Source organism: Sphingobium fontiphilum, from assembly GCF_014196635.1.
GTDB lineage: Bacteria > Pseudomonadota > Alphaproteobacteria > Sphingomonadales > Sphingomonadaceae > Sphingobium > Sphingobium fontiphilum.
Window position 1 is genome coordinate 570,994 of sequence record NZ_JACIEB010000001.1, and the last position, 114,472, is coordinate 685,465.

General features: G+C 64.0%; 110 protein-coding genes (2 of these 110 running past the window's edge). 46 read left to right on the forward strand and 64 right to left on the reverse strand.

All coding sequences use genetic code 11. The features are described from left to right. The 8 genes from uvrA to lexA form a co-directional block, all read left to right on the forward strand. Window positions 1–808, forward strand: partial view of an excinuclease ABC subunit UvrA gene (gene uvrA / locus GGR44_RS02595; RefSeq protein ID WP_183953859.1) — the end only. 2,195 nt of this gene lie to the left of the window's left edge; the window shows 808 of its 3,003 coding nt (coding positions 2,196–3,003); its start codon lies off the left edge, out of view; the stop codon is at window positions 806–808. 275 nt (window positions 809–1,083) lie between these two features. Next, window positions 1,084–2,535: an SEFIR domain-containing protein gene (locus tag GGR44_RS02600; protein ID WP_183953860.1), complete on the forward strand. Its 1,452-nt coding sequence runs from the start codon at window positions 1,084–1,086 to the stop codon at window positions 2,533–2,535. 137 nt (window positions 2,536–2,672) lie between these two features. Further along, window positions 2,673–2,849 carry a type II toxin-antitoxin system RelB family antitoxin gene (gene relB, locus GGR44_RS02605; RefSeq protein WP_183953861.1) on the forward strand — a complete coding sequence of 59 codons (177 nt, stop codon included), beginning with the start codon at window positions 2,673–2,675 and terminating at the stop codon, window positions 2,847–2,849. Continuing rightward, window positions 2,849–3,121, forward strand: a complete 273-nt coding sequence (locus GGR44_RS02610; protein ID WP_183953862.1) for a type II toxin-antitoxin system RelE/ParE family toxin — start codon at window positions 2,849–2,851, stop codon at window positions 3,119–3,121. Before relB ends, GGR44_RS02610 begins: the two co-directional genes overlap by 1 nt. Window positions 3,122–3,143: 22 nt before the next feature. Next, window positions 3,144–3,323 (forward strand): hypothetical protein, encoded by a 180-nt coding sequence (locus GGR44_RS02615; RefSeq protein ID WP_183953863.1) that lies wholly within the window; start codon window positions 3,144–3,146, stop codon window positions 3,321–3,323. Between the two features lie 94 nt (window positions 3,324–3,417). After that, window positions 3,418–4,449 carry a hypothetical protein gene (locus tag GGR44_RS02620; protein ID WP_183953864.1) on the forward strand — a complete coding sequence of 344 codons (1,032 nt, stop codon included), beginning with the start codon at window positions 3,418–3,420 and terminating at the stop codon, window positions 4,447–4,449. Window positions 4,450–4,558: 109 nt separating this feature from the next. After that, window positions 4,559–4,735 (forward strand): hypothetical protein, encoded by a 177-nt coding sequence (locus GGR44_RS02625; RefSeq protein ID WP_183953865.1) that lies wholly within the window; start codon window positions 4,559–4,561, stop codon window positions 4,733–4,735. 116 nt (window positions 4,736–4,851) lie between these two features. After that, window positions 4,852–5,523 (forward strand): transcriptional repressor LexA, encoded by a 672-nt coding sequence (gene lexA, locus GGR44_RS02630; RefSeq protein ID WP_183953866.1) that lies wholly within the window; start codon window positions 4,852–4,854, stop codon window positions 5,521–5,523. On the opposite strand, the gene GGR44_RS02635 is transcribed toward lexA, so the two are convergent. Then, window positions 5,514–7,610, reverse strand: coding sequence for a ComEC/Rec2 family competence protein (locus tag GGR44_RS02635; RefSeq protein ID WP_246344274.1), 2,097 nt, complete (start codon window positions 7,608–7,610; stop codon window positions 5,514–5,516). The genes lexA and GGR44_RS02635 overlap by 10 nt on opposite strands. A 96-nt stretch (window positions 7,611–7,706) precedes the next feature. On the opposite strand from GGR44_RS02635, the gene gltX reads away from it, so the two are divergent. After that, window positions 7,707–9,152 (forward strand): glutamate--tRNA ligase, encoded by a 1,446-nt coding sequence (gene gltX, locus GGR44_RS02640; protein WP_183953868.1) that lies wholly within the window; start codon window positions 7,707–7,709, stop codon window positions 9,150–9,152. An 11-nt stretch (window positions 9,153–9,163) separates the two neighbouring features. Further along, window positions 9,164–10,450 carry a citrate synthase gene (locus tag GGR44_RS02645; protein ID WP_183953869.1) on the forward strand — a complete coding sequence of 429 codons (1,287 nt, stop codon included), beginning with the start codon at window positions 9,164–9,166 and terminating at the stop codon, window positions 10,448–10,450. A 246-nt stretch (window positions 10,451–10,696) separates the two neighbouring features. On the opposite strand, the gene GGR44_RS02650 is transcribed toward GGR44_RS02645, so the two are convergent. The 4 genes from GGR44_RS02650 to GGR44_RS02665 form a co-directional block, all read right to left on the reverse strand. Then, the gene (locus GGR44_RS02650; RefSeq protein ID WP_183953870.1) at window positions 10,697–12,097 is read right to left on the reverse strand and encodes an ATP-binding protein; all 1,401 of its coding nucleotides are present in this window, start codon (window positions 12,095–12,097) and stop codon (window positions 10,697–10,699) included. Further along, entirely contained in the window at window positions 12,094–13,182 is a 1,089-nt protein-coding gene (locus tag GGR44_RS02655; RefSeq protein WP_183953871.1) for a hypothetical protein, read from the reverse strand. Before GGR44_RS02655 ends, GGR44_RS02650 begins: the two co-directional genes overlap by 4 nt. Window positions 13,183–13,277: 95 nt before the next feature. Continuing rightward, window positions 13,278–14,447, reverse strand: a complete 1,170-nt coding sequence (locus GGR44_RS02660) for a hypothetical protein (protein WP_183953872.1) — start codon at window positions 14,445–14,447, stop codon at window positions 13,278–13,280. Window positions 14,448–14,529: 82 nt separating this feature from the next. Next, a complete protein-coding gene (locus tag GGR44_RS02665) occupies window positions 14,530–14,832 on the reverse strand; it encodes an Hpt domain-containing protein (protein ID WP_183953873.1) in 303 nt (100 codons plus the stop codon). A gap of 80 nt (window positions 14,833–14,912) precedes the next feature. On the opposite strand from GGR44_RS02665, the gene GGR44_RS02670 reads away from it, so the two are divergent. After that, on the forward strand, window positions 14,913–17,507 hold the full coding sequence (locus tag GGR44_RS02670) for a coiled-coil domain-containing protein (RefSeq protein ID WP_183953874.1): 2,595 nt from the start codon (window positions 14,913–14,915) through the stop codon (window positions 17,505–17,507). Between the two features lie 7 nt (window positions 17,508–17,514). On the opposite strand, the gene aac(6') is transcribed toward GGR44_RS02670, so the two are convergent. The 28 genes from aac(6') to GGR44_RS02810 form a co-directional block, all read right to left on the reverse strand. Next, window positions 17,515–17,973 carry an aminoglycoside 6'-N-acetyltransferase gene (gene aac(6') / locus GGR44_RS02675; protein WP_183953875.1) on the reverse strand — a complete coding sequence of 153 codons (459 nt, stop codon included), beginning with the start codon at window positions 17,971–17,973 and terminating at the stop codon, window positions 17,515–17,517. Then, window positions 17,970–18,239 carry a DUF1467 family protein gene (locus GGR44_RS02680; RefSeq protein WP_183953876.1) on the reverse strand — a complete coding sequence of 90 codons (270 nt, stop codon included), beginning with the start codon at window positions 18,237–18,239 and terminating at the stop codon, window positions 17,970–17,972. The genes aac(6') and GGR44_RS02680 overlap by 4 nt, the downstream gene beginning before the upstream one ends. 11 nt (window positions 18,240–18,250) lie before the next feature. After that, complete coding sequence (locus tag GGR44_RS02685) at window positions 18,251–19,888, reverse strand: ribonuclease J (RefSeq protein WP_183953877.1); 1,638 nt, start codon at window positions 19,886–19,888, stop codon at window positions 18,251–18,253. Further along, complete coding sequence (locus tag GGR44_RS02690; protein WP_183953878.1) at window positions 19,888–20,667, reverse strand: type III pantothenate kinase; 780 nt, start codon at window positions 20,665–20,667, stop codon at window positions 19,888–19,890. Before GGR44_RS02690 ends, GGR44_RS02685 begins: the two co-directional genes overlap by 1 nt. A 21-nt stretch (window positions 20,668–20,688) precedes the next feature. Then, window positions 20,689–21,387: a biotin--[acetyl-CoA-carboxylase] ligase gene (locus tag GGR44_RS02695; RefSeq protein WP_343052294.1), complete on the reverse strand. Its 699-nt coding sequence runs from the start codon at window positions 21,385–21,387 to the stop codon at window positions 20,689–20,691. Window positions 21,388–21,392: 5 nt separating this feature from the next. Then, window positions 21,393–22,829, reverse strand: coding sequence for an NADH-quinone oxidoreductase subunit NuoN (nuoN, locus tag GGR44_RS02700; RefSeq protein ID WP_183953880.1), 1,437 nt, complete (start codon window positions 22,827–22,829; stop codon window positions 21,393–21,395). Further along, on the reverse strand, window positions 22,829–24,388 hold the full coding sequence (locus GGR44_RS02705) for an NADH-quinone oxidoreductase subunit M (protein WP_183954222.1): 1,560 nt from the start codon (window positions 24,386–24,388) through the stop codon (window positions 22,829–22,831). Before GGR44_RS02705 ends, nuoN begins: the two co-directional genes overlap by 1 nt. Further along, window positions 24,388–26,436 (reverse strand): NADH-quinone oxidoreductase subunit L, encoded by a 2,049-nt coding sequence (gene nuoL / locus GGR44_RS02710; RefSeq protein ID WP_183953881.1) that lies wholly within the window; start codon window positions 26,434–26,436, stop codon window positions 24,388–24,390. The genes GGR44_RS02705 and nuoL overlap by 1 nt, the downstream gene beginning before the upstream one ends. A gap of 9 nt (window positions 26,437–26,445) precedes the next feature. Beyond that, the gene (gene nuoK, locus GGR44_RS02715) at window positions 26,446–26,751 is read right to left on the reverse strand and encodes an NADH-quinone oxidoreductase subunit NuoK (protein WP_021247120.1); all 306 of its coding nucleotides are present in this window, start codon (window positions 26,749–26,751) and stop codon (window positions 26,446–26,448) included. A gap of 118 nt (window positions 26,752–26,869) precedes the next feature. Continuing rightward, window positions 26,870–27,496, reverse strand: a complete 627-nt coding sequence (locus GGR44_RS02720; RefSeq protein WP_183953882.1) for an NADH-quinone oxidoreductase subunit J — start codon at window positions 27,494–27,496, stop codon at window positions 26,870–26,872. Window positions 27,497–27,683: 187 nt separating this feature from the next. Beyond that, the gene (gene nuoI, locus GGR44_RS02725; protein ID WP_183953883.1) at window positions 27,684–28,169 is read right to left on the reverse strand and encodes an NADH-quinone oxidoreductase subunit NuoI; all 486 of its coding nucleotides are present in this window, start codon (window positions 28,167–28,169) and stop codon (window positions 27,684–27,686) included. Next, the gene (locus GGR44_RS02730) at window positions 28,166–28,642 is read right to left on the reverse strand and encodes a hypothetical protein (protein WP_183953884.1); all 477 of its coding nucleotides are present in this window, start codon (window positions 28,640–28,642) and stop codon (window positions 28,166–28,168) included. Before GGR44_RS02730 ends, nuoI begins: the two co-directional genes overlap by 4 nt. Further along, window positions 28,639–29,682: an NADH-quinone oxidoreductase subunit NuoH gene (nuoH, locus tag GGR44_RS02735; RefSeq protein ID WP_183953885.1), complete on the reverse strand. Its 1,044-nt coding sequence runs from the start codon at window positions 29,680–29,682 to the stop codon at window positions 28,639–28,641. Before nuoH ends, GGR44_RS02730 begins: the two co-directional genes overlap by 4 nt. A gap of 118 nt (window positions 29,683–29,800) precedes the next feature. After that, complete coding sequence (gene nuoG / locus GGR44_RS02740) at window positions 29,801–31,807, reverse strand: NADH-quinone oxidoreductase subunit NuoG (protein WP_183953886.1); 2,007 nt, start codon at window positions 31,805–31,807, stop codon at window positions 29,801–29,803. Continuing rightward, window positions 31,808–32,428: a hypothetical protein gene (locus tag GGR44_RS02745; protein ID WP_183953887.1), complete on the reverse strand. Its 621-nt coding sequence runs from the start codon at window positions 32,426–32,428 to the stop codon at window positions 31,808–31,810. 14 nt (window positions 32,429–32,442) lie between these two features. Next, window positions 32,443–33,774 (reverse strand): NADH-quinone oxidoreductase subunit NuoF, encoded by a 1,332-nt coding sequence (nuoF, locus tag GGR44_RS02750; protein ID WP_183953888.1) that lies wholly within the window; start codon window positions 33,772–33,774, stop codon window positions 32,443–32,445. Window positions 33,775–33,883: 109 nt separating this feature from the next. Beyond that, on the reverse strand, window positions 33,884–34,549 hold the full coding sequence (locus GGR44_RS02755) for a complex I 24 kDa subunit family protein (RefSeq protein WP_183953889.1): 666 nt from the start codon (window positions 34,547–34,549) through the stop codon (window positions 33,884–33,886). Next, complete coding sequence (locus GGR44_RS02760; RefSeq protein ID WP_183953890.1) at window positions 34,542–34,886, reverse strand: hypothetical protein; 345 nt, start codon at window positions 34,884–34,886, stop codon at window positions 34,542–34,544. The genes GGR44_RS02755 and GGR44_RS02760 overlap by 8 nt, the downstream gene beginning before the upstream one ends. Further along, a complete protein-coding gene (locus tag GGR44_RS02765; protein ID WP_183953891.1) occupies window positions 34,883–36,118 on the reverse strand; it encodes an NADH-quinone oxidoreductase subunit D in 1,236 nt (411 codons plus the stop codon). Before GGR44_RS02765 ends, GGR44_RS02760 begins: the two co-directional genes overlap by 4 nt. A gap of 111 nt (window positions 36,119–36,229) precedes the next feature. Then, complete coding sequence (locus GGR44_RS02770; RefSeq protein WP_183953892.1) at window positions 36,230–36,988, reverse strand: NADH-quinone oxidoreductase subunit C; 759 nt, start codon at window positions 36,986–36,988, stop codon at window positions 36,230–36,232. A gap of 16 nt (window positions 36,989–37,004) precedes the next feature. After that, window positions 37,005–37,559: a NuoB/complex I 20 kDa subunit family protein gene (locus GGR44_RS02775; RefSeq protein ID WP_425511290.1), complete on the reverse strand. Its 555-nt coding sequence runs from the start codon at window positions 37,557–37,559 to the stop codon at window positions 37,005–37,007. After that, entirely contained in the window at window positions 37,550–37,924 is a 375-nt protein-coding gene (locus GGR44_RS02780; RefSeq protein ID WP_183953893.1) for an NADH-quinone oxidoreductase subunit A, read from the reverse strand. The genes GGR44_RS02775 and GGR44_RS02780 overlap by 10 nt, the downstream gene beginning before the upstream one ends. Window positions 37,925–38,054: 130 nt before the next feature. Further along, a complete protein-coding gene (locus tag GGR44_RS02785; RefSeq protein ID WP_183953894.1) occupies window positions 38,055–38,870 on the reverse strand; it encodes an inositol monophosphatase family protein in 816 nt (271 codons plus the stop codon). Between the two features lie 39 nt (window positions 38,871–38,909). Continuing rightward, window positions 38,910–39,260, reverse strand: coding sequence for a hypothetical protein (locus GGR44_RS02790; RefSeq protein WP_246344275.1), 351 nt, complete (start codon window positions 39,258–39,260; stop codon window positions 38,910–38,912). Between the two features lie 17 nt (window positions 39,261–39,277). Continuing rightward, window positions 39,278–39,841 carry an elongation factor P gene (efp, locus tag GGR44_RS02795; RefSeq protein ID WP_183953896.1) on the reverse strand — a complete coding sequence of 188 codons (564 nt, stop codon included), beginning with the start codon at window positions 39,839–39,841 and terminating at the stop codon, window positions 39,278–39,280. An 88-nt stretch (window positions 39,842–39,929) separates the two neighbouring features. Beyond that, window positions 39,930–40,730, reverse strand: coding sequence for a ParA family protein (locus GGR44_RS02800; protein ID WP_183953897.1), 801 nt, complete (start codon window positions 40,728–40,730; stop codon window positions 39,930–39,932). Between the two features lie 128 nt (window positions 40,731–40,858). Next, window positions 40,859–42,136, reverse strand: coding sequence for a tetratricopeptide repeat protein (locus tag GGR44_RS02805; protein WP_183953898.1), 1,278 nt, complete (start codon window positions 42,134–42,136; stop codon window positions 40,859–40,861). An 82-nt stretch (window positions 42,137–42,218) separates the two neighbouring features. Beyond that, window positions 42,219–43,490 carry a hypothetical protein gene (locus GGR44_RS02810; protein ID WP_183953899.1) on the reverse strand — a complete coding sequence of 424 codons (1,272 nt, stop codon included), beginning with the start codon at window positions 43,488–43,490 and terminating at the stop codon, window positions 42,219–42,221. Window positions 43,491–43,780: 290 nt separating this feature from the next. Between GGR44_RS02810 and gyrA the strand changes: the two genes are divergently transcribed. Beyond that, window positions 43,781–46,513: a DNA gyrase subunit A gene (gene gyrA / locus GGR44_RS02815; RefSeq protein WP_183953900.1), complete on the forward strand. Its 2,733-nt coding sequence runs from the start codon at window positions 43,781–43,783 to the stop codon at window positions 46,511–46,513. A 236-nt stretch (window positions 46,514–46,749) separates the two neighbouring features. Beyond that, window positions 46,750–47,745 (forward strand): hypothetical protein, encoded by a 996-nt coding sequence (locus GGR44_RS02820; RefSeq protein ID WP_183953901.1) that lies wholly within the window; start codon window positions 46,750–46,752, stop codon window positions 47,743–47,745. A 462-nt stretch (window positions 47,746–48,207) separates the two neighbouring features. On the opposite strand, the gene glgX is transcribed toward GGR44_RS02820, so the two are convergent. The 6 genes from glgX to GGR44_RS02850 form a co-directional block, all read right to left on the reverse strand. Then, window positions 48,208–50,085: a glycogen debranching protein GlgX gene (gene glgX / locus GGR44_RS02825; RefSeq protein ID WP_183953902.1), complete on the reverse strand. Its 1,878-nt coding sequence runs from the start codon at window positions 50,083–50,085 to the stop codon at window positions 48,208–48,210. Further along, a complete protein-coding gene (glgA, locus tag GGR44_RS02830; RefSeq protein ID WP_183953903.1) occupies window positions 50,082–51,524 on the reverse strand; it encodes a glycogen synthase GlgA in 1,443 nt (480 codons plus the stop codon). The genes glgX and glgA overlap by 4 nt, the downstream gene beginning before the upstream one ends. A gap of 7 nt (window positions 51,525–51,531) precedes the next feature. After that, window positions 51,532–52,791: a glucose-1-phosphate adenylyltransferase gene (gene glgC, locus GGR44_RS02835; RefSeq protein ID WP_183953904.1), complete on the reverse strand. Its 1,260-nt coding sequence runs from the start codon at window positions 52,789–52,791 to the stop codon at window positions 51,532–51,534. A 32-nt stretch (window positions 52,792–52,823) separates the two neighbouring features. Beyond that, entirely contained in the window at window positions 52,824–54,983 is a 2,160-nt protein-coding gene (gene glgB, locus GGR44_RS02840; protein ID WP_183953905.1) for a 1,4-alpha-glucan branching protein GlgB, read from the reverse strand. A gap of 57 nt (window positions 54,984–55,040) precedes the next feature. Further along, window positions 55,041–57,506, reverse strand: a complete 2,466-nt coding sequence (locus tag GGR44_RS02845) for a glycogen/starch/alpha-glucan phosphorylase (RefSeq protein ID WP_183953906.1) — start codon at window positions 57,504–57,506, stop codon at window positions 55,041–55,043. Between the two features lie 105 nt (window positions 57,507–57,611). Next, complete coding sequence (locus GGR44_RS02850; protein WP_183954224.1) at window positions 57,612–58,841, reverse strand: serine hydrolase domain-containing protein; 1,230 nt, start codon at window positions 58,839–58,841, stop codon at window positions 57,612–57,614. Between the two features lie 144 nt (window positions 58,842–58,985). Between GGR44_RS02850 and GGR44_RS02855 the strand changes: the two genes are divergently transcribed. The 5 genes from GGR44_RS02855 (at window position 58,986) to GGR44_RS02875 (ending at window position 65,002) form a co-directional block, all read left to right on the forward strand. Continuing rightward, entirely contained in the window at window positions 58,986–59,498 is a 513-nt protein-coding gene (locus GGR44_RS02855) for an RNA polymerase sigma factor (protein ID WP_183953907.1), read from the forward strand. A gap of 55 nt (window positions 59,499–59,553) precedes the next feature. Then, a complete protein-coding gene (locus GGR44_RS02860; protein ID WP_183954225.1) occupies window positions 59,554–60,474 on the forward strand; it encodes a FecR family protein in 921 nt (306 codons plus the stop codon). Beyond that, window positions 60,458–62,902, forward strand: a complete 2,445-nt coding sequence (locus GGR44_RS02865; protein WP_183953908.1) for a TonB-dependent receptor — start codon at window positions 60,458–60,460, stop codon at window positions 62,900–62,902. The genes GGR44_RS02860 and GGR44_RS02865 overlap by 17 nt, the downstream gene beginning before the upstream one ends. A 120-nt stretch (window positions 62,903–63,022) precedes the next feature. Continuing rightward, window positions 63,023–64,129: a hypothetical protein gene (locus tag GGR44_RS02870; protein WP_183953909.1), complete on the forward strand. Its 1,107-nt coding sequence runs from the start codon at window positions 63,023–63,025 to the stop codon at window positions 64,127–64,129. A 72-nt stretch (window positions 64,130–64,201) separates the two neighbouring features. Beyond that, a complete protein-coding gene (locus GGR44_RS02875; protein ID WP_183953910.1) occupies window positions 64,202–65,002 on the forward strand; it encodes a rhamnogalacturonan acetylesterase in 801 nt (266 codons plus the stop codon). A 19-nt stretch (window positions 65,003–65,021) separates the two neighbouring features. On the opposite strand, the gene GGR44_RS02880 is transcribed toward GGR44_RS02875, so the two are convergent. After that, window positions 65,022–65,639, reverse strand: a complete 618-nt coding sequence (locus GGR44_RS02880; RefSeq protein ID WP_221214238.1) for a CatB-related O-acetyltransferase — start codon at window positions 65,637–65,639, stop codon at window positions 65,022–65,024. Window positions 65,640–65,806: 167 nt separating this feature from the next. Between GGR44_RS02880 and GGR44_RS02885 the strand changes: the two genes are divergently transcribed. Then, window positions 65,807–69,022, forward strand: coding sequence for an autotransporter outer membrane beta-barrel domain-containing protein (locus GGR44_RS02885; RefSeq protein WP_183953911.1), 3,216 nt, complete (start codon window positions 65,807–65,809; stop codon window positions 69,020–69,022). A gap of 161 nt (window positions 69,023–69,183) precedes the next feature. Here the strand turns inward: GGR44_RS02885 and GGR44_RS02890 are convergent, their stop codons facing one another. From GGR44_RS02890 to gatC, 6 genes are all read right to left on the reverse strand, one after another. After that, a complete protein-coding gene (locus tag GGR44_RS02890) occupies window positions 69,184–69,774 on the reverse strand; it encodes a hypothetical protein (protein WP_183953912.1) in 591 nt (196 codons plus the stop codon). A 1-nt stretch (window position 69,775) separates the two neighbouring features. Beyond that, on the reverse strand, window positions 69,776–70,939 hold the full coding sequence (locus tag GGR44_RS02895; protein WP_183953913.1) for a M48 family metallopeptidase: 1,164 nt from the start codon (window positions 70,937–70,939) through the stop codon (window positions 69,776–69,778). 14 nt (window positions 70,940–70,953) lie between these two features. Further along, window positions 70,954–71,685 (reverse strand): hypothetical protein, encoded by a 732-nt coding sequence (locus GGR44_RS02900; RefSeq protein ID WP_183953914.1) that lies wholly within the window; start codon window positions 71,683–71,685, stop codon window positions 70,954–70,956. 89 nt (window positions 71,686–71,774) lie between these two features. Beyond that, window positions 71,775–73,277, reverse strand: a complete 1,503-nt coding sequence (gatB, locus tag GGR44_RS02905) for an Asp-tRNA(Asn)/Glu-tRNA(Gln) amidotransferase subunit GatB (protein ID WP_183953915.1) — start codon at window positions 73,275–73,277, stop codon at window positions 71,775–71,777. 96 nt (window positions 73,278–73,373) lie between these two features. Further along, window positions 73,374–74,858, reverse strand: a complete 1,485-nt coding sequence (gene gatA, locus GGR44_RS02910; RefSeq protein ID WP_183953916.1) for an Asp-tRNA(Asn)/Glu-tRNA(Gln) amidotransferase subunit GatA — start codon at window positions 74,856–74,858, stop codon at window positions 73,374–73,376. Next, window positions 74,858–75,145, reverse strand: coding sequence for an Asp-tRNA(Asn)/Glu-tRNA(Gln) amidotransferase subunit GatC (gatC, locus tag GGR44_RS02915; RefSeq protein WP_183953917.1), 288 nt, complete (start codon window positions 75,143–75,145; stop codon window positions 74,858–74,860). The genes gatA and gatC overlap by 1 nt, the downstream gene beginning before the upstream one ends. Window positions 75,146–75,286: 141 nt before the next feature. Between gatC and GGR44_RS02920 the strand changes: the two genes are divergently transcribed. Genes GGR44_RS02920 through GGR44_RS02940 form a run of 5 tightly spaced genes read left to right on the forward strand, consistent with a single transcriptional unit; the run spans window position 75,287 to window position 79,516 of the window. Then, a complete protein-coding gene (locus GGR44_RS02920) occupies window positions 75,287–76,405 on the forward strand; it encodes a DUF3089 domain-containing protein (RefSeq protein ID WP_183953918.1) in 1,119 nt (372 codons plus the stop codon). Between the two features lie 14 nt (window positions 76,406–76,419). Further along, window positions 76,420–76,902: a Holliday junction resolvase RuvX gene (ruvX, locus tag GGR44_RS02925; RefSeq protein ID WP_246344276.1), complete on the forward strand. Its 483-nt coding sequence runs from the start codon at window positions 76,420–76,422 to the stop codon at window positions 76,900–76,902. Next, window positions 76,902–77,240, forward strand: a complete 339-nt coding sequence (locus tag GGR44_RS02930) for a hypothetical protein (protein ID WP_183953920.1) — start codon at window positions 76,902–76,904, stop codon at window positions 77,238–77,240. The genes ruvX and GGR44_RS02930 overlap by 1 nt, the downstream gene beginning before the upstream one ends. A gap of 57 nt (window positions 77,241–77,297) precedes the next feature. Then, the gene (locus tag GGR44_RS02935) at window positions 77,298–78,296 is read left to right on the forward strand and encodes an aspartate carbamoyltransferase catalytic subunit (RefSeq protein ID WP_183953921.1); all 999 of its coding nucleotides are present in this window, start codon (window positions 77,298–77,300) and stop codon (window positions 78,294–78,296) included. Continuing rightward, on the forward strand, window positions 78,293–79,516 hold the full coding sequence (locus GGR44_RS02940) for a dihydroorotase (protein ID WP_183953922.1): 1,224 nt from the start codon (window positions 78,293–78,295) through the stop codon (window positions 79,514–79,516). The genes GGR44_RS02935 and GGR44_RS02940 overlap by 4 nt, the downstream gene beginning before the upstream one ends. A gap of 40 nt (window positions 79,517–79,556) precedes the next feature. Here GGR44_RS02940 and GGR44_RS02945 read toward each other — a convergent pair whose 3' ends face one another. Genes GGR44_RS02945 through GGR44_RS02955 form a run of 3 tightly spaced genes read right to left on the reverse strand, consistent with a single transcriptional unit; the run spans window position 79,557 to window position 82,229 of the window. Next, window positions 79,557–80,906, reverse strand: coding sequence for an SPOR domain-containing protein (locus tag GGR44_RS02945; RefSeq protein ID WP_183953923.1), 1,350 nt, complete (start codon window positions 80,904–80,906; stop codon window positions 79,557–79,559). A gap of 19 nt (window positions 80,907–80,925) precedes the next feature. Then, window positions 80,926–81,501: a hypothetical protein gene (locus GGR44_RS02950; RefSeq protein ID WP_183953924.1), complete on the reverse strand. Its 576-nt coding sequence runs from the start codon at window positions 81,499–81,501 to the stop codon at window positions 80,926–80,928. A gap of 14 nt (window positions 81,502–81,515) precedes the next feature. Next, window positions 81,516–82,229, reverse strand: a complete 714-nt coding sequence (locus tag GGR44_RS02955; protein ID WP_183953925.1) for an AAA family ATPase — start codon at window positions 82,227–82,229, stop codon at window positions 81,516–81,518. A gap of 203 nt (window positions 82,230–82,432) precedes the next feature. Between GGR44_RS02955 and GGR44_RS02960 the strand changes: the two genes are divergently transcribed. Next, the gene (locus GGR44_RS02960; protein WP_183953926.1) at window positions 82,433–83,470 is read left to right on the forward strand and encodes an SPOR domain-containing protein; all 1,038 of its coding nucleotides are present in this window, start codon (window positions 82,433–82,435) and stop codon (window positions 83,468–83,470) included. A 28-nt stretch (window positions 83,471–83,498) separates the two neighbouring features. Here GGR44_RS02960 and serB read toward each other — a convergent pair whose 3' ends face one another. Further along, complete coding sequence (serB, locus tag GGR44_RS02965) at window positions 83,499–84,377, reverse strand: phosphoserine phosphatase SerB (RefSeq protein ID WP_183953927.1); 879 nt, start codon at window positions 84,375–84,377, stop codon at window positions 83,499–83,501. On the opposite strand from serB, the gene miaA reads away from it, so the two are divergent. From miaA to ilvC, 5 genes are all read left to right on the forward strand, one after another. Continuing rightward, window positions 84,376–85,320, forward strand: a complete 945-nt coding sequence (gene miaA / locus GGR44_RS02970) for a tRNA (adenosine(37)-N6)-dimethylallyltransferase MiaA (RefSeq protein ID WP_183953928.1) — start codon at window positions 84,376–84,378, stop codon at window positions 85,318–85,320. The two genes, serB and miaA, sit on opposite strands and share 2 nt — an antisense overlap. 101 nt (window positions 85,321–85,421) lie before the next feature. Further along, window positions 85,422–87,173 (forward strand): acetolactate synthase 3 large subunit, encoded by a 1,752-nt coding sequence (locus tag GGR44_RS02975; RefSeq protein WP_183953929.1) that lies wholly within the window; start codon window positions 85,422–85,424, stop codon window positions 87,171–87,173. Window positions 87,174–87,185: 12 nt separating this feature from the next. Further along, entirely contained in the window at window positions 87,186–87,533 is a 348-nt protein-coding gene (locus GGR44_RS02980) for a hypothetical protein (protein ID WP_183953930.1), read from the forward strand. Next, window positions 87,533–88,048, forward strand: coding sequence for an acetolactate synthase small subunit (gene ilvN / locus GGR44_RS02985; RefSeq protein ID WP_183954227.1), 516 nt, complete (start codon window positions 87,533–87,535; stop codon window positions 88,046–88,048). Before GGR44_RS02980 ends, ilvN begins: the two co-directional genes overlap by 1 nt. 88 nt (window positions 88,049–88,136) lie before the next feature. Next, a complete protein-coding gene (gene ilvC, locus GGR44_RS02990; protein WP_183953931.1) occupies window positions 88,137–89,156 on the forward strand; it encodes a ketol-acid reductoisomerase in 1,020 nt (339 codons plus the stop codon). A gap of 110 nt (window positions 89,157–89,266) precedes the next feature. On the opposite strand, the gene GGR44_RS02995 is transcribed toward ilvC, so the two are convergent. Then, complete coding sequence (locus tag GGR44_RS02995) at window positions 89,267–89,950, reverse strand: CDP-alcohol phosphatidyltransferase family protein (protein WP_183953932.1); 684 nt, start codon at window positions 89,948–89,950, stop codon at window positions 89,267–89,269. Window positions 89,951–90,149: 199 nt separating this feature from the next. On the opposite strand from GGR44_RS02995, the gene GGR44_RS03000 reads away from it, so the two are divergent. From GGR44_RS03000 to trmFO, 5 genes are all read left to right on the forward strand, one after another. Further along, a complete protein-coding gene (locus GGR44_RS03000) occupies window positions 90,150–90,773 on the forward strand; it encodes a YceI family protein (protein ID WP_183953933.1) in 624 nt (207 codons plus the stop codon). 245 nt (window positions 90,774–91,018) lie between these two features. After that, the gene (leuA, locus tag GGR44_RS03005) at window positions 91,019–92,689 is read left to right on the forward strand and encodes a 2-isopropylmalate synthase (protein WP_183953934.1); all 1,671 of its coding nucleotides are present in this window, start codon (window positions 91,019–91,021) and stop codon (window positions 92,687–92,689) included. A gap of 111 nt (window positions 92,690–92,800) precedes the next feature. Then, window positions 92,801–93,346, forward strand: coding sequence for a GbsR/MarR family transcriptional regulator (locus tag GGR44_RS03010; protein WP_183953935.1), 546 nt, complete (start codon window positions 92,801–92,803; stop codon window positions 93,344–93,346). Between the two features lie 82 nt (window positions 93,347–93,428). Then, entirely contained in the window at window positions 93,429–94,397 is a 969-nt protein-coding gene (locus GGR44_RS03015; RefSeq protein WP_246344277.1) for an SRPBCC family protein, read from the forward strand. 91 nt (window positions 94,398–94,488) lie between these two features. Then, window positions 94,489–95,844 carry a methylenetetrahydrofolate--tRNA-(uracil(54)-C(5))-methyltransferase (FADH(2)-oxidizing) TrmFO gene (trmFO, locus tag GGR44_RS03020; RefSeq protein WP_183953937.1) on the forward strand — a complete coding sequence of 452 codons (1,356 nt, stop codon included), beginning with the start codon at window positions 94,489–94,491 and terminating at the stop codon, window positions 95,842–95,844. Between the two features lie 6 nt (window positions 95,845–95,850). Here the strand turns inward: trmFO and GGR44_RS03025 are convergent, their stop codons facing one another. After that, on the reverse strand, window positions 95,851–96,315 hold the full coding sequence (locus GGR44_RS03025) for an EF-hand domain-containing protein (protein ID WP_183953938.1): 465 nt from the start codon (window positions 96,313–96,315) through the stop codon (window positions 95,851–95,853). Window positions 96,316–96,330: 15 nt separating this feature from the next. Beyond that, complete coding sequence (locus GGR44_RS03030) at window positions 96,331–96,972, reverse strand: hypothetical protein (RefSeq protein ID WP_183953939.1); 642 nt, start codon at window positions 96,970–96,972, stop codon at window positions 96,331–96,333. 212 nt (window positions 96,973–97,184) lie between these two features. Between GGR44_RS03030 and GGR44_RS03035 the strand changes: the two genes are divergently transcribed. The 3 genes from GGR44_RS03035 to GGR44_RS03045 are packed head-to-tail and all read left to right on the forward strand — an operon-like array spanning window position 97,185 to window position 100,206. After that, a complete protein-coding gene (locus GGR44_RS03035) occupies window positions 97,185–98,930 on the forward strand; it encodes a pilus assembly protein TadG-related protein (RefSeq protein WP_246344278.1) in 1,746 nt (581 codons plus the stop codon). Further along, window positions 98,927–99,535: a TadE/TadG family type IV pilus assembly protein gene (locus GGR44_RS03040; protein ID WP_246344279.1), complete on the forward strand. Its 609-nt coding sequence runs from the start codon at window positions 98,927–98,929 to the stop codon at window positions 99,533–99,535. The genes GGR44_RS03035 and GGR44_RS03040 overlap by 4 nt, the downstream gene beginning before the upstream one ends. Continuing rightward, window positions 99,532–100,206 (forward strand): TadE/TadG family type IV pilus assembly protein, encoded by a 675-nt coding sequence (locus GGR44_RS03045; RefSeq protein ID WP_183953941.1) that lies wholly within the window; start codon window positions 99,532–99,534, stop codon window positions 100,204–100,206. Before GGR44_RS03040 ends, GGR44_RS03045 begins: the two co-directional genes overlap by 4 nt. 37 nt (window positions 100,207–100,243) lie before the next feature. On the opposite strand, the gene GGR44_RS03050 is transcribed toward GGR44_RS03045, so the two are convergent. The 4 genes from GGR44_RS03050 to eno form a co-directional block, all read right to left on the reverse strand. Continuing rightward, entirely contained in the window at window positions 100,244–101,608 is a 1,365-nt protein-coding gene (locus GGR44_RS03050; RefSeq protein ID WP_183953942.1) for a pyruvate dehydrogenase complex E1 component subunit beta, read from the reverse strand. Next, entirely contained in the window at window positions 101,608–102,675 is a 1,068-nt protein-coding gene (gene pdhA / locus GGR44_RS03055) for a pyruvate dehydrogenase (acetyl-transferring) E1 component subunit alpha (RefSeq protein WP_183953943.1), read from the reverse strand. Before pdhA ends, GGR44_RS03050 begins: the two co-directional genes overlap by 1 nt. Before the next feature lie 136 nt (window positions 102,676–102,811). Next, a complete protein-coding gene (locus tag GGR44_RS03060; protein ID WP_183953944.1) occupies window positions 102,812–103,123 on the reverse strand; it encodes an FtsB family cell division protein in 312 nt (103 codons plus the stop codon). A gap of 76 nt (window positions 103,124–103,199) precedes the next feature. Next, a complete protein-coding gene (gene eno, locus GGR44_RS03065) occupies window positions 103,200–104,474 on the reverse strand; it encodes a phosphopyruvate hydratase (protein WP_183953945.1) in 1,275 nt (424 codons plus the stop codon). A 215-nt stretch (window positions 104,475–104,689) separates the two neighbouring features. Between eno and GGR44_RS03070 the strand changes: the two genes are divergently transcribed. The 5 genes from GGR44_RS03070 (at window position 104,690) to GGR44_RS03090 (ending at window position 106,996) form a co-directional block, all read left to right on the forward strand. Beyond that, window positions 104,690–105,355, forward strand: coding sequence for a hypothetical protein (locus tag GGR44_RS03070; RefSeq protein ID WP_183953946.1), 666 nt, complete (start codon window positions 104,690–104,692; stop codon window positions 105,353–105,355). 53 nt (window positions 105,356–105,408) lie between these two features. Continuing rightward, window positions 105,409–105,789 carry a hypothetical protein gene (locus GGR44_RS03075; protein WP_183953947.1) on the forward strand — a complete coding sequence of 127 codons (381 nt, stop codon included), beginning with the start codon at window positions 105,409–105,411 and terminating at the stop codon, window positions 105,787–105,789. Continuing rightward, complete coding sequence (locus tag GGR44_RS03080) at window positions 105,786–106,100, forward strand: hypothetical protein (RefSeq protein WP_183953948.1); 315 nt, start codon at window positions 105,786–105,788, stop codon at window positions 106,098–106,100. The genes GGR44_RS03075 and GGR44_RS03080 overlap by 4 nt, the downstream gene beginning before the upstream one ends. Then, complete coding sequence (locus GGR44_RS03085) at window positions 106,093–106,668, forward strand: DUF883 family protein (protein ID WP_183953949.1); 576 nt, start codon at window positions 106,093–106,095, stop codon at window positions 106,666–106,668. The genes GGR44_RS03080 and GGR44_RS03085 overlap by 8 nt, the downstream gene beginning before the upstream one ends. A gap of 100 nt (window positions 106,669–106,768) precedes the next feature. Continuing rightward, entirely contained in the window at window positions 106,769–106,996 is a 228-nt protein-coding gene (locus tag GGR44_RS03090; protein ID WP_183953950.1) for a DUF4170 domain-containing protein, read from the forward strand. A 24-nt stretch (window positions 106,997–107,020) separates the two neighbouring features. Here GGR44_RS03090 and GGR44_RS03095 read toward each other — a convergent pair whose 3' ends face one another. The 3 genes from GGR44_RS03095 to carB all read right to left on the reverse strand — a co-directional run bounded on the left by GGR44_RS03095 (window position 107,021) and on the right by carB (window position 111,589). Next, window positions 107,021–107,653, reverse strand: a complete 633-nt coding sequence (locus GGR44_RS03095) for a rhomboid family intramembrane serine protease (protein ID WP_183953951.1) — start codon at window positions 107,651–107,653, stop codon at window positions 107,021–107,023. Window positions 107,654–107,694: 41 nt separating this feature from the next. After that, window positions 107,695–108,171 carry a transcription elongation factor GreA gene (gene greA, locus GGR44_RS03100; RefSeq protein WP_183954229.1) on the reverse strand — a complete coding sequence of 159 codons (477 nt, stop codon included), beginning with the start codon at window positions 108,169–108,171 and terminating at the stop codon, window positions 107,695–107,697. 82 nt (window positions 108,172–108,253) lie between these two features. Then, entirely contained in the window at window positions 108,254–111,589 is a 3,336-nt protein-coding gene (gene carB, locus GGR44_RS03105) for a carbamoyl-phosphate synthase large subunit (protein ID WP_183953952.1), read from the reverse strand. 57 nt (window positions 111,590–111,646) lie between these two features. On the opposite strand from carB, the gene GGR44_RS03110 reads away from it, so the two are divergent. The 3 genes from GGR44_RS03110 (at window position 111,647) to GGR44_RS03120 (ending at window position 112,782) form a co-directional block, all read left to right on the forward strand. After that, window positions 111,647–111,886 carry a FitA-like ribbon-helix-helix domain-containing protein gene (locus GGR44_RS03110; protein ID WP_183953953.1) on the forward strand — a complete coding sequence of 80 codons (240 nt, stop codon included), beginning with the start codon at window positions 111,647–111,649 and terminating at the stop codon, window positions 111,884–111,886. Continuing rightward, window positions 111,883–112,311 (forward strand): type II toxin-antitoxin system VapC family toxin, encoded by a 429-nt coding sequence (locus GGR44_RS03115; protein ID WP_183953954.1) that lies wholly within the window; start codon window positions 111,883–111,885, stop codon window positions 112,309–112,311. Before GGR44_RS03110 ends, GGR44_RS03115 begins: the two co-directional genes overlap by 4 nt. A 114-nt stretch (window positions 112,312–112,425) precedes the next feature. Next, window positions 112,426–112,782 (forward strand): endonuclease domain-containing protein, encoded by a 357-nt coding sequence (locus GGR44_RS03120; RefSeq protein ID WP_183953955.1) that lies wholly within the window; start codon window positions 112,426–112,428, stop codon window positions 112,780–112,782. 184 nt (window positions 112,783–112,966) lie between these two features. Here the strand turns inward: GGR44_RS03120 and GGR44_RS03125 are convergent, their stop codons facing one another. The 4 genes in view from GGR44_RS03125 to carA are tightly spaced (at most 7 nt apart) and all read right to left on the reverse strand, a layout consistent with a single transcriptional unit that may run on beyond the window. Continuing rightward, window positions 112,967–113,335: a hypothetical protein gene (locus tag GGR44_RS03125; RefSeq protein WP_183953956.1), complete on the reverse strand. Its 369-nt coding sequence runs from the start codon at window positions 113,333–113,335 to the stop codon at window positions 112,967–112,969. Then, window positions 113,328–113,723: a hypothetical protein gene (locus GGR44_RS03130; protein ID WP_183953957.1), complete on the reverse strand. Its 396-nt coding sequence runs from the start codon at window positions 113,721–113,723 to the stop codon at window positions 113,328–113,330. The genes GGR44_RS03125 and GGR44_RS03130 overlap by 8 nt, the downstream gene beginning before the upstream one ends. Window positions 113,724–113,730: 7 nt before the next feature. Continuing rightward, entirely contained in the window at window positions 113,731–114,099 is a 369-nt protein-coding gene (locus GGR44_RS03135; protein ID WP_183953958.1) for a ribonuclease E inhibitor RraB, read from the reverse strand. Further along, window positions 114,096–114,472 carry the final stretch of a glutamine-hydrolyzing carbamoyl-phosphate synthase small subunit gene (gene carA / locus GGR44_RS03140; protein ID WP_183953959.1) on the reverse strand. Its footprint extends 799 nt past the window's final position, so the window shows 377 of its 1,176 coding nt (coding positions 800–1,176); its start codon lies beyond the right edge, outside the window — the gene reads right to left on this strand; it ends in the stop codon at window positions 114,096–114,098. The genes GGR44_RS03135 and carA overlap by 4 nt, the downstream gene beginning before the upstream one ends.

A 114,472-nucleotide genomic window follows, 5' to 3' on the forward strand; every position in this document is an offset into this window, starting at 1 on the left:
TTGCGACAAGGTGATCGACATCGACCAGTCGCCCATTGGCCGCACCCCGCGCTCCAACCCGGCCACCTATACCGGCGCCTTCACCAACATCCGCGACTGGTTCGCCGGCCTCCCCGAAGCGCAGGCGCGCGGCTACAAGCCCGGCCGCTTCTCCTTCAACGTCAAGGGCGGCCGCTGCGAAGCCTGCCAGGGCGACGGCGTGCTCAAGATCGAGATGCACTTCCTCCCCGACGTCTATGTCACCTGCGACGTGTGCCACGGCGCGCGCTACAATCGCGAAACGCTGGAGGTGAAGTTCAAGGGGAAGAGCATCGCCGACGTGCTCGACATGACGGTCGAGGATGCGGTCGAATTCTTCAAGGCCGTCCCCCCCATCCGCGACAAGATGGCAATGCTCGCCGAAGTCGGCCTCGGCTACATCAAGGTCGGCCAGCAGGCGACGACCCTCTCCGGCGGCGAAGCCCAGCGCGTCAAGCTCGCCAAGGAACTCGCCCGCAGAGCCACCGGCCAGACCCTCTACATCCTGGACGAACCCACCACCGGCCTCCATTTCGAGGACGTCCGCAAACTATTGGAAGTCCTCCACGCCCTGGTCGACCAGGGCAACAGCGTGGTGGTCATTGAACACAACCTGGATGTCATCAAGACGGCGGATTATATAATCGATCTCGGTCCCGAGGGTGGGGTAAAGGGGGGGGAGATCGTCGCAACCGGCACCCCGGAACAAGTCGTCAAGGAACCGCGCAGCTTCACCGGCCATTATCTCGCCCCCCTTTTGGCCCAGCCGAAGACCGAGGCCGCAGAATGACTGGATCCTCGACATTTGATCGCGCCGAGACCGTCCGGGGGACGGTCGAACGCGATCAACCGCAGGGCGGCGTCAAGCCTGTCCTGAGCGAAGTTCGAGCGTAGCCGAGAACGAAGTCGAAGGGGACGGCGAGGTCGTCGCGGAGGGCACGCCCGAGAAGGTCGCGAAGAACGCCCGGAGCTTTACCGGGCGGTATCTGGCGCCGTTGTTGGGGTTGGAGGCTGTGGCGGCGGAGTGAGCAGCTTTAAAGCTGATGGAGTTCAAAGGGGTAGATAATGACAAACAAGACTGAGGAAAACACTCTGCCAAAAATGTTTATATCCTATCGATGGTCTTCCCCCCAACATGAACAATGGGTTCTTGATCTCGCGACATCATTTCGTTCTGATGGCGTAGATGTAATTCTGGACAAATGGCATCTTAAGGAAGGAAATGATACGTTTGTTTTCATGGAGAGAATGGTAAACGATAGGAGCGTTACCAAAGTACTACTCATTTGTGATGCAGGATACGTCGAGCGTGCAGATCAACGCCAAGGGGGAGTGGGCACCGAAGCCCAGATTGTATCTTCTGAGGTCTATTCTAAGGTAGATCAGACGAAATTTGCTGCGGCGGTTAGAGAGATAGACGAGGATGGATCGCCCCTTCTTCCCCGATACCTGGCCAATAGGCTTTATTTTGACTTTTCTTCGGAAGAATCTTTTGCATCGAATTATGAAAAGGTTCTCCGGTGGTGCTTCGATAAACCTTTTCATCCTGTTCCGCCAATTGGGAAACCTCCAAAATATCTCGATGAGACATTTCAGGGCAACTCCGACTTACTAAAGGGAGCGAGCGCCTTGCGCGCCATTCAAAGTAGAGGCGGAGACCCGAAAAAGGCTGCTTCTGCGGTACTCTCTGGGATAGCAGAAGATGCTAAAAACCTTTGCTTATCCCTCGCTGATGTATCCGATTCTGACCAAAGAATAGTTGATACGATTGAACAATCCATCCCTCTTCGCGAGCAAGCGATTACGGCTATTAATGCGATAATCGAAAATGATGAAGGATCGTCATCAGCGGACGCTATTCATAGGTTTTTAGAAGATTTATTTTGTCTATGGGATTATGGACGGCCAGATAACGGAAGATACTCCGTTATAGATAATGACGCACTGAAATTTTTTGCTCACAGCACTTTCGTAGCTACCATCGCATGTTGCATGAGGCAAAGGAAGTTTTCTTTTGCCAATAGTGTGCTATCCACTCCATTTTTCAAACCCAATTCAAATGAATATACTGGAAAACTTGAGAACTACACATCATTACGTACATATCTCCAAAGCCTAGAAGAAATTAGAAAAAGACGTTTGTCGCTAAATAGATTATCAGTTCATGCAGATATAATTAAGGATACGTTTAATCATTCGATAGTTTCATTCGGCAATTTTATGGAAGCTGACTTCACATTATACCTAAGAGGAATGATAAAATCAGACACAGGTGTTTCAGATTGGGTTCCAGTGTCATTAGTTTACGCATCAGACTCCTATGGTGCGTTCCCTACATATGTCAGGGCAACATCTAAGTCCTTTTTTTCACGCTTGAGTCCTTTATTGGGCGATGCAAGTGCGGAGCAAATACGATCGACCATACGCGATGGCAAAGGACGCATTAGATTTGGGGGCTGGGCAGATCCAGATGTTTGGCAATTAGCAAACGCTGAAGCACTAGCCACTAGAGGGTAAAATCAGATGGGACAAACGAGATTGGATCACCGTGGTAAGTTTCTAAATCTCTACATCACGACTATAGTGACCGGCGCGCCTTTCCCGAACTGTCAGTCATGATTGGCGCCACCGCTTATCCCTGTTACACTCCTCCTATGACCAAACTCACCCCCATCGAGTCCGAGTTCGCGACGACCGAGGAAGCCGAGGCTTACGACGCCTGGTTCCGGGCGAAGGTCGAGGCAAGGCTAGCGTCTAAAAGCCCCCGCATCCCGCATGATGAGGTCATGGCCCGAATGCAAAGGATCATAGACCGGCGCAAGAACGTCTGATGCTCCCACTGATCTGGGACGAAGGTGCGCTAGACGATCTCGAAGCCATCATCGACTTCATAGAAATGCACAACCCGGCCGCCGCAGAGCGGCTTGGTAACGCGATCCGCGACACCGCCGAACGCCTGCCCACCCATCCCTATATGTACCGCACCGGCCGAGTGCCCGGCACGCGCGAAGCCTTGGTCACGCCCAATTACGTCCTCGTCTATCGCGTCACCGACGCCATAGAGGTGATGGCCATCATCCACACCCGCCAGCAATATCCCTGACATCACAGAAAGGAGCGCCCCGATGACTGACAAGCCAACGCGCCCCGCAATCAATATGGAAGAATTTGGACGCGAACTCGCCCGCCGCCGCGCCGAACTCGGCATTACCGACGCCGACATCCCCCGCAACAGCGGCCTTCGCCGCACGGCCTCCAAAAAGGCGCTTCTCAAGGCCATCAAGGATGCAGGCGGCAACTGGTGACCTCCCCCTGACGCCCCAAATCCTATTTCCTGTCCTACACCCCCGCACCCCTGATACCGTCCCGGCAAACCCTCCCATCAGAAGGAGCCTTGCCATGACCGCGCCGTTTCCGCCGCTCACCCCCTCGCTCCCCGGCGACCTCCCCACCCCTGCCGACGCCACCCGCGCCCATGGCTGGAGCCCCGCGCGCCAGCGGCGTTTCCTCGAAACCCTCGCCGCCACTGGCGTCATCATGCTTGCCTGCGAAGCCGTCCGCATCACCGCGCGCTCCGCCTATAATCTGCGCATCCGTCACGATGGCGCGGCCTTTCGCCTGGGGTGGGACGCGGCGATCCTGATCGCGCGGGACCGGCTCGCCACCGATCTGCTCGCCCGCGCCATCACCGGGCAGGAGGAGGTGATCCGCCGCGATCCCGACAATCTGGAAATCCGCCGCCACCGCCATGACAACCGCCTCGCCATGTCGATGCTCGCCCGGCTCGACCGCATGGCCGACAGTCCGCCCGAAGGCAGTGACGCCGCACTCGCCCGCATCGTCGCGCAGGATTTCACCGCCTATTGCGACATGATCTGCCCGCATGACGTCATGCTGGAAGAGGCGGCGCGCGACGGCCTGCCCCTTGCCGGTCAGGAGCCCTCCGCCCGCGCCAGCGCCGACGCGCAGACCCTGCTGGGCGAACGGCCGGGCGATCCCGACCCGGCGGAGGGCGAAGCCGCCGCCCTGCTCGCCCCCGCCGCCTCCGTCGCCATGTTCATCGCGGTCCGCCGCAATCTTCTCTCCACCGCCGCCGCCCCGCAAAACGCCCGCATTTCCATCGCGCATGAACGGTGTGAACTTTCGCCCCCCTTTGTCCCGCTCGCCGATCTTCCGCCCGATGAAGCCGCCGCCCGGCTGCGCGGCGTGTGGTGGGATGAAGACCGGGAGGCATGGCGCACCGATTTCCCCTCCCCGCCCGGCTTTGACGGCGACGAAAGCGATCCGTCCTACGACATTGACGATTATGAGCGCGACCTGACCCGCGCGGAGGAGGAAATCCTGGCGCTCCGCGATGAGGAGGCGCGCCGCCCCTATGAGCAGGCGGCGACCCGCGCCCGCGACGCCTATTTCGGGCTCGCGCCGCCCTGATCTCCCTGCCGACGCCGCGCATCGAAATCGCGTCCGCTCGCCGGAAATGCGCGGAACCCTCTGCCCGCCCGCCGGTTATCATGGTCGAACCCAAGCACAGGAGCATTCCATGATCCGCACCCTGATTTTCGGCGCCATCGCCGGTTATGTCGGCAAGAAACTCTATGACGAGGGCAAGCTCGACGCCTTCCGCGACGATCTCGTCAAGCGCTTCAACGAGCTGAAGCAGCCCGCCCCGGCCGACGCCGCGCCCGCCGCGCCCCCGGCTGCCACGCCGGTCCACTGAAGCCGTCAGCGGGGGCCGCATCCACCGGCCCCCGCCCGCCATCCAACAGCGCTTGACAAATATCGCCTTCGTTTCCTATACGTTCCCCATCCGTTCCTTAACCCGGGGATAAGGCGATGTTGACGCCCAAACAGCAGGAATTGCTCCGCTTCATTCAAGACCGTCTGGAAAAGGACGGCGTGTCGCCCTCGTTCGAGGAGATGAAGGACGCGCTCGACCTGCGTTCCAAATCGGGCATCCACCGGCTCATCAACGCGCTGGAGGAACGCGGCTTCATCCGCCGCCTGCCCAACCGCGCCCGCGCGCTGGAGGTGATGAAGCTGCCCGAAGCCATCGGCCGCGCCGCCCGGCCCTCGCCAAAGGCCGCGCCGCAACCGCCGCGCGCCCTGCCCGTCGCCGCCAACGACGTCATCGAAATCCCCCTCCACGGCCGCATCGCCGCCGGCGTCCCGATCGAGGCGCTGGAGGGCACGGCCATGCTCTCCGTCCCTGCCGCGCTCTTGGGCTCGGGCGATCATTATGCGCTGGAGGTGGCGGGCGATTCCATGGCGGAAGCGGGCATTTTGGACGGCGACTTCGCCCTCATCCAGCGGACCGACGTGGCGCGGGAGGGGCAGATCGTCGTTGCCCTGATCGACGATATGGAGGCGACGCTCAAATATTTCCGCCGCGAAGGGGCAAAGGTCCGCCTCGACCCCGCCAACAGCGCCTATCAGCCGCAATATTATGATCCGCGCCAGGTCCGCATTCAGGGCAAGCTCGCCGGCCTGCTGCGCCGCTACAACTGACCGGGCCGGGGCGCGCGCCCCGGTCGCCGCACGATCCACGGATGCCGGTCGCCCGGGCGCCACACCTGGACGATCTTGCGCCCCGCCAGCGTGATCGCCACCCCGCCGCTGCGCGCCAGCGTCCGCCGATCGAGCTTCAGCCAGCGCGGGCGGCAGGCGCGCGGCAAAGTCCGGTCGCTCACCACAATATCCGCCACCGCGCATTCCGCCCGCAAACGCGCCATCGGCACCATCCCGCCGCTGCGCGTCGCCAGCAGCCGCATCGCCCCGTCGCGGCCCAGCGCCACCGCGCACAGATCGCCATCGCACCGCGCTTGGCGCAAATCCGCCATCGCCGCCAGCACGCCATCATATCCCGCACTTTCCGCCATCATGTTGCGCACATATTCGCCCGCCCCCGGCCGCAACGTCGCCATGCCGCCGCCGGGCAGGCGCAGCGCCACATGCCGCCCGTCGCCAGTCACGATCACATCGGGCGGCGGCGTCAACGCCACGACGGCCATCGCAACCGCCACCGGCGCGATTCCCCACCACCGCACCCGCCCCTTCCACAGCAACAGCCACAATCCGCCCGCCACGATGACCGCAAACAGACCCGCGCCAAAAGCCGGGGCCATCACCACCGCCATCGGGCTGGCCGACACATGATGCGCCACCCACAGCAACAGGCCCAGCGCCCGCTCCACCACCCACCATGCCGGCGCGCCCGCCCCCACCCCGTCCATCGCCAGCGCCAATGCCTCGAACGGCATCACCACAAAGGTGGTCAGCGGGATGGCGATCAGGTTGGCGAGCGCGCCCAGCATCCCGGCCTGATGAAAATGAAACAGCGCAATAGGCATCAGCGCCAGTTCCACCGCCACCCCAGTGAGCAGCAGCGCCGCCATCGCCCGCCCGCCCCGGCGCCACCACGGCTCGTCCCGCGCCATCGCAAAGGCGCGAAAGGCCGGCAGTTCGCCCAGCGCCACCAGCGCCATGACGGCGGCAAAGCTCATCTGGAAACTCGGTCCCACCACCGCTTCGGGCCAGAAAAGCAGCACGATGAGCGCGCCGGTCGCCACCAGCCGCAGCGTGATCGCCTCCCGCCCCATCGCCATCGCGCCCAGCACCAGCAGCGCGGCGATGCACGACCGCACCGTCGGCACCTCCGCTCCGGTCAGCAGCGTATAGCCAACGCCGCCCAGCGCGCCCGCGCCCGCCGCGATCATCATCAACGGCCAGTGCAGCGCCGCCCGCTGGCTGAGGGCCGCCAGCCGTAGCACCATGAAAATGATCGCACCAACCAGCGCCGTCACATGCAGGCCGCTGATGGACAGCAGGTGCGCCAGACCGCTGCGCCGCATCGCCTCGGCATCCGCCTCGGCAATCGCGCCCTGATCGCCGGTGGCCAGCGCGACGGCGATGCCCGCCTGTGGCCCGGCGACGCGCTCACGCACATGCGCCGACAATCGCGCGCGCAGACCCGCCCCGCCATGGGCCGCCTCCACCACCTCCACCGGGGCCAGCGCACGCCCGGTCGCGCCGATCCCCTGAAAATAGGCGCGCTGCGCAAAATCATAGGCCCCCGGCACGGCGGGCGGCGCGGGCGGCATCAACCGCGCCCGCGCCCTGATCCGCGCGCCCTTGCCCAGCCCCGCGGGAACATCCCCCATCGCGATATTTAACCGCACACGCCCTGGCAGGTCCGGCCGCCCGACCGGCTCAACCATTACCCGCACCATGGCGTCGGCAGGCCGCTCGGCCAGCGACAGCACCCGCCCGTCGACCAAAGTGAACACAGGCCGCGCCAGCGGCGGCTCGCCCAGCGCCAGCGCCTTGCCCCAGATCAGCAGGCATCCGCAGCACGCCAGCAAGCCGCCCGCCACCATCATGCCGCCGATCCGCTTGCCCCCCAGCGCCCATTGCCCGACCGCCCCCAGCAACAGCGCGACCAGACAGACGCACAGCCAGCCGGTCGGCCCGGGCAGCGCAAACCAGGCGGCAATCCCTACCCCCAATCCCACCGGCGCCCAAAGCGCCACCTGATCGCGCTCCGCCTCCAGCCAGCCTTCCACCCTTCCCAGCAGGGGCGAGGCAAACTGTCCCATCCTCCCACCAACGGAGGTTTGTCGTGGCTCAAAAGCCATGCTAGGGGGCGTCAAATTCATGGGTCGAACCAAAGACAAGATTGAGGAATTAGCTTGGTGAGTGCAACCGGAAGCAAGCAGAAGGTCGTAACCCGGTTCGCGCCCTCTCCCACCGGATATTTGCACATTGGCGGCGCCCGCACCGCGCTTTTCAACTGGCTCTATGCCCGCCACCATGGCGGAACCTTCCTGTTGCGGATCGAAGATACCGACCGCGCCCGCTCGACCGACGAAGCCGTCGCCGCGATCTTCGACGGCCTCGAATGGCTTGGCCTGCTGGGCGACGAACCGGCCGTGTTCCAGTTCGCCCGCACGCCCCGCCACGCAGATGTCGCGCACCAGATGCTGGCGCAGGGCCACGCCTATAAATGTTTTGCGACGCCAGAAGAACTGGCGGAATTGCGCGAACAGCAGCGCGCGGCGAAGCTGCCCATGCGCTACGACGGCCGCTGGCGCGACCGCGATCCGCAGGAAGCGCCCGAAGGCGCGCCCTATGTCATCCGGCTGAAGGCCCCGCGCGAGGGCGAAACGGCGATCGAGGATGCGGTGCAGGGCCGCGTCGTCGTGCAGAATGCCGAACTGGACGACATGATCCTGCTGCGGTCGGACGGCACGCCCACCTATATGCTGGCCGTGGTGGTCGACGATCATGACATGGGCGTCACCCATGTCATTCGCGGCGACGACCATCTCAACAACGCCTTCCGCCAGCTTTGCATCTATCGCGCCATGGGCTGGGAAGAGCCGGTCTATGGCCATATCCCGCTGATCCACGGCGCGGACGGAGCGAAGTTGTCCAAACGTCACGGCGCGCTGGGCGTCGACGCCTATCGCGACGAAATGGGCTTCCTGCCCGAAGCGGTGGTCAATTATCTGCTGCGCCTGGGCTGGGGCCATGGGGACGAGGAGATCATCTCGCGCGAACGGGCCATCGAACTGTTCGACATTGGCGGCGTCGGCCGCTCGCCCTCGCGCTTCGACTTCAAGAAGCTGGAAAATCTTAACGGCCATTATCTGCGGGAAGCCGACGACGCCCGCCTCGCCGCGCTGGTCGCCCCCCGCGTCGCCACCCGCATGGGGATCGCCCTGCCCGATGGCGCGGCCGCACTGCTGACGGCGGCCATGCCCTCGCTCAAGCCGCGCGCGAAGACGCTTAACGAAATTGCCGAGGGCGCGGAATTTCTGTTCAAAAATTACCCTCTGGATTTTGACGAGAAGGCATCCGCTCTGCTAGACGACTCGGCGCGTGCGCTGCTGGCCAGAACGGCCGATGCGCTTGCCGCCGCTCCGGTCTGGACGGTGGAAGCCATCGAGGAAAAGATACGCCACGTGGCGGAGGATGCGGGACTGGGACTGGGCAAGATCGCCCAGCCTCTCCGCGCGGCATTGACGGGGCGAACGGTGTCGCCGGGGATTTTCGACGTGCTCTTCCTGCTGGGGCGGGAAGAGAGCTTATCGCGGCTGAACGGCGTGGTGAATGCGCCGGTCGGTTCTGGCAATTGAGGGAGAACAAAATGTCGGATAGCAAGGCCACTTTGACCTTGAATGGGGAGAGCAAGGACTACGCCATCATGGATGGCACCGTCGGTCCGCAGGTTATCGACGTGCGCAAGCTGTATGCGCAAACCGGCATGTTCACCTACGATCCCGGCTTCACCTCCACCGCCAGTTGCGATTCGGGCCTGACCTATATCGACGGCGACGAAGGCGTCCTGCTGCACCGCGGCTATCCCATCGGCCAACTCGCCGAACAGTCCAGCTTCATGGAAGTCAGCTATCTGCTGCTGAACGGGGAACTGCCCTCGAAGGCGGAACTGGACGAATTCACCCGCACGATCACGCGCCACACCATGGTGCATGAACAGCTCACGACCTTCTATCGCGGTTTCCGCCGCGACGCGCACCCCATGGCCATCATGTGCGGCGTGGTCGGCGCGCTGTCGGCCTTCTACCATGACTCGACCGACATCAACGATCCGGTGCAGCGCAAGATCGCCAGCCACCGCCTGATCGCCAAGATGCCGACGATCGCGGCCATGGCGTATAAATATTCGGCGGGTCAGCCCTTCGTCTATCCGCGCAACGACCTGTCCTACACCGCCAATTTCCTGCGCATGACCTTCTCGGTCCCGGCGGAGGAATATGTCCCCGATCCGGTGATCGTCGATGCGATGGACAAGATCTTCATCCTGCACGCCGACCATGAACAGAACGCATCGACTTCGACCGTTCGCCTCGCCGGTTCGTCGGGCGCCAACCCCTTCGCCTGCATCGCGGCGGGCATCGCCTGCCTGTGGGGTCCGGCCCATGGGGGCGCCAATGAAGCGGCGCTCAACATGCTGCGCGAAATCGGCACGGTCGACCGCATCCCCGAATATATCGCCCGCGCCAAGAACAAGGACGATCCGTTCCGCCTGATGGGCTTTGGCCACCGCGTCTACAAGAATTACGATCCCCGCGCGACCGTGATGCAGAAGACGGCCGAGGACGTCCTACGCGTCATGGGCGTAACCGATCCGATCTTCGACGTCGCCCGCCAGCTTGAAAAGATCGCGCTCAGCGACGAATATTTCATCGAAAAGAAGCTTTTCCCCAACGTCGACTTCTATTCGGGTGTCATCCTGTCGGCCATCGGCTTCCCGACCGAAATGTTCACCGTGCTCTTCGCTCTCGCCCGCACCGTCGGCTGGGTGGCGCAGTGGAACGAAATGATTTCGGACCCCGCGCAGAAGATCGGCCGCCCGCGCCAGCTCTACACCGGCCCGACCCAGCGCGACTATGTCCCCGTCGACAAGCGCTGATCCCGTCGACCAGCCCTGAAACGCAAAAAGGCGGCGCCCCACGGCGTCGCCTTTTTCGTTGTCGGCCTTAACCCCCGTCACCGCGGCCTTGCGCCGGGGTCCAGCTTCCCCCTTTTCGGCCATTGTCCGCTCCGTGAAGCTGAATAACAGCATGGGCGTCTCGATCCGTCTGCAAGCGATCAAAGGGCGATATTCGTCTCTTCGTCATGCTGAACTTGTTTCAGCATCCATTGATCGCCCGCATCTTCACCCTGTCGGCAAACTCAGCGTAAACCGCGCGCCCTGTCCCGGCGCGCTCTCGATGGAAATGTCGCCGCCCATCGCCCGCGCCAACCGTCGGGAGATATAGAGGCCAAGGCCGCTGCCCCCCGCATCGTCGCGGCCCAGCCGTTCGAACTTGTCGAAAATCCTGTCCTGCATGTCGGCGGCGATGCCCGGCCCCTGATCGGCCACCGTCACCCGCGCCTCCGCCTCGTCGCCATCGACGCGCAGCCATATCTGCGACCCGTCGGGCGAATAGCGCACGGCGTTGCCGACCAGGTTGACCAATATCTGGAGCACCCTGCGAAACTCGCCTATGGCGGGCATCGCTTCGTCCATGTCGGGCGGGTCGATGCGGATTTTGCGGTCCAGCGCCCTGACGCCCAGCAATCCTGCCGCCCGCCGCGCCACATCGGCGAGATCGACCTCCTCGCGCGCCACCGCGAAATCGGGCCGATCGATGGCCTGCAAATCGGCGAGATCGTCGATCAGCGCCATCAAATGCCGCCCCGCCGACGCAATGTCGGTCGCATAGCCCGCATAATCGGGGCGCAGCGGCCCGTCCATCTGCGCCGCGATGCTGTCGGCATTGGCGATGATCCGCCCCAACGGCAGGCGCAGCGAGCGATCCAGCCGCCGGCTGAAATCCACGCCCACCATCGGCTCCGCGCCCTCCGCGCCAGTCGCCGCCTCCGCCTCATCGCTGCGATCAGGCGCGGCATGACCGCGATCAGGCGCGGCATGACCGCGATAGCCCATCAAACGCCCCATGGCGTCGAACAGCGGAAAGCCCGACAACAGCACCGCCGCGCCGCCGCCCTGCCGCAAACTGGCATGTTGCCGTTCAAAAGGTTGCCGCCGCGCAAAGGCGCCCAAAATCGCCAGGTCGCCATCGGCGTCGGGCAACAGCGTGAACATCCGGGTAAAGGCCATGCCCGCCACCGGCGCGGGATCGGGGAGCGCCCCGTCCGGCCCTTCGCCCGGCAGACACAGGGTGAAACGCATCGCCGGGTCGACCTGCCATATCCAGCCTTCGGCGCTGGCGGCGAAACTCGCCTGCCGCTCCGCTTCCTCGCCCATGGGACCCGCCGCCGGCCGCTCGCGCCAGTCGACAATGGCCATCGCCACGCCGCCCGCATCGGGGCGCGCGCGGACCCACATGTCGACATCATGGGTAAGGCCCGCCGCGACCACCGGCCGCGACACCATGATGCCCAGTCGCGTGACCAGCCGCGCCACCGCCGCCAGTGCGGGCACCGCCAGCATCTCGCCCAGCGCGCCGCCCGCCTCGCGCTGCAACGCCAATATCGGCGCGTCCGCGCTTATCAACCGGCCATCGGCGGCCACGCTCGCGCGCAAAATGGCGGGGTGCGCGTTCATGTTCACGGCCGCGCCAGCCGCGCGATCTGCGCCAGCCCTTCGCGCAAGGGGGCGGCCACCCGCAGCATCGCCACCACCGCATCCGCCTCCGCAGCGGTCAACGCCGCATAACGCTCCGTCTCGCTCAGGATCATCGCATCGCCCAGCGCCGGGCGCACCGGCCGCAGCGCCATCAGCATCAGCCCATAGTCCGCCGGACCGCCGCCAATGGCATGGCACAGCGCCGCCACCTGCAACAGAGGCCCATCGACCAGCGCCGCCATCACCACGGGCGTCGGCAGGCGCAATCGCCGCGCCGCCAGCGCCCCGAACAACAGAAACCGCCGCTGCTCCAGCGCCCGGCCCAGCAAGGTCGGTTCATCCGCCTGCGCGCCCGCCATCCGCACCAGCCGGTCGGCCAGCCCCAGCGCGCCCGCGCCTTCGTCGTGCCGCGCCAGCATAGCCGCTCCGGCGGCGTCCACCGCCTCCAATATGTTGTCCACCGCCGCGGTCCCGGCGCGGATCATCGCCGCGCACAGCGATGCCGCCGCAATCCAGACCAGTTCGGCAAAATATTCGGCGGGCATGTCCGGCTTGATGGGGCCATCCTGCAACCCCGGCGCCGCCCATCGCCCCTCGGCCATCGCCAGCGCGGCGGCGCAATCGGCCAGATCGGGCTCCCCGCCCGCGGAAAAATCGGCAGGCTCGCTCACGCCCGCATCCATGTCGCCCGGCGCGCCCTGCTGCCGCAGCAACAGCCCCAGCCCCGCGCGCAGCCGCATATGCGCGACCAGTTCAGGCCCCATCAGCGCGGGATGCGCGCTCAGCGTCGTCCATCCCACAGCGTCGGGCATTGGTCCCAGCGCCCCTGCCAAAGCGGGCGCCTGCGCCAATATCCGCCGCAAATCCATTTCCACCCACGCAAGGCACCCGGCCAGTTGCCGCCGGGTCTCCACCACCAGCCGGTCGGACCAATCGCCGCCTTCGACCGGGAACAGCCGGGCCAGATCGACCGCATGGCGCACGGGCGCCGCCGACACGCCGGCCGCGATGGATGTCGTCGGCCAGTCGTCGGCCAGCATCATCGACAAGGGAGACGAAGCGGCGCTCATGCCCGGCACCATAGGTCGACGTCCTTAACATGCGCTAAACCTCGGCGCTCTGCTCAACCCGTCCGCTTTTGGCCGCAAACCGTTGCCAATCGGCGTCAGGCGGCGGGCCGGCGCAACAGCATCGCGCCCAGCGACAGCGTCGCCACCATGATCGCCATCATCACGCCGCGCGCCAGGCTGTCCAGCAAAGACGCGAGCAACAGGAACATCAGCGCGCTGCCCGGCGTGAAGATCATCCACGGCCGCGCCGCCCCCGTGCGGCCCAGCCTGTCGGCAATCAGGATGACGCCCAACAACAGCGCCAGTTGCACGCCGCCCCAGCCGCCATCGGCCAGCGCCATGCCCACCGCCGCCATGATCGGGGTCGCCATCGCCGTCCATCCGTCATTGCGCGGGCGCAGCGACAGCATGTCCAGCCGGTCGGCGGTCAGCCCCAGCATCAGCGCGACGATCAGCATCACCAGCCCCGTCGCCCCCCATGTCAGCTCGATCGGCACCATCGCAATGGCGGCCATGGCGATGGCCGCCACGCGCACCTGCATGGCGGGTATCTGGCTGCGCAGCAACACCGGCGCGATCATGCGCGCAACCGGCGACAGCGCATAATGTTCGAAGCCGCCGTCATGCCCGGCAAGCTGCGGTTCGCCAGCGATAACGGCATGAGCGACCAGCTCGGCATGGCGCTGCCCCTCGACCAGGGCGACGCGCCCTTCGAGTACATCGTCCTGCGACGCGGTGGCGCGCCGCGCGCCCGCCTGCACCGCCGCGCGCACCAGAGTCAGTTCCAGATCCCACTCGCCGATCATGTCCAGCGTGCCGAACAGCAGGTCCGGCGCGATTCGCGCCAGCCCTGCCCAGCGTTGCCCCGCGTCGATCCGCTCGAACGCCGCCGTTGCCCGGCTGTCATCCGCGACCAGCAGCGCATTGCCCTCGCTCTGCGCCATGGCCTCGATATAACCCTGCGCGACAATCATCCCGTCGGCGACCACCAACATGTCCCGGTCGCGCGGCGCGTCGCGGACCAAAGTCACCATGTCGCGGATCAGGCTCACCGAAATCCCGTCGGCGCTCAGCCGGTCGACCGCCTGCGACAGCGCCGGAGTCACCGCCGACACGCGGATCAGCACCTGGCTCGCGCCGGCGCGCGCCGCTTGCCGCGCCTGATATTCGACCAGCGTCTGCCCGGCGAAATGCAGGTTGCCGCGCAATGCGCCCGTCGAATCGGTGGAAGACTTGCACGCGCTCAGCAGTGCCGCGAAAGCCATGGACTATGTCGACCCGATTGTTGGAGTTGCCGCCTTTTCGCAAGGCTGCGCCCGCTGCGCAAGCAAAGCCTTCGCCCGAAGCTCAGCTTTGGCTGAGGCCGTCCAGCGTGGCACGCAACCGGCGCAGGATGCGCGGGTCGCCCGGCGCCGCCCTGGCCGCTTCATCGGCCATCGCCATCAGCCCGGTCAGCCCGAAACTGGCGGCAAGGCCCTTCAGTCGCCAGGCGGCCAGCTCCCAGTTGGCGTCGCACCGTGCCCGCCCGAGCAGATCCAGTTGCCGTTCGGCGCTTTCCATGAAGGCGATCCGCAGATCGCCGATCAACGCGGCGTCCTCGCCGACAGCGGCGGCCAATGCGGCATTCAGGGCACCGGGATCATAGGACATGATGCACGACTTATCGACCAGCCGTTAACGATCCGTAACTTGGCGGTTTTCGCGCCGTGAAAAAATGATAGGGTGGTCCGATGAGCGGGGGCAGCACCATCGTCGAATTCTGGCGAGACGAACAATCCGCCGCGCCGCAGGGCGCGCGCGGGGATGATATTCTCTTATTGAACCAGGCGGTTCTGGATATTGGGGACGATGAAGGCATGAACGGCGTTTCCGCCCGTTTCGTGGCGCGGTTGCGTTGGACCATCGCCGCGCTGGCGGTCGCATGGCTGGGCTTTTGCGTCTGGGCCTATGGCGTCGCCACGCCGCTGACCGCCGCGTCCGACCTGCCGGGCGCGGTCGCGACCCTGTCGGCGCCGCTCATCATGCTGGGCGTCGGCTATCTGCTGCTCGCCCGCAACAGCCGCGCGGAATCGGGCCGCTATCTCGACACCGCGCGCGCCATGCGGACGGAGGGCGACCTGCTGGAACTGCGCCTCGGCCGAATCGCCGACCAGTTGGAGGCCGCGCGCCAGACGATGCAGGATCAGGCCGCCCTGCTCGACAATTATGGGGCCGCCGCCAGCTCCAATATGGAGGCGTCGGCCGAACTCCTCGCCGCCCGCGCCGCCGAAACGGCGGAACGCGCCGCCAGCGCGCAGCGCGCCACCGATGCGCTGGCCGCGCGCATGGATGCGCTGGTCGCCGCCATGCCCGATCTGGAGGATCGCGCCGTCCGCATGGGCACGCAACTGGCAGACAACGGCCATGCCCTCTCCGAACGCCTCGACACGCTGGAGGCGCGCCTGACGGCGCTCACCGAATTGTCGGACGAGGCCCGCTCGCGCACCTTGTCGGCCACGAAAAGCCTGACCGTTCAACTCAAGCAGCTTCAGGAAGAAACCCGCGCCGCCTCAGAGGAAGTCACCGGCCTGTCCGATCTGGCGTCTGGCCGCATCGACCTCGCCCTGCGCGGCGCGCGCGAAGCGATCTCCGTCACCAGCGAGGGGCTGACTGACCAGTCCGACCGTCTGGAGGCGCTGCTGGAACGCGCCCGCACACAAATCGCAGCCATCAGCGCCGACGCCACCGATGGTGCTGACGGACAGATGACCGAGCTCGAAACCCGCCTCACGGTGCTCCTCGACCGCGCCCGGTCCGACGTCGCCGCCATCGCAACCGATGCGTCCGACGGCGCCGCCGGGCAGATGAACGAACTGGAATCCCGCCTCCACGCGCTGCTCGATCGCGCGCGCACGGAGGTCGCCGCCATCGCCGCCGCCTCAGCCGACAGCGCCGACGGGCAGATGCGCGTGGCCGAAGTCCGTCTCGAAGCGCTGCTCGACCGCGCCCGGACCGAAGTCACCGCTATCGGCACACAGGCGGTCAACGGCGCCGTGGAGCAAATGGGCGAGGTCGAAGGCCGCCTGCTGCAACTCAACGCGCTGGTCGAAGGGCAACAGGCGCTGGTCAGCGGCCTCAACGAAACATTGATCGACCGGGTGGAAAGCGCCGAACACCGCTTCGCCAGTTTCGAGGCGGAGGCCATGGCCCGCGCCGGGCGGCTGACCGACGCCATGGGCCGCCTGACCGCCGAGACCATGCGCATCGACGCCGCCCTGGCGCAGGGCGGGCTGACCGCCGAAAAGCTGATCGGTTGCGCCGAAGGGCTGCTGGTCGCGCTCGATTCCAGCGTCCGCGAACTGGATGAAACCTATCCCGCCGCGCTGGAACGCTTCGACGGCCGCATTGGCGATACACGCAACCTGCTGACCGCCATGACGCCGGAATTCGAGCGGCTGGAGGCCATATCGGAATCGCTTGCCGGTCGCGCCGAAGAGAGCGAAGGGCTGATCCGGGGACAGGCCGAACGGCTCGACCACTGGCTGGCAGACACCCAGCGCAGCGTCGCCGCCAGCCTGCAACGGGTCGATGAACTGCGCGCCGGGCTGGACGAAGCGCACGCCAGCAGCACCCGCATCACCGAAAGCGCCGGGCCGATGCTCGTCACCGCCCTGCTGCGCGTCAAGGACACCGCAGATCAGGCCGCCGAACGCGCGCGTCAGGCATTGAGCCGCGCCATTCCCGAAGCCGCCCAGGCCTTGAGCGACACCAGCGGTCAGGCGCTGCAACAGGCGATCGGCCAGCATGTCGCCGAACAGATCGCCAAGGTCGCCACCGTAGCGGAGGAAGCGGTCAAGGCCGCGCAACAGGCCTCCGAGCGCCTCGGCCGACAGCTTTCCGCCATCGATCAGGCCAGCGCCGCCATCGAACAGCGGATCGACGAGCATGAACGCGCATCCGAAGGGCGCGAGCGCGACAATTTCGCCCGCCGCTCCGCCCAACTGATCGAATCGCTCAACAGCACCGCCATCGACGTCGCCAAGATCCTGTCGAACGACGTCACCGACTCATCTTGGTCCGCCTATCTGAAAGGCGACCGGGGCGTCTTCACCCGCCGCGCGGTCAAGCTGCTCGACGCTGGGGAATCGCGTGAAATTGCGCTGCATTATGACGCCGACCCCGAATTTCGCGAGCATGTGAACCGCTACATCCACGATTTCGAAGCGATGCTGCGGATCATCCTGGCGGCGCGCGACGGCAACACGCTGGGCGTCGCCATCCTCTCTTCCGACATGGGCAAACTCTATGTTGCGCTGGCCCAGGCCATCGAACGGCTGCGGCAGTGAAGGGCTGTCAGCTGATCGGTAACCGGAAATAGACGACCCGCTCGGTCTCGGCGAAGCCGACCGCCATGTGGAAGGCATGGCTGGCGACGTTGGCGATGTCGGCGTCCGACGCCATCTCGGTGCAGCCCCTAGCCCGGCCCCAGTCCGCCGCCGCGCGGGTCAGCGCCGCCGCGACGCCGCGCCGCCGCGCATCGGGATCGACATAGACGCCCTCCAGAAAAACGACCGGGCTGGTCTCGCACCCGTTCACATGATCGTGGCGCAGCGCGACTTCCGCAAAGCCGATCACTTCATTCCCGGCGTCGAGCGCCAGCAGCGTGACGCCATTGTCCTGCCGCAGCAGCGCCGATATCTCCGCACGATGCCCGGCGACGGTGTCTTCGGGCCAGAGCGCGGCGCGCATCTGCGCCCAGCGGTCGACATGGTGCGCGTCCGCCACGACAATATGCGGCGCGCCGTCGCTCATGGCGCGGCGCGATATCCCGGCAGCATGTCGACCGTCACCCAGCCCTGGGTGTAATTGGCGTAGTAGAGGCCAAACAGCACCGCCGACAATATCGTCGCGCGGATGGCGACCCGACCAGGGCGGAAATTGCTCGGCGCGCTGTCCGCCTGCCCCTTCACCATCGCCTCGCCCGTCTCATCGGGGGTGCGAATGCCGAACGGCAGGACGATGAAGGCGCTGATCACCCAGAACAGCACATAGATGGCGAGGATGGCGTACCAGTTCATGGGTCAGGCATTTAGGCCCGAATGATCAGCACGTCCACCACCGGCTTTTTGCCGGTCCAGCGGGTCGCGGTGCGCCGCACAGCCAGCCGCACCCGCTCCCGCAGCGCCTCTTGGTCGGACGATCCCTTGGCGGCGGCGGCGGCGGCTTCATCGGCGGCCTCGTCCATAAACGCCGCCTTGTCCTCCTCGACCGGCACGCCCTGCGTCCGCAGCGCCGGGGTTCCGACCACCCGGCCGCGCCCGTCCAGCGCCACGGCCACGCTGATCTGTCCATGCAAGCTGATCTTGCGCCGCTCGTTCATCGTCGCGCCATCCGCGGGCAGGATGACGTCGCCGTCGAGCACCAGCCGCCCGGCCGATTGCCGCCCGACAATCTCCGGCCCGTTGGGGGCCAGACGCAGCACGTCGCCATTCGACTGCACGATGGTCTGCGGCACGCCGCATTCCAATCCAAAACGCGCCTGTTCCGCCATATGCCGCCGCTCGCCATGGACGGGCAGCAATATCTGCGGTCTGATCCACTCATACATGGCGGCCAGTTCCGGGCGACCGGGGTGGCCCGATACATGGACATGCGCCTGGCGGTCGGTCACCATCACCACGCCCGCCGTCGCCAGCGCATTCTGAATGCGACCGATGGCGATTTCATTGCCCGGTATCTGCTTGGACGAAAAGATCACCGTATCGCCCGCCGACAGCTTGATCGGGTGGCTGTCAAACGCGATCCGCGCCAGCGCCGCCCGCGCCTCCCCCTGCCCACCGGTGGCGATGATCATCACCTCGTCGCGGGGCAGGTTCATCACATCGTCCCAATCGACCGTTGGCGGAAAGGCCTTTAGATAGCCCGCCGCCTTCGCGGTCGAAATGATCCGGTCCAGCGACCGTCCGGCCACGCATAGCCGACGTCCGGTCGCCACAGCGACTTCGCCCAGCGTCTGGAGCCGCGCCGCGTTGGACGCGAATGTGGTGACGAGCACTCGCCCGCGCGCCGCCGTCACCGTCTCCATCAGGCCGGTGCGCACATCGCCTTCCGACCCGCTCGCCTGCTCGTTGAACACATTGGTGCTGTCGCACACCAGCGCCAGCACGCCTTCGTCGCCAATCGCGCGCAACTGCTCCGGCGTCGACGGCACGCCCAGTTGCGGCGCCTCGTCCAGCTTCCAGTCGCCGGTGTGGAAAATACGGCCATGGGGCGTGTCGATGACCAGCGCATTGCCCTCGGGAATGGAGTGGGCCAGCGGCACATAGCGAAAGCCGAAGGGGCCAAGGACAAAGCCGCCCTCATTCTCGATCATATGGAGCTTGACCTCCCTGGCCAGTCCTTCCTCCTCCAGCTTCTGCCGGATGAGGCCCGCAGTGAACGGCGTCGCATAGAGCGGCACGCCCAGGTCCGCGGCCAGATAGGGGATGGCGCCGATATGGTCCTCATGCCCATGGGTCAGCACGATGCCTAGCAGGTCGTCGCGCCGCTCCTCGATGAAGCCAAGGTCGGGCAGCACCAGTTCGACACCGGGATAGGCCGGATCGGCAAAGGTGAGGCCAAGGTCGACCATCACCCATTTGCCGTTACAGCCATAAAGATTGACGTTCATGCCAATCTCCCCCGACCCGCCAAGGGCAAGGAAAATCAGCTCATTTCCCGGTATCATCAGTTTTTCAAACTCCGTTGATACAATAACGACAGACCCGTTATTGTCAGGTCCGGCGCGATCGCGTCGAATATGCTGCTATGTTCGTCGAACAATACGGCAAGGCCGCCGGTGGAAATCACCCGCGCCGGGCGGCCGATTTCGGCGCGCATCCGCGCCACCAGCCCCTCCATCATCGCGACATAGCCCCAGAAGACGCCGATATGCATTTGCGCTTCGGTGGTGCGGCCGATGACAGACCGGCTTTCGGGCGGCGCGATGGCGATCTTGGGCAGCTTGGCCGCCGCCGCCACCAGCGCGTCGAGCGACAGGTTGATGCCCGGCGCAATGATGCCGCCCTTGTAAGCGCCGCCATAGTCAACCACGTCGAATGTCGTCGCCGTACCGAAATCGATGACGATCAGGTCGCCGTCATACAGATGATGGGCCGCAATCGCGTTGATCACCCGGTCCGCCCCTACGGAAGAAGGCTGCTCGACATCCAGTTCGATGCCCCATTCGACCGGCGCCTGCCCGGCGACCAGCGCGGTCACCCTGAAATATTTTTCGGACAAGACCTGAAGATTGTGGAGCGCGCGCGGCACCACCGTGGCGATCATCACCGCGTCCACATCAGCCATGGCATAGCCTTCCAGGCTCAGCAACTGGAACAACCAGACGGCATATTCGTCGGCCGTGCGCCGCGGGTCGGTCGCTATGCGCCAGCGCGCGACAATATCCCGCTCGCGCAGCAGCGCGAAAACCACATTGGTGTTGCCCGCATCAATGGCGAGAAGCATGGCCCTCTCCTAACCTTCGTATCACAGCAGGAAAACGTCGCCGGCATGAATGGCACGGGTCGCGCCATCCGCCAAGCGCAGGATCATCGCGCCCTGCCCGTCCACCGTTTCAAACGTCCCTTCGACAATCTCGCCATCCGGCATCGCCACCTGCATAGCGCGGCCCGCCGCATGGGCGTTGGCGGTCCAGTGGCGCAGCACCGGCTCGATCCCCTGGCCCCGCCAGATGCCCAGCCAATGGGCGAAAATCTCCGCCAGCCGCTGCGCGATGCTGGCCGCGTCGGCATCCGTGCCGCCCTGTTCCCACAGGCTGGTGACCGGCCGGTCCAGCCCCTTGGGCGCGCCAGTGATGTTGATGCCGATGCCCACGACAACCGCATCGCCGGAGCGTTCCAGCAATATGCCCGCAATCTTGGCGTCGTCGACCATCAGGTCATTGGGCCATTTGATCCGCGTCCTGCCGCGCGCCAGCGGCGCGATCACCGCATGAACCGCCACCGCCGCGACCAGCGCCAGCATATGGGCGGGCGGATCGCCAGCGCGCAGCCGGACCAGCGTGGAGCCGTGGAAATTGCCTTCGGGACTCTCCCAGGCGCGGCCCATCCGGCCCCGCCCGCCAACCTGCCGCCCGGCGCGCAGCCACTGGCCTTCGGGCGCGCCACCAGCGGCCAATGCCATCATGTCGGCATTGGTCGATCCGGTTTCGGCGACAAAGGCGATATCGGTCAGAACAGCGCCGCCGCAGCCGCCGCGCTCGCCCTGTCCAGCAGCGGGTTGAGCAGATAGCCGAGCACGATCACCACCGAACAGACCGTCAATATGCCGTTCTCGATCATGCCGCCCCGCGCTTCATAGGCTCCGGTCGGCTCGTCAAAATAGATCGTCTTGATGACCTTGAGGTAATAGAAAGCGCCGATCACCGATGCGGCGATGCCGACGGCGGCCAGCGCCGTCAGCCCAGCCGCGACAGCCGCATCGAACACCAGGAACTTGGCCCAGAAACCGAAAAGCGGCGGGATGCCGGCCATGGAGAACATGACGATGGCAAACGCCGCCGCCAGCCCCTTGCGCGACTGCGACATCCCGGCAAGGCTGGCGATCGTCTCGACCGGCTTGCCATCGGCGTCGCGCATCTGGAGCACGCAGGCAAAACCGCCGATCGTCATCACGACGTAAATGGCCATATAGCTCATCGTCGCGGCGACGCCGGCGGGCGTTCCGGCGGCCAGGCCAATCAGCGCGAAGCCGACATTGTTGATCGAGGAATAGGCCATCAGCCGCTTGATATTGGTCTGGCCGATGGCCGCAACCGCGCCAAAGACGATGGAGGCGAGCGCGATGAAGATCACGATCTGCTGCCAGTCCAGACCCGCCGGGCCCAGCGCCTCGACCGCCACCCGCACCATCAGGCCCATCGCCGCAACCTTGGGCGCGCTGGCGAAGAAGGTGGTGACCGGCGTCGGCGCGCCTTCATAGACATCGGGCGTCCACATGTGGAACGGCACGGCGCTGATCTTGAAAGCGAGGCCCGCCAGCACGAACACCAGCCCGAACAACTCACCCTTCGACACGCCATCGGCGAGGCCGGCGGCAATGCCGTCGAACAGGGTGGTGCCGGTAAAGCCATAGAGCAGCGCAATGCCATAGAGCAGGATGCCGCTCGCCAGCGAACCCAGCACGAAATATTTGAGGCCGGCTTCGGAAGACCGCTCGTCCTGCCGCATGAAGCTCGCCAGCACATAGGAGGCAAGGCTGTTCATCTCCAGGCCGACATACAGCGTCAGCATGTCGCCCGCCGACACCATCATGCCCATGCCGATGGCGGCGAACAGAATCAGGATCGGATATTCGGCGCGCAACGCCCCGCCCTGCGCAAAGAAGCGCGGCGACAGCGCGATGGCGGCGGCGGCGCTGGAGTAGATCAGCGCCTTGGCGAACACGGCGAAGGCGTCGGCCCGTACCAGCCCGTCGAACGCCACCGGCCCATGGGCCATGGCGCAGCTCAGCGCCGCACCGGCAACCGCCAGCGCCACGATCGCCAGCAGGTTCACCGCCTGCGTCGCGCGGTCACCGGCATAGGCGGCGACCATCAGCAGGATCAGGCCGACGGCCGACATGATGAGTTCTGGCAAGACGGCCAGAAGGGAAGCGGAGTCGATCATCAGTGCGCCTCCCCGTGCGCAGGAGCTTCTTCATGGTGGCCATGGCTTTCGCCGGCGGGCTTGGGCGCCCCCATTTTCAGGTGGGAATCCCCTGCCGGCGCGGCAGCCGACAGCCGCGCCTGAAGCGCCAGAATGTCGGGCCGCATCGGCGCCAGGAAGGATTCGGGATAGACGCCCATCCACAACGCCACCGCCGCAATCGGCGCCAGCAGCGCCATTTCGCGGATCGACAGGTCGGGCATGGCCGCCGCATCAGCGTTCTTCTGCTCGCCATAGCAAATGCGGCGATAGAGATAGAGCATATAGGCCGCGCCCAGGATGATGCCCGTGGTGCAGACCAGAGCGACCCAGCTCGACGCCTGATAAATGCCCATCAGCGACAGGAATTCACCGACGAAGTTGCTGGTGCCCGGCAGGCCGACCGCCGCCATGGTGAAGAACAGGAACAGCACGCCATATTTGGGCATGTTGATCGCCACGCCGCCATAACGGTCGATCTCGCGGGTATGCAGCCGGTCATAGACGACGCCGACGCACAGGAACAGCGCGCCCGCGACCAGACCATGGCCCAGCATCACCATCATCGCGCCTTCCAGACCCGCCTGGTTGAAGGCGAACAGGCCAACGGTCACGATCGCCATATGCGCCACCGACGAATAGGCGATCAGCTTCTTCATGTCGCTCTGCACCAGCGCGACGAGGCTGGTGTAGACCACCGCCACCATCGACAGGCCCCAGACCAGCCAGGCGAGCTGCGCCGACGCATCGGGGAACATGGGCAGGGAAAAGCGGATGAAGCCATAGCCGCCCATCTTCAACAACACGCCCGCCAGAATGACCGAACCGGCGGTCGGCGCCTGCACGTGCGCGTCGGGCAGCCAGGTATGCACGGGCCACATCGGCATCTTGACTGCAAAGCTGGCGAAGAAGGCCAGGAACAGCCATGTCTGGACATGCGGATCGAAATCATAGGCCATCAGCGCCGGGATTTCGGTCGTCCCCGCCTCATGCACCATCCACATCATCGCGATCAGCATCAGCACGGAGCCGATCAGCGTGTAGAGGAAGAATTTGTAGCTGGCGTAGATACGGTCGGCCCCGCCCCATATGCCGATGATCAGATACATCGGGATCAGGCCGGCTTCGAACATGATGTAGAAAAGGTAGATATCCTGCGCCGCGAAGACGCCGATCATCAGCACCTCCATGAACAGGAAAGCGGCCATATACTCGCCGACCCGCTTGGTGATCGCGTCCCAGCTCGCGCCGATACAAATAGGCATCAGGAACACGGTCAGCACGATCAGCAGCAACGCAATGCCGTCAATGCCCAGCGCCCAGGCGAAACGGCCGAAAATCGACGCATATTCCTGGAACTGCCATTGCGCGGCGCTGCCCGACTGGTCGAAACCGGCCCACAGCACAATGCCCAGCGCGAAATCGACCAAAGTGGCGATCAGCGCGATCCAGCGGGCGTTATTGGCGCCCGCGAACAGACAGGCGATGGCCCCCGCCATCGGCACTGCCATCATCAGGGAAAGGATGGGGAAGCCGTCCATTATCGTGTCATCGCCCATGTTGCGGCAGCGGCGAGGCCGATCAGCATCACCAGCGCGTAGGTGTAGAGGTAGCCGGACTGGATCCGACGCGTCACTTTATTGCCCTGCACGACCAGAGCAGCCAGCCCATTGGGCCCGAACCGGTCGATGAAGCCGATATCACCGAACTTCCAGAAGAAGCGGCCGATGGCGAAGGCGGGCTTGACGAACAGGACGTTGTACAGCTCGTCAAAATACCATTTGTTCAGCAGGAACTGGTAGAGCGCGCCGAATGTCGCGACGAAACGCTGCGGCCAGTCGGTGTTTTTGATGTAGGCCAGCCATGCGATCGCCAGGCCCAGCGCCATCACCGTGAACGGACCGAACTTGACCCATGTCGGCACTTCATGCGCGGCATGCATCAGGTGGCTGTCGAACGCCAGCGCGCCGTTCCAGAATGCGATGCCGCCTTCGGGGCCGATGAACTGGTCGTGGAAGGCGAAACCGGCGAACACCGCGCCCACGCTCAGCACGATCAGCGGGACCAGCATGACCCAGGGGCTTTCATGCGGATGATAGCCGCCGGTGCCCGTCGCGGGCGCATGATGATGGTCGTCATGGCCATGGGCGTCATGCGCATGATCGTCATGGGCGTGGTCGCCATGGGCGTCGTGCAGCGCGTGCTGGATATGCTCCGAAGCGGCCCAGCGCGGCTTGCCGAAAAAGGTCAGGAACACCAGACGCCAGCTATAGAAGCTCGTCAGCAGCGCCGCGAACACGCCGACCAGATAGGCGCCGATGCCCGATCCACCAGCGGCATAGGCCGCTTCCAATATGCCATCCTTCGAATAGAAACCCGCAAAGCCGACGCCCAGCAACGGCACCCCGACGCCGGTGATGGCCAGCGTGCCCAGCGTCATCGTCCAGAAGGTGATCGGGATTTCCTTACGCAGGCCGCCATAATAGCGCATGTCCTGTTCATGGTGCATCGCGTGGATCACCGAACCGGCGCACAGGAACAGCAAAGCCTTGAAGAAGGCGTGGGTGAACAAGTGGAACATCGCCGCGCCATAGGCGCCGACACCCGCCGCGAAGAACATGTAACCCAGCTGCGAACAGGTCGAATAGGCGATGACCCGCTTGATGTCGGTCTGCACCGTGCCCACCGTGGCGGCGAACAGACAGGTGGCCGCGCCAATGAAGGTCACAAAGCCCAGCGCCGTCGGGCTGGTTTCGAACATCGGCGACAGGCGGCACACCATGAACACGCCCGCCGTCACCATGGTCGCCGCGTGGATCAGCGCCGACACAGGCGTCGGACCTTCCATCGCGTCAGGCAGCCAGGTGTGCAGGCCAAGCTGCGCCGACTTGCCCATCGCGCCGATGAACAGCAACAGGCAAAGCACCGTCATCGTGTCGAACCGATGGCCCAGGAACCCGATGGTCGAACCGGCCATGGCGGGCGCGGCGGCCAATATGTCGGGAATGGAGATGGTGTCGAACACCAGATAGGTGCCGAAAATCCCCATCATGAAACCCAGGTCGCCGACGCGGTTGACGACGAACGCCTTGATCGCGGCGGCGTTGGCGCTCGGCTTCCTGAACCAGAAGCCGATGAGCAGGTAGGACGCCAGACCCACGCCTTCCCAGCCGAAGAACATCTGCAACAGGTTGTTGGCCGTCACCAGCATCAGCATGGCGAAGGTGAACAGCGACAGATAGGCGAAGAAGCGCGGCTGGTCCGGCTCCTCATCCATATAGCCCCAGCTATACAGGTGGACGAGCGCGGACACGCTGGTGATGACGACCAGCATGACGGCGGTCATCGCATCGACCCGCAGCGCCCACTGGGCGTCGAAACTGCCCGACTGGATCCAGGTGAAGACCGGCTCCACCGTGGCGTGGCCGTCGCCCATCACGAACGACAGGAAAATCGGCCAGCTCATGGCGCAGGATGCGAACAGCGCGCCGGTGGTGACGATCTTCGCGGGCAATTTGCCCAGCGCCTTGTTGCCGAAACCGGCAATGATGGCGGCGAGCAGCGGAAGCAGGACGATAAGCTGAATCATGTCGAGCCTTTAGCCCTTCATCCGGTTGACATCGTCGACGGCGATGGTGCCGCGACCACGGAAATAGATGACGAGGATGGCCAGGCCGATGGCCGCCTCACCCGCCGCGACGGTCAGCACGAACATGCTGAAAACCTGTCCCACCAGATCGCCCAGGAAGGCGCTGAATGCGACGAAGTTGATGTTCACGCTCAACAGGATCAGCTCGATCGCCATCAGGATGATGATGACATTCTTGCGGTTGATGAAGATGCCCAGCACCCCCATCACGAACAGGATGGCGCTGACCACCATATAATGTTGAAGGCCGATCATGACGGCATCCTTTCAAAGGAGGCCGTCACCCCAGCGAAGGCTGGGGTCTCATGCCCCACACGCCGCGCCAGCCTGCCTGAGACGCCAGCTTTCGCTGGCATGACGGTGCAAGGAAAGATCACAGCTCCACCCCCCCTAAGTCAACACCTTGGCCCACGGGCTGATTGATGTTGCGCACCGCGTCTTGCGGACGACGGCGGTTCTGTTTCGCGATATTCTGGCCCTTCACCCCGCCCCGCGCGCGGTGCGTCAGCACGATCGCGCCGATCATCGCCACGAGAAGCACAAGGCCCGCCGCCTCGAACAGGAAGATGTAGCGGGTATAGAGCAGGCCGCCGATCGCCTGGATGTTGGGCATGTCGCCCGTCACCGGCGCGGCGCGCTGCGCCAGTTCGACCGGCCCCGCGCTCCAAATGCCGATGCCCAGCACGATTTCGGCGAGCAGCACCAGCGCGATCAGCATGCCGAACGGCAGATAATCGACGAACCCGGCGCGCAGCTCGGCAAAATCAATGTCCAGCATCATCACGACGAACAGGAACAGCACGGCGACCGCGCCGACATAAACGATGACGAGCAGCATCGCGATGAACTCGGCGCCCAGCAGCAGCATCAGGCCCGCCGCGTTGAAAAACGCCAGGATCAGCCACAGCACCGAATGGACCGGATTGCGCGACAGGATCGTCAGCGCGCCGCTGCACACCACCAATATGGCGAACAGGTAAAAGGCGAAGACGTGGATCATGGGATATACTCGGCCCCTTTACCCTCTACTCCGTTCATCCTGAGTAGCTGTTGAGCTTGCCGAAACAGCGTATCGAAGGACACGCGCGAAGCCTTCGATACAGGCCATCGACAAGCTTTGAAACGAGTCACGTGACTCGTTTCGACCTTACTCAGGCCGAACGGCTCTTGGAGATTCGGCACGCCCATTACCGATACGGCGCGTCGGCGGCAAGGTTCGCGGCAATCGCCCGCTCCCACTTGTCCCCGTTTTCAAGAAGCTTGGCCTTGTCGTAGATCAACTCCTCGCGCGTTTCCGTGGCGAATTCGAAATTCGGCCCCTCGACAATCGCGTCGACCGGGCAGGCTTCCTGACAAAAGCCGCAATAAATGCACTTCGTCATGTCGATGTCGTAACGCGTCGTGCGGCGGCTGCCATCCTCGCGCGGCTGCGCCTCGATGGTGATCGCCTGCGCGGGGCAGATCGCCTCGCACAGCTTGCACGCGATGCAGCGTTCCTCGCCATTGGGATAGCGGCGCAACGCATGCTCCCCCCGGAACCGCGGCGAAATCGGGTTCTTCTCATAGGGATAGTTGATCGTCGCCTTGGGCTTGAAAAAATATTTCAAGGTCAGGGCGTGCGCCTTCACAAACTCCCAGAGGGTGAAGGATTTGACGTAATAGCCGAGGCTCATTGCTTCGATCCGTTCATCGTGGGGGCCAAAATGCACTGCCAAGCGTCAAAGCTCGCAGCAGCCGATTGGACCGATATTGTTGCTTGTCGGCTATCGCTTGCTGGTTTCACCGTCACATCGCCGGAAACCTCTTCAGAGCCAGACTTGCCGACAAAGTGGAATTTATAAATCGTGTCCGTGGCACCACCGCTCGCGAAAATCTTATCCAGCTTCCCATCGACCACCAACCGAGTGTTCACGCCAGATTTGTAGTTGGAAATCCAAAAACTCCGCATGTTGGGCTGATGCTCGAACGACACTGAGTTCACACCTTTGTAGACAGCCGGTGCAACGAGTGAGCCATCGGCCGAAACAGTTTTCGGCTCGCTGCACTGGTAGAGCAAGCGCGGCATAGTGAACTCATCCACAGGGACTTCCGTCCAAGCAACCTGAGCGTCACCAAGCGCCAGCAAGGTAACAAGGAGGCCAATCATCCACCATACCTCGTCAGCATGAGGAAGCCCGACACCAGGAAGACGAACAGCAGCGAGGTCGGCAGGAAGATTTTCCAGCCCAGCCGCATCAACTGGTCATAACGGTAACGGGGCACCGTCGCCCTCACCCAGGAGAAGACGAAGAAGAAGAACAGGATCTTGACGAACAGCCAGATAATGCCCGGCACCATATAGAGCGGCGCCCAGTCCAGCGGCGGCAGGTAACCGCCCCAGAACAATATGGCGTTCAAAGCGCACATCAGGATGACGTTGGCATATTCGCCAAGCCAATAGAGCGCGAAGGCCATGGACGAATATTCGGTCTGGTAGCCCGCGACCAGTTCGGACTCCGCTTCGGTCAGGTCGAAGGGCGCGCGCGCGGTTTCGGCCATGGCGCTGATCAGGAACATGATCGCCATCGGGAAGAGCAACGGGTTGAAGCCGTTGCCGTTCAGGAAGCCATAATAGCCCTTCTGGCTTTCCACGATTGTCGTCAGGTTGAAGCTGCCCGCCCACAGCACGACGCAGATCAGGATGAAGCCGATGGAGACTTCATAGGAGATCATCTGCGCGCTGGCGCGGATCGCGGAATAGAAGGGATATTTGGAGTTGGACGCCCAGCCAGCCAGCACAATGCCGTAAACGCCCAGCGACGAAATGGCGAGGATGTAGAGCAACCCCACATTGATGTCGGCCAGCACCACGCCCAGATCGAACGGCACCACCGCCCAGGCCATCAGCGCGACGGTGAAGGTGATGATCGGCGCGATCAGGAACAAGGTGCGGTTGGCGGCGGCCGGAATGATCGTTTCCTGCAACATCACCTTCAACCCGTCGGCGAAGGATTGCAGCACGCCAAACGGCCCCACCACGTTCGGGCCCCGGCGTAGCGCCATGGCGGCCCAGATCTTGCGGTCGGCGTAAATCAGCATCGCCACCGCCAGCATCACCGGCAGGGCGATGAGCAAAATGCCGATGATCGTCGACAACAGCCACGCGCCCTCGAACGGCAGGCCCAGATTTTGGAAGAAAGCGGTCATGATGGAACCCTCAAGCCGTCACCCCAGCGAAGGCTGGGGTCTCGTGCCACAGGCGCAGCGCCCTCAGGCGTAAGATGCCAGCCTTCGCTGGCATGACGGGAAAATATAGTCGACTCCCTCATTCCGCCGCCTCCGCGATGGTCTCGCCCTGGATCAGCTCGGCCGAACATTGCTGCATGGTCGGGCTGGCGCGGCAGATGGCGTTGGTGAGGTAGAAATCCTTGATCGGATGGTTCAGGCGGCCGACCGCCCCGGTCGGCAGCGACGGGACGGACCAGCCATAATCGGCCAGCCCCTCGACGCCCAGCGCCGGCACCGCCGCAAACATCGCGGCACGCAGCGCGTCGAAATTGTCGAACGGCAATGTCGCGCCCATCGCTTCGGACAAGGCGCGCAGGATCGACCAGTCCTCGCGGGCGTCGCCCGGCGCGAACACGGCCTTTTCGCTCCGCTGCACCCGGCCTTCCAGGTTGACATAGGTGCCCGGCTTTTCGGCATAGCTGGCGCCCGGCAGGATCACGTCGGCCGCATGGGCGCCCTTGTCGCCATGATGGCCGATATAGACCTTGAAGCTTTCGTCGAACGCCTTGAAGTTCACCTCGTCCGCGCCCAGCGCGAACAGCAGCCTGGGCTTGGCCTCGACCATCGACCGGATGCCGCCATCCATCGCATAGCCCAGCATCAGCCCGCCCATGCGCGCCGCCGCAAAGTGCAGCACGTTGTATCCGTTCCAGCCTTCTTTCACGAGGCCCAGCGTCTCGACCAGCGCCAGCGTGTCGCCATGCGCGCCATCGCGGGCCAGCACGCCGCCGCCCACGATCATCGCCGGGCGGGCCGCGCCCTTGAAGGCTTCCACCACGGCGGCGGGCAGCTTGCCCAGCACCGCCGCGCCATCGCCCAGCCATTCGACCTTGTAGGTCAGGTCGACTTCCGGCCCGATGCCGTAAACCTTCGCGCCCTTCTTGATCGCCTTGCGGATGCGTGTGTTCACCAGCGGCGCTTCCCAGCGCACATTGGTGCCGACCAGCAATATGGCGTCGGCCGTCTCGATCCCCGCCAGCGTCGAATTGAAATTGACCGCGCTCAGCGACGACACGTCATAGGCAAGGCCGGTCTGCCGCCCTTCCAGCATCGAGCCGCCCAGCTTTTCAACCAGCAGCTTCGCCGCGAACATCGTCTCGCAATCGAGCAGGTCGCCCGCCACCGCCGCAACGCTGCCGCCATGGTCGACCGCCGCGATGGCCGCGAACGCCTCCGCCCAGCTTGCCGGAACCAGCTTGCCGTCCTTGCGCACGAACGGCTTGTCCAGCCGCTTGCGGACCAGACCGTCGACATGGTGCCGGGTCTTGTCCGACGCCCATTCCTCGTTCACATCGTCATTGATGCGCGGCACGGCGCGCAGCACCTGACGGCCGCGGCTGTCGAGGCGGATATTGGTGCCCACCGCGTCCATCACGTCGATGGCGTGGGTCTTCTTCAACTCCCACGGACGCGCTTCGAACGCATAGGGCTTGGACGTCAGCGCGCCGACCGGGCACAGGTCGACCACATTGCCCGAAAGCTCGCTCTTGGCGGCATGCTCCAGATAGGTGGTGATCTGCATATTCTCGCCGCGATAGATCGCGCCGATCTCCGGTACCCCCGCGACTTCCTCGGCAAAGCGCACGCAACGGGTGCACTGGATGCAGCGGGTCATCACCGTCTTGACGATGGGGCCCATATATTTCTCGGTCACCGCGCGCTTGTTCTCGTCATAGCGCGACGCGCCCCGGCCATAGGCGACCGACTGGTCCTGCAAATCGCATTCGCCGCCCTGGTCGCAGATCGGGCAATCGAGCGGGTGGTTGATGAGCAGGAACTCCATCACCCCCTCGCGCGCCTTCTTCACCATCTCGCTGTCCGTGCGGATCTCCTGCCCCTCGGCGGCGGGCAGCGCGCACGACGCCTGCGGCTTGGGCGGCCCCGGCTTCACCTCGACCAGGCACATGCGGCAATTGCCCGCGATGCTCAGCCGTTCATGGTAACAGAAGCGCGGAATCTCCTTCCCCGCCATCTCGCACGCCTGCAAAACAGTCGCGCCCGCCGGGACTTCGATTTCTACGCCGTCTACTTTGACTTTAGGCATTTATTGCACACCTGTAAAAACGCGGTCCTCAGCCGGAAGCCTGTAAATCACCTCTGCCAAAGCGCCTTCCAAGGCTCCTTTATTGCTCGTGAGTTCGGGGCTGCTTGACGAACAATCAATCATGTTCGGCCTGAGTTTATCAAAGGCTTCGTCCTGCTCAACGCTGGCAGTTTTCCAACTGAGCGCATAACGAACACCAGACGGATTTTTACTTTCGACACATTTCGCCACGCTCAAAAGTGTCAGAATGAGCCGGGACTGCCAATCCGATGCTGCAACGGGCATATCAAGATCGATAGGCCTTAAAAGCGGGCTCCCACGCTGCCCGGCAGCCTCTGCCTGCGTGCGCTGCCTAAGCAACTCAATAAAAAGCGCGCCTCGAAATGATACTTGATCGTAAGCGACGCCCTTCACGGGGAAACAACTATCCTTTGAATAGCGTGCCATTTCCTTACGCTGTTCCAACCCCAAAGGTAGATCGAGAACCCTACCAGTCTCGCGTTCACGGTCATGGATGTTGCAACGTGCCATCGCCACCATCGCGGTGCGCCCTACGCCACCGCCAGTAGCGTCCTGGGCGTACCCGTTCGCACCAGCCATGGTGGACACCAAAAACGTCATTGCGATGCAAGCCTTCACTCCGCCGCCTCCATCACCGGTGCGCCGCGCTCGTTGATGCGCCGCTCGATTTCCGGGCGGAAATGGCGGATCAGGCCCTGGATCGGCCATGCCGCCGCGTCGCCCAGCGCGCAGATGGTGTGGCCTTCGACCTGCTTGGTCACCTGATGCAGCATGTCGATTTCGCTGAGGTCCGCCTCGCCGGTGCGCAACCGCTCCATCACCCGCCACATCCAGCCCGTGCCTTCGCGGCACGGCGTGCACTGGCCGCATGACTCATGCTTGTAGAAATAGGACAGACGCGAAATGGCGCGGACGATGTCGGTCGACTTGTCCATGACGATGACGGCGGCGGTGCCCAGCCCGGAACCCAGCGCGCGCAGACCGTCGAAATCCATCGGCGCGTCCATGATCTCCTTGGCCGGAACCAATGGCACCGAGGAACCGCCGGGGATGACCGCCAGCAGATTTTCCCACCCGCCGCGGATGCCGCCGCAATGGCGGTCGATCAGTTCGCGGAACGGGATCGACATGCTTTCCTCGACCACGCATGGCTTGTTCACATGGCCGCTGATCTGGAACAGCTTGGTGCCGCGATTATTCTCGCGCCCGAAACTGTTGAACCATGCCGCCCCGCGCCGCAGGATGGTCGGCGACACCGCGATGCTCTCGACATTGTTGACCGTGGTCGGACAACCATAAAGGCCCGCCCCCGCCGGGAAAGGCGGCTTCAGGCGCGGCTGACCCTTCTTGCCCTCCAGGCTTTCGATCTGCGCGGTTTCCTCGCCGCAGATATAGGCGCCCGCGCCGCGATGCACGAACACGTCGAAATCATAGCCCGACCCGCAGGCATTTTTGCCAATAAAGCCCTTGGCATAGGCCTGCTCGACCGCCGCGAACAATACCTTGGCTTCGTAGATGAACTCGCCGCGAATATAGATATAGGCGGCACGCGCCCGCATCGCGAAACCGGCGATCAGCGCCCCTTCGATCAGCTTGTGCGGATCGTGGCGGATGATCTCGCGGTCCTTGCACGAACCCGGTTCGGATTCGTCGGCGTTGATGACCAGGAAGCTGGGGCGGCCATCCTTGCTTTCCTTGGGCATGAAGCTCCACTTCATGCCGGTGGGGAAGCCCGCGCCGCCACGGCCGCGCAGGTTCGACGCCTTGATGATGTCAATGATGGCGTCCTGCCCCAACTCCATCAGCTTTTTCGTGTTGTCCCAATCGCCGCGCTGCATCGCGGCGTCGACGCCCCAGTCCTGGAAGCCGTGGACGTTGGTGAAGATGCGGTCCCTGTCGGCCAGCGGGCCAACGAAAGGCGCGGGTGCGGCGGGTGCGTCAGTCATGCGCGACCTCCAACATTCGTCATGCCAGCGAAGGCTGGCATCTCAGGCATGGGCGCGCTGAGGATGGAGACCCCAGCCTGCGCTGGGGTGACGGGAAATTGGATGGCCATCACCACTCCCCCCGATAATCATGATTTTCGACGACCATCTCCTTCAGCGTCGTCGGGCCACCCTCCGGGCAGCTCGTCTGACGGTCGATCTGCGGGCCGATCTTGGGGCTTCCACCGGCGGCCAGCGTTTCCAAAATGGCGCTCATGCTGTCATAGGTCAGGTCTTCGTAATTATCGTCGTTGATCTGGACCATCGGCGCATTGGCGCACGCGCCCAGACATTCGACCTCGGTCAGCGTGAACAGGCCGTCGGGCGTCGTCGCGCCCTTCACCAGACCCTTGTTCTTGCAGGCCGAAAACACGTCGTCCGACCCGCGCAACATGCAGGGCGTCGTGCCGCACACCTGCACATGGTAACGGCCGACCGGCGCGAGATTGTACATGGTGTAGAAGGTCGCGACCTCATAGACGCGCATATAGGGCATATCGAGCTGGCGCCCGATATATTCCATTACCGGCACGGGCAGCCACCCCTGCGTCTGCGTCTCCGCCCCCACCTGCCGCTGGGCGAGATCGAGCAGCGGCATCACGGCCGACTGCTGCCGCCCGGCGGGGTAGCGCGCGATGATCGTCTTCGCCAGCTCGGCGTTCTCGGCAGTCCAGACGAACGCGCCCCAGCGCGCGCGGACTTCGGCCTCATCAGGAATTTGGGGTGCGTCAGCCATTGTTTCTGCCGAGTTTCCGAGGTTTCATGAAAATCCAAAGCAAAGCCGCCAGCGCAGCTCCGTAAATGCCAGTCGGAATAACAACGAGAACAGGCATGCCACCGTCGAACATGCCACCGCTCCCACCCATCAGTGACCAGACAAAAATCCCGCCCGTAACCCAGACGAGCCAGGAAGCCGTTATAAGCACGGCCTTAGCTGCCCAATGCGAAACGCCCAGCGACCGGGCGACCAACTTAGCCAACAGCCAAACAAGCGCGCCCTGCAATGCCATAAAGGCAATCGTCCCAAACGGTCCGAGCACAGCAAAGCTCATCTCGAAAAGCACGAAACTCACCGGTCACACTCCCCGAACACGATATCCATCGCGCCCAATACGGCGGTGGTGTCGGCGAGCATATGGCCCTTCATCATGAAGTCCATCGCCTGGAGGTGCGAGAAGGCTGTCGGCCGGATCTTGCAACGATAGGGCTTGTTGCTGCCGTCGCTCACCAGATAGACGCCGAATTCGCCCTTGGGGCTTTCCGTCGCGACATAGACTTCGCCCGCGGGCACATGGAAGCCCTCGGTATAGAGCTTGAAGTGGTGGATCAGCGCCTCCATCGACCGCTTCATCTCGCCCCGCTTGGGGGGCGCCACCTTGCGGTCGAAGCTGGCCACCGGCCCTTCCGGCATCTCATTCAGGCACTGTTTCATGATCCGCGCCGACTGGCGGACTTCCTCCACGCGCACCATGAACCGATCATAGCAGTCATAATTGGTGCCGACCGGAACGTCGAAGTCCATCCGGTCATAGACGTCGTATGGCTGCGCCTTGCGGATGTCCCAAGGGATACCCGAACCGCGGATCATCGGGCCGGAAAAGCCCCATTTCAGCGCGTCTTCCTTGCTCACCACGGCAATATCGACATTGCGCTGCTTGAAGATGCGGTTGTCCGCCACAAGGCTGATCGCATCCTCGAACAGGCGCGGCAGGCGCGTGTCGAGCCAGTCGGCAATATCCGTCAACAGCTTGAGCGGCACATCCTGATGCACACCGCCCGGCCGGAAATAGGCCGAATGCATCCGCGCGCCCGACGCCCGCTCGAAGAAGTTGAGGCAATCCTCGCGAATCTCGAACAGCCACAGGTTCGGCGTCATCGCGCCGACGTCCATCACATGCGACCCCAGGTTCAGCATATGATTGCAGATGCGCGTCAGCTCCGCGAAGAACACGCGCAGATATTGCGCGCGCAGCGGCACTTCCAGATCGAGCAGCTTCTCGACGGCGAGCACGTAAGAGTGCTCCATGCCCAGCGGCGAGCAATAGTCCAGCCGGTCGAAATAGGGCAGCGCCTGCAGATAGGTCTTGTACTCGATCAGCTTCTCGGTGCCGCGATGCAACAGGCCTACGTGCGGATCGCAGCGCTCGACGATTTCGCCGTCCAGTTCCATGACCAGGCGCAACACGCCGTGCGCGGCGGGATGCTGCGGGCCGAAGTTGATCGTGTAATTCTGGATTTCCGTGTCGCCCAGCGTCGGGTCCGCCGCGTCGGTGATGTGGTCCAGTTCCTGGAGATAATCAGACATGGTCTACCTCCGTCACCCCAGCGAACGCTGGGGTCTCACTGCCTTTTGGCGCAGCGCAGGAGAAAAGCGGGATCCCGGCTTTCGCCGGGATGACGGAGGTGGTGATATGGTTCATATCTTGCCCTCCGGCTTGACCGGCGCATCGTCCGACTTCTTGACCGCTTCGGCATTGGCCGCAGCCCCTGCCCCGGTATCGGACGGCTTTTCCGTGACCTTGGGCGTCGCGACCGGCGGCGGGGTCGGCGCGCCGGGCGCTTCGCCATGGGCCTTTTCATCGCCGGGCAGGATATAGTCCGCCCCTTCCCACGGCGACATGAAGTCGAAGCTGCGGAAATCCTGCGCCAGTTTCACCGGCTCATAAACGACGCGCTTGTCCTCCTCGGAATAGCGCAGCTCGACAAAGCCGGTCAGCGGGAAGTCCTTGCGCTGCGGATGCCCCTTGAACCCGTAATCGGTCAGGATGCGGCGCAGGTCGGTATTCCCTTCGAACACCACGCCATACATGTCGAACACTTCGCGCTCCAGCCAGCCCGCGACCGGCCAGATGTGCGTGACGGTCGGCACCGGCAAATCCTCGTCGGTCGACACCTTCACGCGGACGCGGTGGTTGCGGGTGACGCTCAACAGGTGATAGCAGACCTCGAACCGTTCGGGCCGGTCGGGATAATCGACGCCCGCGATCTCCATCAACTGCTGATACTGCGCGCCATCGCGCAGCGCCACCATCGCCTCGGCCAGCTTTTCGCGGACCACGGTGAAGCTCAGCTCGTCGGCATGGTCGACAGTCTCGATCAGCATATCGCCCAGCAGCGCCGCGATTTCCTGCGCGATCCCGTCGATCATCGCGATTTTCGGTGCAGAATGACCCATGATCAGCGCCAGCCCCTCAACGCTCGAACGTGCCGATGCGGCGGATCTTCCGCTGCAACTGCATCACGCCATAGAGCAGCGCTTCGGCAGTCGGCGGGCAGCCGGGAACATAAATGTCCACGGGCACGATCCGGTCGCATCCGCGCACGACCGAATAGCTGTAATGATAATAGCCCCCGCCATTGGCGCAGGACCCCATGGAAATGACATATTTCGGTTCCGACATCTGGTCGTAAACCTTCCGCAACGCGGGCGCCATCTTGTTGCACAACGTGCCCGCGACGATCATCACGTCGCTCTGGCGCGGGGATGCGCGCGGCGCGACGCCGAAACGCTCCATGTCGTAACGCGGCATGTTCACATGGATCATCTCGACCGCGCAGCAGGCGAGGCCGAAGGTCATCCACCACAGCGAACCGGTGCGCGCCCACTGGAACAGTTCCTCGGTCGACGTGACAAGGAAACCCTTGTCGCCGACTTCGGCATTCAGCGCGTTGAAGAAATCCTGGTCGGGCTGCGTTCCCACCGGCGGCATGGTGCCGGGGATGGGACGGTCAAGTTCTACTCCCAATCGAGGGCTCCCTTCTTCCACGCATAGACAAGGCCAAGCACCAGCTCCGCTATGAAGATCATCATCGTCGCCCATCCGGCCCAGCCGATTTCACCCAGGCTCACCGACCAGGGGAACAGGAACGCCGCTTCCAGATCGAAGATGATGAACAGGATGGCGACCAGATAGAATCGCACGTCGAACTGGCTGCGCGGCTCCTCGAACGCGGGGAAACCGCATTCATATTCGGACAGCTTGGCCGCGTCCGGCTTGTGCGTTCCCGTCAGGCGGCCGACCAGCATCGGCAGAAACACGAACGCGCTCGAAAGCAGCAATGCGATCCCCAGAAAGATCAGGATCGGCAGATATTGGGCAAGATCGACCAACGGAGTCCCCTTGGCGAAAATGGTTATGGCCGCGCTTTAGGCCCGCTGCATGTGCGAAGCAAGGGGCCGAAGCGGTGAGAATGATTCGCAAGAAACGCCAGGTCGCTGAACGACATGGGGTTTCAACGGATCAGCGCAGCGCGCCCGCCACCAGCTTGTGCAACTTGCTGTGGATGGCGTCGTTCCCGGCGATGATTTCGCGCCGTTCGATCGGCTGGTCGCCGCCGCGAAAGTCGGACACGAATCCGCCCGCCTCGCGCACCAGCAACATGCCGGCCGCCACGTCCCAGGGATGCAGGGCGCTTTCCCAGAAACCGTCATAGCGGCCCGACGCGACATGGGCGAGGTCGAGCGAGGCCGCGCCGAAACGGCGGATGCCCGCGACCGAAGGGGCGACCGCGCCGAAAATGCGGGTCCACTGGGCAAAATCGCCATGGCCCATGAACGGAATGCCGGTGGCGATCACGCAATCGGCGAGATCGCGCCGCGCCGACACGCGCAATCGCTGGTCATGCCGCCATGCGCCCCGGCTCTTTTCCGCCCAGTAGCTTTCGTCGGTCACCGGCTGATAGATGAGGCCCGTCGTCACTTCGCGCTTGCTGCCGCCATAAAGCGGCTCCTCCACCGCGATGGAGATGGCGAAATGCGGGATGCCGTGCAAGAAATTGGTGGTGCCGTCGAGCGGGTCGATGATCCAGCGCGGCTTGGTCGGGTCGCCCTCGATCACGCCGCCCTCTTCCAGCAGGAACCCCCAGTCGGGCCGCGCCTTCTGCAATTCCTCGACCAGCGTGCGTTCGGCCTGCTGGTCCGCCTTGGACACGAAATCGGCGGGGCCCTTGCGGCTGACCTGCAAATTTTCGACCTCGCCGAAATCGCGGCGCAGCTTGCCGCCCGCCTTGCGCGCGGCGCGCTCCATCACGGTCAGAAGGCCCGAATGCGATACCATGTCTGTTCTCCACCGCGCCTTGCCGGGCGGTCTTCCTGCTTATTTCTTCGGGGCGGGCTTGGCGGCCGGGCCCGCCGGACCGGGGCGGTATCCGCACACGCCCGCGATCACCGCCAGCATCTGCGAGGCGTCCTTGCGATCCACCTTGCCCGCATTGGCGGCGATCACCCTTTCGGTCGCCTCGCTCACCTTCGACACCGGATTGGCGTAAAGGCATTCGAACAGGGCGTTCTTGACCGGCTGGCCCACCTCATTGGACTGAAAGGCGCTGGTGATGACGCGCAGCACATGGGCCGCGCTGTCGATCTGCGCCTTGGTCGGCGCGCCCCTGGGCGCGACCTGTGCATGAACCGCCATCGGCGCAAGGCCGATCGAAATGATCCCGGCCATTGCCCCGATGCGTCCCATCAGTCTGCTCGCTTCACATATTCGCGTTCATACACATCAACGACGATGCGCGTGCCCGTCACGATATGGGGCGGCACCATCACGCGCACGCCATTGTCGAGGATGGCGGGCTTGTAACTGGCCGACGCCGTCTGTCCCTTCACCACCGCGTCGGCTTCCACCACGGTCGCCTCGACGGTTTCGGGCAGCTGCACCGAAATCGGCCGCTCCTCATACATTTCCAGCATCACCATCATGCCATCCTGCAGGAAAGCGGCGGCATCGCCAACCAGATCCTGCGGCAGGTTGATCTGTTCATAGGTTTCGGTGTCCATGAACACCAGCATGTCGCCTTCGGCGTAGAGATACTGGAAATCCTTGGTGTCCAGGCGGATGCGCTCGACGCTTTCGGCGGAACGGAAACGGACATTGTTCTTGCGCCCGTCGATCAGGTTCTTCAGCTCCACCTGCATATAGGCGCCGCCCTTGCCGGGCTGGGTGTGCTGAATCTTGACAGCGCGCCACAGGCCGCCTTCATATTCGATATTGTTGCCGGGACGAATGTCCACGCCGCTGATCTTCATCGCGATCCTGCCTGTCTGAACTATCTGGAAAAAGAGCCGGAGCGGCCTCTACATCGACCGGCGCGTCAGGGCAAGGGGGTCGGCCGGGTCAGACGGCGACGGCCACGTTGGGAAGGCCCTCCGCCGCCGCCCGCTGCACGACCGGTTCAACCAGCCCCATATGACGCAATTTCCGCTCGATGCCCGCCCACAGGATGCGAAAGCCTTCCCGCGCCGCACTGCCCGCCGCGAACGCGGTCAACGGCGCGCGCCGCTCGGCCATCTGCTCGATCAGGCTGGCCATGGGAATGGTCGGCCAGGCGGGATATTTCGCCAGCGCCGCCTTGTGCAGGCTGCGGCGGCGGTCCACCATCGAAAAGACCGGCAGCATCGGCGGATGCCGGCCATCCCTGTGCCGGGTCAGGAAATGGCGAACGCGCAGCAGCCCGCGCATCGACAGCGCCGACGGAACGGTGGGCACGACGATCAGGTCGGCGAGCAACATGATCTTGCGGTTCGCCTCGCTGAAACCGGGGGCGCAGTCGATCAGGATGATGTCATAGGCCTCGTTCAGCCGGTGCAGCCAGTGCGCCTGCCTGCGCTCCTGCCACAAGCGCGCCAGAAAATTGTCCGACCGCCGCATATTGGGGTCGCCCGCGATCAGGCTGACGCCGGGGATAGCACTGGGCCGGACGAAATCGGCCAGGGCGCGCCGCGCGTCGGCGACCGCATCCAGATCGGGCCGCTCCACGCCCTCCCCGCGCGACAATATCCAGCTGCTGTCGGCGCCTTCATCGACCTCCCACAACAGCACATTATGTCCGCTGGCCGCCGCCTCGCTCGCCAGCTGGATGGCGATCGTCGTCTTGCCGACGCCACCCTTGGAATTGAAGATCGCAATCGCCGCCATCGCCTCTTCCCCCGCGCCAGCGACCGACAGGACGCTGGACGCCGGATCATAAGCCCGATGGCGACATGATTACAAACGCGCTAACCATGATTTTCGTTACGGAAAGCGCGCATCGCGCCATCCGCCGGTCAGGATGCCCCGGCTGGCCCACCCGCCGGAGCCGCACCGGCCGATTGCCCGGCCCGCTGGCTGACCCACAAACGCCACAGGCCGGCGACATTGCCCCATGCGCCGCTCGTTACCTGCGCCAGCGCCTGGCCGCCGCCAGCATAGTCGCCCGACCGCGCCAGCGCGATGCCCAGACGGGTGTTGACGCGCCCCGCGTCCACCCCGCCCTTGCTGGCCGCCATGCGATAATAGTCCGCCGCCTGCGCATATTGCGCCATGCTGTAATAGCTGTCGGCCACGGCCAGCGCGGCCGCGCCATCCTTCGCCGCGCCCGCCTTCTTCGCCAGCGCGGGCAAGGCGGCGATGTCCTTCTTCGCCTTGGGCGCCGCCGTCAGCAACAGCTTCGCCGTCGCCGCCTGCGTCACCGGCAACTTGCCCGCCGCCCGGCCGGCCGCGATCACCGTCTGGGCCTCCGCGCTGGCGCCCGCGCCGTTCGCCAGCGTCGCGTAATTCTGATAGTCGCGCTCGCTCGCCATCGCCCCCACCGCCGCCTGCAACCGATAGATGTCCAGTTGCACCTGCGGATCCAGCTTCGGCTCATCCATGATGTTCGCCAGTGCCGACCGCCAGTTGGGCGTGGAGGGATAGACCGACAGGCGCTCGCCATATAGCTGGCTGACGGCGGCCCAGTCGCCGCCCTGCATCGCCAGCGAAATCGCCTTGTCATACCAGGGGGCCGGGATCGGCCTGCCCGCCGCGCGATAGGTCGCCAGCGCCTGCTCGACCAGCGGCCGCGCCTCCTTGGGCTTGCGCTTGCGCAGCAATATGTCGGCCATCAACAGCGTCGCGTCGACCCCGTCATAGCCCAGCGAGCGCGCATAGTTGAGCTGCGCGATGGCGTCGTCATTATTGCCGACATAATAGGAATAGAGACCAGCCATATAGCGCAACCGGGGGGCTTCCGCAGGCGGCACCGACTGCGTCTTGAACATGTCGGTCAGCGCGATCCGCTGCGCCTGCACGTCGCCGCGCTTCGACGCGGCCTCGAACCGCAGCCCGGCGGCGATATAATTCTCCAGGTCGCTGGTCGGCATCAACCCGCCGATGCGCGCCTGCGCCGACACCAGGTCGCCTGCCGCAAAGGCGGCGCGCACGGCCGCCACGTTCGCCCGGAAACCGTCGGTCAGCGCCACCGGCGGCCCCGCGTCGATCTTCTTGCGCGCCTGCGCAGGGGGCGAGACCATCAGGCCGATGGAAACAGCCAATGCAAAGCTGGCGGAGCCACAAACGCGACGCATGGAAAAACTGCCTCCCCCGACCATCCGGAATCAACGACGGCGGAGCGCACCCGCGCCCCGCCGTGCAATCTTATAGGGTCGCTCAGGCCCCCTTGCTAGCCAGATAGGTCAGCCACAGTTCCGCCACCTGCTTGCGCGCGCCCGTCTGAACCGCGGTGAAAGCCGCCTTGGCGCCCGCCATATCGCCGCCCAGCGTCTTGGCGATGCCCAGGCGCAGGTTGGTTTCGTCCATGTCGACGCCGCCCTTCTGCTTGGCCAGTTCAAACATCGCGGTGGCCTTGGCGTAATTGGCGTAGCCCAGATAAGCGTCGCCGACCGAAGCGGCGATCTTGCCGTTCGCGGCCTTGGCCGCATCGGCCTCGCCGCTGGGCAGCGACGCCTTGTCCGGGCCGATCTTGTCCACCGCGATCTGATAAAAATCGGCCATCTGCGTGGCGCTCATCTTGCCCTCGGCGCGACCGGCATCAATCGCCGACTTGACCTCGCCATAACTGCCGGTCTTCGAGGCCATTTCCGCATATTCCATGAAATCGCCGGCCACTTTCAGGCCGCCCGAAGCCGACATCAGGCGGTAAACGTCCAGGTTCTCGCGATTGCTCAGCGTCGGGTTGGCCTGCAGGAACAGGCGGATCAGCGTGCGCAGATTTTCGCCGCTGGGTTCGGCGGCATAGGCCAGCTTCGCCCATTCGGCGACTTCGGGCAGCTTGGCGGCGGCGGCGCGGCTGACGCCGATCTGATACCATTGCGCGGGCACCGGCTGGCCGCCGGCCTTCAGCGCGTCAGCGGCGGTCTTCAGCGCGGCCAGGCCCTGCTGGTTGAAACCGCGCGCCGGCTCGACCGCGGCGTTGGCGGTCCCCGCCTTGCCGAAATAGGCCTGGGCGATTGTCACCTGCACGGATTCGGGCTTGGCGCCCGCCTGCAACGCCGCCTGCGCGCGCTGGATGGCCAGGTCGTATTCCTTCGCCTGGAAAGCGCCATTGGCGGCGATTTCGTTGAACTGCGCCAGATTTTCGGCGGGGGTCAGGCCGCTGTCCAGCATCTGCGCCAGCGCCTCGCCCTGCAGCGCGCCGTCCTTGCTGGTGATCGACAGGTTCAGCTTGATCGCGCCAACCTGATATTTGTCGTCATTCGACTTCGACAGCCCGTCGGCCTCGGCCAGCGACGCCTTCGCCGCTGCGAAATCCTGCTTCTCCATCGCCGCCTGCGCGGCCTGCAACGCCTTGATGACCTCGGGCGACACATTCAGCTTCGGCCCGGACTGCTTCTTTTCCTTCGCGGCCATGGCGGGGGCGGCAACGACGCCGCCGGTCAGCGCCAAAGCCAGCGCGAGCGCCACGGGGGTAACAAAACGCATGATCCTCTACTCCTTTGCAGCCCGTGCGGCACACAGGCGACCTCTCTGCCGATGCACCGGTTAGGGGCCGGTGCGTGAACGGGCTTTGAACAAGCCTAAAATGATGGCCAATGCAACCATGATGCGCTGGACTCTCACGCATTTAACGGTCGACGCCGTTCAACGCTCCATAGCGGCTCTAAAACTTCCGCGCGCACGCGCACGCGCGCGAGCGCGCGAGGGGTGACAGATTTGTTTCGCTCGGCTAGAGCCGTTGGCCATACCCCATCCCACCCGAAAAGAGAGTCGCATTGACCGACGAGACCGCCCTCGCCGACCCCTCGGACATCAGCCCCATTTCCATCGTCGAGGAGATGAAGGCCAGCTATCTCGACTATGCGATGTCGGTCATCGTCGCGCGCGCCCTGCCCGACGTGCGCGACGGGCTGAAGCCGGTGCACCGCCGCATCCTGTTCTCGGCCAATGAGAGCGGCTTCACCTACAACAAGCCCTATCGCAAGTCGGCCCGCATCGTCGGCGAAGTGATCGGTAAATATCATCCGCATGGCGACAGTTCGATCTACGACGCTCTGGCGCGGATGACGCAGGACTGGGCCATGCGCGTGCCGCTGATCGACGGCCAGGGCAATTTCGGCTCGATGGACCCCGATCCGCCTGCCGCCATGCGGTATACCGAAGCGCGCCTCGCCAAGGTGACCAACGCCCTGCTCGACGATCTCGACAAGGACACGGTCGATTTCCAGCCCAATTACGACGCCTCGGAAAGCGAGCCGCAGGTGCTGCCGGCGCGCTTCCCCAATCTGCTGGTCAACGGCGCGGGCGGCATCGCGGTCGGCATGGCGACCAACATCCCGCCGCATAATCTGGGCGAAGTCATCCGCGCCTGCCTCGCCTATATCGACAATCCCGGCATCAGCACCGACGAACTGATCCAGATCGTCCCCGGCCCCGATTTCCCCACCGCCCCGCTGATCCTGGGCCAGTCGGGCGCCCGCGCCGCCTATCACACCGGGCGCGGCTCCATCATGATGCGCGCCCGGCATGAGATCGAGGAAGGACGCGGCCGAGGCAGCGAGGTGCGCCGCTCCATCGTGCTCACCGCCATCCCCTATCAGGTCGGCAAGAACGGCCTCGTTGAAAAGATCGCCGAAGCCGCCAAGAACGCCAGAGATAAAGACCCAGACGTTCGGAAACGGGGCATTGAGGGAGTCGTCGATATTCGCGACGAATCCAGCCGCGAAGGTGTTCGGATCGTCATCGACCTCAGGCGTGACGCTCAAGAAGAGGTCGTGCTCAACCAGCTCTGGCGCAACACCCCTGCCCAGTGCAGCTTCCCCGCCAACATGCTCGCCATTCGCGGCGGCCGCCCCGAAACGCTGGGCCTGCGCGACATTATCGAGGCGTTCATCCGCTTCCGCGAGGAAGTCATCACCCGCCGCACCAAGTTCGAGCTGAACAAGGCGCGCGACCGCGCCCATATCCTGCTTGGCCTGGTCATCGCGGTCACCAACCTCGATGAAGTCGTCCGCATCATCCGCGGTTCCTCCAGTCCCGCGCAGGCGCGCGAGGCACTGCTCGCCATCGACTGGCCGGTGGCGGAAATCGCCCCCTATCTGCGCCTTGTCGAAGCGATCGAAACGGACGTCTCCGGCGACACCTATCGCCTGACCGACATTCAGGTGCGCGCCATCCTCGACCTGCGCCTGCATCGCCTCACCGCCCTTGGCCGCGACGAAATCGGCAAGGAACTGGCGGAACTGGCCGCCGCCATCGCCGAATATCTCGCCATCCTCTCCGACCGCGCCAAACTCTGCGCCGTCATGCGCGAGGAGTTCGAGGCGATCGAGCGCGACTTCGCCACCCCGCGCGTCTCCGAAATCACCGCCGCCGCCGACGGGATCGAGGATGAGGATCTGATCGAGCGCGAGGAGATGGTCGTCACCGTCACCATGCAGGGCTATATCAAGCGCACCCCGCTCGATACCTTCCGGGCGCAGGCGCGCGGGGGCAAGGGCCGCAGCGGCATGGCGACCAAGGATAAGGACGCCGTCACCGAACTCTTCGTCACCTCCACCCACACGCCGGTCCTCTTCTTCTCGACCGCGGGCAAGGTCTATCGCATGAAGGTCTGGCGCCTGCCCGAAGGCGGCCCGGCGACGCGCGGGCGGCCGATGGTCAACCTGCTGCCGCTCGGCCCGGGCGAAACCATCTCCACCGTCCTCCCCCTGCCGGAGGATGAGGCCGAATGGGCCAAGCTGCACGTCATGTTCGCCACCGCAAAGGGCAATGTCCGCCGCAACTCCATGGACGCCTTCGCCAATGTGCCCAGCAACGGCAAGATCGCGATGAAGTTCGAGGGCGAGGATGAGGATGACCGGCTGATCGGCGTCGCCCTGCTCGACGAGCGCGACGACGTGCTGCTCGCCACCCGCAACGGCAAGGCGATCCGTTTCCAGGCGGAGGATGTCCGCGAATTCCAGAGCCGCAACTCCACCGGCGTGCGCGGCATGAAGCTGGCCGACACCGACGAAGTCATCTCCCTCTCCATCCTCCACCGCTCCGGCGCCGATCAGGACCAGCGCGAGGAATATCTGCGCTATGCCCCGTGGAAGCCTGAAAAGGACGGGGAAATGCAGGATCAGGCCATGTTCGCGCTGATGAAGGAGCGCGAACAGTTCATCCTCACCGTCTGCGCCAACGGCTATGGCAAGCTGTCATCGGCCTATGAATATCGCCGCACCGGGCGCGGCGGCCAGGGCATCACCAATATCGACAATATCGCTCGCAACGGCCCCGTCGTCGCCAGCTTCCCCGCGACCCAGGCCGACCAGTTGATGCTCGTCACCGACCAGGCGAAACTGATCCGCATGGGCCTTTCGTCCCTGCGCGTCATCGGCCGCGGCTCGGCGGGCGTCCGCCTCTTCAACGTAGCCGACAACGAACATGTCGTCAGCGCCGCCCGCATCGAGGAAAGCGAAGAGGAAGCGGTGGGCGAAGGCGGCGAGGAAGCGACAGAGGCGTAAGCCCTCCAGCAACACCTCTCCCAAATCGTCACCCCGGCTCTGAGCCGGGGTCCAGCTTCCCTCATTCCAAAACCGCCTAGGCCGGTGGAGAAAAAGAGTGCAGCTCCCTCTGTGGCAATCCTGCGTCCGCCCCTGTCACCGGAATCCCCTGCGATTGAGGCGACCTACTTTGACATTGCCAGCCAGATTGAGGCAAACATCCCCACCTTAGGAGGTTTCCAACAAGGGGCTGTTAAATGACGAACAAGAATGTCGCTTTAGCGGGTGGCGGGCTTGTCGCTCTGGGATTGTTTCTACCCATAGCGACATTGCCGGTTGTTGGCACAATGAACCTAATGGGCGGGGGCACGAACTGGTTCGCTCTTTCCGTCATGGCGCTCGCGATCATCGTGCTTGTCTTGGCATTCCGGTCCAATGAGCGCGATGTTATCTTCCCCGGCGCAGCTATCGCCGTCATGCTGGCCTACCGCTTTGGGATGCTCCAATGGCACATTGCGGAAATGCGGAGCAGACTGGACGAACTAAAAGACAACCCATTCGCTGGAATCGCCGAAACGGCAATGGGAGGCGTCCAACTTCAGTGGGGCTGGCTCGTTCTTGCAGCAGGGGCCGCCGCGACAATTTATGCGGGGATTCAGGCTCGCAAAGCAGAGGAAATTGGCATCTTGGAGCGTCCTGACAGCAGCGCAACGAAGATAGCCGCGGTTTCTACTGCACTCATGATCGTAGTTCCAGCATATGAGTTGGCCCAACTGGTAAGCGAGAAATCGGCTGAGGTAGCTGGAGTCGATAGCATGAACCCGACTAACCCTGCTGCAACTTCGGTGGACGCTCAGGCAGTACAGGCCAGCCGCGAGCAAGCTGACTACATTGCAAAGAGCCTCAAGGTCTATGATCTTAGTGCACGATATTTCGATAGTATGCTGGACGGCCGCATTCCCGGCGTCGAGTTCAAAATCAAAAATAACGGCAATCGTACCCTCAACAAAGTCACTGTTCGCGTTGTTTTTCAGGATAAGGATGGCAACCCTATTGCTGAGGAAGAATACTATCCCGTCTTGGTAACTTCGTCTAGCTTTGGCAATGATAACACACCACTGCGACCCAACTATATATGGCAGCAAGAGTCCGGCCAATTCTATTCAGCAAAGAAGGTGCCCAATGAGTGGGAACCGGGTCGCGCCACCGCGACTATCACCGAAATTGAGTTCGCAGACACAGGATTACAGTAGCAGTCCACTCACCCCCCAACCTGATCGCCCTCCACAACGTCAAACCCACCCCAAAAAATTCCCCTGTCCTACAGCCCCGCCCCAATGTTACGCCCGTGCCCGTCCGATCCGCATACAGCGTCAGGGTTGCGCGCGGTGTTGGACGCCTTGCAAGGGACGGGGAGTCCATCACCCCGATAAAATGGAGCGTTCGGCGCCGGGGGCGTGGACGCAGGAACAACAAAAGTGCCACGGACAACCGGGCGCGAACCCATACTGCCATTCCATGGCAGGGCCGGTTCATAAGTTATTGTTTTTGTACCTTCAAATCGCCACATCGGGAGCATTCCCGCCCGTCGCGGCGATTTCGCCCGGCTCCGTCGGACGATAACATCAACCGGACCCGGCGCCGCGGGGCGGGCCGACCGGACCCACTCAACCGCCCGGACGGCTTTTCATCCGGGCGGCTTTTTCCGTGGCTTTTCAAGTCTCTGCGGTCAACACTTCAACCGACCGCGCAGCCACGCGCACCGCCCCCAGCGGCGTCGCAAAGTCGCCATCCTCGCCCGACCCGTTCACGCAGATCGCTAGCCCGGCCTCGACCAGCCAGAGCGTCACCCGCCGCCGCTCCGCCTCTTCCCATTGCGCCACCCGCATCGCCGCGCCGCCCTCGTCCAGCCACAGCGCCGCCTCCGGCGTCAGCCAGGCCACGTCCCGCAATCCCGCCACCCGCGCGCGCAGCGCCGCCATTGCCCGCGCATGACCCCAGATCGCCTCGTCCCGCGCCGCCCAGTCGACCCAGCCGATGCCGTTATCCTGCGCATAGGCATTGTTGTTGCCCCGCTGGCTCCGCCCGAATTCGTCCCCCGCCGTCAGCATGATCGTGCCGCGCGACAGGAACAGGGTGGACAGCAACGCCATGACGTCACGCCGCCGCGCGGCCAGCACGGCCGGATCGTCGCTCGGCCCCTCCACGCCATTGTTCCAGCTTAAATTATGGTCGTGCCCGTCGCGATTATCCTCGCCATTGGCGTGGTTGGCCTTGGTCGCATAGGCAGTCATGTCCGCCAGCGTGAAGCCGTCATGCGCGGCCAGAAAATTGACGCTGCGGCTCCTCGCGTCCCCGCCGAACAGGTCCGACGATCCCGCCAGCCGCGTCGCCAGCGCGCCGATCATCCCCGCGTCCCCGCGCCAGAAACGGCGCATGTCGTCGCGATAACGGTCATTCCATTCCAGCCATCCCGGCCCGAACCGCCCCAACTGGTATCCGCCCGGCCCGATGTCCCATGGCTCGGCGATCATCACCCGGTCCGCCAGCACCGGGTCCGCCGCCATTTCCCGCAGCAACGGCGCGGCCGGATCGAAGCCATCGGCCATCCGCCCCAGCGCCGGGGCGAGATCGAAGCGGAACCCGTCCACCCCCGCCTGCGTCACGAACCAGCGCAGCGAATCCAGGATCAACCGGCGGCTCACCGGATGATTGCAATCAATGCTGTTGCCGGTGCCGGTATCGTTGATCAGCCGCCCGTCGGGCTCGTGCCGGAAATATGATCGCGCATCCAGCCCGCGCAGCGACAGCGTCGGCCCCATCCCGTCACTCTCGCCATCATGGTTATAGACGACGTCCAGGATCACGCCGATCCCCGCCGCGCGCAGCGCCGCCACGCTCGCCCGCAACTCCGCCATGCCCCCCGGCGCGAGGCGCGGGTCGAGCGCGAAATAGCTGACCGGATTATAGCCCCAGGCGTTGGTGAGGCCCAGCGGCCCCAGATGCCGCTCATCAATCCATGCGTTGACCGGCATCAATTCCACCGCGCCGACATGCAGCGCCTGCAAATGGGCGATCACCGCCGGATGCGCCAGCGCCTTTATGGTGCCCCGCTGCTCGGCCGGAATATCCGGGTGCGCCATGGTGAAGGCCCGCACCTGAAGCTCGTAGATCAGCCCGCCCGGCGCAAAAACCGGCGGCGCGGGCGGCACGGGCGCGCATGGCGCTTCCACCACCCCCTTGGGCGCGAGAGGCGCGGTGTCGCCCCCGTCCCCCCGCCGCGCGGCCAGCCGGGCATCATAGGCAAAGGCGCGGTCGATGGCCGTGGCATAGGGGTCGAGCAGCAGCTTGTCGGGGTCGAACCAATACCCCGCATCGGGATCATAAGGGCCATCGGCACGCAGCCCGTAACGCGCCCCCACCCCCACGCCCGCGACATGGACGTGCCATAACCCATCGTCCCCCCGCGCCATCGGCAACCGCGCCTCATGGTCGCCCGCGTCGAACAGGCACAGCCACAAGGCGGTCGCATCAGGCGCATGAACGGCAAAATCGGCCCCGGTCGCGGAAAGGCGCGGCCCCGCCCCCCTCATCCCGCCGCCTTCACCAGGTCGGCGAACAGGGCGGCATAGCGCGCCGCGCTCCGCCCCCAGGAAAAATCGGCCTTCATGCCGTTGCGCTGCATCGTGATCCAGCCCGGCCGATCGCCATGCAGCGCCACCGCCCGCGCCATCGCCCGGCGCAACGCCCCGGCGTCGTCAGGCGCGAAGTGCAGGCCCGTGGCGACGCCCGCCGCCACCGCCGCCTCATTGGCGTCGATCACCGTATCGGCCAGCCCGCCGACCCGCGCCACCACCGGCACGCAGCCGTAACGCAACCCGTAAAGCTGGGTCAGCCCGCACGGCTCGAAGCGCGACGGGATCAATATCGCGTCGCCGCCCGCCTGCATCATGTGCGACAGCGGCTCGTCATAGCCGATATGCGCGCCCACCCGCCCGCGATGCTTGTCCGCCGCTTCCAGAAACGCCGCTTCCAGTTCTGCGTCGCCCGACCCCAGCAGCGCCAGCTTCGCGCCCATGGCGACCATCCCGTCCATTTCCTCGACCAGCAGGTCCATGCCCTTTTGCCAGGTCAGGCGGCTGATGACGATGAACAGCGGCGCGCGATCCCGCTTCAGCCCGAACGCCTGCTCCACCGCGCGGCGACTGGCCATTCGCCCGCCCAGTCTGCGCGCGGCAAAGGGCGCGGGCAGCATCGGGTCGGCCTCAGGATTCCACAAATCCGTGTCGATGCCGTTCAATATGCCGTGCAGCCGGTCCGCCCGCCCGTCGAGCAGCCCGTCCAGCCCCATGCCATCGTCGGGCCTGCGGATTTCCTCGGCATAGGTCGGGCTGACCGTGGTGATGGCATCGGCCGAAATCAGCCCCGCCTTCAAAAATCCGACGCCGCCATAATATTCGATCCCGTCCATCGCCCAGCTTTCGGGCGGCAGGCCCAGCCAGCCGAAAATCTCCGCCCCGAACCGCCCTTGAAAGGCGAGATTATGGATGGTCAGCACGCGGGGCAGATGCGCGGCCGGGCCAAAGCGCATATAGGCCATGGCCATCGCCCCCTGCCAGTCATGGGCGTGGACGATATCGGACCGCCACCCTTCGACGCCCGCCGCCGCCAGGTCGGCCGCGACCTTGCCCAATGCGGCAAAGCGCCGCCAATTGTCGGGCCAGTCCTTGCCCGCCGCATCGCCATAAATGCCGCCCTCGCGCGCGAACAGCGCCGGGCTGTCCAGCACCAGCAGGTCATGCCCCGCGACATGCGCCGCCAGCACGGTCGCAGGCACGCCCAGCAACGCATCATATCGCGCGACTTCCCGCGCCTCGCCCAGCCGCGCGATGATCGCCGGGTAGCCGGGAACCAGCGTCCGCACGACCACATCCTCGCCCGCCAGCGCAGCGGGCAATGCCCCCACCACATCGGCCAGCCCGCCGGTCTTGACCAGCGGATAGATTTCCGATGCAACCGCCAGGCACTTCATGCGCGCGTCACGCCTCCAGCCGATCGATCATCGGCTGCGTGATCAGGCAGATGCCGCTCTTCGTCCGGCGGAACCGCAGCGCATCATCTTCGGGATGCTCGCCCACGATCAGGCCCGGCGGGATCGCTATGCCGCTGTCCACCACGCATTTATGCAGCCGCGCGCCGCGCCCCACCTCGCATCCGGGCATGATGATGCTTTCGGTGACGGACGAGAAGCTATGGGTGCGAACGCCTGAAAACAGCAGGCTCCGGTGCAGCGACGATCCCGACACGATGCACCCGCCCGCGATCAGCGACGATGTCGCGGCCCCGCGCCGTCCATCCTCATTATGCACGAACTTGGCGGGCGGCGTGACCTCCGAATAGGTCCATAGCGGCCAGCTGCGGTCATACAGGTCGAGCGAGGGCACGACATCGGTCAGGTCGATATTTGCCTGCCAATAGGCGTCGATGGTGCCGACGTCCCGCCAATAGGGCACGGCCTCGCTCTCCGCCCGCACGCAACTGCGCGAAAAACGGTGCGCGACCGCTTTGCCGTGGCGCACGATATGGGGGATGATGTCGCCGCCGAAATCGCGATTGCTCGCCGGGTCGGCGGCGTCGCGCCGCAATGTCTCGATCAGATATTTCGTGCGGAACACATAAATGCCCATCGACGCCAGCGCCATCGCGGGATTGCCCGGAATGGCGGGCGGATCGGCCGGCTTTTCAAGGAAAGCGGTGATGTTGTCGGCGTCGTCGACATGCATCACGCCAAAACCGCTCGCCTCCTCGCGTGGCACCTCCAGGCATCCGACGGTGACGTCCGCGCCACTATCCACATGCTGCTGGAGCATGAGTTCATAGTCCATTTTGTAAACATGGTCGCCCGCCAGGATGACCATATATTCGGGCGCATAGCTTTCGATGATGTCGATATTCTGGAACACCGCGTCGGCCGTCCCTTCATACCACTGGCTTTCCGACACGCGCTGGCTGGCGGGCAAGATGTCGAAGCTTTCGTTGCGTTCGGTGCGAAAGAAGTTCCAGCCGCGCTGCAAATGGCGGATCAGCGAATGGGCCTTATACTGGGTCGCCACGCCGATGCGCCGGATGCCGCTATTGAGCGCATTGGACAGGGCGAAATCGATGATCCGCGCCTTGCCGCCGAAATGGACAGCGGGCTTTGCGCGCTTGTCGGTCAGTTCGGCGAGGCGACTGCCCCGCCCGCCCGCCAGCACATAGGCCATGGCGTCGCGCGCGATCGGATGGTTTCCGCGCTGCATCCTCTTATCTCTCCATCGCCCCGGCGCTCGCCCTATTCTTCCCATTCCAGCATCAGCGTGCCCAGCGGCGGCAGCGTCACCTGCGCCCAGCCATCGGCCCCGGCATCGACAAAGCCCAGATTGCCGATGTCCGACCCGCCATAATAGGCCGCATCGCTGTTCAATATCTCGCGCCAATGGCCGCCCTGCGGCAATTTCAGCGGATAAAGCGGCCGTTCGACCGGGGTCAGGTTGCTGATGACGACAATCGGCTTCTCCCCCGGCGCGCGCCGAACCCAGGCGAACACGGAATCGGCGGCCGCGTCGACCAGCACCCATTCGAAACCTTCAGGCTCGCAATCGCGGGCGTGCAGAGCCGGGCGCGATTTGTAGAGCCGGTTCAGGTCGCGCACCAACTGGCGCACGCCGCGATGGGGCGCATAGATATTCAGCCCCCATTCCAGCTCGCCATTCTCGCTCCACTCCTCGCGTTGGGCGAATTCCTGCCCCATAAACAGCAGCTTCTTGCCGGGATAGCCCCACATCAGCGTGTAAAATGCGCGCAGCGTCGCGAATTTTTCCGGGTCGCTACCCGCCATCTTGTGCAGCAGCGACGATTTGCCGTGCACCACCTCGTCATGGCTCAGCGGCAGGACGAAATTCTCGTTGAAGGCATAGAGCAGCCCAAAGGTCACATCGTCATGGTGGTGGACCCGATGCACCGGATCGCGCGCCAGATAGCGCAGCAAATCGTGCATGAAGCCCATATTCCACTTGAAGCCGAAACCCAGCCCGCCCTCATGCACGGGGTGCGACACTTTGGGCCAGCTTGTCGATTCCTCGGCGATGGTCATCACGCCGCCATGCGTGGCATAGAGCGCCGTGTTCATGTCGCGTAGAAAGCCAACCGCTTCCCAATTCTCGTTGCCGCCCTCGGCATTGGGCACCCATTCCCCGTCCCCGCGCGAGTAATCAAGATAGAGCATGGAGGCGACCGCATCGACTCGCAGCCCGTCGACATGGAAACGCTCGGCCCAATAAAGGGCGTTGTTGATCAGATATTGGGCGACCTCGCGCCGCCCGAAATTGAAGATCGCCGTGTTCCAGTCGGGGTGAAATCCCTTGCGCGGGTCTTCATGCTCATACAGGGCCGTGCCGTCGAAACGGGCCAGACCATGATCGTCGACCGGGAAATGGGCCGGCACCCAGTCGATCAGGACGCCGATGCCCGCCCGGTGCGCGCCATCGACGAAACGGGCGAAACCTTCAGGATCGCCAAAGCGCGCGGTCGGCGCATAAAGGCCGGTGGTCTGGTAACCCCAGCTCGGATCATAGGGATATTCGCTGATCGGCATGAACTGGATATGGGTGAAGCCCATTTCCACGACATAGGGAATGAGGCGCGACGCCATCGCGTCCCAGGTCAGGAAATCGCCATGCTCGTCGCGCTGCCAGGAACCGGCGTGAACCTCATAAATCGAAATGGGCTGGCGGCGCAGGTCGACGCTCTTCCAATGGTCGCGATGCTTGGCGTCGCCCCACACATGCGCCATCGGCTCGGCCACGACCGAAGCGGTCGCGGGCCGCAATTCCGACTGAAAGGCGAAAGGGTCGGCCTTGAGCGGCAGCAGCGTGCCGTCAACGCCCAATATCTCATATTTATAGGCCGTGCCGGGACCGATGCCGGGCAGAAAAATCTCCCAAACCCCCACATCGGCGCGGCGGCGCATGGTCGCGCGGCGACCGTCCCAGCGGTTGAACTCGCCGACCACCGAAACCCGTTTCGCATTGGGCGCCCACACCGCGAAATGCGTGCCCTCCACCCCTTCAAACGTCATCGGATGCGCGCCCAGCTTGTCGAACAGCCGCTGGTGCGATCCTTCCGCCAGGAAATAATCGTCCATCGGCCCCAGCACCGGGCCGAAGCTGTAGGGGTCTGTCATGTCATATTCGGCGCCATCGGCGTAAACGGCGCGATAGTGCAGCGGCGTCGGCTCCTCGATCGCGACGGCGCCCGCAAACAGCCCCGCCGGGTCGATCCGGGCCAGCTCGCCCACGACTTCGCCGTCCAGGGTCTGCGCCTCCACCGACACCGCTTCGGGCATGAAGACGCGGGCGACCAGCGCCGCGCCTTCGACATGGACGCCCAGGACGGAAAACGGATCATCCTCCAGCCCGGTGGTAATCCGTTCAATCCGTTCGGGTGTCAGCATCGGCACTCTCCATCTCTGCGCGAATCGATCTTAACGAAAAACGCAATCTTTCGGAAATTACGGTATTTTCCAGATATCTCTCGCATACTCGCGGATCGTCCGGTCGGAAGAGAACCACCCCATGCGCGCGACATTGTGGATGGCCATGCGCGCCCAGATCGCGGGATCGCGCCATAGCTCGTCAACGCGCCGCTGCGCCGCAGAATAGCTGTCGAAATCGGCCGCGACCATGAACCAGTCGCTATTGTAAATGCCATCGATCAGGCCCTTGTAGCGGTCTGGATCATCCGGGGAAAACACCCCGCTGGCGATTGCGTTCAACGCCTGCGACAATTCCTTGCTCTGGCCGATGGCTTCGCGCGGGTCATAACCCTTGGCGCGCCGCTCGTTCACCTCCTGCGCGGTGAGGCCGAATATGATGATATTCTCCTCGCCCACATGGTCGCGCATCTCGACATTCGCGCCGTCGAGCGTGCCGATGGTCAGCGCGCCATTGACCGCGAACTTCATGTTCCCTGTGCCCGACGCCTCCATGCCGGCGGTCGAAATCTGTTCGGACAGGTCGGCGGCGGGGATCATCACTTCCGCCATCGACACATTGTAATTGGGCACGAACTGGACCTTCAAAAGGCCCTGAACCGCCGGGTCGTAATTGACCGCGCGGGCGACGTCATTGGCCAGTTTGATGATGAGCTTGGCGTTATGATAGCTCGGCGCGGCCTTGCCCCCGAACAGCTTGACGCGCGGCGCCCAGTCCTTTTCCGGGTGCGACCGGATCTGGTCATAGAGGGACACCGCCTCGATGATGTTCAGCAATTGCCGCTTATATTCATGGATGCGCTTGATCTGGATGTCGAACAGCGCCGCCGGATCGATCCGGGCGTTCAACCGCTTGCGCAGCAGGCTGGCCAGCGCCTCCTTGTTGGCGCGCTTGACGGCCATGAACCGTTGCTGGAACGCGCCGTCGTCGGCGAAGCGGTCAAGGTCGCGCAGCGCCTCGGCATCGTCCATGAACGCGTCGCCAATCGCCTCGCGGATCAACTCGAACAGACCATGATTGCACTGCATCAGCCAGCGGCGGAAGGTGACGCCATTGGTCTTGTTGTTGATCCGCGCGGGATAGAGCCGGTGCAGGTCGGAAAAGACGGTGACCTTCATCAGATCGGTATGCAGCGCCGACACGCCGTTGACGCTGTGCGATCCGGCAAAGGCCAGGTTGCCCATGCGCACCCGCCGCGCGCCGCCCTCGTCGATCAGCGAAATCGCGCTGATCGCGCCATCGTCGAACTGGCCCGACCGCCGCGCTTCCGCCAGCAACCGGCTGTTGACGGCATAGACGATCTGCATGTGCCGGGGCAGCAGCCGCTCGAACAGCGGCACCGGCCAACTTTCCAGCGCCTCGGGCAGCAGCGTATGGTTGGTGTAGCTGAACGTGCGGCGGGTAATGTCCCACGCCTCGTCAAAGTCGAGGCCATGAATGTCGAGCAATATCCGCATCAATTCCGCAACCGCCACCGCCGGGTGGGTATCGTTGAGCTGGATCGCGGCCTTGTCCGGCAGCGTCTGGATGCTGCCGAAATATTGCAGGTGTCGCCGCACGATGTCCTGCAACGATGCGGAGGAGAAGAAATATTCCTGCCGCAACCGCAATTCCTGCCCGGCCGCCGAACTGTCGGCGGGATAGAGCACGCGGGTCAGCGCCTCCGCCCGGTTGCTTTCGGAGAGCGCGCCCAGATGGTCGCCCGCATTGAACTTGTCGAGCAATATCGGGTCGATCGGCTGCGCCTCCCACAGACGCAGCGTGTTGACCCGCTTGCCCCGCCAGCCGGCAATCGGCGTGTCATAGGGGGTGGCGATCACCCGCTCGACCGGTTTCCACATCATCTGGTGCGGCCCGGCATTCTCTCCCTCGGCCGGGTCGACCAGCCCGCCGAAACCGACCTCATAAGACGCCTCGCGCCGCTCGAACTCCCAGGGATTGCCGTGCGTCAGCCAGGTCTCGGGCAGCTCCACCTGCCAACCGTCCGACATTTCCTGCCGGAACATGCCGTTCACATAACGGATGCCATAGCCATAGGCGGGGACGTCCACCGTCGCCATGGATTCCATGAAACAGGCCGCCAGCCGCCCCAAGCCGCCATTGCCCAGCGCGGCGTCCGGCTCCAGCGCGGCGATCAGATCGATGTCGACGCCCAGCGACGCCAGCGCCGCCTGCATATCGTCCATCAATTCCATGTTCGACGCGGCGTCGCGCATCAACCGGCCGATCAGGAACTCCAGGCTCAGATAATAGACCCGCCGCCCTTCTTCTTCATAGGTCTTTTGCGTCGAACTGATCCACGCGTCGATCACGCGATCGCGAATGGACAGGATCACCGCGTGCAACCAGTCATGGGGCTTGGCCGCAACCGCATTCTTGCCGATGCGATAGGTCAGCCGCTCGACGATCTCGCGCGCCAGCACGTCAGGGGCCGATTGCCTCGGCTCGGGCCTGGGAAGGTTGGTCGTGCCCTTGAGAGCCATGGCGATCTCCCTGCTATGTCGCTCACGATGATGGCACAGGCTCGCCCCCCACGCCACAGACTATTTCGGCGACGCAGCGAAAATTCCCTTCCCTTTTCAGGACTTTTATCCGCCCTTGCGCTGCACCAGCGCGGATTGCACAAGGGCGCGGATTTCCGCCCTGACCGGATAGACGGTCGACGGCAGATGCTGGGTCATGAACAGGAGGATAAGGTCTTCGATCGGGTCGATGAAGAAATAGGTCGAAAATATCCCGCCCCAATAATATTCGCCGACGCTGCCTTCCCTCACGCCCAGCGAAGGATTCTGCGTCACCGCAAAACCCAGCCCGAAACCGACCCCCGCATAACCCGCCTCGCTGAACATCGCCGTCGACATGGCGGTCAGATCGCGGTCGCCGGGCAGGTGGTTGGACCGCATCCGCTCGACCGTAGCGGCCTGAAGCAAACGCGCCCCATCCAGTTCCCCGCCGCGCAGAAGCATCCGCGCGAACCGGTGATAATCGGCGGTCGAGGACACCAGCCCGCCGCCGCCGGAATAGAAACGCTGCGCCCGCCGCCATCCGCTGCGCGCGCCCCGGTCGACCAGCGCCAGCTTGCGCTCCGGCGTCAATTGCCAGGCGTCGGTCATCCGCTCGGTGCGGTCCTCGGGCAGGCGGAAGAAACTGTCCGTCATGCCCAAAGGCTCGAAAATGCGGGTGCGGAACATCTCTTCCAGGTCCATGCCCGCCAGCCGCTCGACCACCACGCCCAGCACATCGGTCGACACCGAATAATTCCACTTGTCACCCGGCGAAAATTCCAGCGGAATATCGGCCAGCGCCGCGATGAACTCGTCGGAACTGCGGTTCTGCTGAAACTCGTCCAGCCCGCGTTCGCGATAGATGGCGTCGATGTCGGTCTGGCGTTGTAGGCCATAGGTCAGGCCCGACGTGTGCCGCAACAGGTCGACCATCAGCATCGGCCGGTCCGGCGCGCGCCTTTCCATGCCCACGCTCACGCCCGCAAATTCGGGCAGCACGGTTGCGACCGGGTCGTCCAGCGCGACCTTGCCTTCCTCCACCATCATCATGAAGGCGACCGACGTCACCGGCTTGGTCATTGACGCGATGCGATAGAGCGAATCCTGCCGCAATGGCTCGCCGGTTTCGCGCGCCTGTCCGCGCACGGCATCGACAACCACCCGCTCCCCGCGCGACACCAGCAGGTGAAAATGGGGAATGGCGCCGCTGTTCAGATAGGTGCGATCCAGAAAATCGACCGCCCGCTGCAATCCCGCCGGGTCCATGCCCGCCGCCTGTGCGGCCTCGGCATACACGCCCTGTCCCTCATCCATGGTCGTCAAAGCTGGTTCGATCCCTTCATGTCAGACCCATGGGCTAGCCCATCGGGCACAAGTGGTAAAGGCGACGGATTGCCAAGGGCGCGCGCCACCGACTATGGCAGGCGGGCTGAACCGCCCCGAATGGATCTTATGCGCATGGCCGACGGCCTGGCCCCTGTCTTTCTGGAAAACCGCGCCGCCCTCCTACGTTTCCTGCGCGCACGCGGCGCCGGTGACGACGCGGAGGATCTGTTGCAGGATCTTTGGCTGAAGGTCGACGGCCGCGCCCTTGACGGCATCGACGATCCGCTGCCCTATCTTTATCGCATGGCCAACAACCTGATGCTCGACCGTTTCCGGTCGACATCCCGCCGCGAGCGGCGCGAACAGGACTGGGTCGACAGCTCGACCGGGGTGATGGCCGAATCGGCCGATCTGACGCCGGTGGACGAACAACTGATCGCCGCACAGAGGTTGCAGGCCGCCAGCGCGGTGCTGCGCGATCTCGGGCCGCGCGTGGAACTGGTGTTTCGCCGCTTTCGTTTGGAAGGGGTGGGGCAAAAGGCGATCGCGGAGCAACTGGGCGTCAGCCTGACCACCGTCGAGAAGGATCTGCAAAAGGCCTATCGCGCGCTGATCGCCCTCCAGAAAAATTGGGATACGGAATGATCGGGGCGGCTACGTCCTGCATCACGGGGCAAGACATATGAACGGGGCAGACACGATGGTGGAAGAGGAGGCGACGGCGTGGGTTATCCGCACGCGCGATCCGGATTTCCGGGACTGGGCGGGCTTCACGCTCTGGCTCGAACGATCGCCGGACCATGCCCGGGCCTATGACCGGATGATGGCGGTCGACGCTGGATTGCCCGCGCTGATCCCGGCACAGCCGGAATATGTCACCGCGCCCGCCAACGATCGCGGCGAACCGGGCTGGCGGCGCTGGCGCTGGATCGGCGGCGGCGCGATCGCCGCCTCGCTGGTGGCAATGCTGTCCGTCGGCATGATGACGCGCGCCGACATCTACACCATCGAAACCCGCCCCGGCGAAACCCGCGCAATCGCCCTGGACGATGGCACCCGCATCGAAATCAATGGCGACACCAGCCTGCGGCTCGATCATAACGACACGCGCTTTGCCGCGCTGGACCGTGGCGAGGCGACCTTCACCGTCACCCATGACGAAAGCGATCCCTTCCGCGTCACCGTGGGCCAGGCGGTGTTCGAGGATGCCGGCACCATGTTCAACATCATCCACAGCGGCGCCGTCACCCGCATCGGCGTGGCCGAGGGCAAGGTGATCTTCAATCCCGACAGCGACGCCATTGCCCTGCCAGCAGGCCGCGCCCTGCGACAGGACCAGAGCGGCGTGCTCCTGCAATCCGTCGCCCCGGAAAGCGTCGCTGGCTGGCGCAAGGGCAGCCTGACCTATGACAACGCGCCGCTCGCCGATGTGGCGGACGACATCGCCCGGTCGCTGGACGTGCGCGTGACCGGCGCGCCGTCGCTGCGCTTCACCGGCACGATCCAGCTCGATCGCGACCCGCGCCGCTTCTTTGCCCGCGCCGCGCCGCTAATGGGTGTCAGCGCCGTGGAAACCGCCAATGGCTGGGTTTTGAAGGAGACGGATGAAGCCCTCCGCTAGGGTCGCCTGCCTCACCGTCGCTCTGGGCCTGCTGGCGGCCCCACCCGCATCGGCGGCGGAACGTCATGACATCAGCATCGCGCAGGGAAGGCTGGGCGATGCCGTGATCGCGCTCGCCCGTCAGACCGGCACCAGCATCGGCATGACCGATCCGGCGCTGGCCAACCTGCCTGTCCCCGCCCTATCCGGCCGGATGAGCGTCGACGACGCGCTCGCCCGCCTGCTGCGCGCCGCTCCGGCCCGCGCCCGCAAGATCGACGGCGCAAGCTGGCGCATCGCATCGGCGCCGCGCCGTCGCCCGCCTGCCGCCCCGCCTCCCCCGGCGCCGCGCCCCACCGCTCCCCCCGCGCCCGAAGAACCCGCCGCCGATATCGTCGTCACCGCGTCGAAGCGCGACACGCCCCTGCTCCGCTATGCCGGCGGCATCGACATGGTGACCGACAACATCCTGTCGACTAGCGAGGCGGCAGGCGGTACAGCCACCCTGTTGCAGCGTGTCGCGGCGCTCAGCTCAACCCATGTCGGTTCCGGGCGCAACAAGCTGTTCGTCCGCGCCATCGCCGACTCCGGCTTCACCGGCCCGACTCAGGCGACCACGGGTCAATATTTCTCCGACATGCGCCTCAACTATGCCGCGCCCGACCCGGACCTGCGCCTGTTCGACGTCGGCGGCGTGGAAGTGCTCGAGGGGCCGCAGGGCACGCTCTACGGCGCCGGATCGCTGGGCGGCATATTGCGCATCGTGCCCCATGCACCCAATCTGGGCGAATGGAGCGGGCAGGTGAGCGCCGGCGTCAGCGCGGTCGAACATGGTCGGGTGGGCGGCGACCTGTCGGCCGTGCTCAACATTCCCCTCATGGCCGAAAAACTGGCGCTGCGCATCGTGGGATATGGCGTTGACGAGGGCGGCTATATCGACGACCGGCTGCGCGGGCTCAGGGATGTCAACGACACCCGAACGCGCGGCGCGCGCGCCGCTCTGCGCTTTGCGCCCGATGACGCCTGGATCATCGACCTCACCGGGCTTTACCAACGGATAGAAGGCGACGACGCCCAATATGCGGCGCGCTCGGTGAGCGAACTGGCGCGCGAATCGACCGTCGCCCAGCCCTATTTCTCCGATTACTGGCTGACCAACCTGCGGATCGAGCGGCAATGGGACAGTCTGCGCTTCGTCTCCTCCACGGGCTATGTCCACCAGGTGCTGGCCGAAAGCTATGACGCGACCCAGCCGGGGGGATCGTCGGGGCTCTTTCGCCAGCAGAACAGCATCGACCTGTTCACCACCGAAAACCGGCTGGTGCGCGATCTCGACAACGGGCTTGGCTGGATTCTCGGCATGTCCTTTCTCGAAAGCACGTCTAACATCCGCCGTTCGCTGACCTATTATGGCGATCCGCACGAAGCGCCGGCGGTTCTTCCGGGCGTTGCGGTGATCGGCATGGGGATTCCGGCCCCCGCTACCGGGGTGAAGAACAAGGTGCGCGAAGCCACTTTGTTCGGCGAAGCCTCGGTCGAGCCATGGCGCGGCCTGATCGCGACCTTCGGCGGACGACTGACGCACAGCCGCCTCTCGGGCAAGGCGCTCGACCCGGTCGATGCCCTGTCCGATTATGATCTCGCCAGAGCCGAGGCGCAGGCCGACCGGACCGAAACCATCTTCCTGCCGTCCTTCTCGCTGCTGACCGACGCCCTGCCCGGCCTGACCATGTTTGCCCGCTATCAGCAGGGCTTCCGGCCCGGCGGTCTGGCCGTTGACGACCAGCGCGTTCGCCGCTTCCGCAACGACCGCATCGGCACCGCCGAACTCGGCATCCGCAGCGGCCAGCCCGGCCGTGATCCGGTCGCCTTCTCCGCCAATTTCGCCTATACCGACTGGCGGGACATTCAGGCCGACGTCACCGATCGGCGCGGCCTGCCGACCACCGCCAATATCGGCGATGGCCGCATCTACACGCTCGAAGGCCGCCTTGTCCTGCACCCCGCCCGCGGGCTGACCCTCGACGCCAGCGCCATCTATAATGACAGCCGCCTCGTCCGGCCGACCCCGCTTGTCCGGGCGCTGCACTTCGAAGGCCAAAGCCTCAGCCTGCCCAATGTCGCCAGCCTGGGCGGACGGCTGGCGGTCGACTATCGCCTGCCGGTGGGCAATGCGGCGCAAATCCGCATCAACGGCTCGGCCTGCTATGTCGGCAAATCCCGCCTTGGCGTCGGCCCTTCGCTCGGCGGCGAACAGGGCGACTATGTCGACACGGCCCTGTCCGCGTCATGGTCGCGCGGGCCGCTGGAACTGTCGCTGTCGCTCTCCAATATTTTCGACAGCAACGGCAACCGCTTTGCGCTGGGCACCCCCTTCGACCTGAGCACCGATTATTACACGCCCGTCCGCCCCCGCACGGTGCGCGTGGGCATGGCCTTCGCTTTCTGATGATCGCATCGGTCTATCCGGTTTATCGCGGTTGAGTTTTTCGCCAGCCTTTATAATGTCGCGCCGCAACATCGCGTGAACAGTTAAGGCCCGACAGGGGCAACGGCAGGATTGTCTTTGATGACTGAACCCAGGCCCAGCGGCACCTATTCCTTCGGACGTGACTATTTCCAGACCAGGCTTGAAAACTGCTTCGTCGATTTCGCCCCCGGAACCACCAGCCCAGATATATTGGTGGTGACGTTCGAGGGCGCGGGCGAACCGCCCCACCGCCCCGATGCGGCGCGCGAACCCTTCGGCGCCAAATTCTATCTGGGCGAAGGATACAGCCTGCTCGGTTTCAAGCCGATCAACGTCACCTGGTATCGAACCCGCGACGTCATCGACTATTTCTATTTCCTCAAGGCCACCGGATTTTTCGACCGCTTTTCAAAGGTCGTCTTCACCGGCGGCAGCATGGGCGGCTATGCCAGCCTGGCCTTCAGCACCGTGGTGCCCGGCGCGGTCGTCATCGCGCTCCAGCCGCAATCGACCCTCTCGCCTGCGCTCGTCCCCTGGGATCATCGCTGGCCGGTCGGTTCGGCGCAGGACTGGAGCGCGGATTTCATCGACGGCGCCGACTGCGCGCAAACCGCGCATGAGGTGATCGTTGTATATGATCCCTTCCTGCCAAAGGACGCGCGTCAGGTTACGCGCATCGGCATGGAGCATGTCAATCCGGTCCGCATTCCCTTCGTCGGGCACAAGATCGGCGCCGCGCTCCTGTTGGGCAAGACGCTCAAGCGTCTCATGCGCGCCGGGATAGATGGGCGGCTCGACGCTGCGGAGGCGCGCGCGATCACGCGCGACAGCCGGCAGTCGGTGCTCTGGTTTCAAAGCGCCCTCACTTATCTGGGCAATCGCAAGAAGCGCTGGCTGCTCGAAATCGTGCGCCGCAACATGCCCTATGATCCGGACGAGCATCCCGGCCTGTGGATGGCCTATCAGGTCGCCTTCGAAGGCGATTTTCCGCCCGAGGAAGTCGAGCGGCAATGGGCGCACGGCCTCGCCAAATGGCCCACCAACCCGCGTTTGGCGATCGGCCATGCCCATTATCTCTGGCGCAGCGACCGCAAGGAAGAGGCCGTGGCGTTCCTGACCGAAGCGCAGACCAGGGTGGGCAACGCCCGGCTGGTGGCCCATGCCTTGCGGTCACGGCCCTTCAACACTCTGTCGGCCGCCGCCTGATCCGCGACGAAAAGCCCCGGCGGCGCGACGGCCGCCCTTGAACTGGCGCGCCGCGATTTTCATCTTGCGGGCATGACAAGCGCCGTCCTGTCCTCCTTCCTGCTCTGGGCGATGGCCGCCTTCGCCCAGGTCAGCGCCGCACCCGCCGCTCAAAAGGCCGGGCAGGACAGCATCATATTGGTCGGTGATTCGACGGTGGCCGCCAACAGCGGATGGGGTCAGGCCTTCTGCGAAACCCATGTCAGACAAGGCGTCGAATGCCTCAATCTGGCGCGCAGCGGGCGCAGCAGCAGGACTTTCATCAGCGAAGGCTTCTGGGCCGGCGCCCTCACCGAACTACGCCGTCGGAGCGACCGCAATGTCTGGGTGCTGATCCAGTTCGGCCATAATGATCAGGGCAAGACCTATCGGTCGACCGATCCCGATTCGGAATTCCGGGACAATATTCAGCGCTTCGTGCGTGACGTGCGCGCCAGCGGCGCAAAACCCGTGCTGGTGACCCCGGTCACGCGGCGCACCTTCGTCGGCGACCGGCTCGACAACACGCTGGAACCCTGGGCGCAAAGCATCCGGGCCGTGGCGCGGGAGACGGAAACGCCGCTGGTCGACCTCAATGCCGACAGCGTCGCCGCCGTGCAGGAAATGGGGCCGAAAAAAGCTGCGCTCCTCGCGCAACTGCCTCCCGGTTCCCAGCCCCGCCGCCTTGCCGCCAACGACGGATCGGGCAAGCCGGGGGCCTATCTCGCCTTTGACAAGACGCATCTGGGCGCGCGCGGCGCGACGATCTTCGCCCGCATGGTCACGCGCGATCTGGTGCATGAAGCGCCCACCATGCGTCCGATGCTGCAATTCGCCGCCGCCAACGACAATTGAGCGGCTGATCGCATCGGCGTCAGGGAAGAATGATCGCTGATAGGTCGACCTCTTCGTGCGGCCCGATCTGCCGTTCGAAAAAGGGCACGTTGCGCTTGATTCGGGGCAACGGCCAGTCCCACCAGGCGATGGCGGCCATCTGCGCGCGGACATTCTCGGTAAATCGCCAGCGCAGGAATTTGGCGGGCACGCCGCCGACGATGGCGAAATCCGGCACGTCGCTGGTCACCACGGCGCCCGCTGCAATCACCGCGCCATTGCCCACTGTCACGCCCGACATGATGCTGACGCTGTCGCCCATCCAGACATTGTGGCCGATGACGATCGGCCCCTTGCTATGCCCGCCGCCGCTGGCGCCGATCATCTTCTGCAGGCGGATCTGCAAATTGGGCACCTGCGTGTCATGGCTCGACGCGATCATCCGGCAATTGTCGCCGATGGCGCAATATTTGCCGACCGACACGCGCCCGCGCGTCTTCACCGATCCGGTGAAGGCGGTGAAATAGCCTGCGACGAAGAGGCCGACCGATTCGAGCAGGTCGGCATGGACGCGAACATTGCCCCTGGCGCGGTCTTCAGCGTCGTTGACATTGAAATAACGCGGTGTCGCGGCGGCGGCGTCGCGGTTATCGGTCATCGGGCAAATCCTCCTGCAATCGCATCGTCTTTTGCACAGCAACACAGATCACGCCAGAGCCGTTCGCCCTTCTTCGGCCCATCGCATTTCGTGGACGGAAGCTCTCCGGCGGCGGCGTCTCTGCGTGAACCGCGCCATTTCATCAGACGCGGATCGGAGGAAAATCTATGCGAAATCTCATGACCACCGCCGCCCTTGCGCCCATTCTCGCGGCGCTGGCGACGGGGGAAGCGGACGCCGAAACGACGATCGGCACCGCCCGCACCACCCCTGTTCTCACCTCGACAATCGCCAGCGGCGCGGCGGATGATGTGACCATCAGTTCGGCGGGTTCGGTTAAGGTGACATCCGGCGCCGCAGTGACCGTCGACAGCGACAATGATGTCGACAATGCGGGCAGCATCGCCATCGAGGATGCGAATGACGCGACGGGCATTCTGGTGAAACCGGGCACAGCCGGCGACATTGGCAACAGCGGCACGATTGCGCTGACGGAGGATTACACCGCCGAGGATGATGATGACGATGATGATCTGGACGGCCCTTTCGCCACGGGCGCGAACCGCAACGGCATCTGGGTGGAATCGGGCGCGGCTCATGCCGGCGCCATCGACAACAGCGGCACGATCACAATAGAGGGCAATCAGTCGGCCGGCATCCGGCTGGACGGCGCGCTCACCGGCGACCTGTCGACCAGCGGCGCCATCACCGTAACCGGCGACAATGGCCATGGCGTCATCGCGCAGGATATTGTCGGCGATGTCACCCTGCGCGGGAGCATCGCCGCCGTCGGCGAAAACAGCGTCGGCGCGGCGTTGCTGGGCGACATTGACGGCGCGCTGAAGATTCAGGGCACGATCCTCGCGACCGGCTACCGCTATACGACCGTCCCCGCCGACACCGGCGACCTGGATGCCGACGATCTGCTTCAGGGCGGCAATGCCGTGCAAATCACCGGCAATGTCGCAGGCGGCATCATCTTCGACACGCCGCCGACCACAGATGCCGACGACGACGACACCGATCAGGACGATGACGGCCTGACCGACAGCACCGAAGGCACGGCCCTCATCCGCAGCTATGGGTCGGCCGCCGCCGTGCTGATCGGTTCAGGCAGCGACATCAGCATCGGCGCGGTGGGCGGCGAGGACAGCGGCCATGGCCTCATCGTCAAAGGATCGATCATCGGTAGCGGCCTGTATGACGGCGTCGATGGACAAGGTCTGGTGATCGGCGGCCAGGGCGGCGCTGTCACCATTGCCGGGGGCATCACCGTCAACGGCACGGTCGGGGCCAATTCCGCGGACAGCAATGCGACCGGCCTGCGGCTGGGCAACGGCGTTCAGGCGGCCGCGATCGACATTGGCGGCAATATTTTCGCAGGCGGTTCGGCGCTCGAAGGCACAAGCGCCCGCGCGCTGGTGATCGACCAGGGCGCTACCATTGGCTCCATCACCAACAGCGGTTCGATCATCGCAACCGCGCTCGACGACGAAAAGGGATCGGCCGTCGCGATCCGCGACGCATCGGGAACAGTCGCCAGCATCGCCAACAGCGGCATCATCAGCGCGGGCGGCGGCAAGGACGGCGCCAATATCGCCATAGACCTGTCCGCCAACGGCAGCGGCGTCACGATCACCCAGTCGGGCGCATCCACCACCGCAGATCCGATCCGCATCACCGGAGACATACTGACCGGTGCGGGCAACGACGTCATCGCCATTTCGTCGGGCAGCCTGACCGGCAATATATCCACTGGCGTTGGCGACGATCAGCTCACCTTCTCCGGCGCGTCAACAACGACCGGCAATGTCGGCTTCGGCACGGGCAATGCGACGATGGCCCTGTCCGGCACGTCCAGCTTCACCGGCAACGTCGACTTTGGCGGCAACGCCAGCACGCTGACGCTGACCGGCGATAGCCGCTTCACCGGCGCCCTCGTGAACAGCGGCGCAACCGCCGTCGCCCTCAACGGCGGCACGCTTGATATTTCCGGCGCCGGCGGCGTGTCCGTCGGCGCCTTCTCGGCGGCGTCCGGCTCCATCCTGCAAGTCGGGATCAACGGCGCCACCGGGACCAGCACCGTGCTGACCGTGGCGGGCGACGCCAGCTTTGCCCAGGGATCGCTGGTCAAGGCCCGGTTTTCGCAGGTCTCCGGTTCGACGGGTAACTATGTCATTGTGCGGGCAGGAACATTGTCGGGCGTCCCGGCGCTGGCCAGCGACGCGACGGAACTCCCCTATCTGTTCAAGGGGACGATCAGCGGCAACGCCGCCACCGGCGAAGTCACCCTGTCGGTCGCGGCGAAGAGCGTCAGCGAACTGGGCCTCTCCGGATCGGTCGCCGGCGCTTACTCCGCGATCTTCGCGGCGATGGACAACGACGCCGACATCGCCGCCTCCTATCTCGCCATCGCCGATGGCGCGACCTTCGACGCGACCCTGCAACAGATGCTGCCCGATCATGCCGGCGGCCCGTTCGAGGCGGTGTCCAGCGGATCGCGCGCCACCGCGCGCATCCTCTCCGATCCGGGCGGCATCGTCCGCACGCGCGACGGCCGCTGGGGCATCTGGCTGCAACAGGTCGGCTTTGGCAGCGCCAAAAGCGTGGGCAGCACCGCCTCCTACGACATCAGCGGCTGGGGCATCTCGTCGGGCGCCGAATATTTGACCGACATCGGCGCCTTTGGCGGCTCCTTCGCCTATCTCCATGCCAGCGATTCGCAATCCGGCGCCAGCCACGCGGTCGACAGCGACCAACTCGAACTGGCCGTCCACTGGCGCGGGCAATGGGGGCCGCTGCAAGGTTTCGCGCGCCTGTCCGCCGCCCATATCGACTTTAACGGCACCCGCCGTTTCGCCTTCGGCGATGTCGCCCGCACGGCCGAGGGCGAATGGTCGGGCAAGCTGCTGTCGGCGACGGCGGGGGCGTCCTATGAAATGCAGATGGGCCGGTTCAGCCTGCGCCCGGCGGTCGGTATCGACTATTATCGGCTGAAGGAGGACGGCTATGCCGAAACCGGCGGCGGCGACGCCTTCAACCTCACCGTTCTGGGCCGCACGAGCGACGAACTCACCGCCAACGGCACGATGACACTGGGCTATGATCTGGGCAGCCTTGACCGGCGCGACGGCTGGGCGCGGGTCGAACTGGAGGGCGGCCGCCGTGAAATTGTCGGCGGATCGCTGGGCCGCACCACGGCATATTTCAAGGATGGCGACGCCTTCACCCTGACGCCCGAGGATCGAGTGAGCGGCTGGACAGGCCGGGTCCGCGCCATGGGCGGCACCGACACATTCCGCATCGGCGGCGAATTCAGCGCGGAAGAACAACAAAATCACGTCGCCATCGCATTACGGGCGACGGTTCACTTCGCGCTGTGACGTCTACCCCATGAACTGACGGGCCACACCCCACAGACCCTCCCGGCCCCGTCAGGCGCACCATGGCGAAAACGCTTCTCCCCTGAAGCGCCATGGCGGCAAAGGAAAGGGGCGCCGCACCGGGTTCCACCCATCGCGACGCCCCTTTTTGGGCCTTTCTTTTAAAAGCGCGCGCTGTCCATGATCGCTTCCGCCTCCGTCCGCCCCGTTTCAAAGTAATGCAAAGTCGGCGCGAAGAAATTAACGGCATAGAGTTTCCCGTTCACGGCCGTCAGGCGGGCGACACCCTCCCGCTTCAATTCGTCGCCGGGCACACTATATTGATAGCGGAGGACCACCGCCGGATTTCCGCCGAGGCTGCCACTTGAAGCTTCCTTTACCGTGAAATCCGATACATCATACTGGGTCCGGAAGCTGCGCTCGAAAAAATCACTAAGTTCCGGCAACAGCAGGCTCGATTGATATTTGGGCATGGGATTGCGCTTCTTGCTGCGTTCCCGATACAATGGTTGCCCGCTTGGCACCGCAACGAAAATTTCCAGCCCGTTGAGTTCGAAACCGTCATGCGTCCAGGCGACACCTTGCTTACCCGGTTTGGCGCTAGCCTGATTCCAGTCACTCATCGGCGTCACTTGGGCCGCGCCGACCGGCCAAGGCCTGCCGCCCGGCACCAGTTTCCAGCCCGCTTGTGCCGGCGCAGCGATCACGCAGCAGGTCGCCATTGCGAGGCTCAGGGCCTTTGTCTTTTTCACATCAATTCTCCAGCAGCATCTTTATTGCAGCGGCATCATGCCCGTTCGGTGCGACCTCCAGATATCGCGCCAAAGACGCACGCCCGGCCGCAGCGTCACCAAGACGCATGTCGCACAAGCCAAGCCCGCGCCAGCTTTCGACCGGCGCATCCGCCTGTTCGGTGGCGCGCCGGAACAGGTCGCGCGCCGTAACTAAATCGCGGGGATTGGCCCTCTGGCGAAACAATTCGCCGCGCAGATAGAGCAAAGGCCCGTCCCACCCCATCGCATCTCCGCGCGAGCGGATCACATAATCGGTGCTGGCGAAATCATTGCTCTTCACCAGCCCTTCGAACAGATCCGCCATGAACGGCGCTGTGTGCCGACGGTATTCGTCGATGCCGTCTTCACCTCCCTCACCAGCGTCCTGTTCAAGTTTGGAGAAATAGGCGATCCGCTGAAGGTTGGTGGGATGCGTATCCATGATGCCAGGCGTACTGTGGCGGACCTTTCGTACGCCCCGCTCCAGCCTCAGGGCGTCATTTTCTTCGATCAAACGCTGCCAGACCTGTGACGCCCGCAATCGATAGGGGGAAGCACGAATATACTGAGCGCTCAGCAGGTCTGCTGCCGTCTCCTGCTCCCGCTTGAAGCCGAACAAGCTGCCGATCAGAATGATTTGGCTATTTGCCGTGCTCGCATTGGCGGCGGCCCCTGCCAGGCTCAACCAGGCCAGGAAATCTGTCGTTTTGCGGGCCCTCAGGAATCCGTTGAGCGAATGTCGCAATTCAAAATGCGCGAATTCATGCCCCAGCACGGTCGCCAGTTCCGCTTCGGAGTGGACTCGCGACAGCAGCCCCGTATGGACCATCATCCAACCATTGGGATACATGCTCGCGTTGAACGACCTGTCTCTGACAATATAGATGCGGGCGGCCGAACACCGGTCCTGCCCCACCGTCCGACAAAGGACATTGGCCACGAACTGGTTCAGTTGCTGGTCACGCAGGACCATCGGACTATCGCGAAATCGGCGTTCGGCTTCGTCGATCTGCATCCACAGCCCACGCTCGTCGACGCCCTGCGGTTCATAAGCGCCGACATATGGCGGGCGAGCAAATTCCGGCTCCGCAGCCCACGTCGCCGCCAGCGGATAAAGCGCGGCCAGAAGGCCAGCGATTGTCAATCGGAGACCGCGCACTACGGCGCAGCCTTCACCACCATGCCGGGAAAGTCCTCCAGCAATTGGGCGACTCGCTTTTGCATGCCCTCGGCAGTGCGGACATCGCCGCCCATCGCTTCGTCCGCGTTGAGCCAGACCAGTTGCCCGCTTTCCAGATCGACCAGGCCGGCATAGCCGCGATGCACGCCGGACTTAACGCCGACGCCAGCAATACCCGCCGCAAATATCTGAAACATCTTCCGACCTAGCGAGCCATATTCGTCATGAACGGTAACAAAAAGACCGTAGCGCGCGCCAGTCAACGCCGCGATCCTCTGGGTCTGCTGCCCCAGCGTCCAGTCGAACGCCTTGTTCTTGCGCGTGGGTAACCTGTTTCCTACGAAAAACTGATAAGTAACAACTGATCGAGCGACCGTATTGAACAGCGCGTGATTCGCAGTCAGCAGTTGTGCGTCTTCACCCTGCAAATCGGGTTCGCTGATAATCTGGTTGGAAAAATCCGCTTGCCGCCGCCCAAGCTCCTGCGCCAGCAGATCGCGAGACTGGGTCGTCCAGTCTGCATTGGGTTCAGGCATGCCTGCGGTCGATTGCTCGCCAACCCAGACCGATGGGCGAAACAGCAGAATTTTCTGCCCCTGAAGTGACGCAGCGGAAAACCCCTCGAGAACCGCCCCCTTTTCTTGGCCATACGCTTGGACTGCGCCCAACGACCATAGCAGCGCGAAGGCCGCCAAATACCTTGCCAGCATGTACCCCCCATCCTGAAGCCGCTTCCCCAAGCGGCTTCAGGATGCTAGCAGTTGCCTTGGGTGAAGCAAGCCAAAATGCACAAGGCCGATCAACTCAACCCCATCCGCACCGCTTCATTCACCACCTGCGGATTGGCCTTGCCCTGCATCGCCTTCATCGTCTGGCCGACGAAGAAGCCGAACAGTGCTTCCTTGCCGCCCTTATACTGGGCGACCTTGTCGGCATTGTCGGCCAGCACCTTGGCCACCGCCGCCTCGATCGCGCCGGTGTCGCTCGTCTGCTTGAGACCCTTTTCCTCGACGATCGCGGGGGCGCGGCCCCCGGTTTCCAGCATGATCTCGAACACCTGCTTGGCAATCGTGCCGCTGATCGTTCCGTCGGCGACGAGAGCGAGCAATTCCGCGCCCTCTTCCGGCCCGACCGGGCTTTCGTCCAGCGACTTGCCCAGACGATTGAGCGCGCCATACAGCTCCGACAGCAGCCAGTTGGCCGACGCCTTGGCGACCTCGCCCTCGCTCTTCTTCTGGATGCGCGCGCCTTCAGCCAGCAGCGCCTCGAACCAGCGGGCGGTGTCGGCGTCGGCGGTCAGCGTCGCGGCGTTATAGGCGGACAGGCCCAGATCCTGCTCGTAACGGCGGCGCTTGGCATCGGGCAATTCGGGCAGCGACTGGCGGCATTCCTCCAGGAAAGCGTCGTCCAGCTCCAGCGGCAACAGGTCGGGATCGGGGAAGTAGCGATAGTCGTGCGCGTCCTCCTTCGACCGCATCGAGCGCGTTTCGCCCCGATCCGGGTCGTAAAGGCGCGTTTCCTGCACAACCTTGCCGCCCGCCTCCAGCACGTCGACCTGACGGCTCGCCTCATGCTCGACCACCGCCATGACGAAACGGACCGAATTGACGTTCTTCGTCTCGGTGCGCGTGCCGAACGGTTCGCCCGGCTTGCGGACCGACACGTTGACGTCGGCGCGCATCGACCCCTGATCCATATTGCCGTCGCACGACCCGACATAACGCAGGATCGTCCGCAGCTTCGAGAGATAAGCCCCGGCCTCGGCGGGAGAACGCATGTCCGGCTTCGACACGATCTCCATCAGCGCCACGCCGGAACGGTTCAAGTCGACATAGGAGCGCGTCGGATGCTGATCGTGCATCAGCTTGCCGGCATCCTGCTCGACATGGATGCGCTCGACGCCGATCCGCTTCGTGCTGGTTTCGGGGTTCTTCTCATCCAGCACGATGTCGATCGCGCCCTCGCCCACGATGGGGTGATAAAGCTGGCTGATCTGGTAGCCCTGCGGCAAATCGGCGTAGAAATAATTTTTCCGGTCGAAACGCGACCATTTGTTGATCTGCGCCTCGATCGCCATGCCGGTGCGCACCGCCTGACGGATGCACTCGCGGTTGGGCACGGGCAACATGCCGGGCATCGCCGCGTCGACCAGCGACACCTGCGTGTTCGGCTCTGCCCCGAAGGCCGTCGCGGCGCCGGAAAACAGCTTCGCGTTCGACGTCACCTGCGCATGGACTTCCAGGCCGATCACGACCTCCCACTCGCCGGTTGCGCCCTGGATGCGATAGGTTGATTCAGTCATCTTTCCACACCGTCATCCCAGCGAAGGCTGGGATCTTTCTCGTATGTCGCGCCACATCGCCTGAGATGCCAGCCTTCGCCGACATGACGGCACTGATTACCACCACTTGTCCGGCCGCGCCGTGAAGCCAGCCCGCTCCTCGATCGCCAGCGAAGCGTTCAGCACGGTCTGCTCGTCCAGCGCCTTGCCGATAACCTGCAAACCAATCGGCAGACCCGCCGAATCCAGCCCGCCCGGCACCGCCATCGCCGGCAGCCCCGCCAGCGAGGCGGGCACGGTGAAGACGTCGTTCAGATACATGGCCAGCGGATCGGCCTGCTTCTCGCCCAGCGCAAAGGCCGCGCTCGGCGCGGTCGGCGTCAGCAGCAGGTCGCACTTTTCGAACGCCAGTTCGAAATCGCGCGCGATCAACGCCCGGACCTTCTGCGCCTGCGTGTAATAGGCGTCATAAAAGCCCGCCGACAGCACATAGGTGCCGATCATGATGCGGCGTTTGACCTCCGGACCGAAGCCGGCGGCGCGGGTCGCGGCATACATGTCCTGCAAACCCGCCCCATCGGGTAGGTCACGCTGGCCATAACGCACGCCATCATAGCGGGCGAGGTTGGACGAGGCTTCGGCCGGGGCGATGATATAATAGGTCGGCAGCGCGTACTTCGTGTGCGGCAGCGACACTTCGACCACCTGCGCGCCCGCATCCTTCAGCCATTCGATCCCGCGATCCCACATCGCGGAGATTTCGGCGTTCAGGCCATCGGGGCGATATTCCTTCGGGATGCCGACGGTCTTGCCCTTGAGATCGCTCGACAAATTGGCTTCCCACTGCGGCACGGGCAGGTCAAGCGAGGTCGAATCCCTGGGGTCGAAGCCTGACATGACTTCCAGCAGGATCGCATTGTCGCGCACCGTGCGCGCCATCGGCCCGGCCTGATCCAGCGACGAGGCGAAGGCCACGATGCCCCAGCGCGAGCAGCGGCCATAGGTCGGCTTGATGCCCGAAATGCCGGTGAAAGCCGCAGGCTGACGGATCGAGCCGCCGGTGTCGGTGCCGGTCGCCGCCGGGCACAGCCGCGCGGAGATGGCCGACGAAGAGCCGCCCGACGAACCGCCCGGCGCCAGCGCGGCATTGCCGCCGTCATTGCGCCGCCAGGGCGAAATGACATTGCCGAAATAGCTGGTTTCGTTGGACGATCCCATGGCGAACTGGTCAAGGTTGAGCTTGCCCAGCATCCCCGCGCCCGCCGACCACAGCTTGCCCGACACGGTCGATTCATAGGTCGGCACGAAGCCTTCCAGCATGTGACTCGCAGCGGTCGTCTGCGTGCCTTCCGTGCAGAACAGGTCCTTCATGCCAATGGGAACGCCCGAAAGCGCCCCCAAGGGCTCACCCGCCGCCCTCGCCTTGTCGGCAGCATCGGCCGCCGCCAGCGCCTTTTCGGGCGTCTCGACGATAAAGGCATTGAGCGCCTTGGCCGCGGCGACATTGGCGTTGAAGCCTTCCGCCACTTCACGGGCCGAAAAATCGCCCGCGCGGAAGCCGTCGCGGATTTCCGCGACCGTCAAATCAGTCAATTCACCCATTATTCGATCACCTTGGGCACCGCGAAGAAGCCATGTTCGGCCTGCGGCGCATTGGCCAGCACCTTGTCGCGCACATCGCCGTCAGTGACGACATCGTCGCGCAGGCGCTGATGGTTGGGGATGACGGCGGTCATCGGCTGCACGCCGGTCACGTCAACCTCGCCCAGTTGCTCCACCCAGCCAAGGATGTTGTTGAGTTCGGGCACCATGGCTTCCGCTTCCGCATCCGTCACCGAAATGCGCGAAAGGCTGGCGATCTTTTTCACGGTTTGAAGGTCTATCGACATGGCCCGCCGCTAGCACCCGGTCCGGCGCGCTTCAAGCCTTACCTATCGTTCGCGCCATCTTGCATCCGCCCGTCCCATGCGTCAGACAGAGGGTTGATCGACACGGCGCAATCGCCGCCCATCCTACCCTGGAGAGCAGTCTTGGCCCGCAAGTTCCTCTATGTCGTCGCCAGCCTTGTCGTGCTGGTGATTGCGGCAGGGCTGGCTTACAGCATCTGGGGGACGCAGCTGATCCGCGCCGTCATGGTCCCGCGCGAGGATTTCAAACCGCTCTCGCCCCTGCCCGCCAAGGCCTATGACGACCCGAAAATGTGGATCGCCCGGCCCGACATCGCCCGCGACAACCCGGCCCTCTGGACGCCACGGAGCATAAAGGATGTCCCCGTCCCGCAAAAGGCGGCGGTCTTCTTCATCCACCCCACCTCCTACATCACGACGCTGGGCGACGCGCACTGGAACATGCCGCTCGATGATGCGGAATCGCTGGCCACCGCGCGCCGCTTCGTCATGGGACAGGCCAGCGCGTTCAACGCGGTCGGCGACATCTGGGCGCCACGTTATCGCCAGGCCAATTATGGCGCGTTTGTCAGCAGGGATGACAGGGCGGACAAGGCGCTGGCCGCCGCCTATCGCGATGTCGCCGGCGCCTTCGACGCCTTTCTGAAGGCCAATCCGCAAGACCCGCTGATCCTCGCCGCCCACAGCCAGGGTTCGCTGCATCTGATGCAATTGCTGCGCGAACAGGTGGCGGGCAAGCCGCTCGCCGACAGGATCGCTGCGGTCTATGCCGTCGGCTGGCCAATTTCCATCGAGGCGGATCTGCCGGCCCTGGGCCTGCCCGCCTGCGCCCGCCGCGACCAGGGCCACTGCATCGTCAGTTGGCAAAGCTATGCCGAACCGGCCGATCCTTCGGCCGTGATCGAGGCATTCGGCCAGAAGCCCGGCTTCACCGGCAAGCCGCGCGCGGGCACGCACATGCTGTGCACCAATCCGATCACCGGCGCCTTCAACGGTACCGCCCCCGCCAGCGCCAATAGCGGCACCCTCGACAGTCGCGATCAGAGCCAGCCGCCGAAACTGGTGACCGGCGTCGTCCCCGCACGGTGCGACACCAGCGGCGTGCTGCTGATCGGCGAGCCGGTGGACATGGGGCCCTTCACCCTGCCCGGCAACAATTACCATGTTTATGATTACAGCCTGTTCTGGGCCAATGTGCGTCAGGATGCGCGCGAGCGGCTGGCCGCATTCCTGGCGAAATGACTGAAGCCGCGCACATGTCCGCGCCCCTCGTCACCACCGACCGGGCGGCCTTTCGCGCCGCCCTGCCCGAAGGCGGTCGCCTGATCGGCATGGACGTCGGCACGAAAACCATCGGCATCGCCCTGTGCGACGCGCAATGGTCGATCGCCAGCCCCGCCCATACCGTCAGTCGCGGCAAATTTTCGAAGGACAAGGTCGCGCTGGCCGCGTTCATCGAACAGCAGCAGGTGAAGGGCATCGTCATCGGCCTGCCCCTCAACCTCGACGGCACGGGGTCGCCGCGCAGCCAGTCGAGCCGCGCCTTCGCCCAGAATCTGGCGGACCTTGGCTATCCCATTTTATTGTGGGACGAACGCTGGTCGACCCAGGCCGTCACCCGCACCCTGCTGGAGGCCGACGCGAGCCGCGCCCGACGCGAAGAACTGGTCGACAAACTCGCCGCCAGCTACATTTTGCAGGGCGCGATCGACGGACTGGTCGCGGGCATGGAATTTTGATGGCGCGCGCCGACCGGCTCGAACGGCTCGACGCCCGCCGGATCGAACTGGAGGCCGACTATCGCGCCGCGCTCATCGCCGCGCTGGAGGTGACGGCGGGCGGCAAATGGGGGCTTTTCGGGCACAAGCGCGACCGCCATCAGGAAAAGGCGATCGCCCCGACGCTGGAATCGCTGTCGGACATGGCGGAGGAAATCGACGCAATGCGCGAAACGCTCTCGCTCGAACCCTTTGCGCTCCACCGCAATTTCATGGCCGACCGCGGCCCCGTGCCCGCCAATGCGCCGGGCGAACCCAAACAGGCGCGCGCCTGGCTCGACCGGCTGGCCACGGCATAAGCGCCACCCGCTCGGGCCGCCTTGCCCTCCCCCGCGCGCTCGCCTAAAGGATCGGCCATGCCCGAAACGACCGCCGCGCCCACCCCGCCCGACCTCAACGGCCGGGCGTTGTTTCCGCATCGCCATCTGCTGACCATAGCGGACCTCAAGCCCTGGGAGATCCGTTTCCTGCTGGACGAGGCCGAACAATGGGCGCGCGCCAATCGCGGCAATGCGCGCAAGCATGACGACCGGCTGGCGGGCATGACCCAGATCAACGCCTTTTTCGAAAATTCGACCCGCACTTTGCTGTCGTTCGAGATTGCGGGCAAGCGGCTGGGCGCCGACGTCGTCAACATGCACGCCGCCACATCCAGCGTGAAGAAGGGCGAAACGCTGATCGACACGGCGATGACGCTCAACGCCATGGCGGCCGACGTCATCGTTATCCGCCATGCCAGTTCCGGTGCGGTCCGCCTGATCGCGGACAAGGTCGATTGTCCGGTGCTGAACGCAGGCGACGGCTGGCATCAGCATCCCACCCAGGCGCTGCTCGACGCGCTCACCATCCGCCGCCGCAAGGGCGGGTTCGAGGGGTTGATCGTCGCCATCTGCGGCGATGTGCTGCATAGCCGGGTCGCGCGGTCCAACATGCTGTGCCTCGCCGCGCTGGGCGCGCAGGTCCGCGCCGTCGCCCCGCCGACGCTGATGCCGCCAGAGGTCGAGATGCTGGGCGCGACCCCCTTCACCCGCATGGACGCAGGGCTGGACGGCGCCGATGTGGTGATGATGCTGCGCCTTCAGAATGAGCGAATGGACGGCGCCTTCATTCCCTCAGCCCGCGAATATCACATGCTATACGGCCTCACCCCCGAAAGGCTGGCGCTGGCCAAGCCCGATGCGCTGGTGATGCATCCCGGCCCGATGAACCGGGGCGTGGAAATCAGCAGCAGCGTTGCGGATCACCCCGAACGCTCGGCGATCACCGAACAGGTGGAGATGGGCGTCGCCATCCGCATGGCCTGCCTCGACGTGCTCACGCGCGGCGCACGGAAGATGGAAGGATGGGCGGCATGAGCAGGCTTGCGATCGTCAACGGCCGCCTTGCCGACCCGGCCGCTGCGGACCTCGCGCCGGGTATCGTGCTGATCGAAGGCGACAGCATCATTGCGGCGGGCGACGTTGCCGTTCCCGCCGACGCGGCGGTCATCGACGCGCAGAATATGGTGGTCGCCCCGGGCCTCGTGGACCTGGGCGTGTTCGCCACCGACAAGCCCGCCTTCCATTTCGGCGGCATTACCCGCGCGGCGCTAATGCCCGACCAGTCCGCGCCGCTTGACGATGTCGGCCTGATCCGACAGGCGACGCGCGCGGGCAAGCCCGACTTCTGGGTCCACCCCATCGCCGCCGCGACACGCGGCCTCAAGGGCGCCGAACTGGCCGAAATCGGCATGATGCAGGCGGCAGGCGCAAAAGCGGTGGGCACCGGGCGGCAATGGATCGCCGATTCGGGCGTCATGCTGCGCGTGCTGACCTATGCCTCCGGCCTTGGCCTGACCGTCATCACCCATGCCGAGGATGGCGGGCTGACCAGCAAGGCGGTCGCCACCAGCGGCGAAACGGCCACCCGGCTGGGCCTGCCCCACGCCCCGGCCTGCGCCGAAGCGATGGCCATCGCCCGCGACATCATGCTGGCGCGACAGGCGAACGCCGCCATCCATTTCCGGCTGGTGACGACAAAGGCGGGCTTCGACCTGATCCGCGACGCCAGGGCGCAAGGGCTGAATATCAGTTGCGGGATCAGCCCCGCCTATCTGTTCCTTAACGATCAGGCCGTCACCGATTTCCGCACCTTCGCCCGTCTGTCGCCGCCGCTGCGGTCGGAGGAAGACCGTCAGGCCTGCCTTGCCGCCATCGCCGACGGTACGGTCGACGTCATCACGTCAAGCCATGATCCGCGCGGGCCGGAGGACAAGCGCCTGCCCTTCGCTGACGCCGCGCCGGGCATGGCGGGCGCGGAAACGCTGCTCGCGCTCTCGCTCAATCTGGTGCGCGAAGGGCTGATTTCGATCAACCGGCTGATGACGATGCTCAGCGCCAATCCGGCGAAAATCCTGGGAGTGAAGGCGGGCAGTTTTGCGCCCGGCAGCGCCGCCGACATCATCTTCGTAGACCCAGACGCGCCCTGGATCGTCGATTCCGCGAAGATGGCGGCGGCAGCCGGCAATACGCCATTCGACCGCGTGCCGGTGCAGGGCCGCGCGCGGAGAATCATGAAGGGCGGCGCGTTCCTGTAACCGGAACCCGCCGCCCTTCGCTCTCCAAAATCGTCGCGGTTCAGCGCGAAGCGAATTGGCGACCCTTGGTCGCCAGCGCCCAGCGTTGCGGCGTGGCGCCCGGCGCGCCTTCCCGCACGAAGCACTGGCCCTTCTGAGCCTTGATCGCGCGGCACATGGCCATCGCGTCGTTGCGCGTCGCAAATCCGTTGATCGCAACCCGGTGATAGGTTTTGCCGCCGACATTGGCCTGACTGGTCAGCACCGGAAAAGCGGCGATCGAACTGTTGACCGTCGCCATGCGGGTCCATTTTTCCTTGGCGATGGCGGCGCTGTCATATGCGCCCAACTGGACGACCCAGGCGCTGGCGCCATTGGTCACCGGCGTGAACATCGCCACCTTCTGCATCTTCGCGGCGGGCGCGGCCTTTGCCATCACGGCTTTAGCCGGTTTGGCGGCGGCGGGCTTGGGCGTGCTTTTGTCCTCCACAACGAAGTCGGCGACGCGCACCGGCTTGGCCGCGACCGGCGCAGGCTCAGCCGCTGGGACCGGCACGGTCTCGACTGCCGCGACGGCGACCGGGGCTTCGGGTGCGGCCTCGACGACCGGCGGCGCATCGGCGGCGGCGTCAGCCATCATCGTCTGCGCGGCATCGGCGGGTGCTTCAGGCGCCAGCGCCAGGCGCACCGGCAGCCCCGCATCAGCCGCGTTCAGCGTCACCCCCATCAGCGCGGCGACGCGCTGCGCGCCCATCGATGGTTCGGCCATCATCGCCCATTGCGACACGCGCTGGGCGGCGGCGAGTGGTTCCAGATCCTCACCCGCCATCACGCGGCTATCCTTCCAACGACCGGCCAGCGCATAGGCATAGGCGAGGTTCTGGCGCGTGCGGGCATTGGCCGAAGGATCGTGGATCGCTTCGGACAAAACGCGCACGCCCTCCGCCGCGTCGCCGGCCATCGCCATCGCCAGACCATAATCGGCGGCAGGCAGCGTCGCGGCATTATCGGCCAGCAGGCGACGGGCCTCATCATTCCTGCCAAGCCCAACCTTCACCAGCGCCAGGCTGATGACGGTGCGCGGATCGCTATTGCCCAGCGCCATGGCGTCGCCCAGCGCGGTTTCCGCCGAAACGAAACGGCCATTGGCGACATAGGCGCGGCCCAGAAGCTGGCGATAGGTCGCGTTGCGCGGCGAAGCCGCTACAGCGCCCTCGGCAGCCTCCAGCGCACGAACGAAATCCCTTTCGGCCAGCGCCTTTTCCGTGATGGCGGCCAGTTTGTCGCCGCTTTCCTTTTCCTTCACGACCTTGGCCGAAGGGCGCCAGAAGGCCGCGCCGCCACAGCCGACCATCGTGGTCGCCACCAGCAGCGAAGAGAGCGCCGCTTTACCGAAAGTGTTGCGTTTCATCTGCCTGTCCACCCTTATGTCAATCCAACGTCGCCGCGCGCGGCGGCACCTGTCCGGCCAACCGGTCGATATCCGGCTGGCTTGCGAGAAATGCGTCGAGAGCCTGGGTCACCATCTGCTGGGCAGATTGGCCCAGAACAGCGCAGGCAAGGCGCAATTTCAAATGACGCTCCGCATCGAGGCGCAGCGTGAATGCGGCCTTACGCGACGCCGCCCTGGGCTTCGCGCGGTGTTTCGCAGGGGCCACCGGCGCGGGGTCAGCGACCACCGGTTCGGCGGCGACGCGCTCGGCCAATTCCTCGCGCTCGACGATCACGGCAGGAATCGGGGCTTGAGCCAGGGTGTCCGCCTCCACCGGCAAAGGCGCTGGAGCGGCCTGAACCGCCATGGGCGTCAGCCCCATGGGCGCGCGCTGATCCGCCACCGGCGGCGCCACGTCGTGGCCCATATCGTTCCAGCCCAGATCGTCCTGCACGGCGCGACCGAAACCGCCGCCAAAGCCCGCGATCGACTGACGCCGCATCGCCGGCTGGGCCGCGCCCTTGCGCGCCAGAAGGCCCGAAGTCAGGGAAGCCAGGGGTTTGGGATCGGCCATTGCGCGTCTCCCCCTTACTGGCTCACGACACGGCGGCCAAAGCCGCCCATGGGTCGACCCGCGCTCGTTGTTCCTGCCTGCGGCACGGAAAATACGGTGCGGCGGAAATTCTTTTCCAGCCGGTCGTTGATATAGGTCCAAAGCTGCGCGACCTCGGCGGCGGACTTGCCATTGGGGTCGACCTCCATGACCGTGCGGCCGTCAATCATCGACGCGGCGAAATCGGTGCGGTGGTGCAGCGTGACCGGCGCGACCGTGCCATGCTGCGACAGGGCGACCGCCGCTTCGGAGGTGATCCGCGCCTTGGGCGTGGCGGCGTTGACGACGAAGATCAACGGCTTGCCAGCGCGTTCGCACAGATCGACGGTGGCGCCCACGGCGCGCAGGTCATGCGGGCTGGGCCGGGTCGGCACGACGATCAGTTCGGCGACCGAAATGACGCTCTGAATGGCCATGGTGATGGCGGGCGGCGTATCGATGACGGCCAACTTGAACCCCTGGCTGCGCAATATCTCAAGGTCGGCGGCCAGCCGCGCGACGGTCGTCTGGGCAAAGGCGGGATATTCGGCCTCGCGCTCGTTCCACCAGTCGGCCAGCGATCCTTGCGGATCGATGTCGATCAGGACGACCGGCCCCGCGCCCGCGATCTGCGCCTGCACGGCCAGATGTCCGGACAGGGTCGTCTTGCCCGACCCCCCTTTTTGCGATGCCAGTGCCAGTACGCGCACGCAAATCCCCCCAGGAAAAAAGCTAATCCAGGCGGAAATGCCACGGTTGCGCCTAAAAATTGGTTAACCTGGGCGGAAGTTTGCTTGATAAATCGTCAACAGGGTTAATCCCATGGCCACCATCATGCGCCGGTGATAATCGCGGGTTAACCATATTGCGCTTTTAAGGGCCCATCCTTCGGATCAATTCGGGAGCCATTGATATGTTGAAGCCTGTTGCATTGGGGATAACGGCCGGGCTGATGTTCGCTGCCATGCCCGCCATCGCCGATGTCAAGGCGGGCGTCGACGCCTGGCAACAGGGCGATTACGCCCGGGCCATCAGCGAATGGCGTCCATTGGCGGAAAGGGGCGACGCCGACGCGCAGTTCAACATGGGTCAGGCCGCAAAGCTCGGCCGGGGCGTTCCCGCCGACATGAACGCCGCCATCGACTGGTATCGAAAGGCGGCGGCGCAGGGGCACACGCGGGCGGAGGACAATCTGGGCCTGCTGATGTTCCAGCAGGGCGACCGGGCAGGCGCCATGCCCTATCTTCAGCGCGCCGCCGCACGGGGGGAACCGCGCGCGCAATATGTCGTGGGCACGGCCCTGTTCAATGGCGACCTGCTGCCCAAGGATTGGGTGCGCGCCTATGCCTTCATGACCCGCGCCGCAACGTCCAGCCTGGCGCAGGCGACAACCAGCCTGCAACAGATGGACAAATATGTCCCCGACGATCAGCGCAAGCAGGGCCTTGCACTGGCGTCTTCGATGGAACAGGGCGCCGCGCCCGCCATGGCATCCGCCCCTGCCCAGCCCGCCCGCGTCGCCGTGGGGCCTTCCACAATCCGCACGACCGAATTGCCGCCGTCCGACATCGGACGTCCGGCGCCAGAGCGTTCGCCGCTACCCGAAAAGGTGCCGCCCGCCGCCGTGCTGGCGCCCAAGCAGACGCCCGCAAAGCCGACTCCGCCCAAGGCCGCGCCAAAGCCCGTCGTCGCGGCGTCCGCACCCGCGCCGTCGGCATCGGGCGGCTGGCGCGTTCAGCTCGGCGCCTTCTCGGCCGATGGCAATGCGCGCAGCCTCTGGGGCCAGTTGACCGGCAAGGTCAAGGGATTGTCCGCCTACCAGCCCTATCTGGTGAAGAGCGGCGCGATAACCCGTCTTCAGGCCGGGCCGCTGGGCAGTTCCGTCGACGCCGCCCGCCTGTGCGCCAGCGTCAAGGCTGCCGGGGCCGACTGCATCCCCAAGAAGATGTAACGACCCTGCCCAAAATGCGGGCGAAGCATCAACCTCGCGACCACTCCTTCGACGCAATGCCCTGAGCATAGAGCAGCGCCGACAGGTCGCCATGGACGATTTCGGCATGGGCGGCGGCGCGGGTTTTGGGCTTGGCGTGGTAAGCGACGCCCAGCCCCGCGCCCTCGATCATCGGAATGTCGTTGGCGCCGTCGCCAACCGCCATGGTCAGCGCCCGGTCGATGCCCGACGCGATCGCGCCCTCCAGCTCCGCGCGCTTGCGCGCGGCGTCGACAATCGGCCTCGTTACCGTGCCCAGCAGGGCGCCGTCGGCAATTTCCAGCACATTGGCGACCGCCGCGTCGAAACCGATTTCTTCCGCCACCGGGCCGGTGAACCGCGTAAAGCCGCCCGACACCAGCAAAGTACGCGCGCCCCGCGCCTTCATCGTGCGGACCAGCGCCTTCGCGCCCGGCATGATGACGACGCGCTCTTCCCGGCACTGGTCAATGGCGCTGTCGGGCAGGCCCTTGAGCAGCGCGACCCGGCCATGCAGCGCCCCTTCGAAATCCAGCTCGCCGCGCATAGCCCGCTCGGTAATCTCGGCAATCTGCGGCTTGATCCCCGCATAGTCGGCCAGTTCGTCGATACATTCCACAGTAATCATGGTGGAATCCATGTCCGCGATCAGCAGCTTCTTTTCGCGACCCCCCACCGGCTGGACGACCACATCGACCTTGTCGCCCACATCCGTCAGCGCCGCGCGCGCCGCCACAGGATCATTGGCGAAAAACAGGTCCGCCGCCTTGCCCTCATCCAGCCATAACGCGTCGCCCGGCGCGCAGCCCGCCTCGCGCAGGCGATCGGCGGCCAGCGCAATATCCCCCTGCCCCATCGAGGCGCTTGCCACTAAGGTCGCGACGAACATGAGCACTCCTGAAACCAGATCGGGCGAATCCCGCCCACGGGTCGCGCTTATTGCCGGGCCGACCGCCAGCGGCAAGAGCGCCCTTGCGCTGCGCCTTGCCGAAATCACCGACGGCATCGTCATCAATGCCGATGCGAGCCAGGTCTATGCCGACCTTTCGATCCTGTCCGCCCGTCCCCCGGCCGAGGATCTGGCCCGCGCGCCGCATCGGCTTTATGGGCATATCGACGCGGCGGAGGTCTGCACGGCGGCGCGCTGGGCCGCCGAAGCGCGGGCCGAGATCGACGACGCCCATGCGCAGGGGCGCCTGCCCATACTTGCCGGCGGCACCGGCCTTTATATCCGCACCCTGCTCGACGGCATCGCCCCGGTGCCCGACATCGATCCCGACATTCGCGCACAAGTCCGCGCCATGCCTGTGGCGCTGGCCCATGCCGCCCTCTCGCAGGAAGACCCGGCCGCCGCCGCGCGCCTGGCTCCAGCCGACACCACCCGCGTCGCTCGCGCGCTGGAGGTCGTGCGTTCAACCGGCAAGCCCCTGGCGCATTGGCAGGCGCACAAGGCCGGGGGCATCGCTGACCGCATCACGCTCAGCCCGCTCATCCTGCTGCCGCCGCGCGACTGGCTGATCGAACGGTGCGACCGGCGCTTTGGCCTGATGATCGAACAGGGCGCCGTGGCAGAAGTGGAGGCCCTGCTCGCCCGCAACCTCTCGCCTGAACTGCCCGCCATGCGCGCCATCGGCGTCCGGGAGATCGCGGCGTGGATCGACGGCCGAATGGACCGCGAAACCATGATGGAACGCGGCCGCATCGCCACCCGCCAATATGCCAAACGGCAATATACCTGGTTCGCGCATCAGCCGCCCGCCAGTTGGCCACGCCATAGCGCGAGCATCCATGACAAAAATATCGATTTAATTGCAATAAAATTACAACATTAGCGGTTGACTAGCCATTTTATAACCAATAGAGGGCAGCGCCTTGCCAATGCGTTTCCACTGACGCAAAGGCGCGCTTTATGTTTTGATGGAAGGACGGATCGGTGGCCGAAAAGAGCGGCGCGGACATATTGGTCGAATGCCTGATGGACCTGGGCGTCGATGTCGTGTTCGGCTATCCGGGCGGCGCGGTGCTGCCCATTTACGACGCGCTCTATAATCACCCGAAGATCAAGCATGTGCTGGTCCGCCACGAACAGGGCGCGACCCACATGGCGGAAGGCTATGCCCGTTCGACCGGCAAGCCCGGCGTCGTTCTGGTGACCTCCGGCCCCGGCGCGACCAATGCCGTCACCGGCATTACCGACGCGCTGATGGATTCCATCCCCATGGTCGTCATCACGGGTCAGGTCGCCACCCAACTGATCGGGACCGACGCATTCCAGGAAGCCGACACCATCGGCATCACCCGCCACTGCACCAAGCATAATTATCTGGTGAAGGATCCGGGCAAGCTGGCCAACGTCATTCACGAGGCGTTTCATATCGCCACCACCGGCCGCCCCGGCCCGGTACTGGTCGACATTCCCAAGAATGTTCAGGTTGCGACCGCCCCCTATAGACGGCCCGCCGCCATCGCCCATGCCAGCTATCGCCCGCAGATCGACGCCGATCCCGTCGCCATCGAAACGGCGGTCGAAATGCTCGCTGCGGCGGAACGCCCGATCATCTATTCGGGCGGCGGCGTCATCAATTCCGGGCCGGAAGCCACACGCCTGCTGCGCGAACTGGCGGACATCACCGGCGCGCCCGTCACCTCGACCCTGATGGGCCTGGGCGCCTTCCCTGCGTCCTCGCCGCAATGGTTGGGGATGCTGGGGATGCACGGCACCTATGAATCCAACTGGGCGATGAACAAGGCGGACCTGATCCTGTGCGTCGGCGCGCGCTTCGACGACCGCGTCACCGGTCGCCTGGACGCTTTCGCCCCCAACAGCCGCAAGATCCATATCGACATCGACCGCAGCTCGATCAACAAGACGGTCGAGGTCGACTTGGCCCTGGTCGCCGACGTCGCCAGCGCCCTGTCCGACATCATCGCCCTTTGGAACAAGCGCGGCCATGAGAAAGCGGACCTCGCCGAATGGTGGGCGCGCATCGACGGCTGGCGCGCGCGCCGCTCTCTGGATTATCCCGAAAATGGCGCGGAGATCATGCCGCAACGCGCCATCGCCGATCTTTATTCGGCGACCAAAGCGACCGGCAAGGACGTCATCATCACCACCGAAGTCGGCCAGCACCAGATGTGGGCGGCCCAGCATTTCGGCTTTGACGGTCCGAACAAGTGGCTGACCTCCGGCGGCCTTGGCACCATGGGCTATGGCTTCCCCGCCGCCATCGGCGCGCAGATGGGCAATCCCGACAGTCTGGTCATCTGCATCGCGGGCGACGCCTCGATCCAGATGAACATTCAGGAAATGGGCACCGCCAGCCAATATCGCCTGCCCGTGAAGATCTTCATCCTGAACAATGAATATATGGGCATGGTCCGCCAGTGGCAGGAACTGACCTATGAAAGCCGTTATTCCAACAGCTATTCGGACAGCCTGCCCGACTTCGTGAAGCTGGGCGAAGCCTATGGCTGGACCGGTATTCGCATCGAAGGGCCGCAGGAACTGGAAGCGGGCATCCGGCAGATGATCGACACGCCGGGGCCGGTGATCGTCGATTGCCGCGTGGCGAAGCTGTCCAACTGTTTCCCGATGATTCCGTCGGGCGCGGCGCACACCGACATGCTGCTCGACCCCAGTCAGGTCGAAGGCACGCTGTCGGACGAGGCCAAGGCGCTGGTGTAAGAGCAGAGAGCCGTGACCACCCACCTCAAACTGCGCATCCACGTCAGCGAGCCGTGGGATTTCGACCGGATCACCGGCAATGCGGAACTGACGGGGTGGACCACGGACCATGCCGACCCGGACAATGAAGAATGGGAAATCCATCTCGACCACAGTTTTGAATATCACGAACGGCCGGTGGCCCGGTTGCTGGCGGGGCCGCGTTATGTGGGCGAACATCTCGCCCGCATGTTCGACGCGGTCACCGGCCTGCCGGTCCGGCTGGCCTACAGACAGGACGGAACATGGCACTATGCCTTCATCGGCATGATCTCCGAACGCCACGAGAGCACCGAAGCGGAAAACGAAACGGGCATATGATGCATATTCAGGAAGAACATAAGGAACGGCACGTCCTGTCGCTGACCGTCGCCAACGAAGCGGGCATCCTGGCGCGGATCGCCGGCATGTTCACCGCGCGCGGCTATAATATCGACAGCCTGACCGTGGCCGACATCACCGACGATCATGCGATCAGCCGCATCACCATCGTCACCAGCGGCCCGCCCAAGGTGATCGACCAGATCATCGCTCAGTTGGACCGGCTGGTGCCCGTCCACAAGGTCACCGACCTGACCGACAACGGCCCCTATGTCGAACGGGAACTCGCGCTGGTGAAGGTTGCGGGCACGGGCGACGACCGGATCGAGGCGCTGCGCATCGCCGACGTTTTCCGCGCCAAGGTGGTCGACACGACGATCGAAAGCTTCATCTTCGAACTGACCGGCCCGACCGAAAAGATCGACACCTTCGTCGGCCTGATGCGCCAACTGGGTCTGGTGGAGGTCGGCCGCACCGGCGTCGTCGGCCTCATTCGCGGAAAAGAAGCCGTCTGAACCGAACAACGCCGCCCGCCCGGCGGCGCCCATCATCATCCATATCATCTAACGCCTTCCGCATGGAAGGACGAGAAAGGGAAAATCCATGAAGGTTTATTACGATCATGACGCGGACATCGGCCTGATCAAGGGCAAGAAGGTCGCGATCCTGGGTTATGGCAGCCAGGGCCACGCCCATGCCCAGAACCTGCGCGACAGCGGCGTCGCCGAAGTCGCCATCGCCCTGCGCGCCGGTTCTGCATCGGCCAAGAAGGCCGAGGGCGCCGGTTTCAAGGTGCTGCCCAACGCCGAAGCCGCCGCATGGGCAGACGTGCTGATGATCCTCGCCCCCGACGAACATCAGGCCGCCATCTATGCCGACGACATCCACGCCAATCTGAAGCCTGGCGCCGCGCTCGCCTTCGCCCATGGGCTCAACGTCCATTTCGGCCTGATCGAGCCGCGCAAGGACATCGACGTCATCATGATCGCGCCCAAGGGCCCCGGCCACACGGTGCGCAGCGAATATCAGCGCGGCGGCGGCGTCCCCTGCCTGATCGCCGTCTATCAGGATTCGACCGGCAATGCGCATGACATCGCGCTGTCCTACGCCAGCGGCGTCGGCGGCGGCCGCAGCGGCATCATCGAAACCAATTTCCGCGAGGAATGCGAAACCGACCTCTTCGGTGAACAGGCCGTTCTGTGCGGCGGCGCGACCGCGCTGGTGCAAGCCGGCTTCGAAACGCTGGTGGAGGCCGGTTACGCGCCGGAAATGGCCTATTTCGAATGTCTGCACGAACTCAAGCTGATCGTCGACCTGATGTATGAAGGCGGCATAGCCAACATGCGCTATTCGATCTCGAACACCGCCGAATATGGCGACATCAAGACCGGCCCGCGCATCATCACCGAAGAAACCAAGAAGGAAATGAAGCGCGTGCTGGCCGACATCCAGTCGGGCCGCTTCGTCAAGGACTTCGTGCTCGACAACCGCGCCGGCCAGCCGGAACTCAAGGCCAGCCGCATCGCCGCCAAGCGTCACCCGATCGAGGAAACCGGCGCCAAGCTGCGCGCCATGATGCCCTGGATCGCGGCCAACAAGCTGGTGGACCAGGAAAAGAACTGATCTCGCCTTGCCCCTCGCTCATTGGCGAGGGGCGATGGTCTGCACAAAAAGGGGCGCCCCGCAAAGCTGCGAGGCGCCCCTTTTTGCAGGGCGCGGTTCAGAACGAAGGCTCAGAAGCGGCCATCTTCCTTCTGCGCCAGCCTGTTCCCAGTGGCCAGCGTCTGCACGACGAACAGGACGATCAGGATTGCGCCCACCGCGCCGACAAAAATGTCAAAGCCCGACCATCGACCAAACAGCCCCGGCCCCGTGCCCAGCACCATCATCATGATCGTCATGCCGATCAGCATCAACCGCAATTCGGTTGGCCCGGCAGACAGATAGGACAGCTTGAACTCGCCGATGACACGCGCTGACAAATAGGCATGGATCGACAGCAGCAGATAACCCGCCAGGGCGATCATCGCGACGTCCATCGTCACAAAGGGGCTGAGCCCAATGCCCGCCAGGATCAGCAGCGTGGCGAGCCCATCGCAGCTATGGTCGATGAAATAGCCATAGGCCGGCCGTTCGACATGCCGAAAGCGCGCCAGGCTGCCATCCATGGAGTCGCCAAACCATTGGACGACATAACCCAGGATCGCCAGCAGCAGCCAGGCCGATCCGATATTGCTGGCGACATAACCCGCAAAGATCATGCCCGCGCCGACCATGCCTATGCTGGTCAGCACATCGGGCGTGACCCAGGCCGGCATCCGGCCGCACAACCAGTTGAGCAGCCGCCGCTCGCTGGCCGCCAGCCAATTTTGCTGAATGCGGTCCAGCTTGTTCGCCGTCGGTCTTTGATTTGTCATAATCTCTCATGCAGAAGTGTCGCCCACGCGGCAAGCGATACGACGGCGACCAGCGCGATCAGCGGAACGAACCGGCTCATTTGCCAGACGAAACCATGTCAGATCGCGGAACGAACCGTTTCCGGTTGCAACTCTGGAACAATTGCCACAGCCATCATATTCTGCCCTTTGCCCATCAGCGTTTTGGAGTCTCCTGCTCATGCGTCAATTTCTCATCCCCGCCGCCGCCCTGATCGCCATCGCTGGCGGCACCGCCCTTGTCGCGCAAATGCCTACCGCCGCCCCCGGCACGAAAGACGTCGCGAAAGTCAGCGGCGGCGCCTACACGATCGATGGCGGCCACACCCAGGTCGTATTCGCCTGGGACCATATGGGCTTCACCAACAATATGGGCACCATCGCCGAACCCACTGGCACGCTGACGCTGGACAAGGCGAACCCGGCCGCGTCCAAGGTGTCGGTCGAATTTCCTGTCGCCAATCTGCGCACCGGCGTCGCCGAGCTGGACGAGCATCTGATGAAGGCGGATTTCTTCGACGCCACCAAATTCCCCACCGCGACCTTCGTATCGACCAGCGTCAAGCCTGACGGCGCGACCGGCGCCGACATCACCGGCAACCTCACCATCAAGGGCGTGACCAAGCCAGTGACGCTGGATGCCGAATTCTATGGCGCGGGCGTTCAGCCGATGAGCAAGAAGGAAAATATCGGCTTCATCGCGACGACGGCGATCAAGCGCAGCGAATTCGGCATGGGCTATGGCGTGCCGATGGTCGGCGACGCGATCGAGCTCAAGATCATCGCCGGCTTCGAAAAGCAATAAGTCTGCGGCCTGTCATTGCCATTTGGACAGGGCCGGCTTGCGCGCCGGCCCTGTTTTGCGTATGGACGGCCCATCATGCAGCAGCGTTCGCTTCTTCCCCTGCTACGACTTACACGCCCTTAGGCGTGGTTTTTCGGCTGCCTTTCGACTATGGGCAGCGCCGATCCGCCTAAGGGCACTCATCGCAGTCCAGTCGTTACCACGAAGCCGAACCCGCGCTTCGTCGCAGGAAGTAGTTTGATACCATGATGTTGACCGACCCTTCGCAGAAATATCGCCCTTTCCCCCAGGTGGACCTGCCCGACCGGCAGTGGCCCAGCCGCGTCATCACCGCGCCGCCGCGCTGGCTGTCGACCGATCTGCGCGACGGCAATCAGGCGCTGATCGACCCGATGAACGCGGAAAAAAAGACCCGCTTCTTCGATCTGCTGCTCAAGGTCGGCGTCAAGGAGATCGAGGTCGGCTTCCCCTCCGCCGGAGCGACCGAATTCGACTTCATCAGCGGTCTGGTGAAAAACGGGCGCATCCCCGACGATGTCTTCGTCCAGGTGCTGACACAGGCGCGCGAAGACCTGATCGCCACCACCTTTGAATCGCTGCGCGGCGCGAAACAGGCGATCGTTCATGTCTACAACGCCGTGTCGCCCGCATGGCGCAACATCGTGTTCCAGATGGAACGGCCGCAGATCAAGGAGATCGCGATAAACGCGGCGAAGCTGCTGCGCGACAATGCCGCGGCCCAGCCGAACACCGACTGGCATTTCGAATATAGCCCCGAAACCTTCTCCACGGCGGAACTGGATTTCAGCCTGGAATGTTGCGAAGCGGTGATGGACATTTTGATGCCCACGCCCGAAAAACCGCTGATCCTGAACCTGCCTGCAACGGTCGAGGCGGCGACGCCCAATATCTACGCCGACCAGATCGAATGGATGTGCCGTCACATCTCGCGCCGCGACAGCGTGGTCATCTCGCTCCATCCCCATAACGACCGGGGCACCGGCGTCGCCGCCGCTGAACTCGGCCTGATGGCGGGCGCGGATCGGGTCGAGGGCTGCCTGTTCGGCAATGGCGAGCGCACCGGCAATTGCGACATCGTGACCGTCGCGCTCAACATGTATACGCAAGGGATCAACCCCGCGCTCGACTTCAGCGACATCGACGAAGTCATCCAGACGGTCGAATATTGCAACCAGTTGCCGGTCCATCCGCGCCATCCCTATGCCGGGGAACTGGTGTTCACCGCTTTTTCGGGCAGCCATCAGGATGCGATCAAGAAGGGCTTCGCCGCGCAGGAAGCGCGCAACGACCTGATCTGGAACGTCCCCTATCTGCCCATCGACCCCAAGGATCTGGGCCGCGATTATGAAGCGGTGATCCGCGTCAATTCGCAGTCGGGCAAGGGCGGCGTGGCCTGGGTGCTGCAACAGGACAAGGGGCTGAAACTGCCCAAGCGGATGCAGGCCGATTTCTCCAAGGTGGTGCAGGCGCTCGCCGATGAAAGCAGCCGCGAGCTCAACGCCGCCGACATCTGGGCCGCGTTCGAGGCGCATTATTGCCTGGGCGCTGACCAGCCCTACAAGCTGCTCGACTATAGCGAGAGCGGCAGTGCGGGCGACCGCATCTTCGTGGGCAAGATCGGCCATGACGGCGGCGAACGCTCGATCTCCGGGCGCGGCAACGGCCTCATCTCCAGCGTGCTGGCCGCGCTGCGCGACGAACTGGGCGTGGACCTGGAGGTCGCCGACTATAGCGAGCACGCCATCGGCGCGGGGACAAACGTCAACGCCGCCGCCTATGTCGAATGCCGCACGCCCGACGGCCGCACCGTGTTCGGCATCGGCCTGGACAGCGACATCGCCACCGCGTCGGTGCAAGCCGTCCTCTCCGCCGCCAACGGTCTGGCGCGGGGTTAACAGCCGCCGCATGGCGCGTATCGCCCAGTCCCATGGCATCGGGTGATACGCAAAAACCGTTTGCACAAACTGGTCATTTCCGTTATTTCTGTTTTTACAGAAAGGAACGCCATGCCGCTGCTAGACCATCCCGATGCCAAGGCGTTTTTGCTCCACTGGGGTGAGATGGGCACGCAATGGGGCGTCAACCGCTCGGTCGGCCAGATCCACGCCCTGCTTTATCTCTCCAATCACCCCTTGCCCGCCGACGAGATCGTCGATCAACTGGGCCTTGCCCGATCCAATGTCTCGACCGCGCTCAAGGAATTGCAATCCTATTCCATCGTTCGCCGCGTTCATGTCGAAGGCGACCGGCGCGACCATTTCGTGGCGGAACTCGATCCTTGGGATATGCTCCTCCACATCGCGGCCGAACGCAAACGGCGTGAGATCGACCCGACCATCGCGCTGATGGGGGAACTGGCCGCCCGCCTTGCAAAAGATGGTCATGTCGCGCCCCATATACGCGAACGCATCACGCGCATGCACGAATTCCTCTCGACGCTGGGCAACTGGTATGAACAGGTCCGCGTCCTCCCCAAGCCCACGCTCGTCGCCCTGATGAAACTTGGCGGCAAGATCGCCCGCTTTCTGCCGGGTGGAAAGAAGACGGACTAAGCCGTAGCCCCTTACCGCAACCATCCTGCGTTCACCAAATTCGGAGATTTCAGTAATGTCAGATGGTAACGATGCACATGGGTTGAGCGCAGTCCGCAGACGCATCGCGACGCTCCGAATTCTGGGGGCCATCGCTACTGCTTTTGCCTTTACGGTGGGCGTGTATCTCTTGCTCGAAGCATTGCGACCGGCGTCCGGCCTTATCAGTTTCACTTTCTTGCTGGTTCTGCCTGCCGCCGTCACAGCCTTCGTCAGCTTCGTCGGCGATCCGATGGCCGAACGAAATCGCGCCTATTACATGACCATGCCGCTCTGGTTGCTCGGGGTTTTGATCCTCCTCTCCATTCCGGTATTGAAGGAAGGGGTAATCTGCGTCGTCATGCTGTCTCCGCTTTGGCTTGCGAGCGGCATGGCCGGTGCCTACGCAACCTATCGCTTGCGCGGCCGCGCCGGAGATGGTGGTACCTATTGCATGGCGGTGCTTGCTCTGCCTTTGATCGCGATGCAGGTTGAACCGATGATCCCTCTGCCGCAAGCGACGGCGACCGTTAGTCGTTCCATTGTCGTGAACGCTACCCCGGCGGAAATCTGGCCGTTGCTCCGTGGCATTCCTGATGTGCGTCCGGGTGAGGGAGCCTGGACCTTTACTCAGGATGTACTTGGCGTGCCGCGACCGATCGGCGCGCATATGCTTGGCGAAGGCATTGGTGCGACTCGCCTCGCCAACTGGGGTCGGCAGGTGCGTTTCGCCGAACATATTGTCGACTGGCAGCCGGACCGGAGCATCGGTTGGCGGTTCGACTTTCGTGGCCTCGACGCATGGCAGTTCACTGACCGGCACCTGATGCCCGACAGCCGTTATTTCAAGGTGACGACCGGCGGCTATCATATGGAGCGGATCGGGAACCGCCGGACCCGCGTTACCATCTACACCGATTACTGGATGCAGACCCCGGTCAACGCCTATTCCCGACTGTGGGGCGAACTGTTCCTGGGAGATATTGAAAACAATCTGCTCGCCCTGATCCGCCAGCGCGCTGAGGCGCACTGATCCGTCCCATATATCTTGCCTCGGACGTTGATATGGCCCACTGACAGCCGCCGACACTAAATCGGCAAAATATTGCGAAGCTAGATTGAGCATGACCAACCACGACATCCACATCATCGGCGGGGGCCTTGCGGGCACGGAGGCGGCCTGGCAGCTGGCGCAGGCGGGGGTGAAGGTGCGCCTGTCGGAAATGCGTGGGTCGGGTGCGGCGGGGGGTGACATGACGCCCGCGCACCAGACGCAGGGGCTTGCCGAACTGGTCTGTTCCAACAGCTTCCGATCCGATGACGCGGACAAGAACGCCGTGGGCCTGCTGCATCAGGAAATGCGGCGGCTGGGCTCGCTCATCATGGCGCAGGCGGAACCGGCCAAGGTGCCCGCCGGGTCGGCGCTGGCGGTCGACCGCCATGTGTTTTCAGACGGCGTGACCGCCGCGCTCGCCGCCCATCCCAACATCACCATCGTGCGGGAACGCATCGACGCGCTGCCGACGCAGGGCATGACCATCGTCGCCACCGGCCCGCTGACCGCCCCGGCGCTTGCGACAAGCATCGGCGAAGCGGCGGGCATGGAGCATCTCGCCTTTTTCGACGCCATCGCGCCGGTCATCCATCATGACAGCATCGACATGGACAAATGCTGGATGGCCAATCGCTGGGACAAGATCGGCCCCGGCGGCGGCGAGGGCAAGGATTATATCAATTGCCCGATGACCAAGGACCAGTATCAGGCCTTCGTCCAGGGACTGCTCGACGGCGAGAAGACCGAGTTCAAGCAATGGGAGACCAACACCCCCTATTTCGAAGGCTGCATGCCGATCGAGGTGATGGCGTCGCGCGGGCCGGAAACGCTGCGCCATGGACCGATGAAGCCGATGGGGCTGGACGATCCGCGCACCGGCCGCTGGCCCTATGCGGTGGTGCAATTGCGGCAGGACAACGCCAGCGGCACATTGTGGAACATGGTCGGTTTCCAGACCAAGCTGAAACATGGCGCGCAGGTCGATCTGTTCCGCACCATCCCCGGCCTTGAAAAGGCGGAGTTCGCGCGGCTGGGCGGGCTGCACCGCAACACCTTCATCCGGTCGCCCCAGTTGCTGGACGCGACCCTGCGCCTGAAAAGCGCGCCCCATATCCGCTTCGCCGGGCAAATGACGGGGTGCGAAGGCTATGTCGAAAGCGCCGCCATCGGCCTGCTCGCCGGGCGCTTCGCCGCCGCCGAATTGCTGGGTAAGCCGCTGGCCCCACCCCCGGCTGATACGGCGCTGGGCGCGCTGCTCGGCCATGTCACGGGCAATGTCGCGACCGCCGACTATCAGCCGATGAACGTCAATTTCGGCCTGTTCCCACCGCTGGACGACGTGAAGAAGAAGCAACGCAAGGAAGCCTATACCGCCCGCGCCCGCGCGTCGCTTGGCCAATGGCTGGGTGAAATGGCAATCGCCTGACGCTGGTCAGCATTTGCACTTCGCCCTGACCACCCGCTTGGGCGCGGTGGCGGCGAACTCCGCCGGGGTCAGGCGGCCGTCGCCATCGGCATCGGCCTTGCCGAAACGATCCGATGTAGCGACCGCCCATTCCTCGAAGGACAGCAGGTTGTCGCGGTCCTTGTCCAGCGCCTTGAACGCCTTTACCCGGCTGCCCATCATCTCAATGCGGGTGATCGCGCCGTCGCGATTGCGGTCGTAGCGGGCAAAGCGTCTCTGCTCGCGGTTTTGCGCCATCGCCCCCTGTTCTTGCGGCAAGGCATCGCCCACCGCATCAGGATCGCCCTCGGGCAGCGCCTCAATCGGCGGCGGAGGAGGAGGCGCGAAGGCGGCGGCGGGCGCCGCGTCGCTCTCAGCGCGCCCCTGCCACCAGAACAGGCCGCCCGCCACCGCCATCAGGGTGATGATCGCGCCCGCCAGCAATCGCCCCATGGCTGCCCCCCATGCCTAATATTTCGACCAGATCAGCCATAATAGTTGCAGATAGAGCCGGGGCGTCAAGCGCGCCGACGCCGCCCGCCCGCGCCGCACATCATAACGGGCAAGGCCATAGGCGATCCGCATCGCGGCCCATTCCCTAGGCCAGTCGGGGCGCTCGCCCAGCTTGTGGCGCGCGGCCAGCGCAATCGCATCGGCCGCCAGAGTTTCATCGGCGGTATGGGCCGACAAATCCCACAGCGCCCACACGGCCCCCGCTTGCACCAGCCAGCCGGGGACATCATCGCGTCCCGCCAGCGCGCGAAACAGTCCGCCCCCACGCCCGGCGGCATAGGTGTCCAGATCGACGTCCCCCAGCAACGCCTCCCACCCGTCGATCAGATGGTCGAGCCCGGCTGGCGGCAGCATGGCGGCGGCATGGAGCGCCTCGACCAGCGGCTCCCCCTGCCCCTTTGCTCCGCTCGCATCGGTCAGGGCGTCATACCACCAGGTCAGCTTGATCTGGCCGATGGCCGGCTCGCTGCTTTTGGCGACCAGCATCGCCAGCCGCGCATCCAGCGCCCACACCAACCGATGCCGCGCCGCATCTCGCCCGGCATGGGCGCAGAGCAGGCGCGGAACCGGCCCTATCTCATCCCATAAATCGCTCATCCCCGGCTTTCGCGGATCAGCGAGGTTATCAGCATTTTAACCATCATCCTCATACACATCCTAACCAGTGCGCCTGCATAGGCGAAAATGCCGCCCGGTCCATGTTTCGGGGGATTTTGGGCGCAGTTATTGGGTGAATGCGGATAATGGGCAAGTCAAAGGAACATCAAGGGGGCTTTCTGGCCCGGCTCGCGCGGAACCAGTCGGGCAACATGCTTGCCATGGTGGCGGCGGCCCTCATTCCTTTGCTCGGGCTGGTCGGCGGCGGCGTCGACATGGCGCGCCTCTACCTCACCAAGGCGCGCCTGCAACAGGCCTGCGACGCGGGCGCGCTGGCCGGGCGCAAGCAGATGGGGTCCGGCGCCTGGAACGCGGACAGCAACAAGGCCAACACCGTGGCGCTGGAATTGTTCGACGCCAATTTCGGCACCAATCCCTATGGCACGAACACGACGACCCGCAGCTTCAGCGAATCCGCCGGCAAGGTGACAGGAACCACCTCGGTGATCGTGCCGATGACCGTGATGAAGGTGTTCAAAAAAGGCGATCAGACCATAAGCGTCACCTGCGACGCCGAAATGCGGATCCCCAATTCCGACGTGATGTTCGTGCTCGATACCACGGGTTCGATGGGTTGGGTCAATCCGGGCGACACCGACACGAAGATCAATGGCCTGAAAAAGGCCGTCAAATGCTTCTACGAAGCCTTGATGAAGGTCGATACCACGGCGGATTGCGGATCGGCGCCAAGCGGCGCCAACAGCAGTGGGGTCCAACTGCGGTTCGGTTTTGTGCCATATAGCGTGAATGTGAACGTCGGAAAGCTGCTGCATAACGACTGGATCGCCAATAGCTGGACCTATCAGAGCCGTACATTCACGGGCTCTGCCGGAACCTGGGGAAACTGGACATCGCTTGGAACGGGAATTCGGTGGGGATCGTGCCCCACCAATACGGCGACGACCGAATATCGAAACCAAACCCAGGGTAGTTTCTGGGGCTATCCTTATTGCACCGGCGGCGAATATCGTACGCTGTCAGGCGGGACGGTTCAATATACCTATCAGCCCGTCTCGCTGGACGTCAGCGGTCTGAAAGCGGGCGGATATAGCTGGAATGGAAGTGTTGATTTGCCGGTCGGCGCAAATGGCGCCAACGAAGCCCAGACATGGGACGGATGTATAGAAGAACGTCAGACCGTACGCGCCAACAGTTACGATCCGATCCCATCCAACGCCTATGATCTGGACATCGACCAAGTTCCGAACACCAGTGACCCCGCGACCCAATGGGGCCCCATGTTGCCAGGCGCAGTCTGGGAGCGCAGGAATGACGGAGGCAGCCGAAATTACTCCGCTGTCATAACATCCAGTGAAAAAACGGACGAACGCCTGTCCAACATGAGCGAGTATTTCTGCCCCACTGCAGCGAAGAGGTTGCAAACTTGGTCGACGGCCGCTTCATTTGAGGCCTATGTCAACTCGCTGACGCCCAGCGGCAATACATACCACGACATTGGCTTGATCTGGGGTGCGCGCCTCATATCGCCCACCGGCCTGTTCGCCAGCGACAATGCCCTGACGCCCAATGGCGGCACGATCGAACGGCACATCATATTCATGACGGACGGGGATACCCAGACCGACCACGACAATTACACTGCTTATGGTGTGCCCTGGTGGGATCGCCGGACCACGGCCGCCTCTGCAAGTCCGACCAACACACAACTGACAAATCAGGTCAACATGCGCTTTCTGGCCATGTGCAAGGCGATCAAGAACAAGAATATCACGCTCTGGGTGATCTCCTTCGGCGACGACGTCAGCGCGGACGCACAGACCAACCTTGAGACCTGCGCCAGTTCCGGCCGCTTCTATTCCGCCGCCAACAGCGCCGACCTCATCAACCAGTTCAAGGCGATCGCCAGCGAAATATCCCAGCTAAGGCTGACCAAATGATGCGCCGCCGCCGTTTCATCCAGGCATTGGCCCGCAGCCAGGCGGGAACCACCATCACGGAGTTCGGGCTGATCGCGCCCATATTCATGACCATGGTGATGGGTGCGCTCGATCTTGGGCATACGCTGTACATGCAAAGTACGCTGCAGGGCGCCGTGCAGAAGGCCGCGCGCGATTCCACCCTGGAATCGGGCGGCACGACCGCAAACCAGACCGCGATCAACACGGCGATCACCGATCAGGTCCAGCGCCTGGCGAAGGGCGCGACGGTCACGATCACACGCACATCCTTCCGCGACTATACCAAGGCCGCCTCCAGAACGAAGGAGCCGTTCACCGATACCAACGGGAACGGCACCTGCAATGCAGGCGAACCCTATGAAGACAGCAACAACAGCGGCAGTTGGGACATCGACAACGGCACCACCGGCCAGGGCGGCGCCAAGGATTCCGTGATCCTGTCCACCCAGATTTCCTATCCGCGCCTCTTCCCCTTCCTGAAGGCGATAGGGTTGCCCGCCAATGTCACGATGAACGCCACTACGGTGCTGGTGAACCAGCCCTATGGCGATCAGGCGGCCGTCACGGTGAGGAACTGCACATGAAGCGTCTGTTTGCGCGCGGGGCCGGCAGGATAGGGATCGGCCGGGACCAGAGGGGCATGGCGGTCGTCGAATTCGCGGTCGTCCTGCCGTTCGTCGTCCTCGTCACCATGGGCGCGGCTGAACTGACCAATTATACCACGACCAAGATGCGCATCAGCCAGCTTGCGCTGATGGTGGCGGACAATGCCTCGCGTATCGGCACCGGCACCGTCCTGTCGAACAAGACGATCAGCGAAAAGCAGATCAACGATCTGCTGACCGGCGCTGGCCTGCAAGGCGGCAAGCTCGACCTGTTCACCCATGGCCGGGTGATCATCCGCAGCATCCAGCCGGGATCGACCTCGGGCAAATATGTGGTGAAATGGAACCGCTGCCGGGGCTTGAAGACCTACACCGCCACCACCTATCCCATGGCCAGCACAACAGAGCGCAACACCGGATCGACCAATGTGTTCAAGGTGACCCCGCCGTCGAACGGGGCGGTGATGTTCGTCGAGATCACCTATAATTACCAACCGCTGATCGGCTCTCGCTTCATCAACATATCCGAAATCAAGGAAGTTGCGGCGATGACGGTCCGCGACAATCGCGATTATACCGGCGGCACCGACGGCATTTACAATACCGAAGGCGTCACCGCATCCAGTTGCTCGACCTATTCGGCAACCTGAAAGGAAAAGGGCAGCTCCACCGGAACCGCCCCTCAGATCAGCGATAGCAGACCTTCTTCACCGCAGCGACCACCCGGCCAGCGTCGATCAACGCGGCCTTTTCCAGATTGGCGGCATAGGGCAGCGGCACATCCTCGTTGGTCACGCGCAGCACCGGCGCATCCAGGTCGTCAAAGCCCTGCTCCATCGCCACGGCGGCGATTTCCGAAGCGATCGAACAGGTCGGCCAGCCTTCTTCGACCACAACCATGCGGTTGGTTTTCTTCAGGCTGGCCAGCACCGTTGCGGTATCCAGCGGGCGCAGCGTGCGCAGGTCGATCACCTCCGCTTCGATCCCTTCTGCCGCCAGCGTTTCAGCGGCTTCCAACGCGATGCCGACGCCGATGGAATAGCTGACGATGGTCACCGCCTCGCCCGCCCGCATGATCCGCGCCTTGCCGATGGGCAGGACATAATCGTCGACCTTGGGCACGTCGAAGCTGCGGCCATAGACCAGTTCGTTTTCGAGGAAGACGACCGGATCTTCGGACCGGATCGCTGCTTTCAGCAAACCCTTGGCGTCGGCCGCGTCATAGGGGGCGATCACGATCAGACCCGGCACGGCGGCGTACCAGGGCCCATAATTCTGGCTGTGCTGGGCGCCCACGCGGCTGGCCGCGCCATTGGGGCCGCGGAACACGACCGGGCAACGCATCTGACCGCCCGACATATAATTGGTCTTGGCGGCCGAATTGATGATGTGGTCAATCGCCTGCATGGCGAAGTTGAACGTCATGAACTCGACGATGGGCTTCAGGCCACCCATGGCCGCGCCCGTGCCGATGCCGGCAAAACCATATTCGGTGATCGGCGTGTCGATGACGCGCTTGTCGCCAAATTCCTCCAGCAGGCCCTGGGTGACCTTGTAGGCGCCCTGATATTCGGCGACTTCCTCGCCCATCACGAACACGCGGTCGTCGCGGCGCATTTCTTCGGCCATGGCGTCGCGCAGCGCCTCGCGCACGGTGGTCTTCACCATTTCCGTGCCTTCGGGCAGCGACGGGTCGGCAATGGCGGCCTGCGCTGGCGCGGCGGCGCGCTGGGCGGGCGCTGCGGGTTCGCTCGCCGCCACGGGTTCAGGCGCGGCGACAGGCGTTGGCGCGGCCTCGGCCACGGAGCCGTCCTCGCCGGCCATCGTCGCGATGACGGTGCCCACCTTCACGCCCTCGGTCCCTTCGGCCACCATGATCTTGCCGATCATGCCCTCGTCGACCGCTTCGAATTCCATCGTCGCCTTGTCGGTTTCAATCTCGGCCAGGATGTCGCCCGACGACACGCTGTCGCCTTCCTTGACCAGCCATTTGGCCAGCGTCCCTTCCTCCATCGTCGGAGAAAGCGCCGGCATCCGGATTTCGACAGCCATCAATATTGCTCCACCAGCACGTCGGTATAGAGTTCAGCCAGATCGGGCTCCGGCGATGTTTCGGCGAAATCGGCCGATGCGTTGACGATTTTGCGGATTTCCTGGTCGATCGCCTTCATCTCATCCTCGCCGACTTCGGCTGCAAGCAGGTGCTTCTTCACGCCCTCGATCGGGTCGGACTTCTCCCGCATCGCCTGCACTTCCTCGCGCGAGCGATATTTGGCCGGATCGGACATGCTATGGCCGCGATAGCGATAGGTCTTCATTTCCAGCAGGATCGGGCCGTTCCCGGCCTTGACCCATTTCAGCGCCTCTTCGGTCGCGCCGCGCACGGCCAGCACGTCCATGCCGTTGACCTGAATGCCGGGGATGCGGAAGCTCTCGCCGCGGCGATAAAGCTGATCCTCCGCCGACGATCGGTTGACGCTGGTGCCCATGGCGTATTGATTGTTCTCGATCACGAAAATGATCGGCAATTTCCACAGCTCGGCCATGTTGAAGCTTTCATAGACCTGCCCCTGATTGGCCGCGCCATCGCCGAAATAGGCGACGCACACGCCGCCGTCGCCACGATATTTATGCGAGAAGGCGAGGCCCGCGCCCAGCGACACCTGTGCGCCGACGATGCCATGGCCGCCGAAGAATTTATGTTCGACGCTGAACATGTGCATCGAACCACCCTTGCCGCGCGAAATGCCCGCTTCGCGGCCCGTCAGCTCGGCCATGATGACATTGGGGTCGATGCCATAGGCCAGCATGTGGCCATGGTCGCGATAGCCAGTGATCACGCTGTCCTTGCCCGGCTCCAGCGCGCTCTGAATGCCAACGGCGACCGCTTCCTGACCAATATAAAGGTGGCAGAAACCGCCGATCAGGCCGAGGCCGTACAACTGCCCCGCCTTTTCCTCGAAACGGCGGATAAGCACCATCTGGCGATAAAATTCCAGCAACTCTTCCTTGCTAGCCACATAATCGGTCGGGACATCCGGCCTGACCCGGTTGTGGTCGGCCGACGCGGCGGTTGCCTTTGCCCGGGCGCCTGAGCGCGGCGTGGGAGTTTTCGCCAAGGGCTCTGTTCCTCTCGTCTGACAAGGTTGATCCGACGTCGATATAGCGAGGAAGCCAGCGAAAATGCAACGGAAAGCGACCGGGTTCGGCAAAGGTTTGCCGAACCGGAAAAGGCGGAAAACGGCGCAAACCCTGTCAGTTCAGGGGAATGATGACCTCGTCGCGATGCACGACGCCCAACTGGCGACGGATCAATTCGTCACTGAGATCGGGGTCGACCCGGCGGGGATTGAGCAGGTCGACGCGGTTGCGCATTTCCTGCCGCTCGCGCGAGACATGGGCCAGTTCGACACGGGCGCTATTCAACTGACGCGAATAATCCCCCCATGCCAAAATGCCGCTTGGCCCCAAAATCGCGTAACCCGCGAAAAAGAGCAGCAGCAGGATGGCGATGGCGGGACCAAATGCCGAAAACAGCAGCAATTTCAATTTTGCGATCTGCGCCATGCCTTCTTTGAATCACAGCGATTCGCGCGCTGCAAGCGAAAATTGGTTAATCTGCGGTCAACCGAGTCCAAAGCCGTCAACGGAAAATCGAGCGCCCGGCATAGACCGCCATGTCGCCCAGTTCCTCCTCGATGCGGATCAACTGGTTATATTTGGCGAGCCGGTCGGAACGGGCGAGCGAACCGGTCTTGATCTGGCCGCAATTGGTGGCGACGGCGAGGTCGGCGATGGTCGCGTCCTCGGTCTCGCCCGACCGGTGCGACATGACGGCGGTGTAGCGCGCACGATGCGCCATATCGACGGCCGCCAGCGTTTCGGTCAGCGAACCGATCTGGTTGACCTTCACCAGCAGCGAATTGGCCAGCCCCTTGTCGATCCCCATCGACAGGCGCTTGGGGTTGGTGACGAACAGGTCGTCGCCGACCAACTGGCACTTGTCGCCGATCAGGTCGGTCAACGCCTTCCAGCCTTCGAAATCATCCTCGCTCATGCCGTCTTCAATCGACTTGATCGGATAATCGGCGACCAGCGCGGCCAGATAATCAGCCATTTCGACCGGCGTCAGAGAGAGGTTTTCGCCCGAAATCTCATATTTGCCGTTCCTGAAGAATTCGGTCGCGGCGCAATCAAGCGCCAGCATCACGTCGTCGCCAGGCTTGTAACCGGCCTTTTCGATCGACAGCATGATGAAATCGAGCGCGTCGCGGGTCGACGCGATATTGGGGGCAAAGCCGCCTTCATCGCCGACCGCCGTCGCCAGCCCCTTGTCATGCAGGCCCTTTTTCAGCGTGTGGAAGATTTCCGAACCGATCCGCACGGCGTCGGCAATGCTGTCCGCGCCGACCGGCATGATCATGAATTCCTGAAAGTCGATCGGGTTGTCGGCATGTTCGCCGCCATTGATGATGTTCATCATCGGCACCGGCAGGACATGGGCCGAAACGCCGCCGACATAGCGATACAGCGGCAGGCCGCGCGCATCGGCGGCGGCCTTGGCGGCGGCCATGCTGACGCCCAATATGGCGTTGGCGCCCAGACGGCTCTTGTTCTCCGTGCCGTCGAGCGCGATCATCGCCGCGTCGATCTCACCCTGATCTTCGGCCTCCATGCCGACGATCTCCTCGGCAATCTCGCCATTGACGGCGGCGACCGCGGCCAGAACGCCCTTGCCCATATATCTGGACATGTCGCCATCGCGCTTTTCCACCGCTTCATAGGCGCCGGTTGAAGCGCCCGAGGGCACCGCCGCACGACCGAAACTGCCATCCTCCAGCATCACGTCGACTTCAACGGTCGGGTTGCCCCGGCTGTCGAGAATCTGGCGCGCGTGGACGTCGAGAATGGCGGTCATGGCTTTTTCCCTGCTAGTATCGGCCGACTGTGGCAATCGCGACTCGATTAGCCACGCCATGTGCATCTGGCAATGCGGCAGGGCTTGCCTTCGTTCAAAAAATGCCGATGCTCGTTACTGTAACGGCAACGGAACTGTTTGCGGCCGCGAAGCATTGGTGGCCTGACGCTGTCAGAATTGGCCAAAGGCCCCACAGTTTTTGAGGAGAAACCAACATGGCGGACGCACCCGAAACTCCCGCTCGCAAAAACGTGACCAAGGCGCCGAAGAAAGCCGCCGTTAAGGTCGCCAAGGCAAAGCCGATGAAGGCGTCGGCCCCCGTCATCTCCGCCGCCAAGGCCGCGCCCGTGCGCAAGCCGCGCCTGAACAAGGCCTCGACCAAGCCTGCCGCGACCGGCTGGACCGCTCAGATCGCGCCATTGAAAGCAAAGGCGGAGGAGCAGATCGCGCCGCTCAAGGCCAAGGCTGGCGAAATGAGGGTGAAGGCTGAAAACGCCGCACGCGCCGCGTCTGAGAAGCTGCAGGAAATCGACTGGAAGGCGCAGATCGACCCGATCAGGGAGCAGGCCGGCAAGACCGCCAAGTCCGCTGCGGGCTATGCCAAGGAGTCCACCGGCACCGCCATGCAGAGCCTGGCCAAGCTGATCGCCGAAACGGCCGGCACCGTCGATGCAAAACTGGGTCCGCAATATGGCGACTATGCGCGACAGGCGGCCCAATCCGTGGCCAGCGCGGCCGACACGCTGGATAGCAAGGACGTCGATCAATTGATGGCCGAAGCGCGCGATTTCGTGCGAAAAAGTCCTGCCGTCGCGATTGGCGCAGCGGCAGTTGTCGGCTTCGTGCTGATGCGCCTGGCCAAGGGCTCGGACGAAGAGTGACCCGCGCCAGGGCATGATGCACAAGACGCTGCCTGCGGGCCCGGAGGATTGACGTGACAGACCAGCCTGCCGACCCGGTGTCGCCGGAAGAACCGGCCGGGACCGAAGAGGATGTGTCGCTTGGCGCGGTGTTCGCCCGGCTGGCCAACGACGCGCGCGCCTATGTCGAGGCGGAAGGCGACCGGCAAAAACTGCGCGCATCCCTGATCGCGGCGGGCGTGCGCGACGCGGCGATCCTGATCGTAATAGCCATTACATTGGGAACCGGCACTATCGTCGCCTTGCTCGTCGGGCTGATTATCGCGCTCGCGCCCATCCTCACCCCGCTCGGCGCGATCGGCGCGGTGCTGGGGAGCGCCCTGACGATGGCCGCCATCCTGCTGCTGCTGGCGCGTGCGCGAATCGCCCGCATGAAAAGGGACATCAGGCCATGAACCGGCAGGAATCCTATCGCGCCGCCTGCGCCCGCGCCATCGCCGCCCGCACCCGATTGAACGACAGCGTCGCGGTCGCCCGCGTCCGGCTGACCCCGGCTCGCCTGAAACGGGATGCGCGCGATCAAGCCGTCCAGACAGTGACTGACGCAGGTCATCGCGCCGTAAGGTCGGTTCGCGCCCATCCCGTCGCCACGGCGGCGGCGGCCACCGCCTTCATCGCCTATCTCGCCAGACGTCCGCTTGCGGCACTTTTTGGCCGCCTGCACGTTCGTTGGAAGACCCGCAATTCGGAGAATGACCATGGCTGAAATTCAGGAAAAGCTGAGCCGCGTGCGCGCCGCCGCCAACGGCATTGCCGACAGCGCCAGCGGCAAGATCAAGGATAGCGCCGAAAAGATGCGCGAAAGCGCGGGCGACCTGATCCAGACCGGCAGAGACAAGGCGGGCGAAGCCCTGACCGACGCCCGTGACCGGACCAGCCGGGTCGCCACCCGCGCGAACGAAATCGTGACCGAGCATCCGGTCGCGGCCGTGGCGGGCGCCGTGGCCGCCGGCGCGCTGATCGCATGGATGTTCCCCAAGAGCCGCAAGGCGATGCGCGCGCTGCCCGCCGTGGCCACATCCTTGGGCGCGCGCGCGGTCAACGCCGCTATCGCCGCCCGCACGCTGGCTGGCGAGAGCGCCGAAGCGGTCGCACGCAAGACCGGAGCGGCTGTCGACGCAGCCAGGGATAGCGCGAGCGGCGCACGCGACAGCATCGGTCGCACCGACATGGCCGCGCTGGCATCGCGCCTTGCCGATCAGGCCGCAGCCCTTGTCGCGGAAAAGGCGGAAGCCATCGCGAAAGACGTCAAAAGCCGCCTGCCGAGGAAATAACGGCCCGACCGATCCCATGCTTTGGTGCGAGCCCCTTGGAATGGGGCTGCGCCGCTGCTAATCGCTGGCGAAACCCCTGCAAAAAAGGAATGGAGACGCCATGAGCAAGATGCATCTGGTGATGGGTGGGCGTGTGAAAAACCCCCAGACGCTGGAGTTCGAGGATCTGAACGCGGTCGATTTCGTCGGCGTTTTCCCCGATTATGCCAGCGCCGAAAAGGCCTGGCGCGGCGCCGCCCAGCGGACCGTCGACGACGCCGAAATGCGTTATGTGATTGTCCACCTGCACCGGCTGCTCGATCCGGAAGCGCCCCAGGCCAGCGCCTGAACAGGGATAAGACCCGGCCGCCGGTCAGGCGCCGGGACGCGCGCGAAAACGCCAGTGCAGCAGAGGCCGGGTCAACAGCAGCCCGGCCAGGAAGCCGCCGATATGCGCGGCAACGCCAATAGAGCCAATCCCGCCCGGCTGGGTGGACACCGCCAGCGCCAGAAGCATTTGCACCCCGATCCACGCGGCCGCCAACCACAGCATCCGCACGATATTGGCGGAAAATGGCCCGACCCGACGCATTTCCTGTCGGCTATAGAGCAAGGCGTAATTGGCGATCAGCGCCGAAATGGCCCCGCTCGCGCCGACATAGCTGGCGGTTGATCCCGGATCAGCCGCCCATTGGGCGAACGCGGCGGCAAAAGCGCCCATGACATAGAGCAGCAGCGTCAACCAGCGGTTGAAGACATGCTCTACCTGCAATCCGCAGAACAGCAACATGAACATGTTGAACCCGATATGCGCCCAACCGGCATGGATCAGCGTCGCGCTGAGCGGGGTCAGCCAGACAGGCACGGCGTTGACACCGTCGAACAGCGACGGATCGCCAAAGCGCGCGGGGATGATGCCTGCGATCAGCGCCGCCGCCTCGACCTGATCCGACAGCAGGAGGATCAGGAAGATCAACAGATTGGCAGCCGCGATCCAGACGATCATGCGTCCGGCAAGCGATCGCGGCGTCACCATCGCCATGCCCGTCAGACAAAATCGATGCGTTCGACCAGATAGAATTTGTCGCCCGACGGCACGGTCACTTCGACCTCGTCACCGATCTGGCGACCGATCAGCGCCCGGCCCAGCGGACTGTTATAGCTGATCATGCCCGCCTTGGCGTCGGCCTCGGCCTGACCCACGATCTGATATTTGACCGGCTTGTCGTCTTCGTCCAGCAGGGTGACGGTCGCGCCGAACACGATCTTGTCGCCCGACAGCGTCTTGGGATCGATGATCTGGGCGCGCGACAATTTGTCTTCCAGGTCGGAAATCGTCGCTTCCACCTGACCCTGCCGTTCCTTGGCGGCGTGATATTCGGCATTTTCGGAGAGGTCGCCATGCGCGCGCGCTTCTTCGATCGCCTCCACAATCAGGGGACGCTCCGCCTTGAGTTCGCGGAGCTGCGCACTGAGCTTGTCATAGCCCATTTGCAGCATCGGCATCTTCTCAACGGTGGCCATCATCCAAATCCTTCGTCAAAAAATTCCTCTGGCGACCCCGGTTCCGGGGCCGCCCGCTTCACGCTTCCTTGATGCAGGGGGGTCAGGCTAGCGAGGCAGGATAATAGGACTGGAGCGACCGCACTTCAAGGGCGTGCCCGCGCAGCGCCTCGATTGCGTCGACCGCCGCGACGCTGGCCGCCGCCGTGGTGAAGCTGGCGACCTTGTGCCGCAGGGCGCTGGTGCGGATCGCCTTGCTGTCCTTCAGCGACTGCCACCCTTCGGTCGTGTTGAAGATCAGGTCGACGGCCCCGTCGGTGATCCGGTCGACAATGTGCGGGCGGCCCTGCGCCACCTTGTTCACCGTTTCGACCGCAATGCCTTCATCCTCCAGGAAACGGGCCGTGCCGCCCGTGGCGATGATCGAAAAGCCCATCTCGGCCAGCTTGCGCGCGGCGGGCAGGATGACCGCCTTGTCATCGTCCTTCAGCGAAATGAAGGCCGTGCCCGATGTCGGCAACATGGTGCCCGCACCGATCTGCGCCTTGGCAAAGGCAGTGGCAAAATCCTTATCGATTCCCATGACTTCGCCGGTGCTCTTCATTTCGGGTGACAGCACGGGATCGACGCCGGGGAAGCGGTTGAAGGGGAATACCGCTTCCTTGACCGCGATATGGTCAATCGCGTTGCGGTCGATGGTCGGCAGGTCTTTCAGCTTCTCGCCCGCCATCACCCGGCTGGCGATCTTGGCGATCGGCGTGCCGATGGCCTTGGCGACGAAGGGCACGGTGCGGCTGGCGCGCGGGTTCACCTCGATCAGGTAGACGGTGCCGTCCTTGACCGCGAACTGGATGTTCATCAGCCCTCGGACAGACAGGGCGCGGGCCAGCACATCGGCCTGACGCTCGATCTCCGCGATGATGTCGTCCGACAGGCTGTAGGGCGGCAGCGAACAGGCGCTGTCGCCCGAATGGACGCCCGCCTCCTCGATATGCTGGAGCACGCCCGCGACCACGACATCGTCGCCATCGCACAGCGCGTCGACGTCCACTTCGGTCGCATCGCGCAAATACTGGTCGATCAGCACCGGCGAATCGCCCGACACCTGCACGGCGGTGGCGATATATTCCTCCAGCTGCGCCTGACCGTCGACGATCTCCATCGCCCGGCCGCCCAGCACATAGCTGGGGCGCATCAGCACCGGATAGCCGATGCGGTTGGCCACGGCGATCGCCTCCTCCCGGCTGCGGGCGATCCCGTTTGCGGGCTGGAGCAGCTTCAGCCGGTCGATCAGCGCCGCGAACCGCTCGCGATCTTCGGCGAGGTCGATGGCGTCGGGCGATGTGCCCAATATGGGGATGCCCGCATCCTCCAGCGCCTGCGCCAGCTTCAGCGGCGTCTGCCCGCCAAATTGCACGAGCACGCCGGCAAGCGTCCCCTTCGACATTTCGACGTGCAATATTTCCAGCACATCCTCGGCCGTCAGCGGCTCGAAATAGAGGCGATCCGACGTATCATAATCGGTCGACACCGTTTCCGGGTTGCAGTTGACCATGATCGTTTCATAGCCGACCTCGCTCAGCGCGAAGCAGGCGTGGACGCAGCAATAGTCGAACTCGATCCCCTGCCCGATCCGGTTGGGGCCGCCGCCCAGGATGACGACCTTCTTGCGGTCGCTGGGCTGCGCCTCATTTTCAGGCTCGCCGAAGATCGGCGCTTCATAGGTCGAATACATGTAGGGCGTCTTCGCCGCGAACTCGGCGGCGCAGGTGTCGATGCGCTTGAACACCGGGCGCACGCCCAGCTTGTGGCGCAATGCGCGCACTTCCGCCTCGGTCACGCCACCGGTCATCGCCTTGACCGCTTCGTGGATCAGGCCGCTGCCGCGCGCGATGCCGCGCTCCATGCCGCGCAGATTGGCGGACTTCAATGCCAGCCAGGCGAGCCGCTTGTCGGAAAAGCCCATGGCCTTGAGCGCCCGCATCCCCGCTGCGTCGCGCGGCAGGCCGTTGTCGATCACGCCCTGTTCGGCGTCGACGATTTCCTTGATGCGTTCCAGGAACCAGGGATCGAACTTGGCGATGGCATGGATTTCCGCGACGTTCAGCCCTTCCCGCAATGCCTGCGCGGCGACCAGCAGGCGGTCGGGCGTCGGCTGCGCCAGCGCGGCGATGATGTCATCCTTGGGCGCGCCGACCAGATGGTCGACCTGGTTGAAGCCCGACAGGCCGGTTTCAAGGCCCCGCAGCGCCTTCTGCATCGATTCATGGATGTTGCGGCCGATCGCCATGACTTCGCCGACCGACTTCATCGCGGTGCCGAGCAGCGGCTCGGAACCCTTGAACTTTTCAAAGGCGAAGCGCGGGATCTTCGTCACCACATAGTCGATGGTCGGTTCGAAGGACGCGGGCGTCGCGCCGGTAATGTCGTTCTCGATCTCGTCGAGCGTATAGCCCACGGCCAGCTTCGCCGCGACCTTGGCGATCGGGAAGCCTGTCGCCTTCGACGCCAGCGCGGAGGAGCGCGACACGCGCGGGTTCATTTCGATGACGATCAGTCGACCGTCCTTCGGATTGACCGCGAACTGCACGTTCGAACCGCCTGTTTCCACGCCGATTTCACGCAGGACCGCGATGCTCGCGTTCCGCATGATCTGATATTCCTTGTCGGTCAGCGTCAGCGCCGGGGCGACGGTGATGCTGTCGCCTGTATGGACGCCCATCGGGTCGATATTCTCGATGGAACAGATGATGATGCAATTGTCGTTGCGGTCGCGGACGACCTCCATCTCATATTCTTTCCAGCCGAGCAGCGATTCCTCGATCAGCACCTCGGTCGTGGGCGAAGCGTCCAGCCCGCCGCGCACGATATTGACGAACTCGTCGCGGTTATAGGCGATGCCGCCGCCGGTGCCGCCCATGGTGAAGCTGGGCCGGATGATTGCGGGCAGGCCGGTGAATTCCAGCGCCGCCATGGCTTCGTCCATCGTATGGGCAATGCGGGAGCGGGCGGATTCCAGGCCAATCTTGTCCATCGCGTCGCGGAACTTGATCCGGTCCTCCGCCTTGTCGATGGCTTCGGCGTCGGCGCCGATCATCTGGACGCCATATTTCTCCAGCGTGCCGTCGTTGAACAGCGCGAGCGCCGTGTTCAGCGCGGTCTGGCCACCCATCGTCGGCAGCACCGCATCGGGCCGCTCCTTCTCGATGATCTTCGCCACGATTTCAGGCGTGATCGGCTCGACATAGGTCGCGTCGGCAAATTCCGGGTCGGTCATGATCGTGGCGGGATTGGAATTGACCAGGATGATGCGATAGCCCTCCTCTTTCAGCGCCTTCACCGCCTGCGTGCCCGAATAATCGAACTCGCACGCCTGGCCGATGATGATCGGACCAGCGCCGATGATGAGGATGGAGGAGATGTCGGTGCGCTTGGGCATTGTTTAGAGTGCTCTCATTGAATAGATTGATTGCAATGCAATCATGGGAGACAGGCGATGGGAAGTCTGACGATCCGCAACATTCCCGATGAAGCCAAGCATCTTTTCCGCCAGCGCGCGGCCGCCAACGGCCGTTCGATGGAGGAGGAAGCGCGGCAGATGATTTTGGCGGCCGTCGCGACCGATCGGACCAAACAGAACAACATGTGGGAGTTTATCTACGAAGCGAGCCGCCCCGGCTTCAACCTTCCCGAAGCCCCCGACACGCCCGCCAGCTACGCCATTTTTGACGAATGATTGCGGTCGACACCAACGTCTGGAGCGAAGCGACCAAGGCTGAACCAAGCCAGTCCGTGCGCGCATGGGTGCGCGCTCACAGCGACCAGCTATGGCTGCCGACGATCGTTCTTGCCGAGTTGCGCGCAGGCGCAGCGATGATGCCGCCCGGAAAACGTCGGACTGCTCTTGAAGGCCATTTCGACCGGCTTGCGGCGCTCTATGCGGACCGGCTGCTGGATTTCGACGAACAGGCGTCCCTCCATTATGCGCGGGTGCTGGAAGGAGCAAGAACGCAGGGCCGGCCGATCGGCACCGCTGACGCAATGATCGCGGCGACGGCGTTGCGCCATGGCATGGCGCTGGCCACCCGAAACCTGAGCGATTTTGCCGGTGCAGGTGTTGACCTGATCGACCCATGGAACGCACCGCTCCCGCACCCATGATCGGACCAGCGCCAATGATGAGGATGGAGGAGATGTCGGTGCGTTTGGGCATTATGATGCTCTATTCTGTAGCCCTCTCCCTTGAGGGAGAGGGTTGGGTGAGGGTGTGAAACGATGGTGGAAAAGCGCCTGACCAGCGTCGCGCGCAAACTGCGCCGCGATCCGACCGAAGCGGAAAAGATGTTGTGGGCGCGACTGCGCGCCGGTCAGGTGGACGGCTTCAAATTCGTTCGCCAGTTTCCCATAGGCCCGCACGTCGCCGACTTCGCTTGTCGCAGCGCGAAACTGGTCGTCGAACTCGACGGCGGACAACATGCGATGAGCGAAGCCGACACCGCTCGCACCAAGCTGATCGAAGCCCATGGCTATCATGTGATCCGATTCTGGAATTACGACGTCCTGAGCAATATAGACGGCGTACTCGAAACCATAGTGTCGGAACTGCGCCTCGCCCGAAACCTTCTCCCTTGAGGGAGAAGGACACGAAGCCTTGGCAGCTTGCTGCCTAGGAGAAGTTGGATGAGGGTGTTTAGCGGTTGCATATCCCATCAGCGCCGGGCCCCCTCACCCCAACCCTCTCCCCGACGGGGAGAGGGAGTCAGGTCACGCCCAGCGCCGATGATGAGGATGGAGGAGATGTCGGTTCTTTTAGGCATTAGTCGTCCGAAGGCCTCGCTTGAGATTTTTCACGATAAGTCCGCCGCTCAACATGCTTAGCCAGGACTCGGTCAAAATCGTCAACAAACATGTCTTTAAACAACTTATTCCATGACGACGGCGGCAACTGCCCCTGAACATCTGCCGGATCTATTGGGACCAACAAATAAGACCTTAATCCCGCGTCATATAAATTTGTTGTAATGTCGATGCTACTTCCGAAGTGCTTCACAATAAAAACACCTGGAATGTAATTCCACCAGTCCAAAATCTGAGGGACACTATTAAAAAGATTTACAATTCCGTCACCGTTCAACGCCTGCTTAGTGACATCGAATGTAACAAGGGCCGCAGATGTATCAGACATCAGACTGCGCCTCCAGAAACGCTATGCTCGTAACAGGCGCGGCATTTACAATACGTGCAATATCTTCCGCTCCAGTTTCTTTCGACCCATAAATCTGTAATGCAGTTTGCCTTAACACAAACTCTTCAGATCGAAGTAAGGCAGGATCACGAACAGAGTGGTAAACAAACAGCCCAAGGACAACCGCTAACGTAACCCCAACAAATATGATTCCAGTTACTGCTGCCCACGGAGGCAAAAATATTGCCGCTGGGAAAACGACAAGACATAATACTCCCAATATCCAAAGGCCCGGAGCTAAGACATTTTTCGTCGAAACCCGATCTACTGTTTCGGCGCTTAAAAAAGAGGGCTTCACAAAACTCTCTCCAACCAAACGAGACAGCACGATATAATCAATGCACGCCCCCCGTCCGAGCCTCACACCCCCATCCGTCATACTCCACGCCGCAGAGAATCTCGATCTGGAGGCATTTCTTCGTCAGCGCGCGGATCGAGGCTTCGTCGACCGGCTGCACGCATTCGAGGAACAGGAACAGGTCGCCCTCCTCATCTTCCTCCCGGTCCAGTTCGACCATGCCGAACTGGCTGGCGATGGTCAGCACGCGCTCGAAATCCTGCTCGCTGCCCTTGAAGCTGACGTCCACGGGCCGCGCGATGCGCGCGACGTCGCCATTGGCGGCGAGGTTGGCGAGGACTTCGCGATCCGCCTCCCACTCGGCGGCAAGGCGCGCTTCGTCGACAGGGGGCAGGTTCAGGCTCACGCCGGGACCGGGCCTTTCAGCCCCTCCACAAACCGCTGGAACAGATAGAAGCTGTCCTGCGGCCCCGGCGAGGCTTCGGGGTGATATTGCACGGAAAAGGCGTTCTTGTCCGTCAGTTCGATGCCGCAATTGCTGCCGTCGAACAGCGATACATGGGTCGCGCGGACATTGCCCGGCAGGCTGTCGGCATCGACCGCAAAGCCGTGATTCATGCTGGTGATTTCCACCTGTCCATCCGACAGGCGCTTGACCGGATGATTGGCGCCGCGATGGCCCTGATGCATCTTGATCGTCTTCGCGCCGGTGGCCAGCGCCAGCATCTGGTGGCCGAGGCAAATGCCGAAGATCGGGATATTTTCGGTCAGCAACGCCG

Excerpts from the sequence above, each read along its gene's own strand:
- GGR44_RS02600 (WP_183953860.1), top strand. The coding sequence starts at position 1,084 with ATGACAAACAAGACTGAGGAAAACACTCTGCCAAAAATGTTTATATCC.
- relB (WP_183953861.1), top strand. The coding sequence starts at position 2,673 with ATGACCAAACTCACCCCCATCGAGTCCGAGTTCGCGACGACCGAGGAA.
- GGR44_RS02610 (WP_183953862.1), top strand. The coding sequence starts at position 2,849 with ATGCTCCCACTGATCTGGGACGAAGGTGCGCTAGACGATCTCGAAGCC.
- GGR44_RS02615 (WP_183953863.1), top strand. The coding sequence starts at position 3,144 with ATGACTGACAAGCCAACGCGCCCCGCAATCAATATGGAAGAATTTGGA.
- GGR44_RS02620 (WP_183953864.1), top strand. The coding sequence starts at position 3,418 with ATGACCGCGCCGTTTCCGCCGCTCACCCCCTCGCTCCCCGGCGACCTC.
- GGR44_RS02625 (WP_183953865.1), top strand. The coding sequence starts at position 4,559 with ATGATCCGCACCCTGATTTTCGGCGCCATCGCCGGTTATGTCGGCAAG.
- lexA (WP_183953866.1), top strand. The coding sequence starts at position 4,852 with ATGTTGACGCCCAAACAGCAGGAATTGCTCCGCTTCATTCAAGACCGT.
- GGR44_RS02635 (WP_246344274.1), bottom strand. The coding sequence starts at position 7,610 with ATGGGACAGTTTGCCTCGCCCCTGCTGGGAAGGGTGGAAGGCTGGCTG.
- GGR44_RS02645 (WP_183953869.1), top strand. The coding sequence starts at position 9,164 with ATGTCGGATAGCAAGGCCACTTTGACCTTGAATGGGGAGAGCAAGGAC.
- GGR44_RS02655 (WP_183953871.1), bottom strand. The coding sequence starts at position 13,182 with ATGAGCGCCGCTTCGTCTCCCTTGTCGATGATGCTGGCCGACGACTGG.
- GGR44_RS02660 (WP_183953872.1), bottom strand. The coding sequence starts at position 14,447 with ATGGCTTTCGCGGCACTGCTGAGCGCGTGCAAGTCTTCCACCGATTCG.
- GGR44_RS02665 (WP_183953873.1), bottom strand. The coding sequence starts at position 14,832 with ATGTCCTATGATCCCGGTGCCCTGAATGCCGCATTGGCCGCCGCTGTC.
- GGR44_RS02670 (WP_183953874.1), top strand. The coding sequence starts at position 14,913 with ATGAGCGGGGGCAGCACCATCGTCGAATTCTGGCGAGACGAACAATCC.
- GGR44_RS02680 (WP_183953876.1), bottom strand. The coding sequence starts at position 18,239 with ATGAACTGGTACGCCATCCTCGCCATCTATGTGCTGTTCTGGGTGATC.
- GGR44_RS02685 (WP_183953877.1), bottom strand. The coding sequence starts at position 19,888 with ATGATACCGGGAAATGAGCTGATTTTCCTTGCCCTTGGCGGGTCGGGG.
- GGR44_RS02690 (WP_183953878.1), bottom strand. The coding sequence starts at position 20,667 with ATGCTTCTCGCCATTGATGCGGGCAACACCAATGTGGTTTTCGCGCTG.
- nuoN (WP_183953880.1), bottom strand. The coding sequence starts at position 22,829 with ATGATCGACTCCGCTTCCCTTCTGGCCGTCTTGCCAGAACTCATCATG.
- GGR44_RS02705 (WP_183954222.1), bottom strand. The coding sequence starts at position 24,388 with ATGGACGGCTTCCCCATCCTTTCCCTGATGATGGCAGTGCCGATGGCG.
- nuoL (WP_183953881.1), bottom strand. The coding sequence starts at position 26,436 with ATGATTCAGCTTATCGTCCTGCTTCCGCTGCTCGCCGCCATCATTGCC.
- nuoK (WP_021247120.1), bottom strand. The coding sequence starts at position 26,751 with ATGATCGGCCTTCAACATTATATGGTGGTCAGCGCCATCCTGTTCGTG.
- GGR44_RS02720 (WP_183953882.1), bottom strand. The coding sequence starts at position 27,496 with ATGATCCACGTCTTCGCCTTTTACCTGTTCGCCATATTGGTGGTGTGC.
- nuoI (WP_183953883.1), bottom strand. The coding sequence starts at position 28,169 with ATGAGCCTCGGCTATTACGTCAAATCCTTCACCCTCTGGGAGTTTGTG.
- GGR44_RS02730 (WP_183953884.1), bottom strand. The coding sequence starts at position 28,642 with ATGATTGGCCTCCTTGTTACCTTGCTGGCGCTTGGTGACGCTCAGGTT.
- nuoH (WP_183953885.1), bottom strand. The coding sequence starts at position 29,682 with ATGACCGCTTTCTTCCAAAATCTGGGCCTGCCGTTCGAGGGCGCGTGG.
- nuoG (WP_183953886.1), bottom strand. The coding sequence starts at position 31,807 with ATGCCTAAAGTCAAAGTAGACGGCGTAGAAATCGAAGTCCCGGCGGGC.
- GGR44_RS02745 (WP_183953887.1), bottom strand. The coding sequence starts at position 32,428 with ATGACGTTTTTGGTGTCCACCATGGCTGGTGCGAACGGGTACGCCCAG.
- nuoF (WP_183953888.1), bottom strand. The coding sequence starts at position 33,774 with ATGACTGACGCACCCGCCGCACCCGCGCCTTTCGTTGGCCCGCTGGCC.
- GGR44_RS02755 (WP_183953889.1), bottom strand. The coding sequence starts at position 34,549 with ATGGCTGACGCACCCCAAATTCCTGATGAGGCCGAAGTCCGCGCGCGC.
- GGR44_RS02765 (WP_183953891.1), bottom strand. The coding sequence starts at position 36,118 with ATGTCTGATTATCTCCAGGAACTGGACCACATCACCGACGCGGCGGAC.
- GGR44_RS02770 (WP_183953892.1), bottom strand. The coding sequence starts at position 36,988 with ATGGGTCATTCTGCACCGAAAATCGCGATGATCGACGGGATCGCGCAG.
- GGR44_RS02785 (WP_183953894.1), bottom strand. The coding sequence starts at position 38,870 with ATGGTATCGCATTCGGGCCTTCTGACCGTGATGGAGCGCGCCGCGCGC.
- GGR44_RS02790 (WP_246344275.1), bottom strand. The coding sequence starts at position 39,260 with ATGGCCGGGATCATTTCGATCGGCCTTGCGCCGATGGCGGTTCATGCA.
- efp (WP_183953896.1), bottom strand. The coding sequence starts at position 39,841 with ATGAAGATCAGCGGCGTGGACATTCGTCCCGGCAACAATATCGAATAT.
- GGR44_RS02800 (WP_183953897.1), bottom strand. The coding sequence starts at position 40,730 with ATGGCGGCGATTGCGATCTTCAATTCCAAGGGTGGCGTCGGCAAGACG.
- GGR44_RS02805 (WP_183953898.1), bottom strand. The coding sequence starts at position 42,136 with ATGCGTCGCGTTTGTGGCTCCGCCAGCTTTGCATTGGCTGTTTCCATC.
- GGR44_RS02810 (WP_183953899.1), bottom strand. The coding sequence starts at position 43,490 with ATGCGTTTTGTTACCCCCGTGGCGCTCGCGCTGGCTTTGGCGCTGACC.
- GGR44_RS02820 (WP_183953901.1), top strand. The coding sequence starts at position 46,750 with ATGACGAACAAGAATGTCGCTTTAGCGGGTGGCGGGCTTGTCGCTCTG.
- glgX (WP_183953902.1), bottom strand. The coding sequence starts at position 50,085 with ATGAGGGGGGCGGGGCCGCGCCTTTCCGCGACCGGGGCCGATTTTGCC.
- glgA (WP_183953903.1), bottom strand. The coding sequence starts at position 51,524 with ATGAAGTGCCTGGCGGTTGCATCGGAAATCTATCCGCTGGTCAAGACC.
- glgC (WP_183953904.1), bottom strand. The coding sequence starts at position 52,791 with ATGCAGCGCGGAAACCATCCGATCGCGCGCGACGCCATGGCCTATGTG.
- glgB (WP_183953905.1), bottom strand. The coding sequence starts at position 54,983 with ATGCTGACACCCGAACGGATTGAACGGATTACCACCGGGCTGGAGGAT.
- GGR44_RS02845 (WP_183953906.1), bottom strand. The coding sequence starts at position 57,506 with ATGGCTCTCAAGGGCACGACCAACCTTCCCAGGCCCGAGCCGAGGCAA.
- GGR44_RS02850 (WP_183954224.1), bottom strand. The coding sequence starts at position 58,841 with ATGGATGAGGGACAGGGCGTGTATGCCGAGGCCGCACAGGCGGCGGGC.
- GGR44_RS02855 (WP_183953907.1), top strand. The coding sequence starts at position 58,986 with ATGGCCGACGGCCTGGCCCCTGTCTTTCTGGAAAACCGCGCCGCCCTC.
- GGR44_RS02860 (WP_183954225.1), top strand. The coding sequence starts at position 59,554 with ATGGTGGAAGAGGAGGCGACGGCGTGGGTTATCCGCACGCGCGATCCG.
- GGR44_RS02865 (WP_183953908.1), top strand. The coding sequence starts at position 60,458 with ATGAAGCCCTCCGCTAGGGTCGCCTGCCTCACCGTCGCTCTGGGCCTG.
- GGR44_RS02870 (WP_183953909.1), top strand. The coding sequence starts at position 63,023 with ATGACTGAACCCAGGCCCAGCGGCACCTATTCCTTCGGACGTGACTAT.
- GGR44_RS02875 (WP_183953910.1), top strand. The coding sequence starts at position 64,202 with ATGACAAGCGCCGTCCTGTCCTCCTTCCTGCTCTGGGCGATGGCCGCC.
- GGR44_RS02880 (WP_221214238.1), bottom strand. The coding sequence starts at position 65,639 with ATGACCGATAACCGCGACGCCGCCGCCGCGACACCGCGTTATTTCAAT.
- GGR44_RS02885 (WP_183953911.1), top strand. The coding sequence starts at position 65,807 with ATGCGAAATCTCATGACCACCGCCGCCCTTGCGCCCATTCTCGCGGCG.
- GGR44_RS02900 (WP_183953914.1), bottom strand. The coding sequence starts at position 71,685 with ATGCTGGCAAGGTATTTGGCGGCCTTCGCGCTGCTATGGTCGTTGGGC.
- gatB (WP_183953915.1), bottom strand. The coding sequence starts at position 73,277 with ATGACTGAATCAACCTATCGCATCCAGGGCGCAACCGGCGAGTGGGAG.
- gatA (WP_183953916.1), bottom strand. The coding sequence starts at position 74,858 with ATGGGTGAATTGACTGATTTGACGGTCGCGGAAATCCGCGACGGCTTC.
- gatC (WP_183953917.1), bottom strand. The coding sequence starts at position 75,145 with ATGTCGATAGACCTTCAAACCGTGAAAAAGATCGCCAGCCTTTCGCGC.
- ruvX (WP_246344276.1), top strand. The coding sequence starts at position 76,420 with ATGTCCGCGCCCCTCGTCACCACCGACCGGGCGGCCTTTCGCGCCGCC.
- GGR44_RS02930 (WP_183953920.1), top strand. The coding sequence starts at position 76,902 with ATGGCGCGCGCCGACCGGCTCGAACGGCTCGACGCCCGCCGGATCGAA.
- GGR44_RS02935 (WP_183953921.1), top strand. The coding sequence starts at position 77,298 with ATGCCCGAAACGACCGCCGCGCCCACCCCGCCCGACCTCAACGGCCGG.
- GGR44_RS02940 (WP_183953922.1), top strand. The coding sequence starts at position 78,293 with ATGAGCAGGCTTGCGATCGTCAACGGCCGCCTTGCCGACCCGGCCGCT.
- GGR44_RS02945 (WP_183953923.1), bottom strand. The coding sequence starts at position 80,906 with ATGAAACGCAACACTTTCGGTAAAGCGGCGCTCTCTTCGCTGCTGGTG.
- GGR44_RS02950 (WP_183953924.1), bottom strand. The coding sequence starts at position 81,501 with ATGGCCGATCCCAAACCCCTGGCTTCCCTGACTTCGGGCCTTCTGGCG.
- GGR44_RS02960 (WP_183953926.1), top strand. The coding sequence starts at position 82,433 with ATGTTGAAGCCTGTTGCATTGGGGATAACGGCCGGGCTGATGTTCGCT.
- miaA (WP_183953928.1), top strand. The coding sequence starts at position 84,376 with ATGAGCACTCCTGAAACCAGATCGGGCGAATCCCGCCCACGGGTCGCG.
- serB (WP_183953927.1), bottom strand. The coding sequence starts at position 84,377 with ATGTTCGTCGCGACCTTAGTGGCAAGCGCCTCGATGGGGCAGGGGGAT.
- ilvN (WP_183954227.1), top strand. The coding sequence starts at position 87,533 with ATGCATATTCAGGAAGAACATAAGGAACGGCACGTCCTGTCGCTGACC.
- ilvC (WP_183953931.1), top strand. The coding sequence starts at position 88,137 with ATGAAGGTTTATTACGATCATGACGCGGACATCGGCCTGATCAAGGGC.
- GGR44_RS02995 (WP_183953932.1), bottom strand. The coding sequence starts at position 89,950 with ATGACAAATCAAAGACCGACGGCGAACAAGCTGGACCGCATTCAGCAA.
- GGR44_RS03000 (WP_183953933.1), top strand. The coding sequence starts at position 90,150 with ATGCGTCAATTTCTCATCCCCGCCGCCGCCCTGATCGCCATCGCTGGC.
- leuA (WP_183953934.1), top strand. The coding sequence starts at position 91,019 with ATGATGTTGACCGACCCTTCGCAGAAATATCGCCCTTTCCCCCAGGTG.
- GGR44_RS03010 (WP_183953935.1), top strand. The coding sequence starts at position 92,801 with ATGCCGCTGCTAGACCATCCCGATGCCAAGGCGTTTTTGCTCCACTGG.
- trmFO (WP_183953937.1), top strand. The coding sequence starts at position 94,489 with ATGACCAACCACGACATCCACATCATCGGCGGGGGCCTTGCGGGCACG.
- GGR44_RS03025 (WP_183953938.1), bottom strand. The coding sequence starts at position 96,315 with ATGGGGCGATTGCTGGCGGGCGCGATCATCACCCTGATGGCGGTGGCG.
- GGR44_RS03030 (WP_183953939.1), bottom strand. The coding sequence starts at position 96,972 with ATGAGCGATTTATGGGATGAGATAGGGCCGGTTCCGCGCCTGCTCTGC.
- GGR44_RS03035 (WP_246344278.1), top strand. The coding sequence starts at position 97,185 with ATGCTTGCCATGGTGGCGGCGGCCCTCATTCCTTTGCTCGGGCTGGTC.
- GGR44_RS03040 (WP_246344279.1), top strand. The coding sequence starts at position 98,927 with ATGATGCGCCGCCGCCGTTTCATCCAGGCATTGGCCCGCAGCCAGGCG.
- GGR44_RS03045 (WP_183953941.1), top strand. The coding sequence starts at position 99,532 with ATGAAGCGTCTGTTTGCGCGCGGGGCCGGCAGGATAGGGATCGGCCGG.
- GGR44_RS03050 (WP_183953942.1), bottom strand. The coding sequence starts at position 101,608 with ATGGCTGTCGAAATCCGGATGCCGGCGCTTTCTCCGACGATGGAGGAA.
- GGR44_RS03060 (WP_183953944.1), bottom strand. The coding sequence starts at position 103,123 with ATGGCGCAGATCGCAAAATTGAAATTGCTGCTGTTTTCGGCATTTGGT.
- eno (WP_183953945.1), bottom strand. The coding sequence starts at position 104,474 with ATGACCGCCATTCTCGACGTCCACGCGCGCCAGATTCTCGACAGCCGG.
- GGR44_RS03070 (WP_183953946.1), top strand. The coding sequence starts at position 104,690 with ATGGCGGACGCACCCGAAACTCCCGCTCGCAAAAACGTGACCAAGGCG.
- GGR44_RS03080 (WP_183953948.1), top strand. The coding sequence starts at position 105,786 with ATGAACCGGCAGGAATCCTATCGCGCCGCCTGCGCCCGCGCCATCGCC.
- GGR44_RS03085 (WP_183953949.1), top strand. The coding sequence starts at position 106,093 with ATGGCTGAAATTCAGGAAAAGCTGAGCCGCGTGCGCGCCGCCGCCAAC.
- GGR44_RS03090 (WP_183953950.1), top strand. The coding sequence starts at position 106,769 with ATGAGCAAGATGCATCTGGTGATGGGTGGGCGTGTGAAAAACCCCCAG.
- GGR44_RS03095 (WP_183953951.1), bottom strand. The coding sequence starts at position 107,653 with ATGATCGTCTGGATCGCGGCTGCCAATCTGTTGATCTTCCTGATCCTC.
- greA (WP_183954229.1), bottom strand. The coding sequence starts at position 108,171 with ATGGCCACCGTTGAGAAGATGCCGATGCTGCAAATGGGCTATGACAAG.
- carB (WP_183953952.1), bottom strand. The coding sequence starts at position 111,589 with ATGCCCAAGCGCACCGACATCTCCTCCATCCTCATCATCGGCGCTGGT.
- GGR44_RS03110 (WP_183953953.1), top strand. The coding sequence starts at position 111,647 with ATGGGAAGTCTGACGATCCGCAACATTCCCGATGAAGCCAAGCATCTT.
- GGR44_RS03115 (WP_183953954.1), top strand. The coding sequence starts at position 111,883 with ATGATTGCGGTCGACACCAACGTCTGGAGCGAAGCGACCAAGGCTGAA.
- GGR44_RS03120 (WP_183953955.1), top strand. The coding sequence starts at position 112,426 with ATGGTGGAAAAGCGCCTGACCAGCGTCGCGCGCAAACTGCGCCGCGAT.
- GGR44_RS03125 (WP_183953956.1), bottom strand. The coding sequence starts at position 113,335 with ATGTCTGATACATCTGCGGCCCTTGTTACATTCGATGTCACTAAGCAG.